The sequence below is a fragment of the Nocardia brevicatena NBRC 12119 genome (genome assembly GCF_000308495.1).
In the GTDB taxonomy this organism is placed as follows: Bacteria; Actinomycetota; Actinomycetes; order Mycobacteriales; family Mycobacteriaceae; genus Nocardia; species Nocardia brevicatena.
This window is the reverse complement of sequence record NZ_BAFU01000058.1, coordinates 1-113,675: the sequence shown is the minus strand read 5'-3', so window position 1 is coordinate 113,675 and position 113,675 is coordinate 1. Positions and strand designations below refer to the sequence as shown.

The 113,675-nt window shown below is 67.4% G+C and carries 108 protein-coding genes, 9 pseudogenes and 1 riboswitch; of the genes and pseudogenes, 70 read left to right on the top strand and 47 right to left on the bottom strand.

Annotated features, from left to right (window positions below; genetic code table 11):
* Positions 1 to 148: 148 nt before the first annotated feature.
* Positions 149 to 361 carry a hypothetical protein gene (locus ON20_RS38930; protein WP_245547246.1) on the bottom strand — a complete coding sequence of 71 codons (213 nt, stop codon included), beginning with the start codon at positions 359 to 361 and terminating at the stop codon, positions 149 to 151.
* Positions 362 to 509: 148 nt separating this feature from the next.
* On the opposite strand from ON20_RS38930, the pseudogene ON20_RS15060 reads away from it, so the two are divergent.
* Positions 510 to 1,891 (top strand): annotated as a pseudogene (locus tag ON20_RS15060) (aminotransferase class I/II-fold pyridoxal phosphate-dependent enzyme).
* Positions 1,892 to 1,986: 95 nt separating this feature from the next.
* Here ON20_RS15060 and ON20_RS15055 read toward each other — a convergent pair.
* On the bottom strand, positions 1,987 to 2,223 hold the full coding sequence (locus tag ON20_RS15055; protein ID WP_040836162.1) for a hypothetical protein: 237 nt from the start codon (positions 2,221 to 2,223) through the stop codon (positions 1,987 to 1,989).
* 176 nt (positions 2,224 to 2,399) lie between these two features.
* Between ON20_RS15055 and ON20_RS36460 the strand changes: the two genes are divergently transcribed.
* Both ON20_RS36460 and ON20_RS15050 read left to right on the top strand, forming a co-directional pair.
* Positions 2,400 to 2,549: a hypothetical protein gene (locus tag ON20_RS36460; RefSeq protein WP_157228862.1), complete on the top strand. Its 150-nt coding sequence runs from the start codon at positions 2,400 to 2,402 to the stop codon at positions 2,547 to 2,549.
* A 150-nt stretch (positions 2,550 to 2,699) separates the two neighbouring features.
* On the top strand, positions 2,700 to 3,542 hold the full coding sequence (locus tag ON20_RS15050) for an SDR family oxidoreductase (protein WP_040836161.1): 843 nt from the start codon (positions 2,700 to 2,702) through the stop codon (positions 3,540 to 3,542).
* Positions 3,543 to 3,569: 27 nt separating this feature from the next.
* On the opposite strand, the gene ON20_RS15045 is transcribed toward ON20_RS15050, so the two are convergent.
* A complete protein-coding gene (locus tag ON20_RS15045) occupies positions 3,570 to 3,989 on the bottom strand; it encodes a low affinity iron permease family protein (RefSeq protein ID WP_051162509.1) in 420 nt (139 codons plus the stop codon).
* 161 nt (positions 3,990 to 4,150) lie between these two features.
* Between ON20_RS15045 and ON20_RS15040 the strand changes: the two genes are divergently transcribed.
* From ON20_RS15040 to ON20_RS15030, 3 genes are all read left to right on the top strand, one after another.
* Complete coding sequence (locus tag ON20_RS15040) at positions 4,151 to 4,564, top strand: secondary thiamine-phosphate synthase enzyme YjbQ (protein ID WP_040836265.1); 414 nt, start codon at positions 4,151 to 4,153, stop codon at positions 4,562 to 4,564.
* Between the two features lie 85 nt (positions 4,565 to 4,649).
* The gene (locus ON20_RS15035; protein WP_083864931.1) at positions 4,650 to 5,507 is read left to right on the top strand and encodes a methyltransferase domain-containing protein; all 858 of its coding nucleotides are present in this window, start codon (positions 4,650 to 4,652) and stop codon (positions 5,505 to 5,507) included.
* Positions 5,508 to 5,567: 60 nt separating this feature from the next.
* On the top strand, positions 5,568 to 7,775 hold the full coding sequence (locus ON20_RS15030; RefSeq protein WP_051162508.1) for a molybdopterin oxidoreductase family protein: 2,208 nt from the start codon (positions 5,568 to 5,570) through the stop codon (positions 7,773 to 7,775).
* 149 nt (positions 7,776 to 7,924) lie between these two features.
* Here ON20_RS15030 and ON20_RS15025 read toward each other — a convergent pair whose 3' ends face one another.
* Positions 7,925 to 8,401 (bottom strand): nitroreductase family deazaflavin-dependent oxidoreductase, encoded by a 477-nt coding sequence (locus ON20_RS15025; protein WP_040836160.1) that lies wholly within the window; start codon positions 8,399 to 8,401, stop codon positions 7,925 to 7,927.
* A gap of 161 nt (positions 8,402 to 8,562) precedes the next feature.
* Positions 8,563 to 9,741, bottom strand: coding sequence for a cytochrome P450 family protein (locus ON20_RS15020; protein ID WP_306306851.1), 1,179 nt, complete (start codon positions 9,739 to 9,741; stop codon positions 8,563 to 8,565).
* Between the two features lie 326 nt (positions 9,742 to 10,067).
* On the opposite strand from ON20_RS15020, the gene ON20_RS15015 reads away from it, so the two are divergent.
* Both ON20_RS15015 and ON20_RS39905 read left to right on the top strand, forming a co-directional pair.
* On the top strand, positions 10,068 to 11,705 hold the full coding sequence (locus ON20_RS15015) for an AMP-binding protein (RefSeq protein WP_040836158.1): 1,638 nt from the start codon (positions 10,068 to 10,070) through the stop codon (positions 11,703 to 11,705).
* Positions 11,706 to 11,747: 42 nt separating this feature from the next.
* Entirely contained in the window at positions 11,748 to 11,873 is a 126-nt protein-coding gene (locus ON20_RS39905; RefSeq protein ID WP_281032876.1) for a hypothetical protein, read from the top strand.
* A gap of 805 nt (positions 11,874 to 12,678) precedes the next feature.
* Here the strand turns inward: ON20_RS39905 and ON20_RS15010 are convergent.
* A complete protein-coding gene (locus ON20_RS15010; protein ID WP_040836157.1) occupies positions 12,679 to 13,119 on the bottom strand; it encodes a MarR family winged helix-turn-helix transcriptional regulator in 441 nt (146 codons plus the stop codon).
* 205 nt (positions 13,120 to 13,324) lie between these two features.
* Between ON20_RS15010 and ON20_RS15005 the strand changes: the two genes are divergently transcribed.
* Together ON20_RS15005 and ON20_RS15000 are read left to right on the top strand one after the other, a co-directional pair.
* Complete coding sequence (locus ON20_RS15005; protein ID WP_040836156.1) at positions 13,325 to 13,705, top strand: DUF5313 family protein; 381 nt, start codon at positions 13,325 to 13,327, stop codon at positions 13,703 to 13,705.
* A gap of 423 nt (positions 13,706 to 14,128) precedes the next feature.
* The gene (locus tag ON20_RS15000; RefSeq protein ID WP_051162506.1) at positions 14,129 to 15,424 is read left to right on the top strand and encodes an MFS transporter; all 1,296 of its coding nucleotides are present in this window, start codon (positions 14,129 to 14,131) and stop codon (positions 15,422 to 15,424) included.
* A 43-nt stretch (positions 15,425 to 15,467) separates the two neighbouring features.
* Here ON20_RS15000 and ON20_RS36455 read toward each other — a convergent pair whose 3' ends face one another.
* Positions 15,468 to 15,635 (bottom strand): hypothetical protein, encoded by a 168-nt coding sequence (locus ON20_RS36455; protein WP_157228861.1) that lies wholly within the window; start codon positions 15,633 to 15,635, stop codon positions 15,468 to 15,470.
* A gap of 580 nt (positions 15,636 to 16,215) precedes the next feature.
* Here ON20_RS36455 and ON20_RS14990 point away from each other — a divergent pair.
* The 3 genes from ON20_RS14990 (at position 16,216) to ON20_RS39900 (ending at position 19,423) form a co-directional block, all read left to right on the top strand.
* On the top strand, positions 16,216 to 17,652 hold the full coding sequence (locus tag ON20_RS14990) for an MFS transporter (protein WP_040836257.1): 1,437 nt from the start codon (positions 16,216 to 16,218) through the stop codon (positions 17,650 to 17,652).
* 144 nt (positions 17,653 to 17,796) lie between these two features.
* The gene (locus ON20_RS14985; RefSeq protein WP_040836154.1) at positions 17,797 to 19,206 is read left to right on the top strand and encodes a M1 family metallopeptidase; all 1,410 of its coding nucleotides are present in this window, start codon (positions 17,797 to 17,799) and stop codon (positions 19,204 to 19,206) included.
* Between the two features lie 82 nt (positions 19,207 to 19,288).
* The gene (locus ON20_RS39900) at positions 19,289 to 19,423 is read left to right on the top strand and encodes a hypothetical protein (protein ID WP_281032875.1); all 135 of its coding nucleotides are present in this window, start codon (positions 19,289 to 19,291) and stop codon (positions 19,421 to 19,423) included.
* 87 nt (positions 19,424 to 19,510) lie between these two features.
* Here ON20_RS39900 and ON20_RS14980 read toward each other — a convergent pair whose 3' ends face one another.
* Both ON20_RS14980 and ON20_RS14975 read right to left on the bottom strand, forming a co-directional pair.
* A complete protein-coding gene (locus ON20_RS14980) occupies positions 19,511 to 19,711 on the bottom strand; it encodes a DUF6186 family protein (protein WP_040836153.1) in 201 nt (66 codons plus the stop codon).
* The gene (locus ON20_RS14975; RefSeq protein ID WP_218002528.1) at positions 19,708 to 20,118 is read right to left on the bottom strand and encodes a hypothetical protein; all 411 of its coding nucleotides are present in this window, start codon (positions 20,116 to 20,118) and stop codon (positions 19,708 to 19,710) included. Before ON20_RS14975 ends, ON20_RS14980 begins: the two co-directional genes overlap by 4 nt.
* 392 nt (positions 20,119 to 20,510) lie before the next feature.
* Here ON20_RS14975 and ON20_RS14970 point away from each other — a divergent pair, with 392 nt between their 5' ends.
* A complete protein-coding gene (locus ON20_RS14970) occupies positions 20,511 to 20,846 on the top strand; it encodes a hypothetical protein (RefSeq protein WP_157228860.1) in 336 nt (111 codons plus the stop codon).
* A gap of 117 nt (positions 20,847 to 20,963) precedes the next feature.
* Here ON20_RS14970 and ON20_RS14965 read toward each other — a convergent pair whose 3' ends face one another.
* Entirely contained in the window at positions 20,964 to 21,638 is a 675-nt protein-coding gene (locus tag ON20_RS14965; RefSeq protein WP_438803411.1) for a dienelactone hydrolase family protein, read from the bottom strand.
* Positions 21,639 to 21,762: 124 nt separating this feature from the next.
* The gene (locus ON20_RS14960) at positions 21,763 to 22,182 is read right to left on the bottom strand and encodes a CBS domain-containing protein (RefSeq protein WP_040836149.1); all 420 of its coding nucleotides are present in this window, start codon (positions 22,180 to 22,182) and stop codon (positions 21,763 to 21,765) included.
* 192 nt (positions 22,183 to 22,374) lie between these two features.
* On the opposite strand from ON20_RS14960, the gene ON20_RS14955 reads away from it, so the two are divergent.
* Positions 22,375 to 23,634 carry an acyl-CoA dehydrogenase family protein gene (locus ON20_RS14955; protein ID WP_040836148.1) on the top strand — a complete coding sequence of 420 codons (1,260 nt, stop codon included), beginning with the start codon at positions 22,375 to 22,377 and terminating at the stop codon, positions 23,632 to 23,634.
* A 271-nt stretch (positions 23,635 to 23,905) separates the two neighbouring features.
* Here the strand turns inward: ON20_RS14955 and ON20_RS14945 are convergent, their stop codons facing one another.
* From ON20_RS14945 to ON20_RS14920, 6 genes are all read right to left on the bottom strand, one after another.
* Positions 23,906 to 24,589: a hypothetical protein gene (locus ON20_RS14945; protein ID WP_040836255.1), complete on the bottom strand. Its 684-nt coding sequence runs from the start codon at positions 24,587 to 24,589 to the stop codon at positions 23,906 to 23,908.
* A 212-nt stretch (positions 24,590 to 24,801) separates the two neighbouring features.
* The gene (gene mug / locus ON20_RS14940; RefSeq protein WP_051162504.1) at positions 24,802 to 25,392 is read right to left on the bottom strand and encodes a G/U mismatch-specific DNA glycosylase; all 591 of its coding nucleotides are present in this window, start codon (positions 25,390 to 25,392) and stop codon (positions 24,802 to 24,804) included.
* Between the two features lie 147 nt (positions 25,393 to 25,539).
* Positions 25,540 to 26,073 carry a universal stress protein gene (locus ON20_RS14935; protein WP_040836145.1) on the bottom strand — a complete coding sequence of 178 codons (534 nt, stop codon included), beginning with the start codon at positions 26,071 to 26,073 and terminating at the stop codon, positions 25,540 to 25,542.
* A gap of 10 nt (positions 26,074 to 26,083) precedes the next feature.
* Entirely contained in the window at positions 26,084 to 26,449 is a 366-nt protein-coding gene (gene crcB, locus ON20_RS14930; RefSeq protein WP_040836143.1) for a fluoride efflux transporter CrcB, read from the bottom strand.
* Entirely contained in the window at positions 26,446 to 26,853 is a 408-nt protein-coding gene (locus tag ON20_RS14925) for a fluoride efflux transporter FluC (RefSeq protein ID WP_306306850.1), read from the bottom strand. The genes crcB and ON20_RS14925 overlap by 4 nt, the downstream gene beginning before the upstream one ends.
* A 102-nt stretch (positions 26,854 to 26,955) precedes the next feature.
* Positions 26,956 to 27,045: riboswitch (Fluoride riboswitch) on the bottom strand.
* A 139-nt stretch (positions 27,046 to 27,184) separates the two neighbouring features.
* Positions 27,185 to 28,213 (bottom strand): Acg family FMN-binding oxidoreductase, encoded by a 1,029-nt coding sequence (locus ON20_RS14920; RefSeq protein WP_040836142.1) that lies wholly within the window; start codon positions 28,211 to 28,213, stop codon positions 27,185 to 27,187.
* Positions 28,214 to 28,549: 336 nt separating this feature from the next.
* On the opposite strand from ON20_RS14920, the gene ON20_RS14915 reads away from it, so the two are divergent.
* Positions 28,550 to 28,975 (top strand): Hsp20/alpha crystallin family protein, encoded by a 426-nt coding sequence (locus tag ON20_RS14915; protein WP_040836141.1) that lies wholly within the window; start codon positions 28,550 to 28,552, stop codon positions 28,973 to 28,975.
* Positions 28,976 to 29,120: 145 nt separating this feature from the next.
* Here the strand turns inward: ON20_RS14915 and ON20_RS14910 are convergent, their stop codons facing one another.
* From ON20_RS14910 to ON20_RS36450, 6 genes are all read right to left on the bottom strand, one after another.
* On the bottom strand, positions 29,121 to 29,552 hold the full coding sequence (locus ON20_RS14910) for a DUF302 domain-containing protein (RefSeq protein WP_040836252.1): 432 nt from the start codon (positions 29,550 to 29,552) through the stop codon (positions 29,121 to 29,123).
* Between the two features lie 86 nt (positions 29,553 to 29,638).
* A complete protein-coding gene (locus tag ON20_RS14905; RefSeq protein ID WP_040836140.1) occupies positions 29,639 to 31,393 on the bottom strand; it encodes a sensor histidine kinase in 1,755 nt (584 codons plus the stop codon).
* 60 nt (positions 31,394 to 31,453) lie between these two features.
* On the bottom strand, positions 31,454 to 32,104 hold the full coding sequence (locus ON20_RS14900) for a response regulator (RefSeq protein WP_040836251.1): 651 nt from the start codon (positions 32,102 to 32,104) through the stop codon (positions 31,454 to 31,456).
* Between the two features lie 199 nt (positions 32,105 to 32,303).
* A complete protein-coding gene (locus ON20_RS14895; protein ID WP_245547245.1) occupies positions 32,304 to 33,389 on the bottom strand; it encodes a 1-phosphofructokinase family hexose kinase in 1,086 nt (361 codons plus the stop codon).
* 275 nt (positions 33,390 to 33,664) lie between these two features.
* Entirely contained in the window at positions 33,665 to 34,606 is a 942-nt protein-coding gene (locus tag ON20_RS33155; RefSeq protein WP_051162503.1) for a DUF302 domain-containing protein, read from the bottom strand.
* A gap of 13 nt (positions 34,607 to 34,619) precedes the next feature.
* Positions 34,620 to 34,796, bottom strand: coding sequence for a hypothetical protein (locus tag ON20_RS36450; protein WP_157228859.1), 177 nt, complete (start codon positions 34,794 to 34,796; stop codon positions 34,620 to 34,622).
* A 295-nt stretch (positions 34,797 to 35,091) separates the two neighbouring features.
* On the opposite strand from ON20_RS36450, the gene ON20_RS14880 reads away from it, so the two are divergent.
* Together ON20_RS14880 and ON20_RS14875 are read left to right on the top strand one after the other, a co-directional pair.
* Positions 35,092 to 35,547, top strand: coding sequence for a pyridoxamine 5'-phosphate oxidase family protein (locus tag ON20_RS14880; RefSeq protein WP_245547244.1), 456 nt, complete (start codon positions 35,092 to 35,094; stop codon positions 35,545 to 35,547).
* A gap of 41 nt (positions 35,548 to 35,588) precedes the next feature.
* Positions 35,589 to 36,590 (top strand): zinc-binding alcohol dehydrogenase family protein, encoded by a 1,002-nt coding sequence (locus ON20_RS14875; RefSeq protein ID WP_040836242.1) that lies wholly within the window; start codon positions 35,589 to 35,591, stop codon positions 36,588 to 36,590.
* A gap of 44 nt (positions 36,591 to 36,634) precedes the next feature.
* On the opposite strand, the gene ON20_RS14870 is transcribed toward ON20_RS14875, so the two are convergent.
* Genes ON20_RS14870 through ON20_RS36445 form a run of 3 tightly spaced genes read right to left on the bottom strand, consistent with a single transcriptional unit; the run spans position 36,635 to position 40,626 of the window.
* Positions 36,635 to 38,158 carry a bifunctional aminoglycoside phosphotransferase/ATP-binding protein gene (locus ON20_RS14870; protein WP_245547243.1) on the bottom strand — a complete coding sequence of 508 codons (1,524 nt, stop codon included), beginning with the start codon at positions 38,156 to 38,158 and terminating at the stop codon, positions 36,635 to 36,637.
* Complete coding sequence (gene ppsA / locus ON20_RS14865) at positions 38,155 to 40,449, bottom strand: phosphoenolpyruvate synthase (RefSeq protein WP_040836138.1); 2,295 nt, start codon at positions 40,447 to 40,449, stop codon at positions 38,155 to 38,157. The genes ON20_RS14870 and ppsA overlap by 4 nt, the downstream gene beginning before the upstream one ends.
* A 30-nt stretch (positions 40,450 to 40,479) precedes the next feature.
* Positions 40,480 to 40,626 carry a hypothetical protein gene (locus ON20_RS36445; protein WP_157228858.1) on the bottom strand — a complete coding sequence of 49 codons (147 nt, stop codon included), beginning with the start codon at positions 40,624 to 40,626 and terminating at the stop codon, positions 40,480 to 40,482.
* A 212-nt stretch (positions 40,627 to 40,838) separates the two neighbouring features.
* Between ON20_RS36445 and ON20_RS14860 the strand changes: the two genes are divergently transcribed.
* The 26 genes and pseudogenes from ON20_RS14860 to ON20_RS14750 all read left to right on the top strand — a co-directional run bounded on the left by ON20_RS14860 (position 40,839) and on the right by ON20_RS14750 (position 62,829).
* Positions 40,839 to 41,588, top strand: coding sequence for an SDR family NAD(P)-dependent oxidoreductase (locus ON20_RS14860; RefSeq protein WP_040836137.1), 750 nt, complete (start codon positions 40,839 to 40,841; stop codon positions 41,586 to 41,588).
* A gap of 69 nt (positions 41,589 to 41,657) precedes the next feature.
* Positions 41,658 to 42,635, top strand: a complete 978-nt coding sequence (locus ON20_RS14855; protein WP_040836136.1) for an Acg family FMN-binding oxidoreductase — start codon at positions 41,658 to 41,660, stop codon at positions 42,633 to 42,635.
* A 236-nt stretch (positions 42,636 to 42,871) separates the two neighbouring features.
* Entirely contained in the window at positions 42,872 to 43,405 is a 534-nt protein-coding gene (locus ON20_RS33150; RefSeq protein ID WP_051162499.1) for a universal stress protein, read from the top strand.
* Positions 43,402 to 43,587: a universal stress protein gene (locus ON20_RS36440; protein WP_157228857.1), complete on the top strand. Its 186-nt coding sequence runs from the start codon at positions 43,402 to 43,404 to the stop codon at positions 43,585 to 43,587. The genes ON20_RS33150 and ON20_RS36440 overlap by 4 nt, the downstream gene beginning before the upstream one ends.
* Before the next feature lie 71 nt (positions 43,588 to 43,658).
* Positions 43,659 to 44,594, top strand: coding sequence for a universal stress protein (locus ON20_RS14845; RefSeq protein WP_040836239.1), 936 nt, complete (start codon positions 43,659 to 43,661; stop codon positions 44,592 to 44,594).
* 471 nt (positions 44,595 to 45,065) lie between these two features.
* A complete protein-coding gene (locus ON20_RS14840) occupies positions 45,066 to 46,058 on the top strand; it encodes an Acg family FMN-binding oxidoreductase (RefSeq protein WP_040836135.1) in 993 nt (330 codons plus the stop codon).
* 144 nt (positions 46,059 to 46,202) lie between these two features.
* Positions 46,203 to 46,646, top strand: coding sequence for a wax ester/triacylglycerol synthase domain-containing protein (locus ON20_RS14835; RefSeq protein WP_051162497.1), 444 nt, complete (start codon positions 46,203 to 46,205; stop codon positions 46,644 to 46,646).
* Positions 46,643 to 46,828 carry a hypothetical protein gene (locus ON20_RS33140; RefSeq protein ID WP_051162494.1) on the top strand — a complete coding sequence of 62 codons (186 nt, stop codon included), beginning with the start codon at positions 46,643 to 46,645 and terminating at the stop codon, positions 46,826 to 46,828. Before ON20_RS14835 ends, ON20_RS33140 begins: the two co-directional genes overlap by 4 nt.
* A 236-nt stretch (positions 46,829 to 47,064) precedes the next feature.
* Positions 47,065 to 47,439 carry a hydrogenase maturation nickel metallochaperone HypA/HybF gene (locus ON20_RS14830; RefSeq protein ID WP_040836134.1) on the top strand — a complete coding sequence of 125 codons (375 nt, stop codon included), beginning with the start codon at positions 47,065 to 47,067 and terminating at the stop codon, positions 47,437 to 47,439.
* Complete coding sequence (hypB, locus tag ON20_RS14825; RefSeq protein ID WP_051162491.1) at positions 47,397 to 48,251, top strand: hydrogenase nickel incorporation protein HypB; 855 nt, start codon at positions 47,397 to 47,399, stop codon at positions 48,249 to 48,251. Before ON20_RS14830 ends, hypB begins: the two co-directional genes overlap by 43 nt.
* A gap of 81 nt (positions 48,252 to 48,332) precedes the next feature.
* Positions 48,333 to 49,388, top strand: coding sequence for an NADH-quinone oxidoreductase subunit B family protein (locus ON20_RS14820; protein WP_040836133.1), 1,056 nt, complete (start codon positions 48,333 to 48,335; stop codon positions 49,386 to 49,388).
* 12 nt (positions 49,389 to 49,400) lie between these two features.
* A complete protein-coding gene (locus tag ON20_RS14815) occupies positions 49,401 to 51,197 on the top strand; it encodes a nickel-dependent hydrogenase large subunit (protein ID WP_040836132.1) in 1,797 nt (598 codons plus the stop codon).
* 27 nt (positions 51,198 to 51,224) lie between these two features.
* Positions 51,225 to 52,145 carry a NifU family protein gene (locus tag ON20_RS14810; RefSeq protein ID WP_245547242.1) on the top strand — a complete coding sequence of 307 codons (921 nt, stop codon included), beginning with the start codon at positions 51,225 to 51,227 and terminating at the stop codon, positions 52,143 to 52,145.
* Complete coding sequence (locus tag ON20_RS14805; protein ID WP_040836131.1) at positions 52,142 to 52,777, top strand: DUF5947 family protein; 636 nt, start codon at positions 52,142 to 52,144, stop codon at positions 52,775 to 52,777. The genes ON20_RS14810 and ON20_RS14805 overlap by 4 nt, the downstream gene beginning before the upstream one ends.
* Complete coding sequence (locus ON20_RS14800) at positions 52,774 to 53,421, top strand: DUF6084 family protein (protein WP_040836130.1); 648 nt, start codon at positions 52,774 to 52,776, stop codon at positions 53,419 to 53,421. The genes ON20_RS14805 and ON20_RS14800 overlap by 4 nt, the downstream gene beginning before the upstream one ends.
* Complete coding sequence (locus tag ON20_RS14795) at positions 53,418 to 54,743, top strand: hypothetical protein (protein ID WP_040836128.1); 1,326 nt, start codon at positions 53,418 to 53,420, stop codon at positions 54,741 to 54,743. The genes ON20_RS14800 and ON20_RS14795 overlap by 4 nt, the downstream gene beginning before the upstream one ends.
* A 13-nt stretch (positions 54,744 to 54,756) precedes the next feature.
* Positions 54,757 to 54,876: a DUF6893 family small protein gene (locus tag ON20_RS41015; protein WP_086008986.1), complete on the top strand. Its 120-nt coding sequence runs from the start codon at positions 54,757 to 54,759 to the stop codon at positions 54,874 to 54,876.
* Positions 54,877 to 54,898: 22 nt separating this feature from the next.
* Positions 54,899 to 55,216, top strand: a complete 318-nt coding sequence (locus ON20_RS14790) for a hypothetical protein (protein WP_051162489.1) — start codon at positions 54,899 to 54,901, stop codon at positions 55,214 to 55,216.
* Positions 55,176 to 55,670 (top strand): annotated as a pseudogene (locus tag ON20_RS14785) (hydrogenase maturation protease); the annotation flags it as partial. The gene ON20_RS14790 and the pseudogene ON20_RS14785, both read left to right, overlap by 41 nt.
* 129 nt (positions 55,671 to 55,799) lie before the next feature.
* Positions 55,800 to 56,042, top strand: a complete 243-nt coding sequence (locus tag ON20_RS14780) for a HypC/HybG/HupF family hydrogenase formation chaperone (RefSeq protein WP_040836126.1) — start codon at positions 55,800 to 55,802, stop codon at positions 56,040 to 56,042.
* Entirely contained in the window at positions 56,039 to 58,366 is a 2,328-nt protein-coding gene (gene hypF, locus ON20_RS14775; RefSeq protein ID WP_040836124.1) for a carbamoyltransferase HypF, read from the top strand. Before ON20_RS14780 ends, hypF begins: the two co-directional genes overlap by 4 nt.
* 19 nt (positions 58,367 to 58,385) lie before the next feature.
* Positions 58,386 to 58,712, top strand: a complete 327-nt coding sequence (locus tag ON20_RS14770; RefSeq protein WP_040836122.1) for a HypC/HybG/HupF family hydrogenase formation chaperone — start codon at positions 58,386 to 58,388, stop codon at positions 58,710 to 58,712.
* Complete coding sequence (hypD, locus tag ON20_RS14765) at positions 58,709 to 59,821, top strand: hydrogenase formation protein HypD (protein WP_040836120.1); 1,113 nt, start codon at positions 58,709 to 58,711, stop codon at positions 59,819 to 59,821. Before ON20_RS14770 ends, hypD begins: the two co-directional genes overlap by 4 nt.
* The gene (gene hypE, locus ON20_RS14760) at positions 59,814 to 60,896 is read left to right on the top strand and encodes a hydrogenase expression/formation protein HypE (RefSeq protein WP_040836118.1); all 1,083 of its coding nucleotides are present in this window, start codon (positions 59,814 to 59,816) and stop codon (positions 60,894 to 60,896) included. Before hypD ends, hypE begins: the two co-directional genes overlap by 8 nt.
* A gap of 92 nt (positions 60,897 to 60,988) precedes the next feature.
* Positions 60,989 to 62,047, top strand: a complete 1,059-nt coding sequence (gene nicT, locus ON20_RS14755; protein WP_218002532.1) for a Nickel transporter NicT — start codon at positions 60,989 to 60,991, stop codon at positions 62,045 to 62,047.
* 5 nt (positions 62,048 to 62,052) lie between these two features.
* Complete coding sequence (locus ON20_RS14750) at positions 62,053 to 62,829, top strand: DUF6390 family protein (protein ID WP_040836116.1); 777 nt, start codon at positions 62,053 to 62,055, stop codon at positions 62,827 to 62,829.
* A gap of 555 nt (positions 62,830 to 63,384) precedes the next feature.
* Here the strand turns inward: ON20_RS14750 and ON20_RS14745 are convergent.
* Both ON20_RS14745 and ON20_RS37635 read right to left on the bottom strand, forming a co-directional pair.
* A complete protein-coding gene (locus ON20_RS14745) occupies positions 63,385 to 68,865 on the bottom strand; it encodes an ATP-binding protein (RefSeq protein ID WP_040836114.1) in 5,481 nt (1,826 codons plus the stop codon).
* Between the two features lie 268 nt (positions 68,866 to 69,133).
* Complete coding sequence (locus ON20_RS37635; RefSeq protein WP_040836112.1) at positions 69,134 to 69,421, bottom strand: hypothetical protein; 288 nt, start codon at positions 69,419 to 69,421, stop codon at positions 69,134 to 69,136.
* 200 nt (positions 69,422 to 69,621) lie between these two features.
* Between ON20_RS37635 and ON20_RS14735 the strand changes: the two genes are divergently transcribed.
* Both ON20_RS14735 and ON20_RS14730 read left to right on the top strand, forming a co-directional pair.
* Positions 69,622 to 69,906 carry a hypothetical protein gene (locus ON20_RS14735; RefSeq protein WP_040836111.1) on the top strand — a complete coding sequence of 95 codons (285 nt, stop codon included), beginning with the start codon at positions 69,622 to 69,624 and terminating at the stop codon, positions 69,904 to 69,906.
* 29 nt (positions 69,907 to 69,935) lie between these two features.
* A complete protein-coding gene (locus tag ON20_RS14730; protein ID WP_040836109.1) occupies positions 69,936 to 70,208 on the top strand; it encodes a ribbon-helix-helix domain-containing protein in 273 nt (90 codons plus the stop codon).
* Between the two features lie 178 nt (positions 70,209 to 70,386).
* On the opposite strand, the gene ON20_RS14725 is transcribed toward ON20_RS14730, so the two are convergent.
* The 3 genes and pseudogenes from ON20_RS14725 to ON20_RS38915 all read right to left on the bottom strand — a co-directional run.
* Positions 70,387 to 71,283, bottom strand: a complete 897-nt coding sequence (locus ON20_RS14725; RefSeq protein ID WP_040836107.1) for a glycosyltransferase family 2 protein — start codon at positions 71,281 to 71,283, stop codon at positions 70,387 to 70,389.
* Between the two features lie 4 nt (positions 71,284 to 71,287).
* Entirely contained in the window at positions 71,288 to 71,623 is a 336-nt protein-coding gene (locus ON20_RS38920) for a hypothetical protein (RefSeq protein WP_245547252.1), read from the bottom strand.
* Positions 71,624 to 71,823: 200 nt separating this feature from the next.
* Positions 71,824 to 72,171 (bottom strand): annotated as a pseudogene (locus ON20_RS38915) (glycosyltransferase family 2 protein); the annotation flags it as partial.
* Positions 72,172 to 72,556: 385 nt separating this feature from the next.
* Between ON20_RS38915 and ON20_RS14715 the strand changes: the two are divergent.
* The 10 genes and pseudogenes from ON20_RS14715 (at position 72,557) to ON20_RS14675 (ending at position 82,373) form a co-directional block, all read left to right on the top strand.
* Positions 72,557 to 73,605, top strand: a pseudogene (locus ON20_RS14715) (glycosyltransferase).
* Positions 73,581 to 74,544: pseudogene (locus tag ON20_RS14710) on the top strand (UDP-glucuronic acid decarboxylase family protein). The pseudogenes ON20_RS14715 and ON20_RS14710 overlap by 25 nt, the downstream one beginning before the upstream one ends.
* A 111-nt stretch (positions 74,545 to 74,655) precedes the next feature.
* Positions 74,656 to 76,278, top strand: a pseudogene (locus ON20_RS14705) (carbamoyltransferase family protein).
* Positions 76,275 to 77,324, top strand: a complete 1,050-nt coding sequence (locus tag ON20_RS14700) for a glycosyltransferase family 2 protein (RefSeq protein ID WP_051162485.1) — start codon at positions 76,275 to 76,277, stop codon at positions 77,322 to 77,324. Before ON20_RS14705 ends, ON20_RS14700 begins: the two are co-directional and overlap by 4 nt.
* Before the next feature lie 207 nt (positions 77,325 to 77,531).
* A complete protein-coding gene (locus ON20_RS14695; protein ID WP_040836105.1) occupies positions 77,532 to 78,482 on the top strand; it encodes a glycosyltransferase family 9 protein in 951 nt (316 codons plus the stop codon).
* Entirely contained in the window at positions 78,475 to 78,576 is a 102-nt protein-coding gene (locus ON20_RS40585) for an NAD-binding protein (RefSeq protein WP_083864927.1), read from the top strand. Before ON20_RS14695 ends, ON20_RS40585 begins: the two co-directional genes overlap by 8 nt.
* Complete coding sequence (locus ON20_RS14690) at positions 78,573 to 79,046, top strand: UDP binding domain-containing protein (protein ID WP_051162483.1); 474 nt, start codon at positions 78,573 to 78,575, stop codon at positions 79,044 to 79,046. Before ON20_RS40585 ends, ON20_RS14690 begins: the two co-directional genes overlap by 4 nt.
* Positions 79,047 to 79,267: 221 nt before the next feature.
* Positions 79,268 to 80,575: an ABC transporter substrate-binding protein gene (locus ON20_RS14685; protein ID WP_040836103.1), complete on the top strand. Its 1,308-nt coding sequence runs from the start codon at positions 79,268 to 79,270 to the stop codon at positions 80,573 to 80,575.
* Positions 80,572 to 81,525, top strand: coding sequence for a carbohydrate ABC transporter permease (locus tag ON20_RS14680; RefSeq protein ID WP_083864926.1), 954 nt, complete (start codon positions 80,572 to 80,574; stop codon positions 81,523 to 81,525). The genes ON20_RS14685 and ON20_RS14680 overlap by 4 nt, the downstream gene beginning before the upstream one ends.
* 5 nt (positions 81,526 to 81,530) lie before the next feature.
* Positions 81,531 to 82,373 carry a carbohydrate ABC transporter permease gene (locus tag ON20_RS14675; protein ID WP_438803410.1) on the top strand — a complete coding sequence of 281 codons (843 nt, stop codon included), beginning with the start codon at positions 81,531 to 81,533 and terminating at the stop codon, positions 82,371 to 82,373.
* Positions 82,374 to 82,430: 57 nt separating this feature from the next.
* Here the strand turns inward: ON20_RS14675 and ON20_RS14670 are convergent, their stop codons facing one another.
* The 4 genes from ON20_RS14670 to ON20_RS14655 all read right to left on the bottom strand — a co-directional run bounded on the left by ON20_RS14670 (position 82,431) and on the right by ON20_RS14655 (position 85,924).
* On the bottom strand, positions 82,431 to 82,823 hold the full coding sequence (locus ON20_RS14670) for an amidohydrolase family protein (RefSeq protein WP_040836101.1): 393 nt from the start codon (positions 82,821 to 82,823) through the stop codon (positions 82,431 to 82,433).
* Positions 82,824 to 82,857: 34 nt separating this feature from the next.
* Positions 82,858 to 83,358, bottom strand: coding sequence for a nucleoside deaminase (locus ON20_RS14665; protein WP_040836099.1), 501 nt, complete (start codon positions 83,356 to 83,358; stop codon positions 82,858 to 82,860).
* A 377-nt stretch (positions 83,359 to 83,735) separates the two neighbouring features.
* Positions 83,736 to 84,107, bottom strand: coding sequence for a hypothetical protein (locus ON20_RS14660; protein WP_040836097.1), 372 nt, complete (start codon positions 84,105 to 84,107; stop codon positions 83,736 to 83,738).
* A gap of 437 nt (positions 84,108 to 84,544) precedes the next feature.
* Positions 84,545 to 85,924 carry a cytochrome P450 gene (locus tag ON20_RS14655; protein ID WP_040836095.1) on the bottom strand — a complete coding sequence of 460 codons (1,380 nt, stop codon included), beginning with the start codon at positions 85,922 to 85,924 and terminating at the stop codon, positions 84,545 to 84,547.
* A 102-nt stretch (positions 85,925 to 86,026) separates the two neighbouring features.
* Here ON20_RS14655 and ON20_RS14650 point away from each other — a divergent pair, with 102 nt between their 5' ends.
* From ON20_RS14650 to ON20_RS36430, 6 genes and pseudogenes are all read left to right on the top strand, one after another.
* Positions 86,027 to 86,638 carry a TetR/AcrR family transcriptional regulator gene (locus tag ON20_RS14650; protein ID WP_040836094.1) on the top strand — a complete coding sequence of 204 codons (612 nt, stop codon included), beginning with the start codon at positions 86,027 to 86,029 and terminating at the stop codon, positions 86,636 to 86,638.
* 220 nt (positions 86,639 to 86,858) lie between these two features.
* Positions 86,859 to 87,185 carry a histone-like nucleoid-structuring protein Lsr2 gene (locus ON20_RS14645; RefSeq protein WP_040836092.1) on the top strand — a complete coding sequence of 109 codons (327 nt, stop codon included), beginning with the start codon at positions 86,859 to 86,861 and terminating at the stop codon, positions 87,183 to 87,185.
* Positions 87,186 to 87,290: 105 nt separating this feature from the next.
* Positions 87,291 to 87,917, top strand: a pseudogene (locus ON20_RS40580) (hypothetical protein); the annotation flags it as partial.
* A gap of 79 nt (positions 87,918 to 87,996) precedes the next feature.
* Positions 87,997 to 88,956, top strand: a pseudogene (locus tag ON20_RS38910) (glycoside hydrolase family 65 protein); the annotation flags it as partial.
* Positions 88,957 to 89,977: 1,021 nt separating this feature from the next.
* Positions 89,978 to 90,394: a nuclear transport factor 2 family protein gene (locus ON20_RS14635; protein ID WP_040836090.1), complete on the top strand. Its 417-nt coding sequence runs from the start codon at positions 89,978 to 89,980 to the stop codon at positions 90,392 to 90,394.
* 166 nt (positions 90,395 to 90,560) lie between these two features.
* Positions 90,561 to 91,265, top strand: a complete 705-nt coding sequence (locus ON20_RS36430; protein WP_157228854.1) for a hypothetical protein — start codon at positions 90,561 to 90,563, stop codon at positions 91,263 to 91,265.
* Here ON20_RS36430 and ON20_RS14625 read toward each other — a convergent pair.
* On the bottom strand, positions 91,151 to 91,693 hold the full coding sequence (locus ON20_RS14625) for a cytochrome P450 family protein (protein ID WP_157228853.1): 543 nt from the start codon (positions 91,691 to 91,693) through the stop codon (positions 91,151 to 91,153). The two genes, ON20_RS36430 and ON20_RS14625, sit on opposite strands and share 115 nt — an antisense overlap.
* Positions 91,694 to 92,470: 777 nt before the next feature.
* Here ON20_RS14625 and ON20_RS14615 point away from each other — a divergent pair.
* Entirely contained in the window at positions 92,471 to 94,396 is a 1,926-nt protein-coding gene (locus ON20_RS14615) for a heavy metal translocating P-type ATPase (RefSeq protein ID WP_051162533.1), read from the top strand.
* Between the two features lie 620 nt (positions 94,397 to 95,016).
* On the opposite strand, the pseudogene ON20_RS14605 reads toward ON20_RS14615, so the two are convergent.
* Positions 95,017 to 95,475 (bottom strand): annotated as a pseudogene (locus ON20_RS14605) (hypothetical protein); the annotation flags it as partial.
* A 118-nt stretch (positions 95,476 to 95,593) separates the two neighbouring features.
* Complete coding sequence (gene gnd / locus ON20_RS14600) at positions 95,594 to 97,039, bottom strand: NADP-dependent phosphogluconate dehydrogenase (RefSeq protein WP_174361888.1); 1,446 nt, start codon at positions 97,037 to 97,039, stop codon at positions 95,594 to 95,596.
* Between the two features lie 733 nt (positions 97,040 to 97,772).
* On the opposite strand from gnd, the gene ON20_RS14595 reads away from it, so the two are divergent.
* Both ON20_RS14595 and ON20_RS14590 read left to right on the top strand, forming a co-directional pair.
* Positions 97,773 to 98,582, top strand: a complete 810-nt coding sequence (locus ON20_RS14595) for an alpha/beta hydrolase (RefSeq protein ID WP_245547240.1) — start codon at positions 97,773 to 97,775, stop codon at positions 98,580 to 98,582.
* Between the two features lie 597 nt (positions 98,583 to 99,179).
* Positions 99,180 to 101,675, top strand: coding sequence for an ABC transporter permease (locus ON20_RS14590; protein ID WP_040836075.1), 2,496 nt, complete (start codon positions 99,180 to 99,182; stop codon positions 101,673 to 101,675).
* A 16-nt stretch (positions 101,676 to 101,691) separates the two neighbouring features.
* Here ON20_RS14590 and ON20_RS14585 read toward each other — a convergent pair whose 3' ends face one another.
* Positions 101,692 to 101,988 carry a hypothetical protein gene (locus ON20_RS14585; RefSeq protein ID WP_040836074.1) on the bottom strand — a complete coding sequence of 99 codons (297 nt, stop codon included), beginning with the start codon at positions 101,986 to 101,988 and terminating at the stop codon, positions 101,692 to 101,694.
* A gap of 290 nt (positions 101,989 to 102,278) precedes the next feature.
* Positions 102,279 to 102,635 carry a beta-ketoacyl synthase N-terminal-like domain-containing protein gene (locus tag ON20_RS14580; RefSeq protein WP_040836073.1) on the bottom strand — a complete coding sequence of 119 codons (357 nt, stop codon included), beginning with the start codon at positions 102,633 to 102,635 and terminating at the stop codon, positions 102,279 to 102,281.
* Positions 102,636 to 102,792: 157 nt separating this feature from the next.
* Here ON20_RS14580 and ON20_RS14575 point away from each other — a divergent pair, with 157 nt between their 5' ends.
* The 3 genes from ON20_RS14575 (at position 102,793) to ON20_RS14565 (ending at position 106,073) form a co-directional block, all read left to right on the top strand.
* The gene (locus ON20_RS14575) at positions 102,793 to 103,275 is read left to right on the top strand and encodes an SRPBCC family protein (RefSeq protein WP_040836071.1); all 483 of its coding nucleotides are present in this window, start codon (positions 102,793 to 102,795) and stop codon (positions 103,273 to 103,275) included.
* A 192-nt stretch (positions 103,276 to 103,467) separates the two neighbouring features.
* Positions 103,468 to 104,571, top strand: coding sequence for a terpene synthase family protein (locus tag ON20_RS14570; RefSeq protein WP_245547239.1), 1,104 nt, complete (start codon positions 103,468 to 103,470; stop codon positions 104,569 to 104,571).
* A 191-nt stretch (positions 104,572 to 104,762) separates the two neighbouring features.
* The gene (locus tag ON20_RS14565) at positions 104,763 to 106,073 is read left to right on the top strand and encodes a sensor domain-containing diguanylate cyclase (protein WP_245547238.1); all 1,311 of its coding nucleotides are present in this window, start codon (positions 104,763 to 104,765) and stop codon (positions 106,071 to 106,073) included.
* Positions 106,074 to 106,110: 37 nt separating this feature from the next.
* On the opposite strand, the gene ON20_RS14560 is transcribed toward ON20_RS14565, so the two are convergent.
* On the bottom strand, positions 106,111 to 106,401 hold the full coding sequence (locus ON20_RS14560) for a hypothetical protein (RefSeq protein ID WP_218002526.1): 291 nt from the start codon (positions 106,399 to 106,401) through the stop codon (positions 106,111 to 106,113).
* Positions 106,402 to 106,792: 391 nt separating this feature from the next.
* On the bottom strand, positions 106,793 to 107,851 hold the full coding sequence (locus tag ON20_RS14555; RefSeq protein ID WP_040836068.1) for a hypothetical protein: 1,059 nt from the start codon (positions 107,849 to 107,851) through the stop codon (positions 106,793 to 106,795).
* Between the two features lie 379 nt (positions 107,852 to 108,230).
* Between ON20_RS14555 and ON20_RS14550 the strand changes: the two genes are divergently transcribed.
* Positions 108,231 to 109,430: an alpha/beta hydrolase family protein gene (locus ON20_RS14550; protein ID WP_157228851.1), complete on the top strand. Its 1,200-nt coding sequence runs from the start codon at positions 108,231 to 108,233 to the stop codon at positions 109,428 to 109,430.
* 111 nt (positions 109,431 to 109,541) lie between these two features.
* Here ON20_RS14550 and ON20_RS14545 read toward each other — a convergent pair whose 3' ends face one another.
* The 4 genes from ON20_RS14545 to ON20_RS40270 form a co-directional block, all read right to left on the bottom strand.
* On the bottom strand, positions 109,542 to 111,116 hold the full coding sequence (locus tag ON20_RS14545; RefSeq protein WP_040836066.1) for a DHA2 family efflux MFS transporter permease subunit: 1,575 nt from the start codon (positions 111,114 to 111,116) through the stop codon (positions 109,542 to 109,544).
* Positions 111,113 to 111,595: a MarR family winged helix-turn-helix transcriptional regulator gene (locus ON20_RS14540; protein ID WP_040836225.1), complete on the bottom strand. Its 483-nt coding sequence runs from the start codon at positions 111,593 to 111,595 to the stop codon at positions 111,113 to 111,115. Before ON20_RS14540 ends, ON20_RS14545 begins: the two co-directional genes overlap by 4 nt.
* Positions 111,596 to 111,751: 156 nt before the next feature.
* On the bottom strand, positions 111,752 to 112,294 hold the full coding sequence (locus ON20_RS40275) for an alpha/beta fold hydrolase (protein ID WP_306306849.1): 543 nt from the start codon (positions 112,292 to 112,294) through the stop codon (positions 111,752 to 111,754).
* 133 nt (positions 112,295 to 112,427) lie between these two features.
* Complete coding sequence (locus ON20_RS40270; RefSeq protein WP_306306848.1) at positions 112,428 to 112,679, bottom strand: alpha/beta fold hydrolase; 252 nt, start codon at positions 112,677 to 112,679, stop codon at positions 112,428 to 112,430.
* Between the two features lie 342 nt (positions 112,680 to 113,021).
* Between ON20_RS40270 and ON20_RS14530 the strand changes: the two genes are divergently transcribed.
* On the top strand, positions 113,022 to 113,348 hold the full coding sequence (locus tag ON20_RS14530; RefSeq protein ID WP_040836065.1) for a histone-like nucleoid-structuring protein Lsr2: 327 nt from the start codon (positions 113,022 to 113,024) through the stop codon (positions 113,346 to 113,348).
* A gap of 24 nt (positions 113,349 to 113,372) precedes the next feature.
* Here the strand turns inward: ON20_RS14530 and ON20_RS14525 are convergent.
* On the bottom strand, positions 113,373 to 113,675 hold a 303-nt coding region (locus ON20_RS14525; protein WP_040836224.1), incomplete at its 5' end, for an SAM-dependent methyltransferase.

Here is a 113,675-nt window from a genome sequence, read left to right as displayed (position 1 = left end):
ATCTGTGGCAGCATAAACCTGGCCTGCGGCAACACCGTTCCGGCGGTGCGCGAAGCGGCCCCGTTATCTGTAGCAAGCCCGGCGAGGGAGGTCACCGCGATGCCGTCGCCGATCACTGTCCGCGCGGCCGCCGACGCCTACCTCGAGTTCAATCCGGTCGGCGAATACCCGCCGCGCCTACACTAACGCCGTCGACAAGACCACCGACCAGCTCGGCGAGAACCGACCGCTGGCCGACGTGGTCGACGACGAGATCGGCGAAGCTCTCGAAACTCTCTGGGGTGAAGCGGCGGTCAATACCTGGAACGCCCGCTGCGCCGCCGTCGCGTCCTGGCTGGCGTGGTGCCGCGAGCACGGGCACACCGCCCCGGCGGTCCTGGCCTGGGTGAAACGCTGCACCCACCCGACTCGACCACACCAGTGCACTCACGCACCGCGATCGACCGGCTCATCGCCCGCCGCGACATCGCCCTGCGGGAGAAGGCACTGGGGCGGATGCTCTACGAAACCTGCGCCCGCACAGACGAACTCCTGCACATCAACATCGAAGAAGCGGCCGATACGGGTTCACCCCGCCGGGACATCGGCAGGGTCGTGGGGTCGATCCCCGTGTCCGCGCGGTGCTGGGCGCCGATCCGTTCCGTTCGGATGTGTTGATGAGCCCGGGTCTCGACGACCGGCTCTCCCGCGGCGGCTACCTCGCCGAGGCCGAAGCGCTCATGGCGGACGCAGTGGGCGCCGACAGCGCGTTCTTCTCCACCTGCGGTAGCTCACTGTCGGTGAAGGCGGCAATGCTGGCCGTGGCCGGCGGATGCGACGGCGGCCTGCTCGTACCCCGCGATAGTCACAAATCCATTGTGGCCGGACTGATCTTCTCCGGGGTGCTACCGCGCTGGATCCCGCCTCGCTGGGATGCCGAACGCCATATGTCACACCCGCCGTCACCCGACCAGGTACGTCGGGCATGGGACGAATATCCCGACGCGGCGGGCGCGCTGATCGTCAGCCCCAGTCCGTACGGCACCTGCGCGGACCTCGCCGGGATCGTCGAGGTGTGCCACGAACGGGGTAAGCCCCTGATCGTGGACGAGGCGTGGGGCGCGCATCTGCCGTTCCACGAGGGTCTGCCGACCTGGGCGATGGATGTGGGGGCCGATGTGTGCGTGGTCAGCGTGCACAAGATGGGTGCCGGCTTCGAACAGGGGTCGGTGTTCCACGTGCAAGGGGATCTGATCGATTGTGATCGACTCAGTGCCTGTGCGGATCTGCTGATGACGACCAGTCCGAGTGTGCCGATCTACGCGGCGTTGGACGGATGGCGGCGGCAGATGGTCGAACACGGTGGCAAACTGCTCGACGCCGCCCTGCGCACGGCGGATCGCGCCCGTACCGCACTGGCCGAGATCGACGGTATCGAGGTGCTCGACGATGTACTGGTCGGTGAACAGGCCTCCCACGACCTGGATCGGCTGCAGGTGCTGATGGACCTGCACGAGACCGGGGTGACGGGATACGAGGCGGCCGACTGGTTACGGCGCCGGCGTGCGATCGATATGGGACTCAGCGACCACCGCAGAATCCTGGCGACGCTGTCCCCGGCCGATGACGACGAAACCGTAGACACCCTGACCGAGGCAATGACCGCGTGGCGGGCGCAGAGCGACGGGAGCACGGCCCCGTCGAATCGGTTCCGGCGCAGGAGGCGGTGGGACGGATCGCGGCCGAACAGCTCACCCCGTATCCCCCGGGTATTCCGGTGGTCCTGCCGGGCGAGTGTATTGATACCGCCGTGGTGGAGTATCTGCGCTCGGGGGTGGCGGCGGGGATGAACGTGCCGGATGCCGCGGACGCGACCCTGGCCACTTTCAGGGTGGTCGATCGGTCCCGCTGATCCTGTTCGCCCCGCACGGCCCGAGCGGCATGACGACGGTACGAAACGGGTCGGTCCCCCATTGCCATATGGTGGGGGACCGGACCCTTATGCGATCAGCCCCGGCCGAGCCGGGTGGCGAGCAGAGCCTTGGCCTGTTCGGCCCCCTTGCGGCTCTCGGCCTGTGCGCGCCGGAAGAACTCGGCGAGTTCGTTGTCGCCCGCGCGTTCGGCGTCCTGGCAATACACCTCCATCCGCAGGGCATTGCTCATTGATGCCTCAGCAAACCAGATGAGGTCGTAGTCCTTGTCCTTGGTCCCGGTGAACTGACCGGTTTCCTGGCCCACGGCCATCACAAACCTCCTGTCCGATTGGTGACATTCGGCGCCATACCCGGTACGTGTACGCCGAAACAGTGGCCCGCGGCCGGTTCTCCCGCGGCAGCGGTTTCGAGGCCCGTCCCCGGGGTAGGCCGTAAGCAGTTCCCACCCGGAACGGGCCGGTGGACCCGTGAGGACAGGAGGTTTCGATGGTCTCGAGGGACACGATCGCCCAGCTTCGGCAGGACATCACCACGGCATCCGACGCGGGGGACGAGCCGACGGCCCGAAAGCTGCGCGCCGAACTCGAGGAGGCGCTGCGCACCGAGCGTGACGAGGACGAAACCCGCGGCGAATGACCTCCGACCGGCCTGTCGGTATCGCGCACCGAGCGCCGACGGGCCGGTACTGTTCGGTGTCCTGCGCGCCCCGGAAGTCCCGTCGATTCCGCCGCACGCCACCGGGAGCAGAGGAAGGACACGGCCGAAGCCGAACACAGGGAGCGGAGTATGGGTTTCCCCGAACAGCAGCAGAAGGTCCCCGGCCTCCAGGCGCGGATGTCGCCGAAGCCCGATTGCGGCGAACAGAGCTATCGCGGATCCGGCAAATTGACCGATAAATCCGCGGTCGTCACCGGTGCCGACAGTGGTATCGGACGGGCGGTGGCGATCGCTTTCGCCCGCGAAGGCGCCGATGTGCTGATCTCCTACCTCGCCGAGGAGGAGACCGACGCCCGGGAGGTGGCCGATCTGGTCGCCGATGCGGGGTGCAAGGCCGTCCTCGTGCCCGGTGACCTGTCCGAGCCGGGGCAGTGTCGGGCCGTCATCGACCGGGCGATCCAGGAATTCGGCAAGATCGATGTGCTGGTGAGCAACGCGGCCTACCAGATGACCCACAACACTCTGGAGGAGATCACCGACGAGGAGTTCGACTACACGTTCGATCTCAATGTCGGTGCCTATTTCCGTCTCGTCAAGGCGGCGCTACCACATATGCCGCCGGGTTCGTCGATCATCGGCAGTTCGTCGGTGAATTCCGATATGCCCGCGCCGACCCTGGCGCCGTACGCGGCGACCAAGGCGGCGATCGCGAACTTCTCCGCCAGCCTCGCCCAACTGCTGGGCGAGCGGGGTATCCGCGTGAACAGCGTTGCGCCCGGCCCCATCTGGACGCCGCTGATCCCGTCGACGATGCCGCCGGAGAAGGTCGGCGGTTTCGGCGACGATGTGCCCCTGGGCCGGGCGGGACAACCGGCGGAGCTGGCGGCGGCCTATGTGCTGCTCGCCTCCGATGAGGGCAGCTATATCTCGGGCGCCCGCCTGGCGGTCACGGGCGGCCGTCCGATCCTCTGAAGGAACCCGGCGGTGCCGGGGCGTCGGCTACGCGGACTCGCGGTCTTCCAGGCCGACCGCTTCGGTCAGTTCCTTGCGATGCCTGCCCAGTTCGGGATAGGTCTCGCCGAGTTCGTCCATGAGGTCGGCGAGCGCGTCGGCGATGGCGTTGAGTTTCTGCTGCACCGCCTCGTCATAGCGGGACTGGGTGTTCTGCAACAGAGCCACCAGCAGAAACGTCACGATGGTGGTAGCGGTGTTGATCACCAGCTGCCAGGTGTCGATGCTTGGCAGGACGAGGAATGTCGGCGCCCACACGATCACCAGGAGCACACAGAACACGAAGAACCCCGCCTTGGCTACGAAGGATCCCATGGAGGTGGCGAAGCGGTCGAAGAACGTCGGCTTGTCGGCGACGTCCGAGGGCATCGTCGGGTGACCGTGTGGAGAGTGCGGCTGTGTGCTCATCGGGATTCCTCAGGGGTCGGCGATCGACACGAAACCTTTCACGGAGTCGCGCCCGCGACGGCCTGCGGGCGGAATCGTCTCGTGCGGCGGTGCGCTCGGGGACCGAGCATGAGGCAGATACCCGCGAACCGGTACTCGAAACGATGGGGGACGATTCAGGTATGAAGAGCACGCTGATATCGGTGCGGACGGGACACAGTGACAGCGTCGTCGATATCACTCCCCAGTGTGCGGCGTTCGTGCGCGCCGCCGGCGGCGACGGACTGTTACACATCTTCGTGCCCCATGCCACCGCGGGTGTGGCGGTGATGGAACTGGGGGCGCGCAGCGACGAGGATTTGTTGGCGGCGCTGCGGGATCTGCTGCCCGCCGACGACCGGTGGCGCCATGCGCACGGTTCACGCGGCCACGGGCGCTCCCATGTGATGCCGGCGCTGATCGCGCCCTATGCGACGATCCCGGTGCTCGACGGATCGTTGGCGCTGGGCACCTGGCAGTCGATCGCGCTGGTGGACGTGAACGTCGACAATCCGGATCGACAGGTGCGACTGTCGTTTCTGACCGACACCGGTTGATCCGTGCCGCCGGTTTCGACTGCGGCCCCGGCGATTCCGGAACCGGCCGAACAGTGTGTTCCGTTGCGCGGACTACTGTCGGGGCATGACGAGCACGAACAAGGGCGAGCCATCTTTCCGTTGGGACGAGACCGCCGAGCACGACAGCGGCGCGCAGGCGCAGGACGAGTCGACACGCCTGTTGGTCGGGGTGCTCGATCTCCAGGCGCAGCTGGCGAGTATTCAGCGGATGCGCCGCTGGGGACACGACGCCCTGGCAGTCGGTTCGGGGGAGCGGGCGCTGGATGTCGGCTCCGGAACCGGCAGCGAAGTTCTCGAGTTCGCCGCGCGTGTCGGCGCCAGAGGCGAGGCGGTGGGAGTGGATCCGAACCCGGCGATGCTCGCCGTGGCGCGGGAGCGGGCCGAGGAGGCCGGGGCGAGTGCCCGTTTCGTCGAAGGCACGGCCTACCGACTGCCGTTTCCGGATGATTCCTTCGACGCGGTGCGGTGTGAGCGCGTATTCCAGCATCTCGACGATCCGGCGGCGGCGACGGCCGAGATCGCGCGGGTGCTGCGGCCGGGCGGCCGAGTACTGCTGGTCGACAGCGACTGGCGCACCTCGATCATCCACCCGGGTGATCCGGAGGTCCTCGACCGGTTGACCACGGCAATGCTGTCGGAAACCCCGAACCCCACCTCCGGGCGGCGGTTGCGGGGTCTGCTCACCGCGGCCGGGTTCGTGATCGACGATATGGGCTCGGAAGCGGTGATCTGGGACGAGTCCATCGCCCGGGTCATGGCCGCGGAGATGGGGGAGCGGGCCGTCGCGCGGGGTGTGCTCACCGAAGGGGAACGCGCCGAACTCACCGCCGACCTGGACGCGGGTATCGCCTCGGGCGATTTCCATGTCTCGGTGACCATGTTCGCGGTGCTCGCCCACCTCGGACAGGACATCGTGCGCTGACTCGCCGGCGATGGGCGGTGTCCCGCGACCCAGGGACGGTTCCGCGCGCGAAGATGGGGTATGGCCGCGAGCACCCCTGATACCAGCACCCGCCTCGACTCCCGGAACCTGCTGCGGACCTGTCCGCTGTGCGAAGCGGTCTGCGGGCTCGAGATAACCCTCGACGCCGATGACCATGTGACAGCCGTGCGCGGTGATCGCGAGGACCCGTTCAGCGCCGGGTTCATCTGCCCGAAGGGCGCGAGCCTGGGGTACCTCGACGAGGATCCCGACCGGGTGACCGAACCGCTGATCCGCAACCGTGCGACCGGCACCTGGCGCACCGCGTCCTGGGACGAGGCGTTCGAGGTGATCGCCGAGCATATCCCGGCGATCACGTCCGCCTACGGAAACCAGGCCACCGCGCTGTATCTGGGCAACCCCAACGCGCATACCGTGGCCGGCGCGTTGTATGTCCCCGCGCTGATTCGAGCGCTGGGCACCAAGAACCTGTTCTCGGCCGGAACCGCCGACCAGATGCCCAAACAGGTGGCCTGCGGACTGATGTTCGGCGACCCCCTCGCGATACCGGTACCCGATCTCGACCACACCGACTATCTGCTGATGTTGGGCGCCAATCCGCTCGAATCCAACGGTTCACTGTGTACCGCGCCGGATTTCCCGGGCCGATTGAAGGCGCTGCGCGTTCGCGGCGGGCGCCTCGTGGTGGTGGACCCACGTCGCACCCGCACCGCCGAAATCGCCGACGAACATCTGTTCATCCGCCCGGGCAGCGACGCCTACCTGCTGTTCGGGATTGTGCGCACCCTGTTCGCGGAGGGTCTGATCGATCTCCGGGTCGAGGCCACCGGACTCGACGAGCTACGCTCCGTCGCAAGCGATTTCACCCCCGAGGCGGTGGCGTGGCGAACCGGTGTGTCCGCGGAGACGGTGGTCCGGCTGGCCCGGGAACTGGCGGCGGCGCCGACCGCGGCCGTCTACGCCCGGATCGGCACCTGCACAGCCGAATTCGGCACCCTCACCCAGTGGCTGGTGGAGGTGATCAACGCCCTCACCGGCAATCTGGACTCGCCGGGCGGGGCGATGTTCGCGACCGCGGCGGCGCTGGGCATCGTGCGGACGAAACCGTTCCGCCCCGGTCGTTGGAGTGCCCGGGTTCGCGATCTGCCGGAAGCCATGGGCGAGTTGCCGGTGGCCACGCTCGCCGACGAGATCGCCACACCCGGTGAGGGACAGGTGCGTGCGCTGGTGACGGTCGCGGGCAATCCGGTGCTGTCGGCGCCCAACGGGACCCGACTCGATATCGCGTTCGCCGAACTCGAATTCATGGTGAGCGTGGACCGCTATATCAACGAGACCACCCGGCACGCCGATGTGATCCTGCCGCCGCCCCGGCCGCTGCAGTCCCCACACTACGACTTCGCGCTGCTGCAGTTCGCCGTGCGCAACTATGCGCGCTACTCCCGTCCGCTGGTGCCGCTCGGCGACCGGCCGTCGGAGTCGGTGGTGATCGCACGACTGGCGGCGGCGGTCTGCGGACAGCAGCACCGCGCCGACGACGGGTACGACCCGGTGGCGTCGTTCGACGAGGTCGTGATCGCCGGAATGCTGCACAAGGCCGGTATGGACGAGCGCCGGCACGAACTGATCGGCGAGAACAGCGCCGAACAGCGTATCGATCTGATGCTGCGCCTCGGGCCGTACGGCGAATGGAACGGGGGCACCTTGAACCTGCAGACCCTGCTGGACAATCCGCACGGTGTCGACCTCGGTCCGTTGCGACCTCGGCTGTCGGAGGTCCTGCGCACCGCGTCCGGCAGGGTGGACCTGGCGCCGCCGCTGCTGCTCGCCGACGTGGTCCGCTTGCGGGGCGCGCTGTCGGAGCCGGCCCCCGAAGTGGTACTGATCGGACGCCGTCACCTGCGGTCGAACAACAGTTGGATGCACAATGTGCCGCGGCTGGTGAGCGGAACGAACCGCTGCACCCTGCATATTCACCCCGATGATGTGGCGCGGTGGGGGCTCGGTGACCACGCGATCGTGAAATCGGCCGCCGGATCGCTCACCGTCCCACTGGAACCCACCGAGGCGATCATGCCCGGGGTGGTGAGCCTGCCGCACGGGTGGGGGCACGGTGACAGCGGGCAGCAGGTGGCGCGGGAAAACGCGGGGGTGAACGTCAATATCCTCACCGACGATTCGGTGCTGGATGTGCCGTCCGGTAACGCGGTCTTCAACGGCGTTCCCGTTTCACTCATGCCCGCGTAATCCGCGGTTACGGTGAATATGACCGGCCCGAGCGTCCGCGATATCTCGGCCGAACCGGCACGGTTCGGCCGAGACCCGGCGGCTCCGGATACTGTGGTCTCGGTGGCTCCGTTCCACCGGTGAGGGCGAGCCGGGAGCCTGGATCGCCCTCACCGGCGGCGCAGTTCGAAGATCCTGAACTCGCGCCCGCCGGCCAGTTCTTCCTCGACCCGGTAGCCGGGCCAGTATTCGACCACCCGCTCCCAGGCGCGGGCCCGGTCAAGGCCCTCGAGTTCGGTGGCGCTCACCGGGAAGGTTTCGCCGTGGAGGTGTACCAGCGCGGTCCCGGCCGCACGAAGATTGGTCGACCATGCGGGATGGTGTGGGCTACCCCAGTTGGAGCCGATGATCAGAAAGCCCTCACCGCGCGGCACACACAGCAGCGACGTCTCCCGCGGCTGCCCGGTTCTCCGATCCGCCACGGTAAGACGCAGTGACGGTAGACCGGCGAGGTCGAGCACGCCGAGTCGGTTGCCGCTGAGCGCGCGGATCAGCCGCTCGGCCGGCAAAACCAGAGGCGCCGTTCGCATTACCCATGGTTGCCTGCCGAGCCGGCGGGCCAGACGCGCCAAAGGGTTGGATAGCATCGTGCAATCGTCGCAGACATACCCTGTTGCCGGCGAGCGCCGTTTCGCCCCCGCGCTGTCGACCGCGTGACCAGGTTGTCGAAGGGTTTCACGTGAGGATGATACGGACGCACCGGGCTCGGGCGAAGCGCTTTTGCCCGGGTACGCTGCCGGCCCGAGGGTTAGAAGGTGGGCAACGGGGGAGAGGACGGGAACCGCACCGGCAGTGATGCGAGCGAACGAGCGAACGGTCCCGGCCGCCAGGTCAGCGCGTCGCGCGGCGTGGCGAGTTCCATCTCGGGCAGCGCGTCGAGGAGTTGGTCGATCGCCTCTTGGGCGATCAGGTAGGCGACGCTCCGGGCCGGACAGGCATGCGAGCCGCCACCCCATGCCAGATGTGACCGGTTGCCGATCCTGTCGCCGCCGGCGATGGCCGGGTCGTTGTTGCATGCCGCCATGCTGACGAGCACCGGCTGATGGGCGGGAAGCCAGTAGTTATCGACCAGAATCGGCTGCCGCGGATAGGACATGCAGAGGTTGGCGATGGGCGGGTTGTCGAACAGCACCTTGTCGATCGCGTCTCGGGTCGACAGGCTGCCGCCGACGACCGATCCGCCGGAACGCTCGTCATCGATCACCAGTAGCAGGGCATTGGCGATCAGATTGTGCAGCGGTTCCACCCCCGCGCCGTAGAAATCGAACAGCTGATGCAGAAGCTCGGTGTCGTCGAGCCGAGCCGGGTGCCGCGCCATCCACGAGGCCACATTGTCACCGGGATCTTCCCGGCGCAGCCGGACCAGCTCCCCCAGCGCATCCTCGATCATGCGGAACGCCTTCGCGCCGTCTTCGGCGGCGTCGCTGACCGCCGCCATTCCGGCGGCGATCCGTGCACCGAGTTCCGGTGGACAGCCGACGAGTTCGTTCAGCATCCGGAACACGATCGGGAAGACGTACTGTGCCGTCAGATCGGCCGAACCGGTTTCGCAGAAATCATTTATCAACGGCGTCGCGATCGCGGCGACCGTACTGTGGAGGGAATGCAGGTCGATACGATCGACGCTGTCGGTGTAGGCCTGGCGATACCGGCGATGTTCCGTGCCGGTGCTGCGTCGGGCGTTGGGGCACCACTCCATGACGGGCCTGATCGGCGAATCGGCCGGAATCGTCTGCTGCCAGGTACGTGGATCAGCCGGGAAATGCTCCGGATCCTGCAGAATGCGCACCGCCGTGTGGTACCCGAGCACCAGTGTCGCGGGGACGCCGGGCGCCAGCTCGATCGGCGCCATCGAACCGTATTTCGCGCGCATCTCCTGGAAGACCCGCATCGGATCGCGCGTGTATTCACCCGTGTATAACGGCACTCGTTCACCATCGGGCTCCATGCCCGGGTGATGCGCGGTCCGGGGTCCGGGGGCAGCGGAATGCTGTCCGACGGCTTCGGAAAAGGGATGCGTGGTCAAAATCTCACTCCGCCTGATGGAATCGGCACTGGGTGACGCTTGGCCCGGTCTGCAGCGATACGGTCGCGTCTGCCCGGGTCGACGCTGTGACCATAGTGTCGAAATGTTCGCCTCCTCAAGTCAGGGTCTGGGCCGATGGCGAATCGGTAGAGTGCCTGCCGGCAACTGTGTGGATCACCCCCGTTCGGGGGTAGACCCGAAATGGTGACCTGGATCACCATCTCTTCATGAGCACGCACCAGATCAGCTATAGCTCCGGCGCATGGGACGTCCCGCTGCTCGGGGATACGATCGGCGACAATTTCGATCGCACCGTGGCCGCCTTTCCCGACAACGATGCACTGGTGGACATGGCCGGCGGACGGCGGTGGACCTACCGCGCCCTCGCCGAGGAGATCGACGCACTCGCCGCGGGTCTGCTCGCCGCCGGGATCGGTAGCGGTGACCGGGTCGGTATCTGGGCGCCCAACTGCCCCGAATGGGTTTTCGTCCAGTACGCGACGGCGAAGATCGGTGCCATCCTGGTCACTGTCAATCCCGCCTACCGGGTGCACGAACTGGAGTACGTGCTCCGGCAGGCCGGTATCCGGATGGTCGTCTCGACCCGGTCGTTCAAGACTTCGGACTACGCCGCCATGCTGGAGGAGGTGCGCGGGCGGTGCCCGGCCCTGGAGCGGATCGTTTTCCTCGGCGGTGCGGATTGGTCGGCCCTGCTGTCGGCGGGCCGCGCGGCCGATCCCGCCGCCCTGGCCGCCGCGCAGGCCGAGCTTTCAGCGGACGATCCGATCAATATCCAATACACCTCAGGCACCACCGGCTTCCCCAAGGGCGCGACCCTGAGCCACCACAACATCCTCAACAACGGGTTCTTCGTCGGCGAGATCTGCGGCTACACCGATCGCGATCGCGTCTGTATTCCGGTGCCGTTCTATCACTGCTTCGGCATGGTGATGGGCAACCTGGCCTGCACGAGCCATGGCGCCACCATGGTGATCCCGGGCCCGGCGTTCGACCCCGCGGTCACGCTTGCCGCCGTGGAAGCCGAGCGGTGTACCTCGCTGTACGGTGTCCCGACCATGTTCATCGCCGAACTCGCCGACCCCGGGTTCGACGATTACCGGCTGACCACGCTGCGGACCGGGATCATGGCGGGGTCGCCGTGCCCGGTGGAGGTGATGAAGCAGGTCATCGAGCGAATGGGGATGAACGAGGTGACCATCTGCTACGGCATGACCGAGACATCACCGGTCTCGGTCATGACCAGGCCTGACGACAGCATCGTGCAGCGCACGGCGACGGTAGGTAGGGTCGGCCCGCATCTGGAGATCAAGATCATCGACCCGGATACCGGCCGCACGCTGCCGCGCGGCGAGCCCGGGGAAGTGTGCACCCGGGGTTATTCGGTCATGCTCGGCTATTGGGAGGATTCGGAGAAGACCGCGGAAGTCGTCGACGCCGCCCGCTGGATGCACACCGGCGACCTCGGTGTGATGGACGAGGACGGCTACGTGGCCATCACCGGTCGGATCAAGGACATGGTGATCCGCGGCGGCGAGAACATCTACCCCCGGGAGATCGAGGAGTTCCTCTACACCCACCCCGACATTCTCGACGCCCAGGTGATCGGTGTCCCGGACGCCGAATACGGCGAGGAGTTGATGGCCTGGATCCGGATGCGCCAGGGCGCCCCCGCGCTCGACGCCGAGTCGCTGCGCCGGTTCTGCGTGGGAAAACTGGCGCACTACAAGATTCCGCGCTACGTGTATGTGGTGGACGAATTCCCGATGACCGTCACCGGGAAGGTGCGCAAGGTGCAGATGCGGGAGCAGGCGCCGGCGCTGATCGAAAGCGGTGCCTGCGGGTGAGCGGATATGCCGCCGTGCGGTCGGGTGCGAGTCGTCACCCGAATGGCAGTAGTCGATCTGCGGATGCGTTACTCGGTGTCGGTCTCGCCGCCGTGGGTTCGGCGGCTGTTGCCCGCCGGCGCGGAGCACGTCGAGCAGTCGAACCGCTCGACGGCGGCGGCCGGGTGAGGTCGCGCATCTCAGTATCCGCCGTGAGAGATGTTGTGCAAGAATGCCTTTGCGATGGATTGCGCGAAATGGGCTCACTTGCTTGCTCGGCGTGCGACCACAACCGGCCGATGATACGTCCGCTCATACCGAGTCCCGTGAGATTGAGTTCTGTGGGGGATAGGGGAGTATCCGCCGGAAATCCGGCGCCGAGCCGTTGGCTCGCCGAATGGTGGTGGGCTGTGTTCTTACGCCGGCCGAGCATTTGCTGGGCAGCACTGCTGCTCGGGGAACACATCGGCCGGCTCACGTTCGCGGGTGGGCTCATGGTTATCGCCTGCGCGAGTGGTGCGGTTCGCACCCGGCTCGATCTCGCCAAAGCCGGTGCGGAGGAATGATGAGGCGCAGTCGGGCCGTACACGGCTCGGAAGGTTTTCTGCGAGCGCCAACCGGGGCGAATCGGACACGTTTCGGGGGTCTCGCGTAACCTCTCGCGACCGCCGTTCACGAGGCGCCGGGTCTGCGACATGTCGGTGCCGACGCCGAACGCTACGGCATACGTCGGTGGGCGTATTCGTTGCGCTTGTCTCTCCGCGCGACCCGTCCCGTATAGCCGACGAATCCGAATGCCGCGAATTCGCGGCCGATTACGGGCTCGCGATGGCGGGCTCGTTTACGGACACACCTCCGGGTACCGCCGGCCGTGCGTTCCACACGCTGGTCGACGCCCGTTCGGTCGGATCGGCTGTCACCGGAACTATGGCGCTGCCCGCCCGCAGCGTCGAGAGGAGGGGACGGTACTCGTGTCGGGCTTCAGGACCCGCCGCTATCGGCGGGCGGCTTGGTTCACGCGGGTGAGGACGGTGTGTAGCTCCTCGAGGTCGTCGAGGCCGACGCCCAGTCGTTCGACCACCGCCGGCGGGATCTTCTCGGCCTCGGCGCGCAGGGCCCGACCGGTGGGTGTGAGGTCGATGACCAGGTTGCGTTCGTCGCGGGGGTCTCGAGTGCGGGTGATGTAGTCCAATGCCTCGAGTCGCTTGAGCAGAGGGGACAGGGTCGGCGAATCCAGCTGCAGCAGTTCGCCGATTTCTTTCACCGACAGCGGTGCGTCACTCCACAACGTGAGCATCACCAGATATTGGGGGTGGGTGAGTTTCAGCGGCTCCAGCAAGGGGCGGTAGATGGCCAGCACGGCGCGGTTGGCCAGCGCCAGCGCGAAACACACCTGCCGATCCAGCCGCAGGGGATCGTCCGTCGCGGTATCCATGTGCACACTCCTCACAGGCGTCAACCGGATGCCACGGTAATGGTTCGCGCCCTGGCCAAGTGTTCGTCGGGGCGTTTGTGAGCTCTCGGTCCGGGCCGGTTGCGTGACAATAGTTAGTGTACGATACGTTAGTGTGCAACTAAAAGAGGCCGGTGATGCTGCCGATCGCCTGTCCCGGGACGGCGAGGACCGAGGGGAGCCGATGATGGGTTCTCGAACGAAACCGACAGTCATTCAACGGATCCGCTACATCTGCGGCGCAACACTGCCGCCCGAGATGGCGGACTGGGTGATCCACGACCTCACCGGGCCGGGAGCGACCCGCCGCTACCTGGCGCGCTTCTTGATACCGGTCATTCTGCCGCTGTGCCTGTTTCTGCTGCTGCCGGGCCCGTTGTGGATGCAACTGTCCATGATGGGGTTGCTGTATCTGCCGTTGGTCTACTTCACCATCGCGCTGATATACGTCTACCGGCGCCATCGCCTGGTCAAACACGGCCTCGATCCCGCGCTCGCGGACGCGGAGGAACGTCGGCGCGACGCCGAGGAACGCCTGGCGTACGAACGTCGACACGGCAGGGCGTAGACCCTTCGACCGAGCGTCCGCGGTATCGGTGGATGCAGCCGGTATATGAGATTCGTTCCGCCCGGCACTTCTGCGCGAATCGCGCCCGGGACGGCCGGGTCGGCGACGGTCCGACCCAACACGTCCTCCGGGTCGGACCGGCCGAAGAAATACGGATCGCTCCCACCGGCTTCGCCGAGGCCGCTCCAGTCGATATCCCCCCGGTGTCCACCCGGCATCGTTGCGCCGGCGGTGCATACCGTTGTACAGCTCGATGCTGTACGGGACGGCGCCGGTCACGGTCCGCGTCTCGAACTCCGGGACAGAACTCGCCACCCCGAATTCCGGAAAGTATCGGGTTACTCGGATCGTATTCGTCCTTCAGAATGTCGTGTGTCACTCGTGCCGAACGGGTCTCGTCGCTCGCCAGACTGGAGGCTGCCAATGCCACCGACCGCAATGCCGCGTATCACCGGGGCATCCGAAATCCGATCCCATCCCGGGGTCGTCGTCCTGTGCATGTTCATCACCGTGATCGAGGGCTTCAATCTCATCGTGTACGGTTCCGTCGTTCCGCTCCTGCTGGACGACGCCGCACTGGGTTTGACCGATCAGCAGACCGGCCTGGTCGGTGGTCTCGTCTACATCGGCGCGATCCTGGGGTCGGTGACAGCTCCGGGGGTTGCCGATCGCATCGGCCGCAAGCGCGTATTGCTGACCGCGATCGGGTTGTTCGCTCTCGGCGCGCTCCTGACCGGCTCGGCGGTCAATGTGGTCACCTTGGCGGTCGCGCGATTCGTCACCGGTTTCGGTATCGGCGGGTCATTGACGACGGCCATGACCACGGCCCGCAACAGTTCGGCCGCGAAGCGCGCGTCGGTGGTCGTCACGATCACCATGGCCGGAATTCCCCTCGGGGGTGTCGTGGCGGCACTACTGGCCATCCCGATTCTGCCCGCATTCGGTTGGCGGCCGATGTTCTTCGTCGGCGCGGGCACCGCGATGCTGATCATGATCGCCGTGGCGGTCATGACGATCCCGGCCGACACTCCGCAGGAAGTGGCGGGCCGGATGTGGTCGACGCACCGAAAACTCCGCACCATGTTCTCCGGGCGCGGGCTCGGGGCGACAGCGATCATCGCCGTATGCGCGATCGCGAACATGGTGGCCTGGCAGGGCCTGAACGTATGGGCGACACAAGCCATGGTCGAACTGGGCTACGCACTGTCGGTAGCGCTGCTGTTCGGCTTCACGCTGACCGGAGCGGCGGTGGCCGGCTCGTTCGTCACGGCCTGGGCGGCCGACCGTCGCGGGCCGGCGCTGATCGCCGTCGCCACCGGTGCGTGCACACTGGGGGGACTGGTCGGCATGCTGGTCCTGCCGACCTCCGTGGTGACCACGGTCGTGTGCGTGGCATTGATGGGGATCGGCGGGCACTCGACGATGAATCTCGTGCACACCACCACTGCGGATATCTTCCCGCTGCCCGTCCGCGCCACCGCGTTGGGCTGGTCCAACGGCACCTCGTTCATCGGGGCGTTCCTGGGACCCGTACTCGGTGGCGCCGCGATCGCGACGCGCGGAGCGCACGGCGTCTTCGCGACGTTCACCGCGTCGGCCACGGTGTGCCTGTTCGCCGTGATCGGCCTGTACATCGCCGATCGCGCCACGCGAGCGCGGCTGCGTGACGCCATCGGAGACCCCTTGCCGGTCCCGCCGGTGTCGCAGGCCACCGCCTGACGGGCCGGTGTGAGCCGGTCACGCTCCTGAGGACCGGGTGCCACTAGGGCCATGCTGTGCGGTACGAGCGCGAGGCCGCAGGCACGGTCATGATCGCCACAATCCCTGCGAGCGACGCCGCGACCGGGTGGCGCAGCGGCCACGCCACGTCGTCCGCCACCACGCCGGGCGCGCCGAGCGATCCGTGCGGCGCGTCGCCAAGCGCGCTCACCGGGTTTCATTCCGCCACCGCGCACCACGCCGGCATGGTGTCGGCCGGCACGAAGATTCCGCATCCGGCCGCCTTGCTCGCCCGCTTGGAGGTCCCCGGGTCGACTGTGGACGATGTCACATTCCGTGCGGGTATCGAGGCGAGCCGCCCGCATGTCGCCTGTACGTGGCGCTTCCCGATTCGGTCATGCGGTCTCGCGTGTTCTGGCGCGCGCCTGATCCTTCTCGGGCCACCCGGGCCCCGCCCCATGGCACCACATGTCGGATCGCGGGAGCATTGATGTCTTTACATTGACGGATCCATGGATACTGGAGTCGGTGTCAGGAAGTAGCCAGAGGGCCGCATCTATACAACCACCCCCGGCGTCGAACACCTCGTCGTGGCCGGTCCGAAACCCGGTGTTGCCGTCGTCGAATCCACCCAGGGCACCGTGCGATCCGGTGGTATCGGAGTCGGCGACCACAGCGCCGCGGCTGCCGTGGGTGCGGAACGTCAACGGGACGAGCGCATTCCGAAGCGACGCCGGCGGACGAGTAGCGCGCCCGGGTTTGCGGACCTCGGCAGGGGGAAAAGCTGCGGCATGACCACGGTGCGCACCCGGATCCCGGCCCGGCTCGATCGTCTGCCCTGGGCGCGCTGGCACTGGATGATCGTGATCGGGTTGGGATCGGTGTGGATCGTCGACGGTTTCGAGGTCACCGTCGTCGGCAGCATCGCGGCGAAACTGTCCGAACCGGACAGTGGCCTGGCCATCTCCTCGGCGCAGGTGTCCGGAGCGGCGGCCGCCATGTATGTAGCGGGCGCGTGTAGCGGCGCCCTGCTGTTCGGCCGGCTGACCGACCGCTATGGCCGAAAACGGCTGTTCATCATCACGCTGGTGGTGTATCTGGCGGCCACCGCCATGACTGCGTTCTCCTTCTCGGTCTGGTGGTTCGTGCTGTTCCGGTTTCTCACCGGGCTCGGCATCGGCGGCGAGTACGCGGCCATCAATTCCGCGATCGACGAACTGATTCCGAGCAAATACCGCGGCCGCGTCGACATCGTCATCAACGGCACCTATTGGCTGGGCGCGTCCGGCGGCGCGCTGCTCTCGGTGGTCGCGCTGAATCCGGAACTGTTCGCGCCGAATATCGGCTGGCGCGCGATGTTCGGGATCGGCGTGATCTTCGCCCTGCTGGTGCTGGCGGTGCGGCGGCACGTGCCGGAAAGCCCGCGATGGATGTTCATCCACGGCCGCGACCGGCAGGCCGAGGACCTGGTCGACGAGGTGGAGGAACAGGTGCGCCGGGAGACCGGCGCCGACCTGCCGGCCGTCGAGGAGACCATCGAGGTGCGGCAACGCCGCTCCACCGGGTTCGGCGAGATCGCGTCGGTCATGATTCGCAAGTACCCGCGCCGCAGCACGCTCGGACTGGCACTCTTCGTCGGGCAGGCGTTCCTCTACAATGCGGTCACCTTCAATTTCGCGGTCATCCTCGGCGAATTGTTCGACGTGCCCAGCGACCGCACCGGCTACTTCTACGCCGTCATGTGTCTGGGCAGCTTCTTCGGGCCGCTGGTGCTCGGCCGTTACTTCGACACCATCGGTCGCAAACCCATGATCGGGGGCTCGTACCTGGGATCGGGAATTCTGTTGTTGCTCACCGCCGTACTGCTGGTGCGCGGCGATCTCACCGCCGTCACGCTCACCGCGTGCTGGACCGTGGTGCTGTTCGTGGCCTCGTGCGGCGCCAGTTCCGCGTATCTCACGGTGAGCGAGATCTTCCCGATGGAGACCAGGGCCATGGCCATTGCCTTCTTCTACGCCGTGGGCACCGCCGCGGGCGGTATCGCGGGCCCGTTGGTCTTCGCGGAGCTCACCGGCGACGGCGACGCCGGCCGTACCGCGCTGGCCTTCACCATCGGCGCGGTCATGATGATGCTCGGCGGAGTCGTCGAGCTGTTCCTCGGTGTACGAGCCGAGGGTCGGTCTCTGGAAAGCATTGCCGACCCGTTGAGTTCGCGGCGCACCGGCTGAGCCGGCGTCGCTCGGGTTCTGTTGCGAAGTGGGAGCGGCGGGGCGGGCGTTCGATACTCGGCGAGGCGTGATCATCCGCGGCGTATGCGCGGGTTAGCATCGGCTCCTTGTTCGCATATCGTGCCGGAAGGGGTGGTTCGTCGCATGGGACTGCGCACTCGGGTGCGATGGTCGACCGCGGCCGTGCTGGTCGCGAGTGTTTTCGCAACATCCGCGCAGGCGCAGCCGCTTACGGACCCGTTCGTCGGTTCCTCGGGCCTCGGGGATCCGTACTATCCGGACGACGGCAATGGCGGTTACCAGGTCGAGCACTACGATGTCGCGATCTCCTACGACCCGCCGAGCCGCCATCTGGCCGGGACCGTGCGCCTGGATGCGGTGGCCACCCAGGGGATGCGGATGTTCGATCTGGATTTCAACGGGCCGCAGATACTCCGGGTGACGGTGAACAACCTGCCCGCCGGGTTCGTCCGCCACGGTGAACACAAGGTGAGCGTGTCCCCGGGGCTGCCCGTGCTGCCGGGGCTGCCGTTCACCGTGACCGTTGAATACGCAGGAGCCATCATGGAGAATCCGGGCCGCGGGTGGACGTTCTCGCCCGGCGGCGGGGCGTTCGTGGCGGGGGAACCGCATTCGGCCGCCGCCTGGTATCCGCTCAACGACACTGTCACCGACAAGGCCACTTTCGATGTGCGGGTGAGCGTTCCGCGGGAGTGGCAGGCGGTATCGAATGGTTTGCGCGTGCGCGACGTGGTCGACGGTCCGAACCGCACCGTGGAATGGGAGTCGCGGCGTCCGACGGTCGGATATCTGACGACGGTCGCGATCGGTCACTTCGACTTTCTCTATCAGGCCCGCGCCAACGGCACGCCGCTGATCAGTGCCTTCGCCCCCGGCTCCGGTCGGGGACGGGACCTGGAGCGGCGCCTGCCCGAGGTGCTGGACTTCCTCGAATCCCTCTACGGCCCTTACCCGTTCGAGAGCGCGGGCGGGATCTACGTCGACACCGACCTGAACTTCTCCCTGGAGACCCAGACGCGCCCTATCTACGCGCCATGGGCAAACCTCGACACCGTCGTCCACGAGAACACCCACCAGTGGTGGGGGGATTCGACATCGGTGCGGCGGTGGTCGGACATCTGCCTCAACGAATGCTTCGCCAGTTACACCGCCGACTATCTGTGGCCGGAGCGCAAAGAGGGGGCCGATGTCGACGCGCTGTATCGCAAGACCGTCGCCGAGCGTCTGGACGAACCGAAGTTCTGGAAGATCCCGCTGCAGGACCCCGGGGCGGGAAGGGAGTTCACGGCTGTCTACTATCGCGGTCCGTTGTTCCTGCATGCCCTGCGCCGGTTCGTCGGCGACGCCGTGTTCTTCGGCGCGGCGCGGGATTTCGTGCAAACGCACGCCTACGGCAATGCGTCGATGCCGGAGTTCCGGCGGTTCGTGCAGTCACGCACCGGCGTCGACCTGACGGCCTTCTTCGAGGCCTGGCTCGATCACGAGGCCATTCCCGCGCCGGCATACTTGTACCCTGGATCGTTGCGCGCCTGAGCATCGCCGGCCTTCGGTAGCGGAGTGGTCCGGGGTAGCGGCCGAGTCGTATGTCGACGGGGGCAACCAGCACTGTGTCCGAGTGCACGAAGGCGGTGAAGTGCCGGCCGGCGTCGACATCGAGCACGGCGCCTTCGCCTGCGCGTTCGGCCTGGACGACAATTTACGCCTGTATGTCATCGGCCGGCATGGTTCCCGCTCCGTGGCCGTGGCGTGAGCTTCACCGATCAGCGGTTCGGCGGACTTCCCCAACGGGTGCCGAGAAGCTCCGTTCGGTAAGCGATTCGTCGGATGAGTTCGAATGCTATCTCGCGAGGAAATGCCATCCCAGCCAGGCCCACACGAGGACGGTAAGGATACGCGCCACGCGCTTGCGCATCAGGTAATCCACGACCTCGCCGAGCGTGGCGATTCGGTCCCGGCGCAGACGCGCTGTCAGGGCCGCGCCGCACGTCGCCGCCAAGAGCGCAGCGAAGCCGATGACGATCAGGGTGCGATCGCTCATCGCAGCAACCGCCACCCTACCGCCAGCCACAGCAGCCAGCCCACCCACCGCCCCGGCCCGTGCTCGAGCACGGGGTCCAGCAGTGTGGACAGCGTCGGAGCGGACGGGCTGGGTCGGTGCCATTCCGGTTGCCGTGCCAACGCGAACAGCTCCCATGCCACCACGGCAGCCGCCAGGGACGACCACAGCATCAGACCGTTACCCAGCCGACGGTCCCCCGGTGCGGAACCCGGCCGGGGGATCGCCGCACGCGCCAGGGCGACGGCGGTGATTGATACTACCAAAGCCGTTGCCGCCCATCCGAATGGACATGTCATCGCCCCCACACCGGCCGTCCCGGCCCACGCTGTCAGCACCGCTGCCCACCGCCATCGGGAGCCGCGGGCCGGGACCGACTTCGCCGTCACAGTCGCAGGGTACCGCCGCTGCCTCGGGATCGCCGAACCCGAACGTCATCTGCTTGTATGGACGCCCCGCTCGGTGATCTCATCGGAGTTGCCCTTATCCCGCGCGGTTCGTGACGTACCCGCATGAGGGTTCACCCGAGCATGCCCGCCTCGTCCATCCGCACTCTCCCCTCGGCCACGCCGGAGCCACCCGTTGCCGGGCGGGCCTCGAACAGGCACCGCGGGAGCTCCGAGGTGCCTGTCCGCTCGCTCCTACCCAACCGAGGCGCCGACCCTTACGCCGGCGGCCGGACTCATCGATGCCATACGCCGGGTGAGACAGACGAGACGGAAAACGCCGAGTATGTATCCGGTTGCGGCGCGAGCCGGGCGAGGCGGGGAAAATAGCGTAGGTGAGGCGCTCCGAGGAGGCTCGAACCGGATGGCTGGACTGCCAGGTGCAGATCACCTGGCCTGCCGGTCGACACCCGTGGTGGAGTGTCTGCCATACCGGTACGCGGGCCCAGGTCGCCGCCGCGCTCGACGAGCTCGCCGTCCGCATCGATATCGACCACTGGACGCATGTGCTGTCGGTACTCGACCACCCGCTCGTCGGCTACGACCTCACTCTGCGCCGGGCCGATACCGCCTTCGTCATCGACCATGCTGCCGATACCGTCCCCATCGACACGATGCCCGCCGTCCTGCACACCCATGCCACGGTTATCCGCACTCATCTCCCCGCCTGAGTTCCGAGGCCGCTGCCGGTGACGTCCGCACCGCGACAACCCGCCTGCCCTCCGGACGGGCCGGGGACTTCGATACGAGGCCGGCGAGGGACACCGTCCTGGTGCCGAACCAACAGCTCAGGATGTCGGGGGTGTCGTGGGCGCGGTGCCGATATTGTTCAGGAACCAGTCGGTGGCGAGCCGGGCGACCTGGTCGAGGGTCCCGGGTTCTGCGAACAGATGGGTGGCACCCGGCACGATCTCCAGTCTGGGGGCGATGGACATACGTCGCAGGGCCCGCCGGTTGAGGTCGAGGACAGTTTCGTCGTGTCCGCCGACGATCAGCAGAGTCGGTGCTCGCACGCGGGTGAGCGCGTCGCCGGCCAGGTCGGGACGCCCGCCCCGGGAGACGACGGCGTGGACAGCGGCGGGGCGCTCCGCGGCGGTGACGAGTGCGGCCGCGGCGCCGGTACTGGCGCCGAAGAGGCCGATCGGGTTCTGGCCGGTTGTCGGTTGGTCGGCCAGCCAATCCACGGTCCCCGCGAGACGTCCGGCGAGCAGCGGGATGTCGAAGCGCAGCTCGCCGGTGCGCAGGTCATGTTGTTCCTCCTCGGGGGTGAGCAGGTCGAGCAGAACGCTGCCGAGGCCGGCCTGCTGCAGCACGGCGGCCACGTGCCGATTGCGTGGACTGTGTCGACCGCTGCCGCTACCGTGTGCGAACACGACGATGCCGCCGGACCGGGTCGGTTGACACAACCAGGCCTCGAGATGGATACCGTCCAGTGGGATTCGCACGTCCTCATCGACAAACACCGCGTTCGCCACCTCCTCCGAGTTCTCCCCCTGTCCTTGCCCCGACGGCCGGGCTGTCCGGGCAAGCATCGACTGCCGGTCGGCCCGGTGTCGCACACCGAGCCTGATGACCGCCGGGCTCGACTCAGGTATTACCCCGAGCGGCGCTGATATCGGCGAGTGCGGAGCCGGAGTCCCTGTCGATGGCGGCGTCACCGATCGAGAGCATTCCGACCGGGTGCCCGTTTTCCACGACCGGGATACGGCGAACGGAACTCTCCCGCATCCGTCGGATGGCGCTGTCGGCGTCCTCATCAGGGGCGGCGGTGACCACATGCGCACTGCACACGTCACGCAGATGGCAGTCGGACAGATCGTTCCGGTCGGCAAGGCCACGAACGACGAGGTCACGGTCTGTGACGATCCCTTGCACCCGGTCGTCGTCCACGACGAGTACGGTGCCGATGTCGTTGTCGCGCATCGCCTGGGCCGCCTGTCGGACCGGTGTGTCCGGAGCCAACGTCACCGGGTGGGTGGTCATGAGGTCGCGCACGTACTGAACCATTGGGATCCTCCTGGGTGGTAGGTGTGATTGCGTTCCGTTCGCGGCTACCCACGACAATGGCGGATACACGTTCACACCGGCGTACACCGTCCACGCATGCGCCGCGGGCAGGTCACCCTCGTTTGAGATACGGAGGTGGGAGCCGGCGGACATGTTATTGAGTAATGCTCAATAAGGTTCTAGCCTGCAACCATGGATTTCGCCCTCTCTCCGCGCGCCTCCGACCTCCGCGATCGTGTGCGTGTGTTCGTCGAGACCGAAATCGAGCCGGTGGAGCACGAATACCATCGCACGATCGCCCGGGCCCGCGTATCCGGGGGCGACCCGTGGCAGCCGCTGCCTGTGATCGCCGAGCTGCAGCGGAAGGCCCGGGAGCAGGGGCTGTGGAATCTGTTTCTGCCCGCCGGGCACGAGGGGCCCTACGCCGAGCGGTATGGCACCGACGGGGGCGCGGGGCTCACGAACGTCGATTACGCGCCGGTCGCCGAGCAGATGGGCCGTTCGTTCCTCGCGCCGCTGGTGTTCAACTGCAACGCGCCGGACACCGGCAATATGGAGGTGCTGCTCCGCTACGGCAACCAGGAGCAACGCGACGAGTGGCTCGATCCGCTGCTCGACGGTCGTATTCGTAGCGCGTTCTGTATGACCGAGCCCGGTGTGGCCTCCAGCGACGCCACTACCATGGAGCTCACCGCGGTCGTGGATGGCGACGAGGTGGTGCTCAACGGCCGCAAATGGTTCTCCACCGGCCTCGGCCACCCGGACTGCCGGATCCTTATCGTCATGGGGCTCACCGACCCCGACGCCGACCGCCATCGCCGACACTCCATGGTGCTGGTGCCCCGCGACACGCCGGGCGTCGAGGTGGTGCGGATGCTGTCGACGATGGGGTTTCACGACGAGCCGCTCGGCCACGGCGAGGTGACGTTCACCGATGTGCGGGTACCTCTCGCCAATGTCATCGCCGGTCCCGGCCGAGCGTTCGAAATCGCCCAGGGTCGCCTGGGTCCGGGGCGTGTGCATCACTGTATGCGGTTGGTCGGGTTGGCCGAGAAGGCGCTGGAGCTGGCATGCCGCCGAGGCGGCGAGCGGGTGGCCTTCGGCAAGCCGCTGGTCGACCTCGGCGGCAATCGCGAGCGGATCGCCGAGGCCCGCATCGCCATCAGCTCTACGCGTCTGCTGATCCTCGACGCCGCGTGGAAGCTGGACACCGGTGGTCCGCTCAACGCGCTCAGCGAGGTCGGCCAGATCAAGGTGGCCGCGCCCCGAATGGCTCAGCAGGTGATCGACTTCGCGATCCAGCTCCACGGCGGCGCCGGCCTGACCGACGATTTCCCGCTCGCCGGTGCTTGGACCAACGCCCGGGCCCTGCGGTTGGCCGACGGGCCCGACGAGGTACACCTCGGGATGGTGGCGCGACTCGAGCTCGGTCGATACGGAGTGAGCCGATAAGTCGACGCGTGCCCGTCACCGGCGGCACCGCCGACGACGAGGCCGCGTTCACGGTGTTCGGCGACTTCGCGGGGCAACAAAAGCTGTCGGTGCCGGAGCCGTATCCGTTGGGTACCGACTGGCCTGTCCGGTTCGGTCGGCCATCGGTAGTACGGTCGGCGAGCACACCGCGATACCCGGCACGTCACCGCCCCGGGGTTCCGTCGGTATCACGGTCGTCGCCCGAAGGAGCGCCGACGGTACGAGAACAGAGGAGATTTCGAGTGTCCGGTCATGCCTCCGCCACGCGGTCGGCCGGTCGGTCGGCGCGGTAGCGGGCATAGGCGAGCACCTCTTCCACGTGGGTGGGCGCCTCTTCCGCGCCGCACTGTCGGAGACTGTGTATCGCCTCGTCGAGTTGCGGCCCTGGGCCGCGGTCGGCGAGCAGGACGACTATCGCCTCACAGGTGCGGAATCCTTGGTCGGGGCGGGCCAGTAGTTCGTCGAGATAGCGATCCGGTTCCAGCAGCTGTAGCGCTCTGCGCGCGTAGGCGTGAACGCGGCGGGGGAGCTGGGCGCGGATGGTGTCGATATCGGCTTGCGATGCGTGCTGTCCGGACTGGTTCGGGTCGAGTCGCAGGACCCATGGTGTGACGAGTTCGTCGGAGTGTGGGTGGACGCCGATCACATCGGGGCCGGTGGCGGTTTCCAGGGGGACAGGCGGTAGTCCCCGTTGTGCGTTACGCCAGTTGCAGTATTCCCACCACGGGATGGGTGTGGCGCTCAGGGTCAGGCCGAAGCTGCGGGTTTGTTGTCCATCGGTCCATGTGCGCAGGACACGGGTACGGCCGACCGAGGCGACACCGCCGGGCACGATTCGCGTCCAAGTGGGGTCGGTGCCGTGAAATCCATACCGCTGGAGCAGTTTTGCCATTTCGCGCAGGAGGCGGCGCAATGCCGTATCAGGGCTGACCATGATCAGCCAGATTAGCGTCGGGGTCCGACAGAGCGGCATGGCCGACCGCGGTACTGTCGAGGAGAGCGCGCTCGGTGCCATTGTGAACGTCGTGCACCTTCGCTATCCAGGCCTCGTGTCGCCACCGATACGCCGACGTGCTCGGCCACCGATATGCGACAGCGGCGTCCAGGTCGGTAACGAAACGCCGGCCGATACCGTGCGGCCGGGTACTACTCGGCCGCACGGCGACGGGCGCGGGGAGCGCGTTCCGCCTCCTCACGGAGGGCGCGGAATTCGTCGGACAGCGCGTCCGACGTGTAGTGGGCGTTGAGACCGCTCGGATTGGGAAGCACCCAGATCTCGGTGTCGTCGAGTGCGTCCGATTGGCGTCCCACGGTGGTACGCGGACGGCCGAACGCGGTTCGGTAGGCGCCCAGGCCCAGAACCGCCAGAATCCGCGGGCGATAACGCCTTACCCGTCCGACGAGAGCACGGCCGCCGTCACGCAACTCCTGCGTCGTCAACTCGTCCGCCTTCGCCGTCGCGCGGGGCACTACATTCGTGATGCCCAGTCCGAGCGCGAGCAGTTGATCCTGCTCGTCGGGGCGGAACGCTCGCGGAGTGAATCCTGATCGGAACAGTGCAGGCCAGAAGCGGTTTCCGGGCCGAGCGAAATGATAGCCGGTCGCCGCCGACCACAACCCCGGATTGATCCCGCAGAACAGCACACGCAGATCCGGCGCCAGCACATCGGGAATGGTCTTCCCTGCCGCGGCAGCCAGGTCGGCCGATGTGGGGCGGTACGCAGCGGAACGTGCCATCTGCCCAGTCTGCCCGAGCGGCCGGCAATCCGTGCTCGCTTCTCGATGGGTCCGGAGGCCGATGCGGTGATCAGGACAGCTCCTATCGGTATGGGCCGACCGCTTCCGAAACCGGGCGGACGACTATTCCGGCAATGGCTCGGGTGGTCATCGACCGGTCGTGGGAGCGGGAACCAGTAGCACGGGACGGTGGGCGTGGTGGACCAGGTTCGTCGATACAGATTCGCCCAGAAGACGCTGCAGGAATGAGACAAGCCCGCCGCGGGAGGTGCCGATGATGATCATCTCGGCGTCGTGGGTTTCGGCGAGGCCGGCCAGCAGCTGCGCCGGTCTGCCGGTGCGGCTGTAGTAGGTCCAGGGACCGGGTGCCTGTTCGAGTGCGGCGCACGCGTCGCGGCGTTCTTGTTCTACGGCGTTGGCGACGGCTTGCTCCCAGTCGGCGGAGTCGGGATCGATCGGCAGGTCGTCGGCATCGATGATGTGCGCGACGTGCAGGAAAGCACCGAGGCGGCCGGCGAGGTCGATGGCATAGTCCAGGGCGGCGTGGCCGGCCGGGTGACGGTCGAACCCGACCACCAGGTGACAGCGGGCCGCGGTGGGGGCGGTGGGTCCGACGATGCGGCGTGGGGCCCGCCAGTCCGTGCCGGGGTCCGAGGCGGGCCGGTCGTTGTGGTCGGTCATTGCTGTTTCCTCACAATCCGGCCAGTGCCAGGCCGACACCGCCGGCGGCGACGGTGATCAGAAGACTGCCCACCGCGTTGGTGGCCGCGGCGGTGTAGTACTGGCTCTGAATCAGGCGCACGGTTTCGAAGCCGGCGGTGCTGAAGGTGGTGTACCCGCCGCAGAATCCGACACCGAGGATCAGCTCGAGGTCACGGCTTGCGCCGTGGAAAAGCACCAGGCCGGTGATGAACCCGAGTATGAGGGACCCGGTCACGTTGATCACGAAGGTCGCCCACGGGAACCGGGGGCTTCGACGGTGCTTGATCGCGCCGTCGAGGACGAACCGGGCCATCGCTCCGGCGCTGCCGGCAACCGCGATCCACATGGTCGTCATCGCGGGGACTCCGATCGCAGCGTCCGAAGCCGGGTACCGAGCGCGACACCCGCGACTGTGGCCACCAACCCGACCAGCACCGTGCCGAACGCATAACCGGCGGCGGTCGGCCAGTGGTGGTCGCGCAGCAACAGATCGGTGTCCACGGCCAGGGTGCTGTAGGTGGTGAACGCCCCGAGAACCCCGGTCCCCACTCCCAGCCGCACGCGTTGGCGCCATCCGGTGTCGGGACCGAGTCGGGTCAACCCCTCCAACAACAATCCCAGTAGGAACGCGCCGGTGATGTTGATCGCGAACGTCGTGGTCGGCCACTCACCGCTCGGATGGGGAAACCATACCCCGAGTCGGTAGCGCAGCGGGGCGCCGAGCAGTCCGCCGACCCCGACCAAGGCGACGGCCCCCACCCGTGTGCAGCGGTGCGGGGACCGCCGGCACGGTCTCGCGATCGGCGGACAACGCAGGGGTGGGGTTCGGATGTCTCCACATCTGGGCAGACTCCTTCCGCTGGTGGGGAAGGAACCATCAGCCCCGGCGGTGAGGCGGTTCGGACAATCCCGACCGGGGTGTCTCGGCGGAGATCCATCGCCGACGAACAGCATAACCGCCACCCACGGCTACGCGTCGACCGAGTCGCGTGCCACGACGGCCATAACCGCGACCGGGCTTGTCCCGGTCTTCCACACAGGTTGATCTTGCCTGCTCCGCGGGGATTACGACCCGGGGTAGGGCTACCGATCAGAGTCCTTTGTCGTTCGCGGTGGAGATATCGGGGTGGATCGTGAGGAAATCCGACGGCGGCCTACGCGGTGTCACCGGGTGTTCCTCATGGTCCGGGGCGAGCCCAACGCGCACGACCACCTGGGCCAGGTCTTGACTGCCGGCGAGATTCATGACGGCACGTCGGGTGGTGGGGAGTTCGGTGATGTGCGTCATCGGGCAGGTCGCCAGTCCTGCCGCGGTGCATTCGAGCAGGACCGTGGACAACGCCTCACCGGTGCGGAGCCAATGGAGAACGGAGTCGTCCGGTGTGCTGAGCACCCAGAGCCGGGCCTGGTCTTCCAGCTCTCCCCGCCGAGCCGAATGAGCGTGGGCGGGGAACTTGCGTCCGACCGGAACCCGTACCGCCTCGGATTCGGAGATCAGCGCGTCGACCGGCACGCCTTCGGTGCTGCGCTTGTGTCCGCTCCACCAGCGCAGTTCGGTTTGATACGTCATGTCGTAGCGCCGGAGGGCCGTGGACTGTTCGGAGGCCGCCTCCAACCGGGCCAGGGCATTCGTGCCGAGAACGCCGACGATGACATCGTATGGTTCGGTGAGCGAGCGGGCCGTGCGGACGAGGTCGGACAGATCTCCCGGATCGCTCATGGGGAGGCGGTCGGTGCGACGGCGGCCGATCATCCCGGCGCGGGTCCGTAGGTCCGAAGGCGGGTCCGGCCAGGGGCGAAATACGAGCGTTGCCAGGTGGTCCGGTCGATACGGGGTGGGTTGACGTACGGTATCGGTGCGCCAGCCTTCCGCGGCGAACGCGGTGCGCACGTGGTCGAGCATCGCGCCGCAGCTGATGATGAGTTGCCTTCCGGTGGGATCCGCCGAGGGCAATGACCGATCGTCATCGCGGTAGAGACGCAACTGTCGGTCACAGTATTCCCACCGCCAGGGCTGGGTGTTGTGCACCGACGGAGCGCGCGTCGCCAGACGCATGGCCGCGAGAAGCGCGGCCTGGTCGGGCCCAGAATCCAAGGCATGCACATAGTCGTCGGTCATACGACCAGTGTGATTCGGGCCGATACGGGCCACCAGGGCCTGCCGGAGGTCTTCGAGGCACTGGGATCCTGGTCGATCAGCACTGCGGGTTCGGGCCGATGGACTCTGTCCGCACCACATACAGGAGCCGATACTGTTCGGCCGTCGTGGGTGATCCCGGCGAGCACCGGGAACGGAGAGAGCGTCGGAAGGTGGGAGGGCGGCGGGACAAGTGACTTTGGTCCCTTCTCGGCCGGCCGCCGGTTGATTCCCGTGACTACGCCGGGCCCTATACCCGGCGCCGAGTGAGGAGTGGAATCGGCGTATCACCGATCCTGCGTCATCAGAGGAGACATCATGAGCCTGCTTCCCACCCACCGTGAGTCGCTACTGTCGGAGCTGAACGATCTGTGGAATTCCTTCGCCCCCGCCGGGCTCGCGCCGGTGTCGGGCAGTCACCTGTTGCGGGTGGAGGACGCGGTCGAGGACGGCCGGTACGTTGTGCGCACCGAGATCCCCGGTGTCGATCCCGCCGAGGACATCGATGTGTCCGTCCAGGGCCGACAGTTGGTGATCAAAGCTCAGCGCACCGAGAGGAAGACCGAGAAGGGGCATTCGGAGTTCAGCTACGGCTCTTTCTACCGTTCCGTCCCGTTGCCGCAGGGCGCCCGGGCAGACGATATCAAGGCCACATACACCAAGGGCATCCTCACGGTCGAGGTTCCGATGGGAGAGCCGGAGGAGGTTGCCAAGAAAATCGAAGTCAAGGCTACCGAGCAATAGCGCGAACCCCCCGACGGCGGGGTCGGCCGGCCCGGTTCACAGAAGCCGTGGCACCGGTCGGCGGTGTGAATGCCGAGCGATCACGCCGACCCGCCACGCGGCGAGACATCCGGGCGGACCGGCGTCGGTGGCTTTCTCGACCTGTTCACCCCTCGCTCGCCGACTCCGGTCGGTCACGTCCTACATCGAGGGTATCGATAGCGGCCTGGAGTTTGTCGACGGCCTGCGCCGCCACCTCCCGCAGTCCGGGTTCGTCCGTCACTTCGACCATCAACTCGGGGTTCATCGCCTCGACGAGGACCGCATTCTCGGCGGAGACGTCGCGGCGCACGACCACATTGCACGGCAGTAGCAATCCGATCTGCCGGTTCACGTTCACCGCGTGGTACGCCAACGACGGGTTGCATGCGCCGAGTATCAGGTAATCCTCCACGTCCTCATCGATTTTCGTCTTCAGGGTGGCCTTCACGTCGATCTCGGTGAGGACGCCGAAGCCCTGCTCCGACAGTGCTTGCCGGGTGCGCGCGACGGCCTCGTCGAAGGTGGTGTGCACAGTGGTGGACAATGCGAGCTTCATGATCGACTCCTCTCCGGATGTCGGGCGTATGCGGCCTTCGGCCTCCTGGCCGGCAATCGAACAGCCCACGCCGGCGGGATTGCCGGTCAGGGCAGGGGCGCACTCCAGTGCAGAATGGTGCCGCCTTTCGGTCCGTCGGTGATTCGGCACGCGCCGCCCGCCTGTTCGGCGCGTGCCGCCAGATTGGCCAGACCGCTACGTCGGTCGCAGTCGGCGGGGATGCCGAGGCCGTCGTCGGTGATGGCGAGGGTGACCTCGTCGTCGACGCGCAGGTCGATCGATAGCGTGGTGGCGTGGGCATGGCGTACGACGTTGCTGACCGCCTCGCGTAGCACGGCCTCGACATCGTCGGACAGTGGTGGGGCGAGAACGGTCATGGGCCCGGACAGGCGAACCGAGGTGCGCAGATCGGTGTCGGCGGTCATCTCGGTGACGAGACCGTGCAGCCGTTTGCGGTAGTTGGTCGAACCGACGGTGGTGTGGTGGTGCAGGTCGAAGATCGAGTGCCGGATGTCCTCCACGATGGATTGCAGGTCTTCGATGGTTTCGGTCAGCCGTTTCTTCACCTCGGGGGCGCGGGCGCGCTGGAGCGTGCCCTGCAGGCCCAGACCGACGGCGAAGAGGCGTTGGATCACGTGATCGTGCAGGTCGCGGGCGATGCGGTCGCGGTCGGCGACCACGTCGAGGTCGCGCATCCGGCGTTGGGTTTCGGCCAGTTGCAGAGCGAGTGCCGCCTGGTCGGCGATAACGGCCATCATGGCCTGGGCGGCGGGGTCGAGGACCGCGGTGCCGGCGGGCTGCACGATCGCGAGCACACCGATAACCGTTTCCTTGGTTCGCAGCGGAAGCATCAGCGCCGGACCCAGCCGGGCTGCGATGTCCGGACGAACGATCTCCGGACGAACACTGTCGTGGATACGGTCGATGACGGTCATGCGTCCGTGCCGGAACACCTCACCCACATACGACTCGCACAGCGACAACCTTTTCCCGCGTAGGACGTGCTCTCCTTGGCCCGCCGCGGCGACCACGATCAGCTCGCTCACCTCGGCGAGGGGCAGGTCGGGGTCTTCCGGCAGGGCGATGAAGGTGCAGGTCGCTCCGGTGAGGGAGAGCGCGCGCTCGGTGACGAGGTCGAGTACTTCGTGGGGTTCGCCGCCGGCGAGGAATTCGGTGGCCACGTCCCTGGTCGCTTCCAGCCAGCGTTGCCGAGTGCGGGCCTGTTCATAGAGCCGGGCGTTCTCGATGGCGATACCGGCCGCCGCGGCGAGCGCCTGTACCACGACCTCGTCGTCCTCGGTGAAGTCCTGTCCGCCGGTCTTCTCGGTGAGATAGAGATTGCCGAACACCTCGTCGCGGACCTTCACCGGTACTCCGAGGAAACTTTTCATCGGCGGATGGTGGGCCGGAAAGCCGACCGACGACGGGTGGCTGGAGATATTGCTCAAGCGAATCGGTTTGGGGTCTGCTATGAGCACCCCCAATACACCGTGGCCGCGGGGGAGATCGCCGATCAGGACCCGGGTGCGGTCATCGATGCCCTCATAGATGAACTCGGCCAGTTGGTTGCTGGTCTTGTCGGTTTCCCGAACACCCAGGGCACCGTATTCGGCGTCGACCAATTCGATGGCGGTGTGCACGATCGACCGGAGGGTGTCGTCCAGGTCCAGGCCCGCGGTGATGGACAGCATGGCCTCCATCAGTCGGTCCATCCGGTCGCGCACGTCGACGATTTGGGCAATACGGTCCTGGACCTCGCGCAGCAGTTCGTGGAGTCGCAGCTGTGACAGGGTCTCGGTCACCGGAGGTTGCCCACCCACCCCGGACACCTTGGATCCCATAATGGTCATTGTCTCATCGGCCCGGCGCCCTGGCCAACCTCTCCGCGCTCGGCGCCGGTATCACTCGTGCCGCCTGCCGGGTGCGTTGAGCTTCGAGGCGAGCACAGCGGCCTGGGTGCGTCGTTCGACACCCAGCTTGGTCAGTAGCCGCGACACATAGTTCTTCACCGTTTTCTCGGCCAGGAACATCCGACCGGCGATCTGCCGGTTGGTCAGCCCTTCACCGAGCAATGCGAGCAGTGTGCGCTCCTGGTCGGTCAAGGCGGCCAATGGCCCGGTCGCGGCTTCGGCCTCGGCACGAAGCTTGGTCATCAACGCGGCCGCGGCGCGATTGTCCAGCAGCGATTTGCCCGCCCCGATCTCACGGATGGCGCTGATCAACTGCAGGCCGGCGATATCCTTGACGACATAGCCGCCGGCCCCGGCCAGGATCGCATCGAGCATGGCCTGTTCATCGGTGAACGATGTCAGCATCAGGCATCGCAGCTCCGGGTTCGCCGAGAGCAGCTCTCGGCACAGTTCTATGCCATTGCCGTCGGGCAGGCGCACATCGAGGACCGCGACATCGGGCCGCAGTGCGGGGATGCGGGCCAGCGCCTGGGAGGCGTTCGCCGCTTCACCGACCACCGCCAGGTCCGGTTCCGAGCCGATAAGGTCGGCGACTCCACGTCGCACGATCTCATGGTCGTCGACCAAGAACACCCTGATCACCGGCACACCTCCCTCTCCTCAAGAGCATTTCCAGCGTACGGACCGGATGAGTTCCCGGCGCGGCGGAATCGTCCCCGAATTCGGGGACGAAAGACCCTTGACCGCTTCTACTTCTACGGTTTCCTACTCGCCATATACGTGGTCACAACCACCATGACGGCGAAGACGACAGCGATCACGCCGGCAGCCGTTGGCCAGTTCACGATGGTTCCTTTCCGAGGCCGTCCATGGGCGGGTTGTGCGTTCGTGGTGCGGACACCATCGATGGGTCCTTCGGTTCGGCGGCCCGGTGAGGATGCAGTGGAGATCGTGCCTCAAACGTATCGGGACCGGGTGGCATATCCACGCGGGCCCGGCTCGGCCGCCGCCGCGGAACGCGCCTGGTTCGCACCTGTCGCACCAGTGCATCGGCCGTCTCGGGTTCGAAGACGTCCGTGCCGGGCAACAGCACCGTCGCGGCCGCCACCGCGACGCCGAACTCACAAGCGGCGAGGCAGCTGTCGCCACGGGTGATGCGGTAGGTGAGGGCAGCGACGAGACTGTCGCCGGCGCAGGCGTCGCTGCGCGGCGGCCTGGGCAGCGGGGGAGCGGAAATCTCGTGGTCGGCCTCCGCGTCGGAGAACACGGCGCCGAGCCCGCCGACCGTCGTCACCGCGTGCCGTGTCGCTCCGGTTTCGAGCAAGTGCCGATTCGCCTGCCGGGCATCCGTGAAGGAGGCGATGGTGTGACCGATCAACCCCGCGGCCTCGATCCGGTCCAACCTGATCAGGAACGCGTCCTCGCCGCGCAGGCGCCGTAAGTGCCTGCCGGTGATATCGACGAGCACCGGTGTCGCGGCCGCCTGTGCTTCGCGCACCACTGTCGCGGCGAAGTCGTCCCGGACGCCCGGAGGAAAGCTGCCGGTGACGACGATCGCCCGGTAGGTGCTCGCCTCGGCCCGGATCGTCGCCAGGCACCGAGCGACTTCGGGGTCGGTCATCCTCGCCCCGGGAGGGACGATGTGGTAGCTGCGTTCGGTTCGGGTTTCGGCGACCACCAGGGCTTCGCGGGTTTCGCCCTCGACCGGTATCCGGAGCCGGTCGAGGGCCTCCGTCTCGAGCAGGTGGTCCAGTCGTCCTCCGGAGACGTACATCGCCATAACCGCGCCACCGAGTCGTCGGATACAGCGCGCGACATTGATACCCCCGCCGCCTGCCCGGACGGACCGCACCCGGGCGCGGTTCTTGCCCTCACCCGCCAGTCGGTCGACCTCGAGACATATGTCGACGGCAGGGTTCAGCGTCACGGTGAGTATTCGGGGCGGTGTTCGTCGCTCGGGTGCCCCGGTCGCCGAGACGCGGTGGTCGCGGGCCTCGGATTCGTCACCGACCGGGTGCTGGTTCGGGGCGGTGTTCGTCGCTCGGGTGCCCCGGTCGCCGAGACGCGGTGGTCGCGGGCCTCGGATTCGTCACCGACCGGGTGCTGGTCGGAACGCATGATTCCTCCTGACAGTGGATTGGGCCGACCGGGCCGCGGAGTCCTGCGCGCCGTCGACGCCGCCGCGGAATTTCCGGGAAGGGCTCAACGCCCGTTCGTGGCCGGTGGCCCGGGAGCCGGTGTCTGCGCCGGGCGAGCCGGCTCGGATGTGCGATGTTCGTCGGCTTCGGCGAGCCGGCGCGCCAGTAGGCGCAATGTCTTCGCCAGGCGGGCGTGGGCTTCCCGGGCGATCGACTGCAGCGCGGGCACGCTCCGCTGTGCGAACAGCTCGGGGTCGACCGCCTCGACGACCGTCGTTTCACCGTCGGTGCGTAGGCTCACGGTGCAGGGCAACAACGGATTGTGGCGGTCGGTCGCCAACGCGTCCCGGATGAGATCGGGAGCGTAGGCGCAGATGAGGAGGTAGTTCCCGATTTCGATCCCGGAGCGTGCGGCCGGCATCGCACGCACATCGAATTCCGCCGCCATGTCGAAGCCGTTGTCGTGCAGGGCCTCGCGGGTGGCCTCGCCGGCCGCGTCGAACGGTGCCGTTACCCGCACGATCAGCGCGCTCGAAGCGATCGGGACGCGAATCTCGGTGCACAGGTCGTCGGCGGTGACGGCCTCGTCCGGTCCCACCAGATACACCTCGGTAGGCGGCCCGACCGCGTGCAGATCGGAGTTCTGAATCCATCGGTCCAGTGCCCGGTAGGCCGCATCGATATGGCTGTAGTCACCTCGATGGCTCGTGTGGGCGAAGAGTTGCCCTCGGGTGCGGCGGACCGTGAACTCCTCGACCTCGCCGCCGGGTACAGGGGTGGTGACCGGCAGATCGAAATCGACCTCGGTGGTGGTGCCGGGCCGGAAATCTCCGTGGTAGGTGGTGGCCGGCGGGCCTATCGGCAACAGACCGAGATCACGGGCCATCGTGTACAGCGCGCCCATGCCGGCTCCGATATCGTCTCCCGGGTGTTCGGCCCGCACGGTCCGGCGCAAGCCGAGCACGGTGTGCGGGGCGGACTCGTCGATGCCGATCCTGTACGCCATGACCGTCGGCTCCTCAGCTTCTTCCGGCGAGCAGGTCCGACTCGGTGCGGCCGAGCCGCGCTCCCCATTGCCGGGCGCGGTCGAGCTCCGCGGGGCCGAGTGAGCCGGGGGTGTCCTCGACACAGAAGTCGATCGGCGTGGCGGCCAGGGTGAAACCGAACATCGACTCGTAGACGATCAGTGCACACATGGCGGCTCTCCTGTCGGCCGGTGGCTCGTGGCTTCGACGCTACGGAGCCGCCCCGGCACCGCCCAGTGCCGACCGGCCCCGATGAAGGGACCTTCGGCCGTCGTGCGGCCGGGCCTCTGCTCGGCCGCGGGTATCGGTGCGCGACGGGTACCGCGTATCGGGCCACCGCCGATGGATGGTCGGCGGTGGAGACGAGGTACTTGGTTCCCCCGGGGAAGGGGCATTCGACTCTGTGTTGTTCCGGACCTCGGTGCTGGTATCGATGCGAAGAACCACATGGGGAGCGGGTGATCAGGTGACCGAATCCGAGCTGTCCCCGGGAGACGATATCGGTCCTCGGCGAGCTGTCGCGATCGAGCGGGCGGAAGCGCTACGTCTGCTCGCGAGCGTGCCGTTCGGGCGGATCGTGTTCACCGACGACGCGCTGCCCGCCGTGCGGCCGGTGACCCATGTGATCGCCGACAGCGGGGCGGTGATCGTGCGAACCCGTCCGTTCCCGGGGTTGGGCTCGACGGTGATTCAGGGGCGATCGGTGGTGGTCGCGTATGAAGCCGACGATATCGACCCGGTTCAGGGACTCGGCTGGTCGGTGGTCATCACCGGTCTGGCTCGCATCGTCACCGTACCCGACCTCGCCGCCGAGTACGCCCGTCTGCTCGGCCGGTGGGTCGAGCGGGAAGGCGGTGTCATCATCGGGATCGAACCCACTCTTGTCTCCGGCACCAAATTGATCGAGGAGGTCGTGATGTGACCCGGTCCCAGGGTGCTCGTGGAACATCCACTGTCGTGACGATGCGAGCATGGCGGGTGGATTCGCCGCGGGCCGTGGACCGAGAACCGCTCACGATACGCAGCGAGCCGATCCCGGAACCAGGCGCGGGGGAGCTGCTGGTGCGGGTGCTCGCCTGCGGGGTATGCCGCACCGACCTGCATGTCGTGGAGGGAGATCTGCCGGTCCACCGTCCCCACGTCGTGCCGGGGCACGAGGTCGTGGCGGAGGTGATCGATACCGATCACGTGGACACGAGCGAGTTCGCCGTGGGCGATCGGGTGGGGATTCCTTGGCTGCGCCACACCTGCGGGGTGTGTGAGTTCTGTCGTCGCGGTGCGGAGAATCTGTGCCCACGCTCACGCTACACCGGCTGGGACGCCGACGGCGGTTACGCCGAGTACACCACCGTCCCCGCCGGTTTCGCATTGCCCCTGCCCACCGGTTACGACGATCGGGAGCTGGCACCGTTGCTGTGCGCCGGCATCATCGGCTACCGCGCGCTGACCCGGGCGGCGCTGCCGGACGGGGGTGTGCTGGGCATATACGGCTTCGGCGGCAGTGCGCATCTGACAGCACAGGTCGCTCTCGCACGGGGCGCGCGGGTCCATGTCATGACCAGGGGTGCCGCGGCGAGGGCGCTCGCGCTCGACCTCGGTGCCATATCCGTGCAGGAAGCCGCGGCAGCGCCGCCGGAGCGGCTGGATTCGGCCATCTTGTTCGCGCCTGTCGGCGAACTGGTCCCGCCCGCGTTGGAAGCGCTCGCCGCGGGGGGAACGCTCGCGTTGGCGGGCATACACCTTACGGATATCCCGCCGCTGAACTATCAGCGGCATCTGTTCCGGGAACGTCAGATTCGCAGCGTCACCTCCAATACGCGCGCCGATGCGCGCGCGTTCCTGACCTTCGCGCAGCGGCATCGGCTCGATGTGACGACACATCGGTACCCGCTCGATCGTGCCGACCACGCCCTGGCCGACCTGTCACATGGTCGTTTCGATGGTGCGGCGGTGCTGGTGCCCTGATCGGACGGTTCGTTTCGCTGTCCGGCCGCACAGTCGGGCCGGGCTCAGGGGCCGCTGCCCGGCGGGACGCCGTGCCATCGAGCCGCCGCTTCGGCCGCAACGATGTCCAGCGGTCGGGTGGTGTCGAGCGTGTCGGCCTCGGGCCAGGCCGAGGCCGAATCCGCTATCGCGTGCGCGATTTCGGGGGTGGCGTCGGACTCCGTCGGCGGTCTGTCACGCAGCCTGCGGTCGGCCGTCGCGCGCGGGCACTCGCAGCGCAACCGCACCGGTTCCGCACCGGCCGCCGCGGCGAGTTCGAGGGCCCGCTGCCGTTGGAACGTATCGGACCAGCTCGCGTCCAGCACGACCGAGATCCCGGCGGCGAGCAACCGTCGGGCCCGGTCGAACAGTTCGGTGTACACCCGCGATCTGGCGTCCGGGGAATAGGTGCCGACATCGTAGCCGCCGACGGTACCGGATACCTCGCCCCGGGCGACCAGTTCCTTGCGCACGTGATCGGAGGCGAGCACGCGCGAGCCGGTTGCCGCCGCGAGCCGGTTCGCGACCGTCGTCTTACCGGTGCCCGGAAGTCCTCCGACCAATGCCAGGCGAATCGCGCCCTGGCCCAAGTGCTGCTCGGCCAGCGAGATATGGCGCCGGATTCGGTCACGCGCGGCGACATCGCCTTGGCCGAAGCGGATGGTATCGACCTTGGCCCGCACCAGCGCCCGATAGGCCCGGTAGTGATGGGCCAGCGACGGGGGCGCGTCGTCCGAGCTGAGACGCAGGTAATCCGCGATCAGTGCGGCGGCCTGCTCGCGATGGCCGAGGAACTCGAGATCCATGGCGAGGAAGGCGATGTCGTCGAGGCGGTCGATGTGGCGGAGTCGGTCGTCGAAGTCCAGACAATCCAGTATTCGGAAGCCGTCGGGAAGGTCGAAGATGTCCTGGGCGAGCAGGTCGCCGTGCCCGTCCACGATTCGGCCGTCGGCGATGCGGTGCGCGAACAACGAGGTTCGGCCCTGGATGTAGCGGACCGCCTGGCCTTCGATGTCGGCGATGCGGCCGGGTTCGATCAGGTCGTCCGGCTGTTCCCGCAGTGCGCCCAGGACCGTGAACCACCGGTCGCGCAACGCCTCCGCCGTTCCGGCGCGGTCGATATCGGCGCCTCGGCGTGCCCGGTCGTGAAACGCGACGAGGGTCTGCACCAGGACCGGCAGTCTCGTTCCGTCGGCCGTCGGATCGGAGAGAACGGCGGAAAGCCGTCGCTGTTCGGGCATCCGTCGCATGACGAGCACCGGTTCGTCGGGACCACCGAGGGGGTCGGACAGATGCGCGACACCGAGATAGACATCGGGTGCGATCCGCCGGTTGAGCTCGTACTCGCGTAGACACGCCTGTTCCCGGGAACGTGGGGTCCCGAAGTCGAGAAAGTCGGTCGTGACCGCCTTCTTGACCTTGTACGCGCGTTCGCCGAACAGTACGACCAGACCGGTGTGTGTCTCGTGCAGGAGCGCTCCCGCGTCCGTGGCCGTGGCGAACGCGGGCGCCGGTGGCATCGTCTGCGGACGAGCCGGTGCCGGGCTCATTCGGAAGTCCTGGGCGACAGCGCGTGATCGAGCAACAGGCGTCGTTCGGCGGCGGCGATCGCGCGCCGCGCCGCGGGCACGGCGTCCGGTGTCACCGAAATCGAGGTGATGCCCATCCGGACGAGTTGTTCGGCGAATTCGGGACGGTTCGACGGCGCCTGTCCGCACAGCGAAGATGTGATGCCCAGACCGCGGGCGGTGGTGACGATGCGGGAGATCGCCTCCAGTACGGCCGGGTCGGATTCGTCGAACAGTTCGCTGCACTGGTCGGAATCACGGTCGACGCCGAGCATCAACTGGGTCAGGTCGTTGCTGCCGATGGAGACCCCATCGATGCCGAGCCCGACGTAATGGGGCAGCCAGTACATCACCGAAGGGACCTCGGCCATCACCCAGCGGTGCAGACCGAGCCCGCTCCCGAGCGGGCTCGCGTCGATCAACTCCAGACACGCCTCGAGTTCCCAGCGGGTTCGCACGAACGGGATCATCAGGTGCAGATTCGGCGACTGCTCGCGAACTCGCGCCAGGGCGCACAGCTCGAGCCGGAACACCTCCGGTTCGCGCAGGTAGCGGTAGCAGCCCCGGTAGCCGATCATCGGGTTGTGCTCGACGGGTTCGTATCGCGAGCCTTCGGTCAGGGCGCGGAACTCGTTACTGCGGAAATCACTGGCCCGGTAGATCACCGGACGGGGGTGGAACGCCGCGGTGATATGCCGCAGCGGCTCCACCATGCGGTCCACGAACAGATGCTGTTCGCCGCGGGCAATGAGGTCACGCGGGTGGCGGCCGTCCAGCGCTCGGGTGAGCAGGGTTTCCGCGCGCAGCAACCCGACGCCGTCGACATCGGTCGCGGCGACGCGTTCGGCGGTCTCGGGTAGAGCGAGGTTGACGTACACCCGGGTGGCGGTCGGCTCGGCCGCGATACCCGGAGCGCCCGGGGGCACGGATTCCCCGGCGGCGGTGCTCGCTCGGGTTCCACCGGCGCGGATCTCTCCGGTGGAGCCGTCGACCGTCACGGTCGTGTGGTCGGCGAGTGCCGAGGTCGCCGTTCGCGCGCCGACAACACACGGTATGCCGAGTTCGCGCGCGACAATGGCGGCGTGGCAGGTCATTCCGCCGCTGTCGGTGACCACTGCGGCGGCGTGTCCCAGGGTGGGCAGCCAGTCCGGGTTGGTCATCGGCGCCACCAGGATTTCGCCGTCGCGCAGGGTATGTCCCTGTGCGGGTGAGGACAGGACTCGAACGGCTCCCGTGGCCACACCCGGCGCGGCGGCCAACCCACGGACCAGCACATCGGATCGTATCGGACCGGCGTCCTCGTGTTGCGGGGGCGTATCGGCAAGTGTGGTGATCGGACGGGCCTGCACCAGCCACAGTGTGTCGGTGTCGAACACCCATTCGACATCCTGGGGTGTGCCGGAGTGATGCTCCTGGACGGCGAGGGCCAGGCGTGCGACGGCGACCGCCTCGGTTTCGCTCAGCACGGGGTTGGTCGTGTCGGTGCCGGTCAGCCGCACCCGTCGGTCGCCGTCCGGTCCCGCCGTGATCGCGTACTCCTGGTGGCCGCGGCGGGTGGTCACCAGGGTGGGGCCCGTCGCGTCGAGAAGGTAGGTGTCGGGTTCGGTGGCGCCGGAGACCACGACCTCGCCCTGGCCCCGTGCTGCCTCGACCACCACTCGGTCCCGGCGTCCGGATGCCGGGTCGGCGGTGAAGGCAACCCCGGACCGCTGGGCGGTGACCATCCGCTGGACGACGACGGCCATCTGTGGGTGGGCGGTGATTCCACGCCGGGCACGATAGGCCACCACGCGGGGCGTGAACAGTGAGGCCCAGCAGTCGATGACGGCAGCGAGCAGCTTATCGTCGCCGCACACATTGGTGCGGGTCAGATTCATCCCCGCGAAGGAGGCGGTCGCGCTGTCCTCACCCACCGCGGACGAGCGGACGGCGACCGTGGCGTTCTCGCCGAGGCCGTGATACTCGGACAGGATCATGTCGCGTATCGAGGTGTCGAAGGCGGTGTCGTGTACCAGTTCGCGCATCGCCGCGCACTGCTCGGCGGTACGGAGTTCGTCGCCGGCCGCCGCCAATGCGGCGGTGTGCAGGCGTTCCAACTCCGCGCCATGCGGTCCGTGCGCTATCACCTGCTCATAACACGACCGCAGGATCACGAAGCCGGGCGGCACCGGCAGCCCCGTCGCCACCAGTTCGCCCAGGTTCGCTCCCTTGCCTCCGGCCTCGTCGGCGTCTGTCAGCCGCAGGTCCGCGAACGGCGCTACATATCGGCCCATTTCGACTCCTTCGGTGCCTTACTCGACGGTTCAGGGACGGATGACATCCGTTTTCGCGTCCGGCAGCCCGAGCGTGTCGGCGACGGTCGCCGACCATGCGCGGATCGCGGCCCAATCGCGGGTGGAGCCCTGCTCGGTGGCGTAAAGGACCACAATGCGGTGGCTGTTCGATGTCATGGTCCGAGCGTCCCCCGCACCAGGGTGCGGCGGGGAGAGTCCTGATACCCCCGCCGGGGGGACCATCGACCCGATAGGGGAACGTGACGCGGTGGGGCCCGGGGCGAGTACTGCCGGATGACACCGTGACAGGTGACTTTCGGCTGTCCCGGCCGGGCTCTGGACGCGCGAGGCTGATGGTCGGACCCATCCTTCGACGAGAGGTTGCCGATATGAGCGCCTTCACCGGCCGCAGTGCGATCGTCACCGGCGGGGCCCGCGGGATCGGCGCCGCAGTCGTACGCGCGCTGGCCAAGGAACATATCAATGTCGTCGCTGCCGACCTGCTCGAACAGGAAGGTGCGGCATTGGCCGAATCGGTGGGACCGCAAGCGGTGTTCCGGCGTCTCGACGTGACCGACGAAGCGGACTGGCGGCGCGTGATCGACGAGGCCGAGGCCGTATACGGTCCGCTGTCGATCCTGGTCAACAACGCGGGCATCGTCGATTTCAGGGGAATCGAGACGGAAACGCCCGCCATGTTCCGGCACGTGGTGGACGTGAACCTGTATGGCGCCTGGCTGGGTATGCATCTGGCCGTGCCGCATATGCGCGCGGCGGGGGGTGGGGTCATCGTGAACATCTCCTCCACCGCCGGGTTGGTGGGGTACGCGGGGGTCGGCGGGTATGTGGCCGGCAAATGGGGTCTGCGTGGTCTGACGAAGGCCGCCGCGCTGGAGTTGGGCCGCGCGGGTATTCGAGCGTGCTCGGTCCATCCGGGGCCGATCCATACGCCCATGACAGCGGCGATGGACGAATCGGTCGTTGCGGGCCAACCACTGGCGCGTTTCGGTGAACCGGAGGAAGTGGCGGCGATGGTGCGTTTCCTGATCACCGAGGCGACCTTCTCCACGGGCTCGGAGTTCGTGCTGGACGGCGGAGCCACCGCGGGTCGGGTACTGAACCTGCCCGAAGCGTCGTGACCACGGCACGCGTCATCGCCGCGCCCCCCGGGCCGCCGGTCGGGCCCGATCCGAGAGCGAGGAGCGAATATGACCGACATACATCCCGGCGCCGACACGGTACGCGCCGCATTGGCGCTGGCGGTCCGGGCGCCGTCGGTGCACAACACGCAACCATGGCAGTGGCAGGTGGGTGATCGAACGGTTCACCTGTACGCCGACGACGGTCGGCGCCTACCGCACGCCGATCCCGACGGACGCGACCAGATCATCAGCTGCGGCGCGGTGTTGCATCATTTCCGGATCGCGGTCAGATCCATGGGGTGGCGCACCATCGTGCACCGGCTCCCGAATCCCGCCGATCCGACGCACCTCGCGGCCATCGAGTTCGCCCGAGTCACACCGACGGCGGACATTGTCGAACTGGCGCGGGCGATCAACCGCAGGCGCACCGATCGACGGCAGGTCACCTCGTGGGAAATCCCGCCGGGACATCTGGGCACCCTGTTGGCCGCCGGTACCGAGGAGGGGGCCGGTGTCCGCGAGATCATCGGCGGAGCGAACCGTGCGGTACTGGTGGCGGCCTTCGCCTGGGCGGCCGAACAACACCGCGGTGACCCCGGCTACCGGTCCGAACTGTCGGTGTGGAGCGGCCGGCACGCGACACTGGATGGCGTGCCCGCGCGCAACGCCGTGCCGGTGGCGGAAGGTCCGCTCACCCGCGAGTTCGCCGTCGCCACCCAGAGCGAGGCGGTGGTCCGGGACATGACCGAGGGCGGCAGCCTGCTGTTGGTGCACACCCACGCCGATGACCGTCTGTCCTGGCTGCACGCCGGAGAGGCGGGCAGTGCCGTTCTGTTGTCGGCCACGGCGCTCGGAATGGCGACCTGCCCGATGTCGGAACCGCTCGAGTTGCCGCGTACCCGTGATCTCATTCGGGGTGACGTACTCGATGACATCGGCTACCCGCAGCTCATCATCCGGGTCGGCTGGGCTGCGACGAGCGCGGGCGAGGTACCGGTGAGCCCACGTCGTCCCCTGGCCGAGGTAATGGGTCCGTTACGGTGATCCGAAACCCGAGCGAGCGGGGCGCACGGCGAACGGTGGAAACGGCGCGGAGCGGCCCATGACGAATCGGCGTGCGGAGGTGCCGGACGACGCGCCCATCCTGGCGGCCGTCGACGGTTCGGCTCCGTCCTACCGGGCCGCGGCCTGGGCCGGCCTGGAAGCGAAACTGCGTGGTAAAGGACCGCATCTGCTCGTCTCGTGCGCCCCGGGTCCTGTCTCCAGGAAACCCCATCGAGATGTACAGGGCGGAGGTCGAGTGGCTGCGTGGCGACGGAGAGTGGATCCTGGCCGAGGCCGTCCGTATCGCCCAGGCCACCATGGCCGGCGCCCCTGGCCCGATCACCACCGAAATGACATTCGAGCTGATCACACCGGCACTGCTGGATCGCTCGGCGCAGGTGTGGATGCTGGTCGTCGGCAGTCGCGGTCGTGGCGGGATCAGCCGAACCGTTGTGGGCTCGCTCAGCTCGGCCGTGGCCGCGTACGCCCGGTGCCCTGTCACCGTCGTCTCCGATCTGTCGGCCACCGACCCGCTGTCGCGTCGCAAACCGGTGCTGGTGGGGGTGGACGGCAGCCCGGACAGTGAGGAGGCCCTCGAAGTGGCTTTCGCCGAGGCGTCGTATCGCGGGGTCGGGCTGGTGGCGGTGCGCTCCTGGAGCGATACCAGCGGAATCGCTCTGGCGTCCCGGTATTGGATACGGCGCGCGGTGCGGAGGAAGCGCTGCTCGGCGAGCATCCGGCCGGCCGGTCACAGCGGTTTCCGGACGTGAAGTTGGAACGGCTCGTGCGCCCCGACGCGCCGGCCCGCACGCTGGTCGACGAATCCGAGCGAGTCCAGTTGTTGGTCGTCGGGCGACGAGGGCGTGGTGGGACCGCCGGGACGATGCTCGGCGCCACCAGTGTCGCTCTGCTGTACGCGGCGCAGTGCCCCCTTCTCATCGCGCACCGGTGAGCCACGCCGCTCGAGGAGCAGCGGTGGCAGATGGCGAGGATTCCAGGGAATACGGCGATACCGTGAAACCCATGACGGATGATCTCGATTCCGGCTCGACGGAACGTGCGGAACCGGTGATTCTGGCGGCGGTGGACGGCTCGCCCGGTTCCTATCGGGCGGCGGCGTGGGCCGCCGTCGAGGCCCGGCTGCACGGATGCGAACTGCGCATCGTCACCTCGGTCGCGATCCCGGCCGGTTACGGTCCCGGCGCCACCCTGACCGAAGCGGATATCCAATGGCTGCGCGAGGAGGGCGAACGCGTTATCGCGGAGGCCGGTGAGGTGGCACGTACGGCCTCGCCGGGAAGCGAGCCCGGCATCGCCACCGAGATCATCGATGAACTCATCGCGCCGGCCCTCATCGAGCGATCGCGCCGGACGCGGATGCTGGTCGTGGGCAGCCGGGGAATGGGTGCCTTCCGGCGCGGACTGCTCGGTTCGGTGAGCACGGCCGTGACCCACCATGCGTGGTGCCCGGTTGCGGTGGTCCACTCCGATTCGGCGCTGGATATCGTATCGGCCACCCGACCGGTGCTCGTCGGGGTGGACGGCACGGACAACAGTGTCCCCGCTGTCGAACTGGCCTTCGCCGAGGCCGCCCGCAGGAATGTCGGGCTGATCGCGGTGCACGCGTGGAGCGACACCAGCGGACCCGATATCCCCGTCCAGGGCTGGGAAGGGGCGCGACAGTCGGCGGAGGCCGTGCTGGCCGAAAGCCTCGCCGGGTATGCCGAACGGTACCCGGATATCGCTGTGCGGCGGGTGGTCACGGCGAACCGGCCCGCACGCTCACTGCTCGACGAAGCGGTGAACGCTCAACTGGTTGTCGTCGGCAGCCATGGGCGAGGAGGGTTTGCCGGTATGGTCCTCGGTTCCACCAGCAATGCCCTCCTGCATGCCGTGGATACCCCGTTGATCGTCGTCCGTTCGCGGTACCGGCGGTACGCGACGAGACCGACACCGTGACGGCTCGCCTCGTCGAAGGCGATGGCTGTGGCCTGCATACCACAGGGCGACCCGTCGATGCCGACGACAATGAGAGACCCGGTGTGGGCGGTCATGATGCGGATTGCCTTTCGGCCGACGGCTCGACGAGCCGGAAAGCCACTCGGCCGGTATCGGAATTGCCACCGGCTCCTGGCCGGCGAAAATGCCGTCGAGCGGATCCCCGGCGGGAAACTCGCGGGTATAGGTAGCGCCGAACACATCGGCCGATGACCTGGCCGTGGCCTGGGCGATGACAATCGACACCCGGGAACCGGCCACTGTGCCCTGGCGCGGCCGGCGGCCGGGTATGCATGCTGGAACCGGATGTCGGTCCCGGTTAGGCGCTGTGCAACAGGACAGGAGCGGCAGTGAGGAGCCGACGCGCCGTTCGACACGGTTACGCACCCGAGCCGCAGGGGTGGGTCTGTCCAGAGCACCGGAGGAGTTCGGATGAGCCATCAGATGCCGGATGAGGAAACGGTCCGCACGGTGCTGGATCGGGCATGCCGGGCACCGTCGCTGCACAACAGCCAACCCTGGCGGTGGCGCTGGGACGGTATGACGCTCGGGTTGTACGTCGACGCCGAGCGGTTGTTGCCCGCCACGGACGCCTTCAATCGCCAAGGCATTCTCGCCTGCGGCGGGCTGCTCGACCACGCCCGGGTGGCGTGGGCGGTGGCGGGGTGGAGCGTGCGGGTCACGTGTCTGCCCGAACCGCCCGACCGCACGCACCTGGCCTCGTTCACGTTTCGGGAGCGGCGCGAGCCGCTCGAGGCCGACGAGTTGCTCGCGGCCGCCATCGACACCAGGTACACCGACCGGTCGCCGCTTGCCCCACCCGATGCGTGGGAGGAGCTCGAGCCGGTGCTGCGACATGTGTGCGCGCACCGGGATACCCATCTGAGCATCCTCGACGAGCAACACCGGACGGAGCTCGACCGAATCTCACGCACCACCGCGCACCTGCGACGATACGACCCGAGATATCAGGCGGAGCTGGTGTGGTGGGCCGGTACCGGCGCGTATGCCGAAGCGGGTGTCCCCTCTTCGAGCCTGCCGTCCTCGGACGTGTCCGCCCGCGTACCGGTGGGCCGGCGATTCCCCGTGGGCGGCGCGGGCGTGCACGGCGGTGTGCTCGGAAACGACCATGCGAGGGTGGTGGTGCTGTCGAGTCGCGACGATACGGTCGAGTCGGTTCTGGCCTGCGGCGCGGCGTTGTCGGCGGTGCTGCTGGAGTGCACTGCCGAGGGCATGTCCACCTGTGCACTGACGCATGTGACCGAGCTTCCTTCGGCGCGGGCGATGATCTCGGACCTCGCGGGAGACCGACATCCGCAGGTGCTCATTCGGATCGGGCGGACCGTCACACCACCGCCGCCGCATACCCCGCGCCGAGAGATCGGCGAAGTCTTCGAGGTCGTATCCGGTCCTCGGCGCCGGTAGCGGGGGAATACAGGCAGGTGTCTCGGGTCGCCGGAAGGGGCGGAAGCCATATCGGGCGATGACATTCTCGACAGCTGTCGGCAGCTACCCGTATAGGTCCGGGTACCCGAGGGAATCCCCGGCACCGAGAGGAGACGAGCCGAGATGACAGAGCTGCGCCCGCTGGACACCGGGTTCATGGAACTCGAAGATGTCGATCGCCACGTCAGCGCGGGAATCGGTGCGATAGCGATCCTGAGCGGACCGGTTCCCGCTCGTTCCGAGTTCGTCGAGGCGGTGGGGCGCTGGTCGCGGCAACCGCGGCTACGTCAGAAGGTGCGGCGAACGCCGTGGGATCTCACCGCACCGGTCTGGGTCGACGATCCCGCCTTCGACATCGACCGCCACCTGCGCTGGATGGCGCTTCCCGAACCGTATGACGAAACCGCCCTGTGGGAGTTGGTCGCCCATGTGATGGAAGAACGGCTGGATCGGGACCATCCGCTGTGGCAATGCGTTGTCGTCGAACGCGTGCGGCCGGATTGGTGGGCGTTGATCGTCAAGGCCCACCACAGCATGTGGACGGAGTATCGGGGATTTCGCTGTTGAAGCGGTTGTGCGATCGGCAGCCCGAGAAGACGACCGCCGCACCGGTGCGCTCTCGGGGCGGCCGGGAACGCCCCGAGGTGGGGAAATGGCTCCGACTGCCCTATGAGATCCCGCGCACGCTGGTCACAACGCTCCGTGCGGCCGGGCCGTTCGCCGCGAAGGACACCGCCGACCGCGGGTGACATCGCGCACGGCACTTCGGGTCCATCGACCCTTCCTGTTCTCGGGCCGGGCCGGTGTACTGGTCATGACCTCACCGGAAGGAGTCCGAGATACGGCGGGTGCGTCCCCGCCGGGTGTCGCCTCCGGCCGGGAGGTCGACATTGCCAGGGTGGCGGCCCGAAATCGTGGAAATTCGCGATAGCGGCTGCGCATCGGAGTAGCCTCGGAACCGTCCCTCGATGAGTCGAGGCAGCGGATGCACGAACTCGCGATCACGCAGAGTGTTATCGATGCCGTGTGCGCGCACGCGGCGGGGCGGACTGTGTACAGCGTCACCGTCGAGGTCGGGGTATTGACCGCGGTGGTGCCGGAGGCGATGCGCTTCTGCTTCGACCTCGCCGCCGAGGGAACCCTCGCGGAGGGTGCGAACCTGGAAATCCGGTGTGTACCGGGCACTGCGCATTGCCGTGCCTGCGGTGCCGATTTCGCCGTCACGGATCCGGTGCTGCTCTGCGTCTGCGGAAGCGCCGATGTCGAGCTCCGGTCCGGGCGAGAACTGAGAATCCGGTCGATGGAGGTGAGCCGAGAATGTGCGCAACCTGTGGATGCGGAAACGACACGGCGAATGTGATCACCGTCGGGCGAGGCCACGAACCGGGCCATGAGCACGGTCCGGACCATGTGTCGGGACCCGGTCATGAGCATGAGCACGGCGCCGGGTCTCATGAGCACGGTGTCGACCACGTGCACCCGCCGATAACCGAAACGGTGAGCCTGGAGCAGAAGGTTCTCGCCAAAAACGATCACTTGGCCCAGCACAACCGGGAATGGCTGAGCCGGCGCGGCATCCTGGCGCTGAATCTGACCAGTTCCCCTGGGGCGGGTAAGACCACTCTGCTCGAACGGACGATCCGGGATATGGAACAGATCCCGATCGCAGTGATCGAAGGTGATCAGGAGACGCTGCTCGACGCCGAGCGGATCATGGCGACCGGGGCCAAGGTGGTGCAGGTGAACACCGGTGCCGGTTGTCACCTCGACGCCGAGATGACACGGCGGGCGCTCGATGCGCTCGACCCGCCGCCCGGGACGCTGTTGTTCGTGGAGAATGTCGGCAACCTGGTTTGCCCGGCATTGTTCGACCTGGGTGAACGAGGCAAAGTTGTGATCATCTCGGTGACCGAGGGGGTCGACAAACCGCTGAAGTATCCGCATATGTTCGCCGCGGCCGAGTTGGTGATAGTCAACAAGGTCGACCTGCTGCCGTATGTCGATTTCGATATGGCCGTCTTCGGCGAGTATGCGCGTTCGGTCCGTCCGGATGTCGAGATCTTGCCGATATCGGCGACCACGGGCGACGGGCTCGATCGGTGGTACGAGTGGCTGATGGAGGAGCATCGGTCGCCGGCGGCGCGCCTTGAGGACGCGGTAGGCCCCGTCTAGACTGTTGTGACCAGAGTCACAAACCGCAGTTACGAGCCGGAGACGGCCGGCGTCGCTTCGGCTCCGGAAGGTGGCAGTGCGATGCCTACCCAGGAAGCGGTCCAAGCCGAAGAGACGCTGATCCATGTCTTGTGGATCAATGCCGGTCTCAGTTGTGATGGTGACTCGGTGGCGTTGACCGCCGCCACCCAGCCCAGTGTCGAGGAGATCGCCCTCGGCGCGTTGCCCGGTCTCCCGAAGATCGCCGTGCACTGGCCGCTCATCGATTTCGAATGTGGCCCGAACGGGGGAGCCGACGACTTCCTCGAATGGTTCTTCAGAGCCGACCGCGGTGAGCTCGAGCCCTTCGTCCTGGTAGTGGAGGGGTCGATACCGAACGAGCAATTACACGAGGAGGGCTACTGGTGCGGGTTCGGTAACGATCCCGCCACCGGCCAGCCCATGACGACCAGCGCGTGGCTGGACCGCCTCGCGCCGAAGGCCACCGCCATCGTGGCGGCCGGTACCTGCGCGACCTACGGCGGCATCCACGCGATGGCGGGGAATCCGACCGGCGCGATGGGCGTACCCGACTATCTCGGCTGGGATTGGAAGAGCAAGGCAGGTATACCGATCGTCTGTGTGCCCGGCTGCCCGATCCAGCCGGACAATATGTCGGAAACGCTCACCTACCTGCTCTACCTGGCCACCGGTCAGGCGCCGATGATTCCGCTCGACGATGCGCTGCGGCCCAAGTGGTTGTTCGGCGCGACCGTGCACGAGGGCTGCGACCGGGCGGGCTACTACGAGGAGGGTGAGTTCGCCACCGAGTACGGATCGCCGAAATGCATTGTGAAACTGGGGTGTTGGGGCCCGGTGGTCAAGTGCAACGTGCCCAAGCGTGGGTGGATCAACGGTGTGGGCGGCTGCCCGAACGTGGGTGGTATCTGCATCGGTTGCACCATGCCCGGCTTCCCCGACAAGTTCATGCCCTTCATGGACGAACCGCCCGGCGGAAAGTTCTCGTCCGCGGCCTCGGGCCTCTACGGATCGGTGGTCCGCAGTCTCAGGCACATCACCGGCCACACCGTCGACAAGGAGCCACGCTGGCGACACAGAGGCGAAAAGCTCGACACCGGCGCGACCCGAACCTGGTAGGAGGATCTCGCGATGACACAGATCATCCCGGAGCCGTCGCACCGGACGATCGAACCGGACACCCTTGTCGAGATGGCATGGGATCCGATCACCCGTATCGTCGGCAGCCTCGGTATCTACACCAAGATCGACTTCGAGAACCGTGAAGTGGTCGAGTGCCACAGCACCTCCTCCATCTTCCGCGGCTACTCCATCTTCATGCGGGGCAAGGACCCGCGCGACGCCCACTTCATCACCAGCCGCATCTGCGGTATCTGCGGCGACAACCACGCGACCTGCTCCTGCTACTGCCAGAACATGGCCTATGGGGTGCGGCCGCCGCACCTGGGCGAGTGGATCGTCGATCTCGGTGAGGCGGCCGAGTACATGTTCGATCACAACATCTTCCAGGAGAACCTGGTCGGGGTGGACTTCTGCGAGAAGATGGTCGCCGAGACCAACCCCGGGGTGCTCGCCGCGGCCGAGCGGACCGAGGCACCGCATGTGACGGCCCACGGCTACCGCACGATCGCCGACATCATGCGCGCCCTCAACCCGTTCACCGGGGAGTTCTACCGGGAGGCCCTGCAGGTGAGCAGGTACACCCGCGAGATGTTCTGCCTGATGGAGGGCAGGCATGTGCATCCGTCGACGCTGTATCCCGGCGGTCCGGGCACGGTGGCGACGGTGCAGCTGATGACCGACTACATGACGAGACTGATGCGCTACGTCGAGTTCATGAAGAAGGTCGTGCCGATGCACGACGATCTGTTCGACTTCTTCTACGAGGCGTTGCCCGGCTACGACAAGGTCGGTCTGCGGCGCACACTGCTGGGCTGCTGGGGCTCGTTCCAGGACCCCGAGTTCTGCAACTTCGAGTACAAGGACATGGAGGGCTGGGGTCGCAAGATGTTCGTGACCCCGGGAGTGGTGGTAGACGGCAAGCTGATCACCACCTCCCTGATCGATATCAACCTGGGCTTGCGGATCCTGCTGGGCAGTTCGTATTACGAGGACTGGACCGACCAGGAGATGTTCGTGAAAACCGACCCGCTGGGCAATCCGGTGGACCGGCGGCATCCCTGGAACCAGCACACCAACCCGAGGCCGCAGAAGCGCGACCTGGACGACAAGTACAGCTGGGTGATGTCACCACGCTGGTTCGACGGCAGCGAACATCTCGCCCTGGACACCGGCGGCGGTCCGCTGGCGCGATTGTGGGCGACGGCGCTGGCCGAACTGGTCGATATCGGCTATGTGAAGTCGACAGGTCACAGTGTGCAGATCAACCTGCCCAAGACCGCGCTCATGGGACCGGTGACCTTGGAGTGGAAGATCCCCGCGCACGGCAGCAACACCATCGAACGCAACCGTGCCCGCACCTACTTCCAGGCCTACGCGGCGGCCTGCGCGCTGCACTTCGCGGAGAAGGCGCTCGCGGAGATCCGGGCCGGCCACACCAAGACCTGGGAGAAGTTCGAGGTGCCCGACGAGGGCATCGGCTGCGGCTTCACCGAGGCGGTGCGCGGCGTGCTGTCGCACCACATGGTGATCCGGGACGGGAAGATCGCGAACTACCACCCGTATCCGCCGACACCGTGGAACGCCAGTCCGCGCGACGCCTACGGCACGCCGGGCCCGTACGAGGACGCGGTGCAGGGGCAGCCGATCTTCGAGGAGAACGACCGCGAGCATTTCAAGGGCATCGACATCATGCGCACGGTGCGCAGTTTCGACCCCTGTCTGCCCTGTGGTGTGCACATGTACCTCGGCAAGGGACAGACCCTGCAGAAACTGCACTCACCGACGCAGACGCTCACCCCGGAGTGAGCCCGTATCGGTGCCGTCGACGAGAGGGTGACGGTGGACATTCGCCCGGAGAAACGGGACGACGCGACACCTGACGAGAGCCGGTGGCGCGAGGCCGGCGATCGTATCGAGACGCTACTGGAGGCGAGCTCGGTAGGCGGCGCCGTGGCCCGCGAGCGCGCCGAGCAACTGGTGCGCGAGGTCGTCGAGCTGTACGGTGCGGGGCTGGCGCGTGTGGTCGGGCTGCTGGATTCGGCAACCCTCGAACGGTTGGTCCGCGACGACCTGGTCGCGAGCCTGCTGCTGGTGCACGGGCTGCACCCGCACGATGTGGACACCAGGGTACGGGCGGCGTTGGACAGCGTGCGCCCGTACCTCGGTTCGCACGGTGGCGACGTCGGTCTGGTCGACATCGTCGACAGGGTGGTCCGTCTGGAGCTGACAGGCAGTTGCCGTGGCTGTCCCTCCTCGTCGGTGACGCTGGAACTGGCCGTGGAGGACGCGGTGCGCGCGGCGGCGCCGGAGATCGAGGCCATCGAAGTCGTCGCCGAGCGGACGGAGTCGGCGGGGCTGATCTCCGCCGACTCGCTGTTCTCACGGGTGCGTTCGAGCGAGCACCGGTCCGGCGATTGGGTCGCGGTCCCCGAACTGGCCGAACTGGCTCCCGGCGAGGTGGGCGGGTTCGCCGTCGCCGGGCTCGCGATGCTGGCCTGCCGGGTGGGTGAGAACGTGTTCGCCTATCGGGACCATTGCCCGGTCTGTGACCACTCGCTCGCGGGAGCCGCACTGCACCGGCGGCTCGGATTCCCGGTCGGTGATGCGGTACTGCGCTGCCCGACCTGCCATGCGCACTTCGATGTCGTGCATGCCGGTGCACGAGTCGACGGTGAGGGACACCTCGACCCGCTTCCGGTTCTCCTGCGTTCCGGCGAACCGTCGGTGGCGGTGCCGGTGGAGGTTCCAGGGTGAACACGCCGTTCCGAGTGCTGCGGCGGATCAGTGCCGAGCACCCGCCCGCGCCGCGGGCGGGTGAACGGTGTGAGATGTGTGCCGAGCCGATCGCCGACGAGCACCGGCATGTCGTGAATATCGAAGGCCGGCAGCTGATGTGTGTGTGTCGCGGTTGCTATCTGCTGTTCGTGGACCAGAAGGCGGCACTGCGGTACCGGGCGGTGCCCGATCGCTATCTCGCCTTCCCCGGATTCACGATCGGCCGGCAGGAGTGGGACGCGTTGGAGATACCGGTGGGGCTCGCGTTCTTCTTCCGCAACTCCGCGCTGGACAAGACCGTGGCGTTCTATCCGGGCCCCGCGGGCGCGACCGAATCGGAATTGCCGTTGCAACAGTGGAATACGATTCTGCGGCGCCATCCCGAACTGGATGTGCTCGCCCCCGATGTCGAAGCCCTGCTGATCCGCGTACCCGAGCACGGGACCGCGGCCGCGAGTTGTCTGTTGCTGCCGATCGACGCGTGCTACGAGTTCGTCGGCCGGATGCGACTGCTGTGGCGCGGCTTCGACGGTGGACAGGACGTGCGCCGCTATCTGGACGAGTTCTTCACCGCCGTCTCGGCCCGCGCGCGACCGGGTGGTGCGGTATGAGTCCCGTCCGCTCGACGACGTTCGCCGTTCTCGAAATCAAGCCGGAGCCGTACGCGGTCGCACCGGCCCTGTCCGCGCGGGTCGGTATCGCCGCCCTCGCGGAAGAGCCCGTGCACGCGATCGCCCTGCGCGCGCAGGTGCGTATCCAGCCGGCTCGCCGCCGCTACTCCGAGGAGGAGAGCGCGGGACTGACCGATCTGTTCGGCCCACGGGAGCGCTGGCAGGACACGCAACGGTCGTTCCTCTGGATGCACTGCGCCACCATGGTCCCCGGATTCTCCGGAGGCGCCGAGGTGGATCTGCCGATGCCCTGCACCTACGACTTCGAGGTGACCGGATCGAAATATCTGCACGCGCTGCGCGACGGCACGGTGCCGCTGGTGTTCCTGTTCAGCGGCACGGTCTTCATCAGGGGCAGCGGCGGGTTCGCGATCCAGCAGATCCCCTGGGACCGCGAGGACACCTTCGATATGCCGATCGCGGTATGGCAGGACCTGATGGCCGCGCATTTCCCGAACACCGGATGGCTGCGTCTGCACCGGGACACCCTCGACGCGCTGACCACCTATAAAACCGGCCGCGGTCTGCTCGGATTCGACGAAGCGGTGACCCGGCTGCTGGCCCGTTCCGAGGAGCTGCCGTGAACGCCGATCCGCGCGCCCGGGCCCGCGCCGTCGCCGACGCGGTGCTCTACGAGGGCTATCTGCTCTACCCCTATCGGGCGAACTCGCCCAAGAACCGGTCCCGCTGGCAGTTCGGGGTGTTGGGGCCGGACAAGGCCGCCGAGACCGGATTCGGCGAAGAGTCGTCCCTATCGGCCCGGTTCCTGCTCGCTCCGGGGGCGGATCCCGTCCTGACGTGGACGATCCGGTTCCTCCAACTCCAGCGGCGACAGGCGGTGGACGGCGACGGGACGCCGATCGATGAACTGGTCGTAGGCGCGCGGGCCTGGCTGTCCTGGGACGAGGCCGTCACGCGGGAGATCGTCATAGGCCCTATGGCACCCGCGCCCTGCGTTCGTTCACTGACGGTTCCCGGTGGGGTCGACACCGAGGAGATCGCCGATGCCTCGGGACAGGTGGTCGGCGCGCTCGTGCGGAGTCGGCGGTCGCTCACAGGTGAGTTCGAGCTCGCGGTCGAGCGGGACGACGGGTTCCTGCGGCTCGCGGTCGCGGTTCGCAATGTGGGCGCGCCCGCGACCGATAAACAGGACGCCATCGCCCGCTCGCTGATCGGCGCACACGTCATCGCGGAAGTCGCCGGGGGCCGATTCGTTTCGTCACTGGATCCGCCGTCCGACGCCGCGGCCGCGGTCGAGCGTTGCGACCGGCACCGGTGCTTCCCGGTACTCGCCGGCCCACCCGGTGACCACAGCCTGCTGCTGATCTCGCCGATCATCCTCTACGACCACCCGGAGATCGCGGAGCAGAGTTCGGGAGCGCTGTTCGACTCCACCGAGATCGACGAGATCCTCACCCTGCGGGTGATGACGATGACCGATGAGGAGAAGGCGGCCGCGCGCGCGACCGATCCGCGCGCAGCCGAGATCATCGACCGCTGCGACACCATGTCGCCGGAAGCGATGCGAGAGCTACACGGCGTGCTGCGGGATCCGCGTCCGGACCGGCCGCGCCTGGTACCCGAGGTTCCCGAGGGGGGTGATTGGTGGGACCCGGCGGTCGACGGCGCCGTGCGTCCGGATACCGATGCGGTGCCGGTCGCGGGTGTGTTGGTGCGTAGAGGGAGTCGGGTCCGGCTGCATCCGTCCCGGCGGGCCGACGCCCAGGACCTGTTCGTCGACGGTAGGCCCGCCCGGGTCGTCTCGGTCCATGAGGACGTGGACGGGCAGGCGCATGTCGGTGTCGTACTGGACGACGACCCCGCGGCCGAGCTGCACGAATGGTACGGCCGCTACCTGTATTTCGCGCCCGACGAACTGGAGCCGCTCGACGGTCCCGAGAAGTGAAAGGAAGTCCGTGATGCAAACGATGGGAGTGATCTCGACAGCGGTGGTGGCCGTGTTGGTGGCGGCCGGTCTCTACGTCGGTGTGCGGTCGATACCGGACCTGCGGAGATACCTGAAGATTCGGCAGATGTAGCGGCGGACCGAAAGGAGGCATCATGCAGGACCGCAGCGAAGAACCACAGGAGGCACGCGGAGAGCCGGGCTCGCGCGATACCGGCGCCGAGACCGTGGCCGGGGGACCCGCCGAGCGCGAACCGGGTGATATCGGACATGAGGAGACGACCTCCGCCCACGACACCGATACCGAGCGACAGGCCGAGTTCACGTCGGAGCCGGTCCCCGGCGCCGAACCGGTGACCCCGCCCTACGAGGAACGCAAGGCGACCGCGAACGAACCGGAGGAGACGGCGACCGGCACGGTCGACGACGCGAATGTCGGTGGGGCGACGTCGCCGACCGAAGGGGAGGGATGATCCGACGGCCAAGGTGCTGATCGCCGGGATCGGCAATATCTTCCTCGGCGACGACGGATTCGGGCCCGAGGTGGTGCGGCGGTTACCGGACCACCTCCAAGCGGGTGTGCGCGTGGTGGACTACGGCATAAGCGGTATGCACTTGGCCTACGACCTGCTCTACCCCTGGGACGCGCTGGTGCTGATCGACGCGGTACCCGATCGCGGCACACCGGGTCGGGTCGAGGTGTTCGGTCCCGCACCGCAAGTCCCGGATGCCGCGCACCTCGACGCGCACGCGATGACTCCGGATGCGGTGTTCGCCGGGCTGCGCGCCCTGGGCGGCACACCGCCGCCGACGGTCGTCGTCGGCTGCCAGGTCGCCTCCGTGGCGGAGGGGATCGGCTTGTCCGCGCCCGTCGCCGCCGCGGTGGACGAAGCGGTCGGTGCTGTGGGCCGGGTCCTCACCGAACTTCTCCCATGCGGTGATCGGCATCTCGACGGTGGTGTGACACGAATCGAGGCCCAGGACAACGGCGCCGTCGCGGAGCAGGGCCGCTTCGCGCCGCCCCCCCGGACCACGGTGCGACAGGAGGAATGACCAATGTGTCTTGGAATCCCGGGACGGGTGGTGGAGGTCCTCGCCGGCTACCACGACCAGGTCGCGCTCGTCGACGTATCCGGCGAACGGCGGAAGGTGAATATCGGTCTGTTGGAGGACGACCCGGCGCGGCCGGGAGACTGGGTGATCATCCACATGGGCTTCGTCGTGGAGAAGACGGACGAGGCGGGCGCCGCGGCCGCGATGGGCGGGCTGCGCCTACTGCAGCGTGGAGACCGGCCATGACCGCCGAGCGGCAGCGGCGGCGCCTGCTGGTGCGCGGGGTGGTCCAGGGCGTGGGATTCCGACCCTTCGTCTACACCACCGCCGCCGAGTTGGCCCTGTCCGGAAGCGTCGGCAACAACAGCAGCGGTGTGGTCGTGGAGATCGAAGGGGCGCCCACGGCGCTCGACGAGTTCATCGAGCGGCTGCGTCTGCGGCCACCACCGCTGGCGGTGATCGACTCGATCGACCGTACCGATATCCCGCCACACGGTGGCACCGGGTTCCGCATCGCCGACACCACCCGCGGCGGTGGGCGAACACTGGCCTCACCGGACGTCGCCATCTGCGCCGACTGCGAACGCGAGCTGCGCGATCCCGGCAACCGGCGCTACCGCCACCCGTTCATCAACTGCACCAACTGCGGGCCGCGCTTCACCATAATCGCGAGCCTGCCCTACGACCGCGAGCGGACCTCGATGGCGGACTTCGCCATGTGCGACCGCTGCGCCGAGGAGTACACCGACCCCGCCGACCGGCGTTTCCATGCCCAGCCGATCGCCTGCCCACGCTGCGGTCCCACCCTGGCGTACTCGGAACCGGGCAGCGGTGATGCGCTCGCCCTCGCGCGAGAACTGTTGCGCGCGGGCGGGATTCTCGCCGTCAAGGGAATCGGCGGCTATCATCTCGCCTGCGACGCCACGAACGAGGTGGCCGTCGCGGAGTTGCGCAGGCGCAAACGGCGCGGTGACAAGCCCTTCGCCATTATGGTGGCGGACCTCGCCACGGCCCGTTCCATCGTGACGGTGGACGACGCGGCCGCCGCACTGTTGACCGGCCCGGCCCGGCCGATCGTGCTGCTGCCGCGCCGACCGGCGCCCGAGAAGGCCCACCCGGGTGCCGGTGCCGCCGAGACCGTCGATACGCACGGTTCCATCCCCGCCGAGTCCGTGGCGCCCGGCAACCCGGACCTGGGTGTCATGCTCGCCTACACCCCACTGCATCTGCTGTTATTCGGTCTGCCCGGCGACCCGCCCGGCCCGCCATCGCTGGTGATGACCTCGGGAAATCTCGGCGGTGAGCCGATCTGCTACGAGGACTCCGACGCCCGCACCCGGCTCGCCGGACTCGCCGACGCCTGGCTGTCGCACAATCGGCGCATCCTGGTGCCGTGCGACGACTCGGTGGTGCGCTCGATCGACGGTGACGAACTGCCTGTGCGCAGGTCGCGCGGCTATGCCCCGCTACCGATGGCGCTACCGGTCCCGCTGCCGCCGACCCTCGCGGTCGGCGCCGATCTGAAGAACACCTGCGCCGTGGCCGACGGCCGCGTCGCCTGGCTGAGCCAGCACATCGGCGATATGGACGATCTGGCCACGCTACGTGCCTTCGATGCCGCCGAACAACACCTCGAGGAGCTGACAGGGGTACGGCCGGGACAGCTGGTCGCCGACGCGCACCCCGGCTACCGGTCCACCGAATGGGCGAGACACCACGCGGAGAAACGATCGGTGCACACCGTGCAACACCACCACGCCCATATCGCCTCGGTGATGGGTGAGCACGGTCTCGATCCCGCCGAGATCGTGCTCGGAATCGCGTTCGACGGCACCGGTTACGGGCCCGACGGCGCGATATGGGGCGGGGAGGTGCTCGCGGCCGGATACAAGGGTTATCGGCGGTCGGCGCATGTGAAGTACGTTCCGCTGGCCGGTGGGGACGCCAGTGTGCACCGGCCTTATCGGATGGCGCTGGCGCACCTGTGGTCCGCGGGTATCGAGTGGTCGGAGAACATCGCGTCGGTCCGTGCCTGCCCCGCCGCGGAGCGCACGGTACTGGCGCACCAGTTCGCCACCGGGTTCAACTGTGTGCCGACCTCGAGTATGGGCCGGTTGTTCGACGCGGTGTCGTCGCTGGCCGGGGTGCGTCACGTCGTGGACTACGAAGCGCAGGCGGCGATCGAACTGGAAGGCCTGGCGCGCGGCGGGGAGCCGGGTCCGGCGGGCTACCGCTTCGTTGTCGCCACCGACCTGGACCCGGCCCCGATCGATCCCGCGCCGGTGATCGCCGCGGTGGTCGATGATGCCGCGCACGGAGTTCCCGCGGCTGTGATCGGTGCCCGGTTCCACGCGGCGGTCGCGCGGTTGGTACTCGATATCGCACTCGGCTACGCCGCACCGTCGCAGACCGTCGCGCTGTCGGGCGGGGTGTTTCAGAACGCCCTGCTGTTGTCCACCGCCCGGGCATTGCTGCGCGACCACGGATTCCCTGTCATCTGCCATCACCGGCTGCCGCCCAATGACGGCGGTCTGGCGTTCGGGCAGTTACTCGCCATCGGTGCGGGTTGAGCGGAAAGGAGAAGCGAATATGTGCCTGGCGGTTCCCGGAAAGGTGATCGACCTGCACGAACGCGATGGCACACTGATGTCGGTCGTCGACTTCGGTGGCGTGCACAAGGACGTATGTCTGCAGTACATCCCGGATGTGGCGATCGGCGACTACGTGGTCGTCCATGTCGGGTTCGCGATCCAGCGCCTGGACGAGGAGTCCGCGCTGAAGACCCTGGCCGAATTCGAACATCTCGGGGTGCTGAACGAGGAGTTCGGGGACGGCTTCGCCACTGCGGCCCGCCAGGCGGGCCTGGAGAACCCGGATACCGCGCGGCGGAACGAGGACCCGGAGGGCACACCATGAAGTATCTCGACGAGTTCAGCAATCCCGAGCTGGCCAAGCGCCTTCTTGACCGTATCCGTGCCACCACGACCAGACGCTGGTCGCTGATGGAGGTCTGCGGTGGGCAGACGCATTCGATCATCCGACACGGTATCGACCAGTTGCTGCCCGATCAGATCGAGATGATCCACGGTCCGGGCTGTCCGGTCTGTGTGACACCACTGGCGGTCATTGACAAGGCGCTCGAGATCGCCGCGCGGCCCGGGGTGATCTTCTGCTCGTTCGGCGATATGTTGCGGGTACCGGGCAGCGAGAAGGACCTCTTCCGCGTCAAGAGCGAGGGCGGCGACGTGCGGGTGGTGTACTCGCCGCTGGACGCGCTCGAACTCGCCAAGGCCAATCCCGACCGTCAGGTCGTCTTCTTCGGTATCGGATTCGAGACGACCGCTCCGGCCAACGCGATGACCGTCTACCAGGCGCAACGGCTCGGCATAGCGAACTTCTCGCTGCTGGTGTCGCATGTGCTGGTCCCGCCGGCGGTCGCCGCGATCATGGAATCGCCCCTGTGTCGGGTGCAGGGGTTCCTGCTGGCCGGTCATGTCTGCACGGTCATGGGCACCGAGGAGTACCCCCCGCTGGCGCAGCGGTACAAGGTTCCCATGGTTGTTACGGGTTTCGAGCCGCTCGACATCCTGGAGGGCATCCGCCGCACGGTCGTCCAGCTGGAGGCGGGGCGGCACGAGATGGAGAATGCCTATCCGCGGGCGGTCGCAGCGGCGGGTAATCCGACGGCTAAGGCGATGCTGTCGGATGTCTTCGAGGTGACCGACCGGGCCTGGCGCGGGATCGGTGTCATTCCGGACAGCGGCTGGCGGCTGTCGGAGCGCTACCGCGAGTACGACGCGGAGCGCCGGTTCTCCGTCGGGGAGCTGAATACCGCGGAATCGGCGATCTGTCGCTCGGGCGAGGTGCTGCAGGGCCTGATCAAACCGCACGAGTGCGCCGCGTTCGGCAAACAGTGCACACCGCGGAACCCATTGGGGGCCACCATGGTTTCCTCGGAAGGCGCGTGCGCGGCGTACTACCTGTACCGGCGGCTGGAGCAGCCCCCGGAGGTGGCACATGCGTGAGGACCTCGAGGTGGCGACACCCGCGACGATCGACATCGACGGGTGGGTGTGCCCGATGCCCCTGCGGGACGCGCCGAATATCGTGATGGGCCACGGCGGCGGCGGGGCGATGTCGGGTGAACTGATCGAGCACCTGTTCCTCCCCGCCTTCGGAGCGGCCGCTGACGCCGATATGGGCGATTCGGCGGTGATCGCCGTCGGCGACAACCGGCTGGCGTTCTCCACCGATTCGTTCGTGGTGAAGCCGATCGTGTTCCCCGGCGGCACCATCGGCGAACTCGCGGTCAACGGCACCGTCAACGATCTGGCCGTGGCAGGCGCGCGTCCGCTGGTGCTGTCGACCGCGTTCATCCTGGAGGAGGGCACCGCGCTCGCCGAGATCGCACGCGTCGCGCAGGCGGTGGGCACCGCCGCACTCGGCGCGGGTGTCACCCTCGTGACCGGCGACACCAAAGTGGTCGATGCCGGCCACGGCGACGGAATATTCATCAACACGACCGGTATCGGAATTATCGACCCCGGCGTCGATATCCGGCCGCAGCGGGTGCGGCCCGGTGATGTGGTGCTGGTCAGTGGGGAGATCGGCGTGCACGGTATCGCGGTGATGAGCTGCCGGGAGGGCCTGGAGTTCGGTACGACGGTGTCCAGCGACACCGCGCCCTTGCATGGATTGGTCGCGGCGATGCTCGCCACGGGGGCCGATGTGCACATGATGCGCGATCCGACCCGAGGGGGTGTGGCGGCGACATTGAACGAAATCGCCCGAGCCGCGAATGTCGGTGTCACACTGGAGGAGACGAAGCTGCCGGTGCCCGCCGCCGTGCGCGACGCCTGCGGACTGCTCGGTCTCGATCCGATGTATGTCGCCAACGAGGGCAAGCTCATCGCGTTCGTGGCGCCGCGGGACGCGGACCGGGTGCTGGCGGCGATGCGGGCACATCCGCTCGGTACCCGTGCGGAGGTCATCGGCGAATGTGTGGAGGAGCATCCGGGCATGGTGGTGGCGCGCACGAGCCTCGGTGGCACTCGGGTGGTGGACTTGCCCGCAGGTGAGCAACTGCCACGGATTTGTTGATGTGACGCGACTTCCGGCGCGCCGATGCACAGAAGACGAGGTGACCGATGGCGGGGGTATCGGTATCGACGATACGTGGCAGATGGTGGGGCCTGGACGCCCGCCAGCGGCGCAGTGTGGCCGGAATGGCGCTCGCGGTTGTCGCACTGCATCTGATCGGCTTCGGCGTGCTGCTGTTCGTCGTTGTTCCCGGCCACTACATCGTCGACGGCGCGGTGTTCGGCGTCGGCCTCGGAATCACCGCCTACACCCTCGGCATGCGGCATGCCTTCGACGCCGACCATATCGCCGCCATCGATAACACGACGCGCAAACTCGTGGCCGATGACCAGAAACCCATGTCGGTCGGGTTCTGGTTCTCCCTCGGACACTCCACCATCGTGTTCGTGCTCGTCGCCCTGCTCGCGGCGGGGGTGAAGACGCTGGCGGCGAATCTGCAGGACGAGGATTCCCGGTTGCAGCGGTGGACCGGGGTTTTCGGCACCGGTGTCTCGGGCACGTTCCTGATCCTGATCGGGTTGCTGAACCTGGTATCGCTGATGGGGATCTGGCGGGTGTTTCGCGGAATGCGGCACGGCGGCTACGACGAGGCGGAGCTCGAACAGCGGCTCGACAACCGTGGTGCGCTGAACCGGATCTTCGGGCCGTTGATGCGGGCCGTGCGCAAACCATGGCAGATGTATCCGGTCGGACTGCTGTTCGGCCTCGGATTCGACACCGTCACCGAGGTGGGGCTGCTGGTGATCGCGGGCGGGGCGGCCGCCACGAATCTGCCGTGGTACGCGATCCTGGTGCTGCCCGTGCTGTTCTCGGCGGGCATGTCGCTGTTCGACGCGCTGGACGGCACCTTCATGAACTTCGCCTACGGCTGGGCGTTCGCCGGCCCCCTTCGCACGATCTACTACAACATTGTGGTCACCGGTCTCTCGGTCGCGGTGGCGCTGCTCATCGGCGCACAGGAGATCATCTCGATCCTGACCGAGAAGCTGGAGGTGACATCGGGTCCGATGGCGTGGGTCGGAAACCTCGACCTCGGCGCGATGGGGTTCATCATCGTCGGACTGTTCGTACTCACCTGGGCGACAGCGATCGCGGTGTGGCGCTTCGGCGATGTCGAGCGTCGATGGCGGTCCCGGCTTCCGGTGGAATGAGAGCCGTGGCGCGCGAGAATCGAGGCGACACCAGGGGAACGGAGATGTTCTCCCGATTCGCCTACGCGCCCAATCACCTCGGCTACTGCGGACCGGAGGACGCGGCGGCGCTGCGTGAGGGCTCGAGTGCGGATGTGCGGGCATTGGCGCGCGGGTTCACCGGGGCCTGGCCCTATCTCGAGGTGATGGCGCGGATGACCGGGATAGCGGATCCGCTCGACCACCGCCTCGTGGCGTCGTATTGGCTCGGGGGCGGTATCGGCGCCCGCCTGGACGCCGGAGAGTTCGCGGCCGAGCTACTGGAGGTGATCGCGCCGGTGGCAGGTCGCTACTGGCAGCATCTGCGCGCGGATATCGCCGACGAAGCGGCGCCGAACCACTGTTTCCACGTCTTCGGTGTCTACCCGTGGTCCCGGCTGCTCGGCAGTACGACGGTCGATATCCCGATGCGAGTGCTCGACGACTGCCGGATCAGCTGGGGGAGGGTGCTCACCAGGCAGGACGATGACCTGGTCATCGAGTGTCGCCGTCTCGGATGGGATGGCCGACAACTGCGCCTGACCGAGCCCCGCGCCCGGCGTGTCCCGGTATGGATCGACGGGTACTCGGCGGTCCCCGACGCGGCCCCGGGCGATACGGTCGCCATCCACTGGAACCACCTGTGCGCCCGCCTCGACTCCACACAGGTACGCGCATTGACGGAAAGTACGGGCCGCCAGTTGGACCTCACCAACCGCAGGCTCGCCCGCGCCGCGCCTCCACCGTCGCCGCGCGTCGAGTGAGTCCGATCCTGTCGGCGAGCCGGCGGCCATCTACCTCGTCCATGGTCGCGAACCGCCATCCTCGACACCTTCGCCCGATTCGCCGGTTGAGGAGCCTCGGCGACCGCGGTCCCGTCACCGCCGAGGGTTCGCCGTCGCCTCGACCCCAGTGAGCAGGCGGTACCTTCGGCGAAGGTGCGCTGCCGGCCCACTCGGACGGCTTCATCGCCTGGCGCACCACCGGCACGGACGGCAACCTCGCCGAGATATACGCGACCGTCACCGGCCGTCGGCCGCACTGACCCGAGAAACCGGGAGTGGCCGGCCGGTGGGTGTTCTTCGAGCGCCGGGCAGTCGGATGGTAAAGGCAGCGCAGGGGTTCGGTGTCCCTATCCGGACGACCTTGGCGAGACCGCGGTCGCCGGGAGCGAAACTCGTCGAAGCGGCCGAGCCGCCACGAGTCCCGTCACCGGACGCCACGGTCTCGACGACATCGAACGGCGCCGCGGTATCGGATGTCCGAGCGCGGCGCCGATTCGATCACGGTGGTCGGCGTTTATGGACGTGCATATTCGATCACGACGTCCGGACGGGCCGGTCGACCAGGCGTGCTTCGATGGCCTCGATGATGCGGGGACGGAGTTCGGCGGGGCGAATGATGGCGTCGACCGAACCGACCTCGACAGCGCGCTGGATATTGTGCACGCGGTCGAATTCCGCGGCCACCTCACCGAGCTTTTCCGCGCGGACCGACGACCGGATCTCGTCGAGTTCCGCGGTCAGGGCCGCACGGCCGGTGCCGGTCGCGCTCGCGGCACGTGCCTCCAGTTCCCGTACCCGAGGGTCGGCCGCGGTACGGCTGTTGACCTCGCCGGCGAACACCACCGCGGCGGCCGGGGCGCCACCGAGTACCGAGGCGAACGAGCCTTCCAACGCGAGCACGGTCATATTCGGGTTCAGCGCCTTCGAGAACACCACGAACGCACCGCCGTGGTACCGAGAGATCACGCAGAACACGATGGGACCGCGGAAGTTCACGATGGCACGGCCGATCTCGGCGCCGTACTCCAACTGCAGCTTCCGCATCGACTCCGGTGAGCCGTCGAAGCCGGACAGGTTCGCCAGCACGACCAGGGGCCGATTGCCGCTGGCCGCGTTGATCGCCCGAGCGGCCTTCTTCGACGACAGCGGGAACAGCGTGCCCGCGGTGTAGGTGTCGGGGCCGTCGCTGGCCGTGAAGCCGCGCCTCGGCACACTCCGGGACTCGATGCCGAGCAGACACACCGGGATACCGCCGAGCCGTGCGTCCTGCACCACGGCGGTCTCGGCGTCGGCCATGCCCGCCCAACGTTCCAGTACCGGGTGGTCCTGATCGGCGAGGGCCCGCATCACGGCCCGGATATCGAAGGGCTTCTTGCGATCCGGGTTGGCGGTGGCGGAGAAGATCTCACCGACGGTGGTGAAATCGCTGTCCGCCGAGACATGCGGGAAATCGGAGACATCACGATCGACCGGATCGCTGGTGTGCGACCGGCGCGGTGCCTGCTCACCGGGCGCCACGTAGGTGTGCTCGTAGTGCGACATCAGCACGTCCCGCGCGGCGGTGAGGTTCGGCGCCCAGTACTGCGCCTGACCGTTCGGGCCCATCACCCGGTCGTAGCCACCGATGCCGAAGTTGTCCTCGGCCGAGACGCCGCCGGAGAAGTCCAGCGACTGCTTGCCGGTGAGCACCATCGCCGAATCCGGGATCATCACCAGGATGCCCTTGGTGTGCATGAGCATCGTCGCCTCGGCATTCCAGTACGGCTGCGCGCCGACATTGATGCCCGCGACGACGATATTGATCTCGCCGCCGTCCTGGGTGAACTCGACGATCCGCTTGAGCGCGGCGGCCACCCAGTCCATGTTCTCGGTACCGGACTTCATCGAGATCCGGGCGCCGGAGGACAATGCGTACCACTCCAGCGGGACCCGCATCCGGTCGGCCAGGTCCAGGGCGGCGATCACGCGGCGGCACTCCGGTTCCGACAGCGCGCCCAGCGATTTGGTCGGATCGCCGAGCAGCACCACCCGGGTGACACCCTCCGGATGCTGCTGGGTCGGCGTGGTGACCACACCGGCGACGATCGCTGCCGTGTTGTACCCCTTGGGCCGGTCGACCGGCACCAGGGCGTGCTCGACGTCGAGGTCGTACTCGGTGAACTCGCCGAGCAGGCCGGTGAGTTCGTACGGGTAGACGGTGTTGCGGCTCGCGGCGCGCAGCACCTTTTGCCGGTACTCGTCCAGCGGCTCGATCGGATCGGCGGTGCGTTCGCCGATGGTCACCGTGGTGCCGGTGGCCTCGAAGCCGATCCGCACCGCGCGCTTGACCAGTTCACCGGTCCGCTCGGAGCGGTGCCGGGCGATGATCAGGATCTCCTCCAGACCGGCGCCCGCGGTGATCGGCTGGATGCGTTCGACGATGGTGTCGAACTCCGCCCGGGTGAGTTCGACCGGCGGCCAGATGTACATCACGATGCGGTTCGTCTGGTACCGCGCGGCCGAGGAGCGTAGCGACCGCGCCCGGCGAATCGAATCCAGGCAGGCGGCGATGGTGTTCTCCGCCGTCGGCAGTGCGAGCAACCGGCCGTCGTGGTCGCGCAGCGCGGTCAGGTCACGCACCTGCGCGAACGCGACGAGGCGCTCGTCGGCCGGGTTCTCCTTCGCCACGCAGCGGAAGAGATAGACCTCCTCGTCCGAGGACGGCTGCCGGGTGAGGTCGAACTTGCGCAGTCGCTCGATCTGCATCCGCTGCGCGATGTACGGGTGCAGGCCGCGGATCAGCCGTTCCTCGGCCATGCCGGTGGCCGACGGGCGGAACGTGAAGTGATGGTGCATCACCGCGCCATTGCTCCCGGCCACGGTAGTGGTGATCCGGTGCACCTGGTTCGGCATGGGTCGCGCGGCGAGGACCTCCTGCAGCGCGGCGGCCATCGCATCGAAGTCCTCGGGCTGCTTTTCCCAGATGAGGTAGATATCGGCCTCGATGGACGCGGCGCCGCCGGCCAACTCGGCGAGACCGCGCAGCGCGGTGTCGAGGGCGTCGAACCGCACCACAGCCGAGACCAGGCTCGTGCCCTTGCGTTCGGCGATCACGAAGGTGCAGCCGCCCGCCTGCTCGGTGCGGACGCCGGTGAGTCCCTTGTTGCCGTAGTAGCGGCGGGTGAGCACCTCCAACATGACGGTGTTGTCCGCGCTGCCGCGCACCAGACGCTGGCCGAGCAACCGCACCAGCGGCTCGGTGCTGCGCACCATCTCGGCGATGTGGTCGGCGCGGTCGGCGCTGTCCGGGTGCGTGTCCAGATGACGCAGGCGCCTGCGGACGGTGGTGTACACCTCGGCGCGGTTGCGCCGCAGCAGCGGCTGGCCGTACCAGGCATACACCAGGCCGCGGGCGAGGTCGGCGATCACCGGGAAACGCACCTGCGTCGCGCCGACCAGCCGCTCCAGCGCCAGGCCGACGGGCTCGCGCAACGCCCGCTCCGGCATCGGCTCCCGCAGCCACTCGCGCAGCAGCGTGGTGATGACCTCGACGGTGTCGGATGGCCGTTGCTGGGCGAGGAAGATTCGGAAGACCGCGGCCTCGAGGTCAGGTGTGCGTTCCAGCTCTGTGACACCGTAGTACCCGAGTGCCTTGGCGAGCTTGGCCTGATACGACTCCGGCAGCCCGGCCCGCTCGACGTCGAGACTCCGCATATAGGTGTGGAAGTACTCGCGGGCGCTGTGCACATGGCTCTGGCCACTGCCGTCCTCGTCCCACGAGCGGTTGTGGCTCAGCTCGGCGAGGTCGGCGAATACCTGTACGAGTTCGACCTCCTCGGCCAGCGGCCTGCGGTTGTCCGCCACGGCCTCCCGGCGCGCGGTGAGGTAGTCGCCGAGCACGCGGCGGTCGTCGTGCGGGTCGACGTCGTAGCCGAGCAGTAGGCTGCGCAGGTCCTGCAGTCCGCGGGCCACCCGCTCATGCGGCCGAGAGGGTGCGGGCTCGACCGGAAGGTCCAACTCGACCGTCTCCACGGCCGCGCTGTCGGCCTCCTCGCCGTCCTCGGCGAGCGGCTCCAACCGCAGCAGCGGCGCGCCGGTCTCCACCTGGGTGCCGACGGAAACCGTGCACTCCTTCAACCGGGCGCGGAACGGCGCGCGCAGCACCGTTTCCATCTTCATGCTCTCCAGCACCAGCACGGGCGCGCCCGCCTCGACCTCGGCGCCGACCTCCAGCGGTGTGGCGACGACCAGCGCGGGCGCGGGGGAGCGGACGACACCGCCCTCGTCCCGGCTGATCCGGTGCGTCACCCCGTCGACGTCGATCAGGTGGATCGGTCCGTGCGTGCCGGTGGTGAGGCGGTACCGGGTGCCGTTGACCACGATCTGCCCGGTGTGGTGGTCGAAGCGTTCCAGGTCGACGTCGGCGGTGCGCAGATCCCCGCCCGACTCGATACCGACCCGGAACCGGTGCGCACCGACGCGCGCGACCCGCACCCGGTAGCCGACACCGCGCAGCTTGAGGTCGTGCGGCCGCCCGCTCTGATGCTGGACCTGCGGGCGTCCGCCGGCCGCCGTGGACAGCAGCCGGTCCCGCTCGACCCGCTCCTCCTCCTCGTAGGCGTCGATGGCGGCGGCGGCCACCGCGACGGCGGAGTGCCGGTGCGATACGAGACGGCCCTCACCGCGCACCCGGTCGATCCAGCCGGTGTCCGCGGTGGCGTCGACCACCTCGGGCTGGTCGAGCAGGTCGAGCACGAAGCTCTTGTTGGTCGCGCCGCCCTCGATGACCACCCGGGTCTGCACCATCGCGCGCCGCAGCCGGCCCAGCGCCTCCTCACGGTTGCGGCCGTAGGCGATGATCTTGGCGATCATGGAGTCGAAATCGGCGGGGATGGTGTCGCCCTCGCTGACACCGGTATCGACGCGGATGCCGGGCCCGGCGGGCAGGTCGAGCCGCACGATGCGGCCCGGAGCGGGCGCGAAGTCGCGATCCGGATCCTCGGCGTTGAGCCGCGCCTCGATGGCGTGGCCACGCTCGACCGGTGGCTCACCCTCGAGTCGGCCGCCGGAGGCCACGTGCAGCTGAGCCCGGACCAGGTCGAAACCGGTGGTGGCTTCGGTGATCGGGTGTTCAACCTGCAACCGGGTGTTGACCTCGAGGAAGGCGAACAGCCGGTCACCGGGGTGGTAGAGGAATTCGACGGTCGCCGCGCCGCGGTATCCGACTGCGACCGCCAGCCGTTCGGCCGACGCCTTGAGTTCGGCGGCCTGCTCAGGGCTCAACACCGGCGACGCCGACTCCTCGATGATCTTCTGGTTGCGCCGCTGCACCGAACAGTCGCGTACGCCGAGCGCCCACGCGGTGCCCTGGCCGTCCGCGATCACCTGCACCTCGACGTGGCGGGCGCCGGTGACCAGCCGTTCCAGGAAGACAACGCCGCTGCCGAAGGCCCGTGCGGCTTCCTGGCGGGTACGTTCGTAGGCGTCGACGAGTTCGGCTTCGCCTGTGATCACCCGGATACCGCGACCACCGCCACCCGCGGTCGCCTTGAGCATCAGTGGGTAGCCGATTTCGGCCGCGGCGCTCAGGGCGGCGCCGACGGATTCGACCTCGCCCCGGCTCCAGGGCGCGACCGGCACGCCGACTTCCTCGGCGATGAGCTTGGCGCCGATCTTGTCACCGAGCTTGCGCATCGCCTCCGGGTTCGGGCCGATGAAGGTGACCCCGATCTGTTCGCACAGCTCCGCGAACGCGGGATCTTCCGCGACGAAGCCCCAGCCCACCCAGGCGGCATCGGCTCCGGTCGTCACCAGAGCGCGTTCGAGCGCCTTCAGGTCCAGGTAGGGGCGCGCGGACGCGGGACCGAGATCGTAGGCGATATCGGCCTCTCGTACGAACGTCGCGCTCCGGTCGACGTCGGTATATAGCGCGACGGTTTCGATCGGTTGCGCGGTCTCTGCCGCCAAATCCCGGACAGCGTGGATAAGGCGCATTGCCGCCTCTCCCCGGTTCACGATCGCGATGCGATTGAACACTCGCCTGGCTCCCTTCCTCTCCAATGCGCCGGCCCGGTCTACGGGCGAGCCGATCGCGGCTCTGCGTAGTGTGCACCCCGAACCCGGATAATTGCACGGCACGCGGGTACTACTCGCCCGTATACCTCGTCGGGCCGTCCGCTGCCGTCGTGGTACCAGGTGATGGTGGCACGTGCGGGACTCCGATTGTCGGCGCAGGTCCGATCCCGTGTCGGGCGCGTCGAGCGGGCCTCCACCAGGGCGGCAAGTGTGCACAGCGGCATCGCCCCTACGTCGGAGACAGCGAAAACCGGGTCCGGGCCAGGCTTTTGGCGCACAGGTCCTCGACATACACCGCTTGGTTGTCGCGGCGGATCGCCGTGGTGTGCTTGTACGCCCGGTCCCGCCGCGTACCGGCCACCCGCGCGACCCGCGACCGGGTCTTGGCCCGGTTGTTGCTGTCCTTACACAGAACAACAGCAACGACCACCCCCTGGGCCAGGAAGGCCCACGCGGTGATGCGCTGATCCGGCCCCGAAGGACCGGGTTTGTGCGCTACGTTCCCCGGTCGGATCACATGTCTCGCGCATTCTCACCGAACTGGGGTGCGCGACCGCGTCCAGGCCGTGGTCTACGTCCACCAACACGGGGTGGTCGGCCACCCCGAACCATCCACTGAATATCGCGGCGAGATCGCAATGGCGGCGGGTAGCGGAGTCGGAGAAATACGGTGACGCCGGGTACTACGATCGTGGTACCAGGCGATAGAATGTGAGGGTGACCTATGAGTGGTGGTTCGGCGCCTCAACGGTCCTGGCGATGGCCGGGGTCGAGCGTCATGAGGTGATCGAGGTGCTCTACGCCGATCGCCGATGGCCGCGCCGTGGCGTCGACCCCGTAACCGGGTTGGCGGCGTTGACCATCTGGGCCCGCACGGACGACGGACGGCCACTTATCGTGACGCTTCGACCGCGGGACCACTTCGATCATCAGATCGTCGCGGCTCGGCGGATGACTCCGGAACAACTCGAAGAATTCGTCGAATGGGAGAAGACGCGATGAGTGCCGAATGGCCTGGTACCCCTGAAGACATGGCTGCCTTCGCCGCGCGTCTGGAGTACACGGACGACCGGGTCGAGCTGCCGCCGACGCCCGGGCCCGCCGGCGTGATGGTGTCTCGGTCCGTGAAGATGCCGGCCGAGTTGGACAAGCGGCTCGAGACCGCCGCTGCCGATCGCGGTATCACGAAGTCGATGCTGATACGCCAGCTGCTCGAGACCGGCCTCGTCACCTTGGAACACGATCACCCGATCTCGCTGACGGACGCCATCCGAGCGTTGGCGGGTTTGCGAAGGACCGCCTGACCCCCGGCCGAGGTGTCGTGCACGCCGTGCTCGGACGCCACGATCCCTCGGGCTTCGAAGGCCGGCTCGACATGGCATCCTGATCCCACCGAAGTTGTTGCCGTGTACCGCGTGGCCGCCGCGAGCGACCGACACCGACGCCCGGCGTGATCGCCGCTCGGCCGTCGGCGGGTGGAACTCAGCCCACGTAACGACGGGCCGGGGAACGGCGTTGGGATTCTTCCAACAACACGAGGCCGGCTTCCACGTGCGAGGGCACGACTTTTCTTTCGCGCAATACCCAGGGCAGTCCGCGCAAGGACTCCAGCACGGCCCCGGCCGTCGCCAGGTCGGCCGGGGCGGACCGGAGCACCACGGCGGTTCGGCGGGCCGCACTTCGTACCGGCCGCCGCAACCACAGCGTCCACAGGGTGTTCCGGATACCGAGCCCGCGTCGATGGGTCGAATTCCGTATCCGGGAAGGCGCGTGATGGATCACCATGTCCGGTACCCAGCACATCCACCCGCCGTGGGCCGCGAGGTCGAGCGCGAGCAGTTCCTCTTCCCCGCCGAACCACAGATGTCGGGAGAAACCACCGACCTCCCTGAACGCGCTCACCCGAAAGGCGGACAGAGCCGCCATCACGCCGAGCAGCGCCGGACCCGGTAGCCAATCGGGCCCGGAAACCGGTGAATCGCGCAGTTTCGGTGTGATCGGATCCTCGTGCAGGTCGGGCGCGACCAGGCAGCGTCCGGTCACCGAACCCAAGCCGGGATACCGGTCGAGCAGGTCGGCGGCGCGGGCCAAGGAGCCCGGCTGCCACTGGGTGTCGTCGTCACAGAACGCCACATACGGCGTGCGCGCCCGTTCGACCGCGATATTGCGGGCCACCGCACCGAGATTGTCCGGCGAGCGGATGAGTTCCACGGACGGGAACGCCGCGGCGACCGCGTCGGCCGTGCTGTCGGAGGACGCGTTGTCGACCAGGATGATCGGCGCCGCGTCGGGAAGCGCGATCATGTGCGCGAGCGTTTCCAGCAGTTGTTCGCGCCGGTCGCGGGTGATGACGACGACCGTCATGCGGTCCGTGGCCATCCGGTCACTTCCTTTCGGTGAGTTCGAGGATTCGGGTCTGGCGCTCCACCTCGGGCGGCAGCCGACGCCGCTGCGCCAACGCCCACGGCAGGCGGCGTAAAACCCCGGCGACCGTCGGCAACATCCCCGGGTCACGCGTCGCCCGGCCGAGCAGACCGACGGTCTCGTTCACGCACCGGTGCAGGGGCCGTCGCATCCAGGCGATCAGCGCGTTGTTCCGCTGCTCGATCCGCCCGCGCCACGCCGGAGGCGGACGGTGAGGCGACGGGTGGTGGTGGGCGCGCACGTCCGCCACATAGCAGAGATGCCAGCCGTATGCCGCCAGATCGAGTGACAGCAATCGTTCTTCGGTACCGAAATGCAGGAGCGGGTTGAACCCGGCGACCTGGAGGTATGCCTCCTTCCGGACAATCGCCGCACACGCGAGGAAGCCGAGAACCACTGGACCGGGCAGCCCGGGGGATGTCCGAGGGGGCTGGTCGTCATCAGTTTGTTGACGGGATCGTCACGGTTGTCGGTGCCGACGAGCGTACGACCCGCTACGAGGCCCAGCCGTGGACAAGAGTCGAATATCCGCTCGGCTTCGCCGAGTGCGTCACCGGCCCACCACGAGTCGTCGTCGCTGAACGCGATATACGGGGTCCGGGCGATCGCGACGCCGAGGTTGCGCGCTGCCGCCCCGAGATTGCGGGACAGCCGGATGACCTTCACATCCGGGAAGGTCTCCGCTCGACTTACGGTGTCATCATCGGAAGCGTTGTCCAGCACCACGATCGCCGGGCGCGGACGTAATGCCCGCAACTCGGTCAAGGTACGGGTCAACTCGCGGGCGCGGTTCCTCGTCGCGATGACGACCGTGGGCTTCGGCTCGCCATGGGCCGCGCTCACGCCGGCCGGCCCGCGAGCGGTTCGTTACGCAGATACCCGCGGGAGGAGTCGTCGTCCGGGTGCGACGCATCGGGCCGGGAACCGGGACTCCACGCCCTATCGCGGGGTGTCACGGCAGCCGCGAGAGCGTCGTCCACTCGGCACATGCTCGAGACATCCGCCGCCGTTGTCTGTCCGTGAACAAAACCGGCCCACCCGGTCACAGGTACACGCATGCTCCGTGCCTACCCGGTGCGCACCACACCAATCCCGGCCGCCGCGGTCTTGCGGCAGACACCGCGGCGGCCGCCGTCCGGCGACGATGCGACATGGGCGAGAAGCGCCGGTTCTCACGGCCTGCGCCCGGCCGGGTTTGATCCGGTGTGAGCAGGCAAGAGCTACCGACATGGCCGATACGATGAACCAGCTCAGAGTTTTGCTCTGGCATGTCCACGGCGCACGGACAACGTCGTTCGTCCGAGGTCGACACCGCTACCTCATCCCGGTGGAGCAAGGCGGCAGGCCGTGGGGTCGTGGCCGGGACGGCCGCGACCTGCCGTCCGCCGACGAGGTGCCCGCCGGCGAACTGCGCGAAACCGAGCCGGACGTCGTCGTGCTCCAGTGCCCGGAGGAAATCGACCCCACCGAACGATGGCTCGGCCGGCATCCGGGCACCGACATTCCGGCGGTCTACGTCGAGCACAACACCCCGCGCGCGGGCGCGGCCACCACCAGGCACCCGCCGGCCGACCGCACCGATATCCCGATCGTGCACGTGACACACTTCAACGATCTGATGTGGGACAACGGGCGAGCACCCACCCGGGTCGTGCCGCACGGCGTGGTGGACCCCGGAGCGCTCTATACCGGAGAAGTGCCCCACGGCGTCGCGTTGATCAACGAGCCGATGCGTCGCGGACGAATCACCGGTACCGATCTGCTCCCCGCCTTCGCGACAGCCGGGCCGGTCGATGTCTACGGTATCGGAGCGGACGGGTTCCCGCTCGACGAGTCCACCACGCATCCCGTTCGCGAGATCGGCGACTTCGAACAGGCCGTCCCGCATTCCGAAATAGCGCGTAGACGGGTATATCTGCACACCGCGCGGTGGACCTCGCTCGGGCCGTCTCTGCTCGAGGCCATGCACTTGGCTTGGCCATGCCGGTGCCGGTCCTGGCGACCACCGAGGCCGTCGGCGCGGTACCACCGGAAGCCGGTGCGGGCTCTGCCGATATCTCGGTGCTCACCGCGAAGTTCCGCGAATTCCTCCGCGAACCCGATCTGGCGGTCCTCGCCGGGAAGGCGGGACGGCAGCTCGCGCTGGAACACTATGGCCTCGGCGCCTTCCTGCGCCGGTGGGATTCCCTGCTCGCCGAGATCACCGAACGAACGAGCACATCGGATCGGAAGGCCGAATCACGAAGATCGCGATGGCGTGGGAACGTGCACTGGTGACCGGCGGCTGCGGGTTCATCGGATCGCATTTGTGTGAGCAGTTACTCGATACGGGAACAGCAGTGGTCGCCCTCGACAACTTCGCCACATCCACCCCGGACAACGTCGCCACACTCGTGGACCGGCCCGGCTTCGAGATGGTGTGCCACGACGTCACCGAGCGCTTTCCCCTGTTGGGCTCGGTCGATGTCGTCTTTCATCTCGCGTCGGCCGCGTCCCCGCCGGACTACCTGCGATTGCCGATCGAGACACTGCGCGCCGGTTCCCTCGGGACCGCCAACGCCCTTGAACTCGCCGAGCGGAACCGAGCCCGATTCGTGCTGGCGTCGACGAGCGAGGTGTACGGCGACCCCGCGGTCCACCCGCAGCCCGAGAGCTACTGGGGTCATGTCAATCCGGTCGGCCCGCGCAGCGTCTACGACGAGGCGAAGCGGTATGCCGAGGCATTGACCATGGCGTACCGCCGAGAACGGGGCGTGAACACCGGGATCGCCCGGATTTTCAACACCTACGGCCCCCGTATGCGTGCCGACGACGGCCGAATGGTGCCCACCTTCATCGCCCAGGCGCTGTCGGCCGCACCGCTGACCATAGCGGGCAGCGGCGAGCAGACCCGCTCGCTCTGCTATGTCGAAGACACCCGTGCGCGGTCTGTGCGCGCTGGCGTGCACCGACCACCCCGGACCGGTCAACATCGGCAACCCGCATGAACTGTCCGTGCTACGCCTCGCGGAGGAAATCCGCTCGGCGATCGGAAGCCGCTCCACGGTGGAATACATCGACGGTGCGATAGACGATCCGAAGCGCCGCTGCCCGGACATTTCCTTCGCCCGACGCGAACTGGGTTGGCAGCCGTGGGTCGGCAGGGCCGAGGGCCTGCGCCGCACGATCGACTGGTTCGCGGCACACGCCACGTCGGTGGAGAAGTTGATGCGTTGAGTAACGATGCCGGGCGTGTCTGCCGGGCGTGTCGGTTTGGCGCTTACTTCGGCGGGTAGCGCGCCCAACATCAGTGGGCAGAGCCCGTGCTCCGAGTGGAAAGGCGGCCCGGTGCGCATTTTAGGTGTGAACGCAGTCTTCCACGACCCCGCTGCCGCGGTGATCGTGGACGGTGAGATCGTCGCGGCCGCGGAGGAGGAGCGATTCACGCGCCGTAAGCACGGCAAGCGGCCGGTGCCGTTCTCCGCCTGGGAGATGCCCGAGCAGGCCGCCGCGTGGTGCCTGGAGCGAGCGGGCATACGGCCCGACCAACTCGATGCGGTGGGCTACTCCTACGACCCCGCCCTGGTCGACCATTCTCTCGGCGGTCTCGATCGGGGAAGCGAGGAGACCCGCACCGACTACGCCCGCAGGGCACCCGCTTTCCTCCGGGCCGTGCTGCCCGGCCTCGATCCCACGATCGTGCGCTTCGTCCGGCATCACGTGGCGCACGCGGCATCGGCAGCGCTCGCGGCGCCGTGGGGCGACTCGGCGGTGCTGGTGGCCGACGGCCGCGGCGAAAGCCAGTCCTACCTCGCCGGCGAATACCGGGACGGCAAGTTCGTCGAACTCGCCGCACAGCGACTGCCGCATTCCCTCGGCCTGATGTACGAGGATCTCACCGAACACCTCGGGTTCACCCGAGCCGGCGACGAATACAAGGTGATGGCCCTCGCCTCCTATGGCACGCCACGGTTCCTCGACCGGTTCCGAGAACTCGTCTATTCCACCGACGACGGTGGTTTCCGAACCGAGCCGGTGGACTGATCGCGCTTCGCGCCCGCGGTGACCGGCGGTGACCTCGGACCGGACCACGCCGACCTCGCCGCGAGTGTCCAACGGCGACTCGAGGAGGTACTGCTGGGACTGGCATCCTGGCTGCACCGTCGGACCGGACACTCGAACCTCGCGCTCGCCGGTGGTATCGCACTCGACTGTGTGGCCAACACCCGGCTGCATGCCGAAGGTCCCTATGAACGGATCTGGGTCCAGCCCGCGGCGGGTGACGCGGGGACCGCGCTGGGCGCCGCGCTGCAATTGGCCGCGGAATTCGGCGAGCGTGCCGCCCCGATGCGCGGGACCGACCTCGGTCGCGAGTGGACCGACGGAGAGTTGGCGGCTGTTCTGCGTGCGGCCGAAATCGGGTACACGCGGCCGGCGGATATCGCGACCGAGGTGGCGAAGGCGCTGGCGGAGGATCAGGTGGTCGCCTGGTTCCAGGGCCGTGCCGAATTCGGTCCGCGCGCACTCGGGCATCGATCGCTGCTCGCGCACCCCGGCCGGTCGGCGAACCTCGAACGCCTCAACGCGGTGAAGGGCAGGGAACGATTTCGTCCGGTCGCACCGATGGTGTTGGCCGACCGGGCGGCCGAGATCTTCGGCCGTGGCCCGTTGCCCAGCCCGTACATGCTGTTCGTCCACGACGTCACACCCCGGTGGCGGACACGGATCCCGGCGGTGACACATGTGGACGGCACCGCGCGGGTGCAAACTGTCGATTCCGCGGACGAACCCGTATTGGCGAGGATGCTGTCGGAGTTCGACAGGCGCACCGGCCTGCCCGTGGTGGTCAATACGAGCCTGAATACCGCGGGCAGGCCGATGGTCGATTCGCCTCGCGACGCGCTCGAGTGTTTCGGTTCCGCACCGATCGATCTGCTGGCCATCGGTCCGTTCCTGGTGCGGCGCACATGAGCGACCACATCGTGGACTACAGCGTGGTGATCCCGACCACCGGTCGGGACAGCCTCCGAGTGCTGCTCGAGGCGCTCGCCGCCGCCGCGGGCCTCGAGCCCCGGGAAATCATCGTGGTGGACGACCGCCCCGAGGGCGGGGAATTACCGCTGCCGAGGATTCTGTCGCGGGTCCAGGTGATTCGCTCGGGTGGCCGTGGACCGGCGGCGGCGAGGAATGCCGGGTGGTGGTACGCCACGGGCTCCTGGATCGCCTTCCTGGACGACGATGTGCTCACCGCGCCGGATTGGCCGGCCCGCCTGGCCGACGACCTGCGCGGTGTGGACGAGAACACGGCAGCGTCCACGGCCCGCATCGAGGTCCCGCTGCCGGCGCACCGTCGCCCGACCGATGACGAGCGGGGGACCGCCGGGCTGGCCACCGCACGCTGGATCACCGCGGACATGGCCTACCGTCGGTCCGCACTTGCCGCGGTCGGCGGCTTCGACGAGCGCTTCCCGAGGGCCTTTCGCGAGGACGCCGATCTGGCGATGCGAGTCGGCCTCGCCGGCTACACCATAGTGCGCGGAGACCGGGTCACCGTACATCCGCCCCGCGCCGCGGGGCCGATGGCCAGTGTGCGAGCACAGCGCGGGAACGCCGATAACGCCTTGATGCGGCGCAAGTACGGCGCGCACTGGCGCCGGCGCATTGGCGAACCCAACCGGCGTTTCCCCCGCCATGTGCTCACCACGGCGGTGGGTGCGGCGGCCATGGCGCTCGGTGTGGCCGGGTGGAAGCGTGGCGCCCTCGGATTCGCTGCAGTATGGGCGACGCTCACCGGCGAATTCGCCGTGCGCCGGATCATGCCCGGGCCGCGCACACCCGGCGAAATCGCGCGGATGACAGCGACCAGCGTACTCATCCCCCCAGCCGCGTGCTGGCACCGGTTGCGCGGCGAACTGCACCACCGCCACGCGACCCCGCTCACACCGGTGTCCGACCGGGGCGGCCCTGTGGGAGCTGCCGCCCGGGACCGGTCCGTCGCGGCGGTGAGATCGCGCTGATCCCCGTGGGTTGCGGTTATTCGACATCACACCTGGTCTCCGCCGCCCGACACGAGAACGAAGGGATGCGATGCGAATACTCGCCAATACCTCGCTCACCGGTGGTGCTTCGGGATTCGGTGCGGCGGGGGTCGATGCCCGCGGTCCCTCGGTCCGGGTACCGGCAACGGTCCGGGCGCTTATCGGTTGCGGACCGGGAGAGGACTCGTGGCCCTGAGCGGCTCGGTTCTCGTGCTCCGCGCGTTGGGGCTCGGCGACCTGCTCACCGCGGTACCCGCGTTGCGTGCGCTGAAGAGCGCATGCCCGGACGACCGTGTGGTGCTCGCCGCGCCGGAATCGCTCGGCGAGCTCGTGGACCTCATCGACGCGGTCGACGAGCTGCTACCGACCCCGGGGCTCGGTGCGCTCCGATGGTTGGGCGAGTCGCCGAGGCTGGCGGTCAACCTGCACGGCACGGGGCCGGAAAGTATCCGTGATCTGCTGGCGTCGAGCCCGGGTACGCTGCTGACCCACCGCCATTCGGCTTTCCCCGACCAACCCGGCCTCGACTGGCGTGAAGATGTGCACGAGGTAGATCGCTGGTGCCGGCTGCTGGAGTACGGAGGGATCGCAACCGATCGAACGGCGCTCCTGCTGCCCGCTCCGCCAGGGCCTGTCCCGGAGTCGAACGCGATTGTCATCCACCCCGGCGCGGCCTATCCCGCACGGCGCTGGCCGTTCGAACGTTTCGCGCGAGTGGCGCGGGAACTGGGTGCCGACGGCCGGCGGGTGGTGATCACCGGTTCGCACTCGGAGATATCACTGGCGAACGCGGTCGCCGCCCGAGCCGGGCTGCCGTCCTCGGCGGTGTACGCGGGACGCATCGGTCTGGTGGAACTTGCCGCACTGGTGGCCGACGCGGCACTGGTCGTATGCGGCGACACCGGCGTAGGACATCTCGCGACGGCCTTCGGCACGCCGTCGGTATTGCTGTTCGGTCCCACGCCTCCTCGCGTGTGGGGGCCGCCGGCCACTGCGAAACACCATGTCGTGCTGTGGGCCGGGAAGGTCGGCGATCCGCATGCGGACCGTCCGGACCCAGGGCTGCTCGAGGTGCGAACCGAGCGCGTGCTCACCGCCGCGGTCGAAGTGATCGGAAAGCGAGGTCACCATGGGTAGTCGTGTCGGTGTGATCGGTGCCGGATACGTGGGACTCACCAGTGCTGCTTGCCTGGCCCACCTGGGACACCACGTGACCGCCAGCATGCCATGATGCTGCGCAAGATCCGTCGCGCGGTCACCGGTTCGGTCGACGGCTCCCTGGCGGGCCTCGGGATCGGCGTGCTCGGCCTCACGTTCAAGGCCGGCACCGGCGACCTGCGCGATTCCCCCGCCGTCGCGGTCGCGCGGCAACTCTGTTACCACGGCGCCACGGTCACCGCCTACGACCCGTGCGTCCCCGGGAGCACGCCGGGCCTCGACCCGATTCGGGTGGTCGACGACCCGTATGCGGTCGCGAGGGACGCGGCCGCGATCGTGATCCTCACCGAGTGGCCCGAGTTCCGTGCGCTCGACTGGGTGAGGCTCGGAACCGACGCCGGCCGGGCCGTGGTCGTGGACACTCGCAACCTGCTCGACAAGCACGTGCTGAGCCATATCGGCTTCGCCTGGGTGGGTAACGGCATCGGTACCGAGGCTCCTGTAGCGGCTCGTGAGTGGGACCACCGAAACGGACGTCGGTAGCCGACCCGATGCGGTGCGAAGCCGAGATGGCGCGACGACTCGGTAGAGTTTCCTCGACTGTCCCGAATGTTGTGCCGACGAACCTCGAGAGCCGATACGGGAGACTTCGATGCTTTTGTATCAGTTGGTGATGTGGCTGCCCGGCGTCGGCTCATCCGAATCCGGATAGTGCGTTCTTCTACTCGACCACCAATACCGTCACACACGGAATTCGGATCACCATGAAATTCGGGCGACGTACATTCCTGTGCAGTGTGGGTATGGCCGGTGCATCCCTCATGGCATCGGCGCCGAGTGGGTGCGGTAACGCCGATGATGCGTTGACATTCTTCTTCCAGGCCAATCCGGATGAGACCGAGGGGCGTGCGCGGGTCATCGACGAGTTCACCCGCAGACATCCGGACATCAAGGTCCGCGCGGTGTTGGCGGGACCGGATCCGGTGCAGCAGATGCTGACCTTCTGCGCGGGAGGCAAGTGCCCGGATGTGCTGATGGCCTGGGAGCAGACCTATGCCTGTTTGGCCGACCGGGGGGTGCTGCTCGATCTGAACACGATGCTCGACAGGGACTCGGCCTTCGCCGGTGAACTGAAAGCCGAGAGCATCGCGGCGCTCTACGACACATTCACCCTCGACGGAAGGCAATACGCTCTCCCCGAACAGTGGTCGGGAAACTTTCTCTTCTACAACAAGAAGCTCTTCACCGAAGTCGGACCGAAACCACCCGGGCGATGGGACGCCGCGTGGAGTTTCGCTGAATTCCTCGAGGTGACCAGAACACTGACCAAACGTGACCGAGCGGGCGCGGTGACACAATGGGGACTCGTCGATACGTGGGTGCCGTACTATTCGGCCGGGTTGTTCGGTATGAACAACGGCGTCGAATGGACGAGCCCGCGAACCCGTCCGACCCATTGCAATTTCGCCGACGCCGCGTTTATCGAGGGGGTTCAGTTCTACGCGGATCTGGCCAACAGGTACCGCGTGTCGCCGACCCCGACCGACCAGCAGTCGATCTCGACGATGGAACTGTTCTCGCAAGGCAAGGCGGCGCTCGCCATGGGCGGACACTGGCGGTACAGAACATTCTCCGACGCCGATGACCTCGACTTCGATGTCACGGCGCTGCCCGCCGGGCCGAAAGGCCATGGGGCGCGTTCGAACATCGGCACAACCGGCCTTGCCATCGCGGCCGACAGCCCGCGCAAAGAACAGGCCTGGGAGTTCGTGAAGTTCGCCACCGGACCGGCCGGGCAGGCCGTCATCGCCGAATCCGGCCTTTTCGTCCCGGTCCTGAAGTCGGCGGTGAACTCGGGCGGATTCGCCGCAGCGCACCCGAAGATGGAAAATCTCGAGATCCTCACCGAGGGACCGGCATACTCGGGTCCGCTCCCGGTCACGCCCGCGTGGCCCCGGATCGATGCCCTGATGGACCGCTACTTCGGCCCGGTCCTCCGGGGCGCCACATCGGCGGCATCGCTCGAGAACAGACTCTCTCACGACACGGATGAGGTGCTGTGCAATCAATGACCGTCACCGGAGAACCCGCCCTCGAGAAACCCGTCGTACCGGAATCCGCCGGTTCTCGGAACCGGACCGCGCTCGCGAAGCGGCAAGCCGGAGCCGCGCGAGTTTTCGTCGCACCGAACCTGCTCGCGGTGGCATTGTTCATGGTGTTTCCACTGGGGTTTTCGCTGTATCTGAGCTTCCAGCGGTGGGACATGTTCGGCCCGTTGCGTTTCGCCGGACTGGAAAACTTCCGCCGGCTGCTCACCGGGGATCCCCTTTTCCTCATCGCGTTGCGCAACACCGTCGTCTTCACCGTGGGAACCCTGATACCGACCGTGGTGATCGGCCTCGCGATCGCCGCGACACTGAACCGGAGAATCAGGGGGATCGGTATCTTCCGGACCGTGCTGTTCCTGCCGTTGGCGGTATCGAGCGTGGTGATGGCCGTGGTCTGGCGATTCGTATTCGACACCAACAACGGGCTGCTCAACATTATGATCGGTTGGCTCGGCATCGGCCCCGTCCCCTGGCTGGTCGACCCGAGGTGGGCAATGGTTTCGCTGTGCGTCGTCAGTATCTGGAGAAGCGTTCCGTTTGCCACCGTCGTCCTGCTCGCCGCCATGCAAGGTGTGCCGGAAAGTCTTTACGAAGCGGCGAAGATCGACGGGGCCGGGGAGATACAGCGCTTCTTCTCGATTACCCTGCCGTTGATCCGGGGTGCCCTGTCATTCGTCCTCGTTGTCTCCGTCATCAACTCGGTCCAGGCGTTCGACCAGGTCTATGTCCTCACCGGGGGCCACGGCGGCCCCGAGACGGGAACATACGTCTTCGGCATCATGATCTTCCAGAACGCCTTCGCGTTCGGTGATGTCGGCTACGCGTCCGCCATCGCCTGGGTGATCTTCGTGATCCTGCTGGCCCTGACCGTCGCGCAACTGCGGTTCACGCGCAAGAATTCCCCGGAGGGATGATGTCGGTGTCGGGTTGGCGATGGAGAAAGCGCGGTCTCGTTCGCGCCGGCGCACTCTACGCCGCGCTGATCGCCATGGCATGGTGCGCCCTGTTCCCGATTCTGTGGGCGCTGTCGGGCTCTCTGAAGAAGGAATCGGAAGTCACTTCACCGACTCTGATTCCGCCCCGGCCGCAATGGTCGAATTACACCACGGTGTTTCAGCTGATGCCGTTCGGGCGGATGTTCGCCAACACGCTTCTGTATGCCGGATGCATTACGGCCGGCCAGGTGTTCTTCTGCTCGCTGGCCGGATACGCATTCGCCCGACTCCCATTCACCGGTCGCGACGTCCTGTTCGTGGCCTACCTGGCCACGCTCATGGTGCCGCTGACCGTGACCGTCGTTCCACAGTTCATTCTCATGCGCGTCTTCGGCTGGACGGACACACCGTGGGCGCTGATTGTGCCCGGGCTGTTCGGCAGCGCTTTCGGCACCTATATGATGCGGCAGTTCTTCCGCACACTCCCCGCCGAGCTCGAGGAAGCCGCCATACTCGACGGCTGCTCACCCTGGCAGATCTACCGGCGAATACTGCTACCCCACGCCAGGCCGGCCGTCATGGTGCTGGCCGTCCTCACGTGGGTCAATGTGTGGAACGATTTCCTGTGGCCATTGGTGATGATTCAACGCAAAGATATTTCCACCGTCACCCTCGGCCTGGTCTGGATGCAAGGGCAGTACGTCTCGAAATGGCCGGTACTGATGGCCGCATCAACGCTGATCATACTGCCGATGCTGGTCGTCTACGCCATCGCGCAGAAGGCATTCGTCCGTGGCATCGCCATGTCCGGCTTCGGCGGACGATAACCTTCGCTCACACCGCCCCGAATGTCACGGCCGGCGGACAACGATTCAGGCCACCGTTCAGGGCCTGGTGTGTTTGTAGATCACGCCGCCCTTCATCACGAAGTCGACCTTGCCGGTAAGGGTTATATCGGTGAACGGGTCGCCGGGCATGGCGATCAGGTCGGCGATTTTGCCTTCGTCGACCACACCCAGTTCCTCGAGGCCGAGCAGTTCGGCCGCCACGCTGGTCGCCGCCTTCAGTGCACGCAGCGGAGTGATGCCGGTCGAGACCAGCATCGGGAATTCCTTCCAGTTCTCCGCGTGGGGGAACATGCCGGCGTCGGTGCCGAACGCAACCTCGACTTTGCTCGTGGCCACACGTTCGGCGCCATCGAGCAGCTGGTCGTGATACTTGCGGAACTTTCTGCGTTTGTGGCCCGGCCGCGAGCTCTGCCTGCCGGTCGCACTCACACCTCATCGCATCGAGTCCTGGTTCCGGGGCTTCTCATTGTGGTGTGGTGGTTTCGGGGACGTGGCGGTGGCCGTCGTTGTGGTCCTGCCACAGGCGGTAGACGTCGATTGCTGCGTCGTGGGGTTCGTAGCGCATGGGCAGGCCTCGCTGATCCCAGGACTTGGCGAACTCGTCATAGAAGCTGCTCAACTGGAAGTACTTGCGGTCGTCGACGTAATACGGCTCATACGCCTCGCGAGTGGCGAGGAAGACGACTTCGTCGGGCGAGCAATAGTACAGCGCTCCTAAGCACATCGGGCACGGATGGGCAAGGATATAGATGGTGGCGCCGATCAACTCCTCGGAGCCGAGTTTGGTGCAGGCCTCACGGATGGCCAGTATCTCCGCGTGGGCGATGGGATCGTTGGTCTGAGCCACGATGTTCGCGCTTTCGGCCACGACCGCGCCGTCCTTGACGATGACGGCTGCGAAGGGCCGCCCACCTTTGGTGACGTTGTCGCGGGCCATGTCGATGGTGCGTTGCGCGAAGTCCATAACGGGTTCCTCTCTTGTCTCGACAAACTGGACCGAGCCGACACGCGCCGAAGTGGAACACGAGCGTGAGCGGCCCCGGCCACACTCTGCGGCGAGGATTTGGAGGCCGCCGCGGCCAGGACCACTGGGGTGGACGAGTCCCCTTTGTCAGCATGTAGGGGTTGTCGGCGTGTAGGGGTCGAGCACCCATTCGCGGGTGCCGGCGAGTGCCGGGAAGGCTCGCTGATGGGGGAGGAACTCGCCGCCGTCCGGGAAGCATGAGGCGGGATCGACGACGCGGCCATCATAACCAGCCGATTGGTCTGTCGCAGGTCACGCGATGCACCACCAGAATCGTGTCCGCGACAACCACGCGGGAAACGCCCCGTACCGCCCGACTACAGAGACGTTTCCTGAGGTGTGCGGACGAATCGCGGCAGCGGCGCCGACTGTACGTATCCCCGACCGGGATCGCCGAAGACCGCACCCGGCACTCGGGGAGAACGATGCCGGGTCGGTTGCGTCGCGGTGGGGGCGTGGTCGAGCGTGTCGATGATGTGGTCGGCGGTGCCGGTGACCCGGATATCGCGCACCCCGGTGGGTGAGGGGTCGAAGGTGCTGATACGGGTGTGGCCGCGCCAGGACGCGATGCGGATGAGGTTGGGTTGGTGGTGTCGCGGATCTGGAACAGTCCGGTAATCGGGGGAACCGGGTGTATGCGCCAACGCGCGGCGCCCGGCCGGTGTCGGCCTGCCGCCATGCGGCGACATCGGTGCCGGCGGCGTCGGCTCGGTCGATCCAGTCCTCGAGCAGGTCGCCACCGCCGAATCCGCACATGCCGAACAGGTGCGTCGCGTTCGGCCCGAGCGGCGGCAGTGGCTGTGACATTGCGATGATCGCTCGGTGATGGGCGGTGTCGGGGTGATCATTGCCGCGATGGCCCTGGCCGCACCCGGAGCGAGACGCTGCCGCAGCGGGGATCGCGGGCGTACGCCTCGAAGCCGTGCCGGGACGGGCACCTGTTTTCTCGGCGGGTTCCGACGGGGCAGTGATGGTGGGAGTGAGTGCGGTCGGCGAACGCCTGGGCATCGACATGCGCGGTGCACTCACCCAGGCGTGCCTGCACACCGGCCGACCGATCCGATCCCGCGGCCGACCTGGTGCTGCTGCTCGTCGCGGTCTCGTTCCTCAGTCGCGGTCTCGTTCCTCAGTTTCCGATCAAGGTGATCGGCAGGCCGTCCTTGGGGAACGGGAGGGAGTGGTAGTCCATCGGCGGCACGTAGTCGGGGTCGACGGTCCAGTGGTATCGGCGCAGCAGACTGTGCATGATCGCCTTGACCTCGAGGCCGCCGAAGTGCATCCCGATGCACTTGTGCACACCGCCGCCGAATGGCACCCAGGCGAACCGATGTGATTTGTCCTCCCGGCGTTCGGGGCCGAACCGGTCGGGGTCGAAGACCATCGGGTCGGTCCAGTAGTCCTCCATGAGGTGGGTGAACTGGATGCCGAGTATGACGTCGGTGTCGGCGGGGATGCGGACGCCTTGGACCACGGTGTCCTCGACCGTGTACCGGACCAGGACCGGGACCGGGGCCCGCAGCCGCAGCGCCTCGCGCATCACCAGGTCGATCGAGACCAGGCTCTCCAGCTCGGCCATCGACGGTGTGGGGCCGAGCGCGAGCGCCTCGGCGCGGCAGCGCTCCTGCCAGTCCGGGTGCTGCCCGAGGTACTGCAGGATCGTGGAGGTGGTGATGGTCGAGGTGTCGTGCGCCGCCATCATCAGGAAGATCATGTGGTTCACCACGTCGTCATCGGCGAACCGCTCACCGTCCTCGTTCTCGACGTGGCAGAGCACCGAGAAGATATCGTCGGTTTGCCGAGCGCGTTTGGCGGGCAGGTAGTGGCGGAGGAAGTCTTCGAGCACTTTGCGGCCGCGATAAGCCCTGCCCCACCGGCTGAACGGCACATTGGCGCGGACTATACCGGCCGCGGCCTGGACGCAGGCGATGAACGCCTTGTGGATCCGGTCCATTTCGGCCTGGTCGGTGTCCTGCGCTCCGCCCATGAACAGGTCCGCGGCGATATCGAGGGTGAGCTGCTTGAGCTTCCAGTATGACGGGAACTCCTTGCCCTCCTCCCAGCTCGTCACTCCCTGCTCGATGGCGGGGTGAAGACGGCGGGTGTATGTCTCGAGTCGCCGGCGGGTGAATGCCTCCTGCATGATCCGCCGGTGCGCTTTGTGCTCCTCGAAGTCGAGAAGCATGAGGCCACGATTGAAGAACGGGCCGACGAGCTGGGACCACGCCGGCTCGTTGGCGAACGCCTTGTCCTTGTTCTGCAGGGCCTCCCCGCAGGCGTCGGGGCCGAGCAGCATCACCGCGGTCTTGCCGAGCGCGCGGAACGGAGCGACCGGGCCGTAGCGCTCCCAGTGGCGGCGACAGAGCTCGACCGGATCCTTGGCGTACTCCAGGACTTGCCCGATCACGGGCAAGCCGCGGTCGTCGCAGTGCTGGACCGGGATCGGCCGCAGGGCCACGGCCTCCTTCCCGGCCGCTCCCTCGCGTGGTTCCGGGGCCTTGGCCGTCATGGTTCACCTCGTGCTCATGTGGTGGTGGTCACCTCCAGCCTGATTCGGGAAGCATGCCCTGTCAACCTTGGCTCACGAAGCCCTTGTGGCATGCTTGGGAACATGGCCGTGCAATCAGGGGTCTACCGGGGTGTCAGCGCCGCCGAGCGTGCGGCCGAACGCCGGGCCCGTCTGTTCGAGGCCGCCCTCACGGTATGGGCGTCCCCGGAGACACGGACCACGATGACCGCCGTCTGCGTCGAGGCAGGCCTCAGCGAGCGCTACTTCTACGAGAGCTTCTCCGGGCTGGACGAGTTGCTCGAGGCGGTGATGAACGCGATCGCGGCCGAGATCGAGGAGGCCGGTCGGCGTGCCGCCGAGAACGCCGGCGAGGATCCGGAGGCGCGGGCGCGTGCCTCGATCCGCGCCTTCGTGCAACTGCTGGTCGACGATCCCCGGAAAGGCCGAGTCGCCATCGTGGAGTCCGTCGCCGTGCCGAAGCTGCGGCAGCGCCGGACGGAGCTCCTGCGCCATCTGGCCCATCAGTCGGCACTCGAGGCGCGCAAGTTTCTCGGCTCTTCCGACCGGAGCGAGAACGAGGACGAGACCGCGGGCCTGCTCTTCGTCGGCGGTATGGCCGAACTCGTCACCGCGTGGTTGGACGCCACCTTGGAAGTATCCGCCGACGAGATCGTCGATGCGGCGTCACGCGCGCTCCTCGGCCTCTATCGCTGACAGCTGTGACCGCGAGCGGGCCGCTGTCGACCGGCGCGAGCGGATCGCTCGGCGTAGGGTCACGGTGTGCCATCGCCGATCCTTCCGGGCAGGCGAGTGTCCAAGGGGCACTTTCTCATCGGTTTCTCAGCATTTCCTGAGAATTCGAACCCGGTGGGTCCATTAGGGTTCCGGCGGTGCCGGGATGGCCGGTGGGTGTGGTGAGTGAAGGGATCAGGGCGTGGCGCGCAAAGTTGTTGTGACAGTGGTGGATGATCTCGATGCCGAGTCCGTTGCGGCGGAGACGGTGTCGTTCGGGATCGATGGGGTCGTATTAGAGATCGACTTGTCCGAAGCCAATGCCGCCGAGCTACGTGCCGCGTTCGGCAAATGGACACCTTTTGCCCGCAAGGTCGGTGGTACACGGCGCGTCCGGCGGGAGAAGCCCGCTCGCGCGGTGTCGGCGAAGGCGATACGGGAATGGGCTCGACGCAACGGGCATGAGGTGCCCCAGCGTGGCCGGATTCCCGCTCGGGTGGTAAACGCATACCAGCGCGCGATGGGGTGACAGCGGCGAATTGGCGGCGGCCGCCCCGGCGGGACAGCGGGTGGGACGCGCCGAGCGCTCTGTCGTCGCGTCGAGATCGGCCGATGGTCGGGCTATCTTGCTCAGATGCGTGTCACGATCCTGCTCGTCGCGAGTGTGACCCTGGTGGCACTGTCGGCCCCCGTCCGCACCTCCGCCGACCCCGACGTACCGACCGGCGACGACTGGGTGGCCGTTTCCGCAGAGTTCGTGCCCGGCGACCACCGGCGCGCACCCTATCTCGGCAACGGCGCATTCGGCACGGTGCTGCCCCCAACGGGTGCGGGATATCAGGATTACGGACCCGACGACCGTACTTCGTGGCCGCTGCAGGAGCCCCGCTACACCGGTACGTTCGCCGCCGGCTTCTACGCGCGTACCGGCGACGTACTCACCTTCGATCAAACCATCGCAGCTCTACCGGCATGGACCGGGCTGACCGTATCGACAGGTGAGCACACCTACGCTCCCGGTGTCGACCCCGCCACCGTGTCCGAATACCGGCAGCACCTGGACTACCGCACCGCGACCGTTACCACCGCCACCACCTGGTCGCCGGACCCCGGCCGCCGCATCGACCTGAGCTACCGGACGTTCCTATCCCGGTCCCGGCCCAATCTCGGCGTTCAACGCCTCACCCTCAGAACGTATTTCACCGGCACGATCGTCGTCACCGACCTGCTCGACGGTGCCGCCGCACGCCGAGTGACTCCGTTGGCCGCGTCGACCGACCCCGCCCGGCACCGGACAATGGTCGGAGTGCGCCGTCGGGGACGCCGGTACCGCGTTCGAGGTGTCCACCCTCGAAACACCGGGCGGCGCACCGGCCGAGCCCATACCGAGCACGGGTGCCACCGCGGGTCTGCGCGTGGCCGAGCCGGTGACCGCCGGTGGCGTGTACACATTCACCAAATATGTCGGGCTGTCGACCACCGCCGACACCGCGGATCCGGCCACGGTGGCCCAAGCGGCATCGGAGGCCGGAGCGGCGGCAGGTTTCGACGCCGTGCACAGCAACCACACCGCCGATTGGCAGCGACTGTGGGCGCCGACCATCGATATCCCGGGTCACCCCGACTACCGGTTCTGGCTACGGCCGGCACTGTATTCGGTGCTCGCCGGCGTGCGCCCCGGACAGCGGTGGTCGATTCCCCCGGCCGGACTGTCGTCCGACGACTACGGCGGCATGGTCTTCTGGGACGCCGAGACCTGGATCTTCCCGGCCCTGCTCGCGCTCTATCCCGAGTTGGCCCGCACCGTGGTCGATATGCGCGCCGCAGCACTGCCCCAAGCCTTGGCCAACGCACGAGCATTCGGGATGCCCGGAGCCGTCTACCCCTGGAACAACGGCCCGGACCAGCGATGCCCGACCCCGCTCAAATGCGGACTCGACCAGACCCACCTGCAGAACGAGATCGCGCTCGCCCAGTGGTCCTACTACCTGGCCACCGGTGACCACGACTGGCTGCGCACTGCCGGCGCGCCGGTCATCACCGCGATCGCCGACTATCTCGTCGCCCGCGTCGGCCCGAAACTCCCTGATGGGAAATACCATTTCGCCCCGGCCACCGCAGCCGACGAATATGCGGTCGCAACCATTGACCACACCCTCACCAATGTCGGCGTCGTCAATACCATGCGGCTCGCACGATCCGCGGCGGAGCTCACCGGCAGGTCGGTCGATGCCCGCTGGGCCGATATCGCGGACAATATGTCCCTGCCCGGCAATATCGCTCCCGGTGTTCCCGCCGAGTACCTGGGCTACCAGGGACAACAGATCAAACAGGCCGACGTCGTCCTGCTCAGTTACCCGTACACATATTCCGCACCCGACTACTCCCCGGCGGCAACCATGCGGTACTATTTCCCGCGCACCGATCCAGACGGCCCGAATATGAGCAACAGTGTGGGCGCGATACTTGCCGCGCAATACGACCCGTGCCGAACCCGGAGCTATCTCGACCGCACTGCCGCCCCCTACAGCAAAGGCCCCTTCGGTTTTCAGGCCGAGTCCCCGGGCGGTACCGCCGGACGCAACGCAGGCCGGCCCGCGTGGATCTTCCTCACCGGGGCCGCAAGTTTTGTGCACGCCCTGCTGTACGGCCCGACCGGCCTACGATGGACAACCGCCGGGCCGCGACTGGACCCGATGTTGCCCGAGGGCTTCGACGGCGGAATGACCATCCGCGGGCTACGCGTCGGTACCAGCACAGTGGCCATGGATATCCGACCCAGGGGTACGCGAGTCCACCTCGTCGCCGGCCCGGCAATCACCTTCGTCACCTCCGACGGTCCCCGAACGGTCACCGCGGGGTCACCGCGGGGTCACCGCTGCGCCTGCCTACCCGCTCCGCCTGCTCCTGAACAACCGAGACGCCACGCCATCCGCTTCCTGGCCGAGTACACCCTCGGGCCTCGACCCCGTCGGCGGAGTGCCGGCGCAGAGAGAACGGCCGGTCGCAGGCGGGCGGTTGCGGCCGCGCCGTCGCCGGCAGAACGCACAGCGTATTCCCCTCCCGACCCCGCATGTTCGCCGTCCCTTCCACCCGGGCGATCCGGTCATCCGATACCGATGGGGGAACGTAATCGGCGTTCTTCCCCGAACTTCCCGATCCACAACAGGGTCCGGGCGTCTTCTGTGAGAGACCACACCGGCTGCCAGGCGGCGCAGCGCAGCACGACCGGTCCCGGTGATGGTGTGCAGGTGTTTGTGGGGGAGGCGTTGGATACGGTGCAAGTAGCACAGTCGACCAATCGAGTGCAGGAGGTGGGGTATGCATCCCTTCCGGGCAGCCGTGGAAGCCCGCGACGAGGCCGCGATCGAAGCGCTGCTGGCCGACACTGTGGTCTTCACCAGTCCGGTGGCGTTCAAGCCGTATCCGGGCAAGGCGATCACCGCCGCCATCCTGCGCGCGGTGATCCGGGTGTTCGAGGACTTCCGCTACGTGCGTGAGATCGCCGACGCCGATGGGCGCGATCACGCCTTCGTATTCGAGGCCACTGTGGACGGCAAGCAGTTGACCGGCTGCGACTTCCTGCATTTCGACGAGTACGGCAAGATCGACGACTTCATGGTCATGGTCCGGCCGCTGTCGGCCGCGCAGGCGTTGGCCGATCGGATGGGTGAGCAGTTCGAACGGATCAAGGCCGAGGCCGCCGCGCAGCTCGGGAAAGAAGCCACCGAAGCATGAACGGCTTCAGGGGTTGTTACGCTCAGCGTGACCGGCGATGGCTCTTATCTGCATTCGGAGCCGTCCGCCGCGGCGGACGAAGTCCCGGATTCAGTATCGTGATGGCGCTGATCGTATCGGCCCACAGCCCGGGGCAGCCCGAGCCCGGTCGAAGAGGACGGTCGTTATGCGCTGGTACAGCGTGGCCCCGTGCGGACCCGAATCGTTCACGGCACTCGCCGACGGATTCCTGCCGATGGCGTACGAGTTCGGTGAGGCCGACGGATGGTGTGCCGTGCTCGCCGCCCCGGAATCGAAGGTGTACACACTCCTGCGCTGGGATCAGGGTGGGACCCGCTCGTGCAATCGCACCGGCCGGCATGTCCGCGATATTCCGGGCGATGATTTCTACTGGGTCGTCGTGCCCGAGCGCGACGTGTTCTCCCTGCGTTTCCGTGACGATGTGCTGCGGGTCCCGCCCACGCATGCGATCGTGGCCGGGCGGGAGGTCCCCTGCCGCCTGCATATCCCGTATTCGGCGGCCTACGCGCTCCAGGTTCCGCGCACGGAGTTCGATCACCGGGTACGCTCCCGCGGGCATATACGGCTGGTGCTCGATATGAGACGCGGCCTGGGGCGGATCGCGGGCGGATATGATCCGCGGCGTTCACGCCGAACAATCCCCGCTCTCGGGCGTGAGTTCAATGCGGTGTGTGATCGGTTGACCGAACTACTGTGCCTGATGGCCGCAGGGGAAACCCAACCCCAGCGGTCCCATCACGCCGAGGTGGCGGAGCGTGTCCGGCAGTATCTGCGCGCGAACCTCGGCCGCGCCGATGTGCGGTCATCGCCGGGTTCTCGCCGTTTGCGGGCAAGCAGTTCGGTGAAGTAGCCGCCCATGGCGCCCATCGCCGCCTGCGCCTCTTCACCGGTGCTGGTGGCCGAGACAATGGTGAGGGTCCGGTCCTCGAGCTGGGGCTGCTCGTCCACCGGCACGCCGAAGAGTTCGCAGATCGCCCGGACCGGCAAGGGGGTGGTGTAGTTCGCGACCAGACCGACGTCACCGTCGATCGGGAGATCGTTCGGGAGTTCGGTGGTGATCTGCTGGATCCGCGGTTCCAGTGCCGCGATACGGGCCGGGGTGAACGCCTTGTTGATCGTCTTGCGCAACCGCCGATGCTCGGCGCCGTCCTGGTTGAGCATATGCTCGGCGTCGGTCAGCGCTCGCAGCGGCCAGTCCACGGGGATCCGGCCATCGCGCAGGGCGGGACAGTGTGACGGATGCCTGGCGAGCATCTTGTCGTCGAGCACCTCGCTCACAGCACGATGGCCGACCGCGATCCACGCCGGCACGCCGCCGGGCAATTCGATGGGTACGACCTCACCGGCACGCAGAATTCGCTCATGCGTCCCGAGAATGGACTCTCCGGGGTAGGAAGCTGGATCAGTGACTCGAACATATTGGCTCCCAGGGTTTTTCGTTACCTGCGCCGCCAGTTTCCGACGCCGGTTCGGCCCGCACAATCGGGCGTGCCGCTTCCTGCCCATTACCGATAGAACCGCGCACTCAAACGCAAGTTCCGTCCTTCCGCGACCCTCGGCGACGCGACTTCGAGACGGCGCTGTCCCGGTTCGGCCGCCGTGATCGGATGAGCGCCCTCGGCGTCGGCGACATGGGTCGGTGGCCGATGCCGGACAGCACGAAAGCGAACCCAACAACTCCGGCCACCGCGGCGGCGTCGTACTCACCCATGAGTCGAGACGGCTTGCCCTCGTTTCCCTCGTGGTGGTGGACGCGAGCCAGGGCCGATCGGCCGAGTCGTGGTGCTCCTTCCGGCGGCAGGCCGTTGAGCAGCGATCCGAGCAGCGGCACCGCCGACAGATAGGCGCACGGCAGGGTCTGTTCGGAATCGGCGACCGAGCCCGCGACCGTTGCGAAGAGGGTCTGTGCCTGCGCAGGACCCAGACACTTGCATAAATGAAGACCTATTCATTTATTCTGTTATGGTCGTGCGGTTCGTACCCGACCCTTGGAGGTGCCCTGTGGACTCCTCGACCACTACGCTCCCGCGCCCCTCCGTGGCACCCGTGACGCCGATGCGGCGGGCCCGGCTGTTCGGGCTACCCGAAATACGGTGGGCCGCCACGGCCATGGTGCTGTTTCTGTTCGGTCTGACAGCGCAGTGGCTGGGTGCGCCGGTGTGGCTGTGGTGGGCGTTGTACCTGTCCTGCTATGTCACCGGCGGTTGGGAACCGGGCCTGGCCGGGTTGCGTGCATTGCGGGAGAAGACCCTCGAGGTGGATCTGCTGATGGTAGTGGCCGCGATCGGTGCGGCAGCGATCGGCCAAGTCCTCGACGGTGCGCTGCTGATCGTCATCTTCGCCACCTCCGGCGCCCTGGAAGCCCTGGCGACCGCGCGGACCGAGGATTCGCTGCGCGGGCTGCTGGATTCGGCTCCCGAAACCGCCATCCGTCCAACCGCCGAGGGGGGCGAACAAACAGTTCGGGCCGCCGACCTCGCGGTCGGCGATGTGATCCTGGTGCGACCCGGCGACCGCATTGCCGCCGACGGGTCGGTCGTGGCCGGAGCAAGCGAGGTCGATCAGGCCACCATCACCGGTGAATCCATGCCGATGGACAAGGCCGTCGGCGACGAGGTGTTCGCCGGCACTCTCAACGGCACCGGCGCCCTGCGGATCCGGGTGGACCGCCGTGCCGAGGACTCCGTCGTGGCGCGCATCGCCGCTCTGGTCGAAGAGGCCGGCCGCACCAAAGCCAAAACCCAGTTGTTCGTCGAGAAGGTCGAACAACGCTACTCGGTGGGCATGGTCGTGGTGACCCCGGCGGTGTTCATCGTGCCGCTGCTGTTCGGTGCGGATCTGCGGTCTGCGCTGCTGCGAGCCATGACGTTCATGATCGTGGCCTCCCCGTGTGCGGTGGTACTGGCCACCATGCCGCCGCTGCTGGCCGCGATCGCCAACGCCGGCCGACACGGTGTGCTGGTGAAATCCGCGGTGGTGATGGAACAATTCGGCGCTACCACCCGCGTCGCGTTCGACAAGACCGGCACCCTGACCCGGGGCACCCCCGAACTCGCCGATATCCGTCCACTGCCCGACAGCCCGTTCACCGACGAGCAGGTCCTGCGACTGGCCGCGGCCGCCGAACACCCCAGCGAACATCCCCTGGCCGGCGCGGTCGTGCGCGCCGCCCGCGAGCGTTACCTGCGGCTGCCCATCGCCGATGAATTCAGCGCCCGGCCCGGCCGGGGGGTCTCGGCGCTGGTCGATGGGCACTTCGTCCAGGTCGGTTCCCCCACCGCGCTGCTGGGCTCCATCGACCCGCCGGTACCCGATGTGGCGGCCGTGGTCGACGAGCTACGACGGATAGGGCGCACCGCCGTGGTCGTGCTGTGCGAACATAGGCCCGTCGCGGTCCTGGGTATCACCGACCGGCTCCGGCCCGAAGCCGCCGCGACCGTCGCCGCGGTCACCGAATTGACCGGCACCGCACCAGTGCTGCTCACCGGCGACAACTCTGCCACCGCCACCCGGCTCGCCGGCCAGGTCGCCATCACCGACGTCCACGCCGAGCTGCTACCCGACGACAAGGTCACCGTCGTGCGCCGACTCGAGACCGACGGCGCATGCCTCACCGTCGTCGGCGACGGCATCAACGACGCTCCAGCGCTCGCCGCCGCCCACGTCGGAATCGCCATGGGCGGAGCGGGGTCCGGCCTGACCCTGCAGACCGCCGACGCGGTCGTGGTCCGTGACGACCTCACCACCGTCCCCGCCGTGATCGCGCTGGCTCGACGAGCCCGCCGCACCGTGATCGCCAACCTGGCGATCGCGACCACCTTCATTACCGTGCTGGTCGTATGGGACCTGCTCGGACACCTACCGCTGCCGCTGGGTGTGGCAGGCCACGAAGGCTCCACCGTGATCGTCGGCCTCAACGGTCTACGCCTGCTCACCGGCCATGTGTGGGATCAGGCCGCACGTGGCACACACTTGCGATGAGCACCCGCTCGACGGCACGCGGACATGCGGCGGTTCTACCGTGTCGGTCCGCTGCGCGGTCCCCACGGCGATGGCCACCGCCGGAGCGGTCGGACACATCGCCACGACCTGAACCGAGGACCTCCTCGGTGGCCCGTCGGGTAGCCGGCCAACCCGAATGGGCGCGGATCACCGCCACCGCCGCGTCCACGCGGCGCTTCGGCGGGCCGGCCGGCCCGGAAGGCCGCGCCGGCCGAAGGCGAACGGCACCGGGTGCACGGCGGGGAATTCGGCGACCGCACCGCGGACAGGCGCTATGCCGAGTGGACCGACCAGGTCCGGGAACTGCGGACCCCTGCCGCCGCATCCGAAATTCCCGCTGCCCCGCGCCGTCCGGAACATCCCACCCGTCCTGCTGCGGCTCACCACCGCCGGGTATCTTCCCCTCCGTGCCGCGTCCCCGCCTGGGACACGACCCGCGCCCGGTGTTTCGACACCCTGGTTGCCGTCACCGACCTCCTCGACCGAACACTGCCCGAGAACGCCAGGCATCCGCTGCGCTCCCGAACCCGCTCCGCCGCCTGCCCGCACGCCGAAGGTCGAACCTGTACCCGGCCGTGGGGCCGGGTACCCGATTGCCCCTATCGCTGCCCGGCACGCAGAAAACGCCCTGTGCGAGCATTGCCCGGCACCGGGTCGGCGATACCGTCGCCGAAGACGTACCGGCCGCCGATGAACACCGCCGACACCGCCGCATCGTTGCGGTTGACCATGCGCTCCAGGTTCCCGTATTGGGCGACGGGGCTTTCGGCGTATTCGTCGAGGGAGGAATCCAGACCGGCCGGGTCGAGCACCACTACATCGGCGCGGTCACCTTCACGCAGGTGTCCGGCGTCGATGCCGTACCAATCGGCCAGTTCCCCGGTGAGCCGGTGCACGGCCCGCTCCATCGGAATGACCGGATTGCCGGACTGTTCGGCCCGGTACATGCGGCGCAGGAAGCGGAGGCCGAAATTGTAGAAGGCCATATTCCGCAGATGCGCGCCCGCGTCGGAGAAGCCCAGTTGAATACCGGGGTGGGCGGCGAACCGGTCCAGGATGGATCGAGGGCGCCCGGCGTGACCGATCACGGGCCTGGGATGAGGACCCGTTCGGGTGCGGAAGCCCGGCGACGGTCGGATGCGGTCCACTGTGCGGCCGCATCCGACCCGGCGGTACTCAGCCGGCCTCGACCTCGCTGCGATCGCCACTCCACAGCGTGTGGAACTTGCCCTTGGCGTCGACGCGCTCATAGGTGTGGGCACCGAAGAAATCGCGCTGCGCCTGGGTCAGCGCTGCAGGAAGCCGTTCGGCGCGCAGCGCGTCATAGTACGACAGCGACGAGGCGAACGCCGGCACCGGGATGCCGAGCAGGGTGGCGGTGGAGACCACGCGCCGCCAGCTGTCGATGGCCGTTTCGATCGCCTCGCGGAAGTAGGGCGCGAGGATCAGGCTGGGCAGTTCCGGCTCGGCCTCGTAGGCCTCTTTGATGCGGTTCAGGAAGCGGGCGCGGATGATGCAGCCGCCGCGCCAGATGGTGGCCAGATCGCCGGGCCGCAGGTTCCAGCCGTACTCCGCGCTGCCGGCGGCGATCTGGTCGAAGCCCTGAGCGTAGGCGACCACCTTCGAGGCGTAGAGGGCCTGCCGGATGTCCTCGGTGAACTGGGCGACGTCGGTGGGTTTGGCGGCCAGGGTGCCGGAGGCGAGCCCGGTGGCGACCCGCCGCTGCGCCCGGGAACCGGACAGGGCGCGGGCGAACACCGCTTCGGCGATCCCGGTGACCGGAATACCGAGATCCAATGCGGACTTGACAGTCCAGCGGCCGGTGCCCTTCTGCTCGGCGGCGTCGACGATGACGTCGACCAGCGGTTTGCCGGTCTTTGCGTCGACCTGGTTCAACACCTCGGCGGTGATCTCCACCAGGTAGCTCTCCAGGTCGCCGGTGTTCCACCGGGCGAACACATCGGCGATCTGCTTGGCGTCGAAATCGAGCGCCGAGCGGAACAGATGATATGCCTCACCGATGAGCTGCATATCGGCATACTCGATACCGTTGTGCACCATCTTGACGAAGTGACCGGAACCGTCGGGGCCGATATGGGTGCAGCACGGAGTACCGTCGACCTGCGCCGCGATCGACTCCAATAGCGGTCCCAGCGACTCGTAGGACTCCTCCGGACCGCCCGGCATGATCGAGGGGCCGTTCAGCGCACCCTCCTCACCCCCGGAGATACCGGCGCCGACGAAGTTCAGCCCGCGCTCGCGCAGCGCCGCCTCCCGGCGGATGGTGTCGGTGTAGAGGGCGTTACCGCCGTCGATGATGATATCGCCGGGTTCCATGGCGGCGGCGAGTTCTTCGATGACCGCATCGGTGGCGGCACCCGCCTTGACCATGATGAGCACCCGGCGCGGTTTCTCGAGCGCCGCGACGAACTCGGCGATGCTCTCGGTGCGGATGAAATCGCCGTCGTCGCCGTGCGCCTCCAGCAGCGCATCGGTTTTGGCGATGCTGCGGTTGTGCAGCGCCACGGTGTAGCCGTGTTTAGCGAAGTTGCGGGCGATATTGCTGCCCATCACCGCCAGGCCGGTGACCCCGATCTGTGCACGCGCTGTGGAGGACGCCATGAACCTGCTCTCTTCGGTCGACATCTACAAGTGGTGGCCGCGATCGGCCGCTCGGTGGCATATCGACTGCCCCGACCTTTCTACCTCGTAGGCGGACGGTGAATACAGCCGGTCCACGTCCGTGTCCCGGATCCGGTCGGCGGGTCGCAGGTGATTCGTTCACGCCACAGGGTCGGCCGACCCTGTGGCGGAGTCGCGCCGGCGAGCGTGCCGACAACCGACCTGCTCACACCTTCTGCCGGCCTCGTGCCGGGTGTACTCTCGCCGATCTCCGGCCGGAGCCACGGCCGGACGGCCGCGCCTACCGCCGCTCGCCGATGGGCCGGGGAGCGGCCGGTGCCGGCCGGGCCGCAGTGGCGCCCGGACCCCCACGGCACCGCCGGTGGCCGGGCACATGGTTGTTCCGCATCGGTACGGCCGCGCTGACAGCTCCGCTGAGGGCCGGCCGCGTGGCCCGGGGGAGTTGCGCCTGCCCGACCGGGTACCCGTGAGCGGTCGGGTCTTTCGGATCGAGGCGGGCCGCGAAATCGAAGCGCCGGCCCCGACCGCCTCCGGCCGGGTGAGTGACGGTGAAACGGGTACAACGGATCGGGTGAGGATTGTCACGTATTACTTTGCGCTGCTGAGTGTTCTGGTTTTCTGCGGTTCCCTGTCGATCGTGTCGGCACCCTTTGCGGAGGCCGCTCCGCCGGGCGCGCACCTGGTTCGAGAAGAGCAACTCGATGGTCGTTCGATGAGTATCGACGTGTACTCGCCGTCGATGGACCGGGTGGTGACCCACCGGGTAATCCGGGCCGCGAACGGGGGGCCGGCGCCCACCCTGTACCTACTCACCGGAATCGGCGGCGGGCTGGACGGTATCTCCTGGTGGCACGATACCGATGTCCGTCGGTTCTTCGCGGACAAGAACGTGAACGTGGTGATGCCGATGGGTGGCGCCTACAGCATGTACACCGACTGGCAGGCCGACGACCCGGCGATCGGGCGTCACCGGTGGCAGACCTACCTCACTCGGGAGCTGCCCTCCGTCATCGATGCCCGACTGAGCACCACCGGCAGGAACGCGATCGCCGGGGTCTCCATGAGTGGCGGTTCCGCCGTGGACCTGGCCATCCAGGTACCCGAACGCTATCGGGCGGTGGCCTCCTACAGCGGATGCCCTTGGGCAGCGGACGCAGCAGGGGTGGCCATGGTCAGCACCCAGGTGGCACGCGGCGGCGGGAACCCCGGCAATATGTGGGGTGCACCTGGAAGTATCGGGTGGCAAGCCCACGACGCGTTCGTACACGGTGGCAGGCTTGCCGGGAAGACCATCTATCTGTCGGCGGCCTCGGGGATGCCGGGGGAATACGACCGCGGCTGGGGCTTCCCGCCGGTGGAGGCCATCGCGAGCGCTTGCACCTCGGCGTTCGCCGCTCGGCTGACCCAGCTCGGGATATCCGCGGTCCATGTCGACCGCCCCACGGGCGCCCATACCTGGGGTCAGTTCGAAACTGATCTGCACGACTCCTGGCCGTACCTGGCGCAAGCCATCGGAGCCTGAACCACCCCGCAACCAGGTCGGACGGAAAACTGTAAGCGGCTGCGGTCGATGTGGCCGACGGCTCGTTCCGAGGGCTGCCGTGCGTCGTGGACTCCGCTGCTGACGAGCGGGCGGCAGCCCACCCCCACACGATTCGGCCGGCCCCGGAGAGCGGTCGACGCGTCCCGCTGTACCGCCTGCGGGTGTACCGCCTGCGGGCATCTGGAGTCGTGCACCGGTTTCGAGGTGGAGTGACTCTCCGAGTACCCGCCCCGTTCCCGGCAGCGGCCGGGCCATACCCCCGCTCCGCCGCGGAAAGCGTGGCCCGGGCCACCGACGCCGTCGTCGGATATCTCGAGCGCGCCATCGTGGGAATCGGTTCGATTGCGGGCCGAGCCGGCACTCCCTGGTGGTCACGAGCCGCCGTTGTTTCCACGTCGAACCGGTAACCGATTGCCGGCCGCATGGTGTGACGGCGGTCTATGCGCGAAGATCAGCGGAGCGCCGGCGATGGGGTCGGAACCGTGATGGAGTGATGAAGGTGAAACGACACAGGGGTGCGGTCCACGGCGGTGGTCGGGGGCCGGTCGGCGAGCAAGCGGTACGGGTGGTCGGTGCATGATCGCGGCGGCATGGGATCGCCTCAGGCTGTTCAACCTCGGCGACCTGTTCATCCACCGCGGTCGCACCCTGATGTCACTGACGGTGATGGCAGTGTCGGGCTCGCTGCTGGTGGCGGTGCTCAGTATCGCCGGATCGGTGACCGGTTCGGTCGACGAACTCGTCAACGGTCTCGGCGGTAGGGCCGCACTCGAGATCAGCGGTATCACCGACGCCGGTTTCGGCGAGGAACTGCTGAAGCCGATCGAGGAGACCTCCGGCGTCGCGACAGCGGTACCGATGCTGCGTGTGCAGGTCGGCGCCGGCGACGATCGGGCGCTGCTGATCGGCGCCGACACCCGTATCGCGGCCCTGGGTGGCGACCTCACCGGATCGCTCATCGGCGACCCGATGCGGAAACTGGCGACCGTGCCCAACGGAGTGTTGGTCGGCCCGGCATTCGGATACCGGGAGGGCGACACCTTCCCCCTCTGCTCCGGAACCGCCACGGTGGCCGGTTTTCTCGACGGGGAAGCGGGCGAGCTCAACGGCGGTCACATCATCGCCGGGCCGCTACCGCTGGTCCAGCATCTGACCGGTCGGGAGGGGCGGCTCGATTCGGTGCAGATCATTCCGGGACTGCGTGCCGATGTCGAAGAACTGCGCACCACACTGACCGAGACCGTCGGCGGCCGTGCCGTGGTCGCCGATCCCGCCATGCGCACCGCCCAGGCCGCCGGCGCCGTGACGATCGTGCGGTACTCCTCGCTCTTGGCCTCGGTCGGGGCGCTGATCGTCTCGGCGTTCCTCATCTACAACGCGATGGCGATGGCGATCGCGCAACGCCGCCCGACCTTGTCCATGCTCCGGGCCATCGGCGGCAAACGGGGGCCGATGGTGCGCGATCTGCTCGTCGAGGCGGCGCTGCTCGGTGTCATGGGCGGCGGACTGGGCGCGCTGATCGGAATCGTCATGGGTCGGACTGCGATCGAGCGGCTACCGGCGGCGATCATGCAGTCGGTGGAGGCGCGGACCGAATACATGGTGCCCTGGTATGCCGTACCGGCGGCGATCGCGGCCTGTGTGATCGCCACGGTGACGGCCGCCGCGCTGGCGGCGCGGGCGGTGTACAAGGTGGAACCGGTCGAGGCGCTCGCCCCGATCGGCACGGCCGAAACCGATACCGCGAGCGCGCCCCTGCGATGGGCGTCTCTGATCGGCGGCGGGGTCCTGGTCGTTTCCGCCGTCCTCGTCGCCTGGACCGACCTGGGCCCCTGGTCGCTGATCTCGATCTCCATCTCGTTCACCGCGGCGATCGTGCTCTGTTTCGCCGCAACCGGGCCGATCGTCCGGGCGGCCGGGGCCATCGCCCGGCTGTTCGGCGCCCCCGGCGCGCTCGGGGCGACCACTCTGGAACGTGCGCCGCGGCGAGTGTGGGCGACCGTGATGACCGTGCTGATGGGTGTCGCGGCGGTGGTCGCGGTGGGCAATGCCTCCCGCAATATGGTGGATTCGGCCACCGCGGGATTTCAGAACCTCGGCAATACCGCGTTCTGGGTGACTCCGGGCTCGATGGAGCAGTTCCCGACCGGCCCGCTGCTACCCGCCGACCTGCGGGAGAAGGTGGCCGCGGTTCCCGGGGTGGCCGCCGCCCATCCGGCACAGATGGCGTTCGCCACCCTCGGTGCGGGACGGGTGATGCTGCAGGGTTATCCGACCGGCAGCGACAGCCGCCGGCTGGGCACCGAGATCGATGACGATATCGTCACCCGTATGGTCGCCGGGGAAGGCATGGTGATCTCCCGTGACGTCGCGCGCGCCCTACGTGTGGAGGCGGGTGCCGACCTGAACCTGCCCACCCCGACCGGCGAACACACCGTACGGGTCCTGCAAGTGGTCCCGTATTTCACGGCGATCTCGGGTGTGGTCATGATGGGCTTGGACCAACTGCGCGAATGGTACGACCGGCCCGGCGAAACGGTGCTCGCCGTCGATCTCGAACCCGGTGCCGATCCCGAGACGGTGCGTGCGGCCATGCGGCAGGTCGTACCCGAGGAGTTCCATATCGGCTCCGGAGCCGAGGCCGTCGCCGCGGTATCGGGTAGCGTGCGGCAGGGCGCGGAGCTCAGCTCGTCCATTCTGTGGATCGTGATGCTGGTGTCCACTGTGGCGCTGGTGAACACCCTCATGCTGTCGGTGCTGGAACGCCGCCGAGAAATCGGGGTCCTGCGTGCCATGGGCACCGGCCGCGGATTCCTGCTGCGGTCGGTACTGGCCGAGGCCGCGGGTATCGGACTCGTCGGCACCGCCATGGGAATCGCGCTGGGCACCGGTGTGCAATACCTGAGCACCGTCGCCATCGGACACGCGACGAGTATCGACATCGTCTACGAGCCGAGTGTGCTGTTGCCGGCCTATGGGGTGATCGCGATGGTTTTGGCGCTCATCGGTTCCATACCACCCGCTCTGCGGGCCGCACGGATGCCGATCGTGCAGGCACTCGCGGTCGACTGAACGGCGGCACGGACCCCTACTCGAAGGTGAGACCGAAATGCGCACCCAGCCGGTTGAGCGCTTCCGGAACCCCGAAAACGGCTTCCCCGCCGCCGTTTTTGTACGGCGGGTTCACGAAACAGAATCGTTCGACGACGCCGGTGTGGATCCCGGTGAGGTAGGTGGAGAAGACAAGTGACGCTTCCACGTGCTCGTCATCGCCGGGATGAACCGGCCACGAGTCGGTGACGCCATTGGAGTCGAACCGGAGCTCCCATTCCGTGTCGTCCTCGACATCGTTGTGGACGAGTCGGACGTTTGTGATGGTCACCATGCCGCGGCTGTGGTCGGCGATCGACCGCAGTTCGGACTCGTACCATTCCCGCCGCTGGTCATCGTCGCACCCATAGATGCCTCGAAATGTCTTGTAGTCGAAGGTATATCGGATTCCCGCCTCGCTGAGCAGATTGAGTACGGCCCTCTGCGGTGCCGCGGTGGTCGTATCGGCGTCCGGTCGGGTCGGGAAGCGTCAACATCAGTACCGCCATGCCCAAAGCGACGACCACGATCGCCGAAACATGACCGTGCTGCCGCCGAGCGTATGCGCTCGGAAGAACATGCCGCTCAATAGAGCCAGAAGGCCTGGGGCTGCAGCATGACGCTCACTCCGCCCGCCATGGCCACCGTGCAGTCACCGTTCTCCAGCGCTTGGCACGCCATACCAACCGCCTCGCGGGGTGAGATACCGAAGAAGTCGGGATCGAATTCCCACGAGTTGCTGGTCATGAAGGCGTCGTGTTTGGTGTAGCTGCGGCCCGGAACCCGCCGATTCGGGTCGTAGTAGTGCCGATAGTCCCAACGGTCCTCGGGGATTTCGACGACGGCGTCACGTTTGTCGACCACGAATTCTCCAAACGATTCCGGTGAATCGATCCCCCCGCCGAAGCGGCAACCAATACCGACGATGGCGATGTCCGACATTCCTCGTCCTTCCGAATTCGGGTGACCTAAGTCGCTGTTTCCCGATCGGGAAATGATCGAATAGCGCTGCAGAGCAGGAGTTCTCGGTCATCGAGGGAGCTGTTCCCACGGGCGGCGCCGGGAACAAACCGACGCGAACGTCAGAAGCGTGTAACAGATCCGGAGCCGCTCCGACGCCGGCCCCGATGCCAGCGAGGTCCGCGTGGACATCGCGGTGACCCCGGCGCAGCTCTTCGAGGTCCTCGCCGATGCGGAGTCCTGGCCGCGGTGGGCGAGCGTGATCGCCCGGGTGACCTGGACCAGCCCCGAACCCCGTGGGGTCGGCACCACTCGGTTGGTGGGCATGCGCGGTGGGATCGTCGGCAGCGAGGAATTCCTGGCCTGGGAACCCGACAGCCATATGGCATTCCGATTCGACGAATGCTCCACTCGTGCCGTCGCCGCCTTCGCCGAGGACTACCGGATCGAAGCCACCGACACCGGATGTCGTCTCATCTGGACGCCGGCCCAGCGGCTCACGGGTCCCGCTCGCTTCACGGCGCCGGTCGCGGGTCCCGTGATGGACGCGATGTTTCGGCGATTCCTGAGCAATCTGCGGCGCCATACCGACCGCAACATCGTTCCGGGGCGGAACTCGTAGCGCTCTCCCGCTCGCTCGGTCGGGGCCCCGGCCACCCATCCGACCGGGGCGGACCGCTCACCATGTCGCGGACCACCCGATGAATCGGTAACGCGCCGAACGGGTTACACAGTACCGCTGATCGGTCACGCGCTGGTGTACTGCGGCCACCTGGATGACAATCAGAGGGTTGTTCGTTTGAAGGGAGTCGTTGTGGTCGGACAATACACATCGGCGCTCGAGCGTGAAATCGTGGGTATGCGTGCGCAGCACGAATCCTTCGTGCGCACGGGTGCCCAGTGGTCGTTACGGGCCTTGTTCAGCACGCCGGAATGCGATATCGCCGAATACTGCCGTGGTTTCGCCCCCAGCCCGTTCGGGCCGGAGGCGTGCGCCGAGGTCGAGAGAATCTGCCGCGCGCAGAGCATATGGCTCGAACCGGGCGGCCCGCACTACAACAGCATGACACCGTATCTGCATCCGGGGGCTGTCACCGCCGAACGGCTGACGATCATCGGGCTGTTCAATGCGATCCTCTTCTGGCTCAACGATACGGTTGGACGGGAGAAGTTCGGGCATCTGGACTCGGTCGAGCAGGAACGGGCTCGGATCGCGGCCGACCGGATGTGTCGGCTTCTGGAAGACGGTGCGGCGCCCGCTGCTCCGAGCCCGCTGGAGACGGCGACCCAGGACTTTCTGGCCCGCCTGTCCGGTCTGGCCGACCCGCGATGGCTCGAGGGATTCTTGGAGTCCACGGTGGAGCATCTGCGAACCGCCATCCGCGATCAGAACGCCCGCTCGCGCGGCGATGTTCTCAGCGTGGCCGAATACATCGATCTACGAGCCGAGGTCTCCGGTATGTACCCGGCGATCGCACTGTGTGAATTCGGCCAGGACGCCTATCTGCCCTGGGATCGTCTCACCGTCGTCGGTATCGCGGACGATCTGCGGCGGCTGCGGGTACTGACGGCGGAGATCGGGGCGCTGATGAACGATATGTTCTCCTTCGAGAAGGAGTGCATAGTCGACCGGTCGGATTTCAATCTGATTCCGATCTGCCTGGTCAACCGGCCGGGGGCAGGGCTGTCCGAGGCTGTGCACGAGGCCGCCGGGATCGTCCGCGACCGCCTCGACGAGTTCCGGCGGTTGCATGATCGGATCTTCGAACGGTGCACCGGCGCCGCCGACGACCTCGCGGCCGTGCTGCGCGTACATCTCGCCGACCTTGTCGCCTGTGTCCAGGCCACTTGGGCGTGGCAGATCACAACCTCGCGCTACAAGGGTGCGAGCGTCTTCGTGGAAAACGCACCGAGCTGACCTGCGCGGTCGGTCGCCGGCCAAGACATCTCACGCCGGCGACCGACCTCGGGTGGGAAGTCTCCGAGGTAATTGTGTCCTGTTCCGGTCGGTACCTTTGGGTACGCTAAGTTCTTATGAGCCGCGGGGTATGCGATGGCCGCGGTTCGGGTCGGTAGGGCGATACGGGGTACGGACGACGGAAGGTTGTGGTGGAGGAGGCCGAGCGCCGCGAAGTGGCGCGGTCCTGGTCGCAGGCTCTGGCGACCGTCTGCGGATTCTCAGGACCTGCGCGGGAGGCCGGGCCGCTGCTGGAACGCGCAGTCGATCAGCTCGACGCGGCGCTGGCGGTCGAGCCGTTCCGTGCCGAGGTGGGTGCACAGGTGGGTGCCGCGCTGGTGACGGCGGGTCTGGCCGCCGATGCCGTGCTCACGGTGTCGGCGCTGACCTTGAGCAGACTGGCCGATCCGGATAATCCCGAGTCGAGCCGGCGATTAGGGGCGTTGCTGGCGGCCATGGGCTCCGGTTTCGAGGCGCGACGGCAGGCGCTGCGTAACCCGGACACCCATCCGGCCGATCCGGTCCTGCCCGATACCGACCGCTCGGCCGACGAACGGTTCCGCGTAGTCTTCGAGAACGCGGCCGTGGCCATCGCCATCGGCGATACCGACGGGAATCTGCTGGACGCCAACCGCGGGCTCGCCGACATGATCGGGGTATCCGTCGATGCGCTGCGCGGTATCTCGGTGTACGACTTCGCGCATCCGCAGGATCGGGAGCGGATCCGACGCATGGTGTACAGCGACCTCGTACCGTCCGGCAAGGGCACGGTGAAATTGGAGCAACGGATCGGCCGCGCCGACGGCAGCTACGGTTGGGCCTCGTTCTCCATCACCTTCGTCAAGGGCGACTCGGGACAGTCCGACTACCTGCTCGCGGTGGGGGAGGACGTCACCGAACAACACCGTATGCGGGAGGAACTACGCCTACAGGCCCGCCGCGACCCGCTCACCGGCCTACCCAACCGGCGTCACCTGCTTGAACTTCTCGACGCCACGATCGCGGCGGCGGGCAGCGAGGACCATATCGGCCTGTGCTTCGTCGACCTCGACCGGTTCAAGGACGTCAACGATCACTATGGCCATGGGGTGGGCGACCGCGTCCTGACCGCTGTCGCGCAGCGGCTGCACGAGAGCGTGCACGGCTCGGGATGTGTGGTCTCCCGGATCGGCGGTGACGAGTTCGTCGCGCTGATCCCGCCACCCGCCGATGACACGTCCGTGGCCGAAGTGGCGAACCGGTTGCTGGACGCCCTGGCCGAACCCATCGAGATCGGCGCCTACCAGCTGTCGATCTCCGCCAGTATCGGCGCGGTTGTGACAACCGTCGTCGACGGTACCGCCGAAGCGCTCTTCGACGCGGCCGACACCGGTCTCTATCACGCCAAGAACAACGGCAAGGGACAGTGGGTGCTGCACACCCTCGACACGCAGGTTCCCCGGGCGCGACCCGACGCCCGCTGACGAACAGGCTCGGGTCGCGGCGGGAAAGCAGGCCCCGCTACATGAGCAGCGAACCCACCAGCCAGGCCATCAGGACGAGCGTCACCCCGAGCAGCGCCCCGGGATACATCGGCCGACCGTTACGCGCGGCGATCGCGGACACCGAGGCGCCCAGCAGGAAACCGATGACCCCACCCCCCACGATCACCCATCCGCCCAGCGTGGGATCGGCGGTACAGGACGGCTTCGCTTCACATACCCCGCCCGCCAGCAGGAACCACGGCGCCATTACCGCCGAGACCATGGCCAGGAATGCCGGGAGCAGCCACAGGAGCGCGCTGACGGCCATATCGAGCGGTCGAGGTGGCGGAACCGGTTCGGAACGTTGCTCCGCGACGGGATAGGGCGCGGGCCGGTGGTGGAGGGGAACCTGGTCGGGATAGCCGTACATATGCCTCGCGATCGCTCGAGCGGGATAGTGGGTCGCTGGATGGTATACGCCGGGTGAGGTGTTGCGCCGCATACGTTTCGGTATGGTGGCGGGTCGTGTCGCGTGGGGTGCCGGTGCCGAGGTCACCGGTTCGTCCCGGCATACGACAACCTCTGGTGGATACGCCTTCGTAGCGGCGGTGTCCCACTGTACGTGGGTGCCGCGACCGGCGCGTAATGATATCCCGGTCGAGCCCGGTTCCGGCTGCGATGGGGGCACCGGAGACGGATAACGGGCGTTCGGTTCGACGCTACTCGAGTTTCGGTTCGTCGGATCGGGTAGCGGCCGACGTATCGGATTCCTTCGACTCTTCGGCGCTACGCGGTGCGGGTGCGTCCGGCGGATCTGTTGCCGGTTCCTCTGCCGCCGGAGGTTTCGGAGCCGCCGGGCTTTTCGTGTCGCCTGCCGCTTCCGGCGCGTCGGCGGGCTGTTTCTCATCCGTGTCCTGCGAGGCGCTCATCCGAGTGGAGGACGTCCGGGTGATATTGATCCGCCAAGGCATGGTGACCCGCCACGGTGCCGCCCCGGCGGTAGTGTTCGGGTGAGAGCGCCACCACTGGGCGAGCGCCATGACGGCCGAACCGGTGGAGATCACAAGGGCCGCCACGGCCGATGGGGTGAGCGCACCGGTGGCCACGTATTGTGTCTCGTGCATGCCCGGTAGCACCAGGTCACCATTGTTGAAAGCCCAGTTGATCAGCGAACCGAACTGGCCGCCCAGATCCCAGCGACGCGCGGTCATGGCCTTCAGATGCTTCTGTCTGAGCGTCAGATAAAGCACCGTGGAGACCACGAGGACGGCTGCGACAACCGTGGCGATCGTCGCCGTGCGGGCGAGGGTCTCGGAGTTGGTGATGATGTAGAGGGCCACCGCGAAGACGGTGACCGCGATGGCGGCGCTGGTGGCGACCGCCCAGAAACCGGTGAGATTCGCGGTGTGGTTCGGTCCGTATTTGGACCAGACAGTGAGGTATTTGGTTTGGGCGTCGATACGGCCGAACGCGTTGGCGGCGGCGGATCCGTCGGGGCCCTTCGCGACCATCCAGTGCTGGAACATCAGCACAAAGGTGATGATCAACCCGATGGCGGCCATCACATAGCCCCATTTTCCGGCCAGCCGGGGCGACCTCCGGACATCGTCCGCCCTGGCCAACAGTCCGACCATACCGGCGCGCACTGCGGCTCGGTGGCGTCCGGCGCGTTCGGCGACGGCAGCGTGCGCCGCCTCGGCGGCGAGGGTCTGCTCGGGATCGGGCCCGTCGGCGCCGCGGTCGGCCGTGGTCCTTCCCCACGGTGTGGGCTTTACCATCAATTCAGTGTAAAAGTCCTACCACCAGTGGGAATTCGATGCGGGGCCATTCGACGCTTCCGCCTCGGCGAGGTCGACGAGACGGTTCACCACAGGGCACAGGGCGATCGGGTGCCGCACCGCTTGACGCCGCTCGGCCGGCGGCCGAATCTCCGCACTCACATCTGCGGAACCGTTCGGCGCAGCACTCGTGTTCGGTATCGAATCGAATCCACAATTCCCGGTCGGACAGTCGGTTTTCCAGGTGTCCTTCGGCTCCGTCTACATGTCGGGCACTGCCCGCGGTAGAGCGTGTGGTCGACAGGCGGCCGCCGTTCGGTAGCGTGGGCGCACGGTGAACTCGGACCACGAGACCACGGCGCGGAAAGGAACGAGACCGGTGCGCAGGGCGCTGTCGGCGGTACTGGCGGTGATCGGCGTGCTGGCGCTGGTGAGCGGTTCGAGCGTCTATCGGCCCGAGGCGCCCTCGGGGGTCGTACGGGGAGAGACCGTCTCGGTGACGTCGGTGTTGCGGTTGACGGCGGAACAGACCGCCGCATACCTGTCGGAGCACGGAGACACCACGTCGGTGGCCAACGGTGTCTCCGCGTACCGGGTCGTGTATACCACCGTCGACCCGCGGGGAGTCGAGACCACCGCGAGCGGACTGGTGGTGCTGCCCCGTACCGATACCCACCGCCTGCGGGTGGTGGGCTACGAGCACGGCACCATCGTGCGCAGGGACGAGGCGCCGTCGGCCGCCGGAGAAACCGAACGGGCCCGTGCCGTGATGTTCGCCGCCGCCGGTTACGCGGTTGTCGCCCCTGACTATCTGGGCCTGGGCACCGGGCCCGGCCGGCACCCGTACGCGCATGCCCCCACCGAGGCGACCGCGTCGGTGGACCTGTTGCGGGCGGCCCGCACCCTGGTGGCCCGGGAGGGACACGAGCTCGACGGCAATGTGCTGGTGACGGGTTTCTCGCAGGGCGGGCAGGCGGCGGTGGCCCTGGGTCGAGAACTTCGGGACGGAAAAGTGCCCGGGTTCGCGCCGGCGGCGGTGGCGGCGGTGAGCGGCCCCTATGATGTGCGGCACGCGCAGGCGCCCGCGGCGTTGGACGGTCGGGTCACCCCGCGTGCGGCAGTGATCTATCTCGCCTACTGGATCACCGCGATGAACGGCATCTACCACTTCTACGACGATCCGACCGAGGCCTTCCGCCCGCCGTTCGCGGGTCGGGTGGAACGGTTGTTCGACGGTACGCACGGCCTCGTGGACATCGCTTTGAACCTGCCGGCGACGCCCGCGGAACTGCTCACCCCGCGCTACATCGACTGGGCTCGGGATCCCGATGGGGCGGCAGCGCGAGCGATGGACGACAGCGATATCGGCTGCGATTGGGTGCCCGAGGTCCCGGTTCGGCTCTACGCCGCCACAGGCGATCGCAGTGTGCCGTACGAGAATGCCCGTCGGTGCATGCGGGAACCGCTGGGTGTTGGGGCCGAACTCGTCGATCTGGGCGATATCGACCACGGGGCCACCGCGGGTGTGGCGCTGCCGCGGATTCTGGACTGGTTCCAGCAGTTGGTCCCTCCCCGCTGAATCCGCGGAGGAGAGCCATATCGGGCCTCGCCTCCCGAGAGAGTCCGGAAACGGCACCGCCCGCCCGCGACCGGTGGGCGCGGACGGGCGGTGATTCGGATCCGTTTCGGCTCAGTGTATGAGCAGCGGCGCCGGGGCGTCCGATTCGGACTTGGCGGTCTCGTCGGCCTTACGCGGCAGCAACCACGAGGCGCCGAAGGTGATGACGCAGAGCACGAATGCCACCCAGAAGCTGGTGGTATAGGCGTTGGTCATATCGCCGAGCACCACCGCTTCGAACTTGTCGCCGAGGCCGGCCACATACTGCAGCACCGATGGATCCGGCCGGCTGCCGGTCTTCTCCGCCTCCATCAGCGTCCGGGCCGCCGTGACCGCCTCGGAACCCTTCATCGTGTTGGTCAACACCACCGAGATCACGGCGACACCGACGGAGCTGGCGATCTGCTGGATGATGTTCAGCAGGGTCGACCCGCGGGCCACGGCGCTCTCGGTGAGCGTGCGCAGTGCGGCGGTCATCAGCGGCATCATCGTCAGACCCATACCGAGGCCCATGACGAACAGCACTCCGAGCACATAGACATAGGAGCTGTCGGCCTCGATCCGGGTGAGTCCGAACATGGTGAGGGTGATGAGCCCGAGCCCGATCGGCACGACCCGGCCCACCGGGATCTTGTCCACCAGTGCACCCGCCAGCGGCATCGTGAGCAGCGAACCCAGACCCTGCGGGGCCACCAGCAGACCCGCCATCAGTGCGCTTTCGGCCCGCACCTGCTGAAAGTAGGTGGGGATGAGCAGCAGACCCCCGAAGAACGACGCGGAGAACAGGAACATGGTGATGGTGGCGATGGTCAGATCGCGGTTCTTGAACAGCCGCAGGTCCAGCAGCGGATGCTCTGGTTTGAACGAGTAGAACACGAAAGCGATTACCAGCGCGCCGCCGATGAGCATGGTCGCCCATACCTTGGGCGTGTTGACCGTGCCTTCCTCCGGAATCGACGAGACGCCGAACAGGAGCAGGGCCAGGCCGGGCGACAGCATCAGCATTCCGACGAAGTCGAACGATTCGCTGGGCTGGGTTTCGTCCTTGGGCATGACGATCATGGCGTAGACGATGGCGATGGCGCCGATCGGCAGATTGATCAGGAAGATCCAGTGCCATGAGGCGTCCTCGATGAGCCAGCCGCCGAGGATCGGGCCGAGGATGGGGCCCAGCAGCATCGGCACACCCATGATCGCCATCAGCCGGCCCATCCGCTCGGGCCCGGCGGCGCGGGTCAGGATCGTCATACCCAGCGGCATGAGCATGCCGCCGCCGAAGCCCTGGATCACCCGAAACGTAATGAGAGCCTGGATGCTCCAGGCCAGCGCGCACAGCACCGAACCGCTCGTGAACAGTGCGAGCGCGGTGATATAGAGACGTTTGGTACCGAACCGGTCGGCGGCCCAGCCGGTCAACGGGATGACGGTGGCCAGGGCGAGGGTGTAGGCGGTGACCGTCCAGGCCACCGTGGAGTAGTTGGCGACATCGAATTCGGTCTGAAATGTCGGCATCGCGACGTTCACGACCGTGATGTCGAGGACCGACATGATGGCGCCGAGTACGACGACGCCCGCCAGTTTCAGGACGGAGCTGTCGATTCTGTCGGGCGCCCCGGACGCGGTCGCGGCAGGGCTGGGTTGGTTCACAGGGTGTCTCCTGGTGGTGTGGAGGGGGCATGCCACGACGTTGTGAGGGCCCCGGAGTCGAGCACAGCGGAGAGAACGGCCCGCAGGTCGTCTCGTAGTGTGTCGGGGAGCTTGTGGACGAAGGCGTCGATTGTCGCGCGGTGCACGGCCATCTGATCGCAGACGATTCTATGGCCATCCTCGGTGAAACCGACCAGCTTGACTCGCCGATCCCCGGGACATTCCTCCCGAGTGAGCAGTCCCAGACCGACCAGACGATCGACATTGCGCCCTGCCGCGGTCATCGACAGGGTGAGCTCTTCGGCGATGGTGTGAATCGGCAGCGGGTGATCATATCGACTGAGCAGGAAAAGGACCCGTGCCTGCGATAGCGGTAGATCCAGCTCTGCCAGCCGACCGGCTGCCGCGCTCTCGGCCGTACCGCAGATACCCAGGACGAAACGCTCGATGATCGTGCCCACGTCCGTCTCGTTCGCCACGGTGCGAGCATATGGCCGGCGCAATAGTTGCGGAAGCGCGACAATCGCGTGTGTGAGTGGAATCATATGCGAATGAGCCTCGAATCATTCGCTCGTCGATTGCCCGGCGCGCCGGGTGGTGGCTCTCCGGATGGGCCGTGGCCCGCTCCGGTCCGCTCAGTCGTCCGTCTCGGCACCCGCTCGACCGAGGAATGAGGACACGAGAGCGGCGACGGTATCGGGTTGTTCCAAGTGGAGGAAATGCCCGGCGTCGTCGACGGTCTCGACCAGGCTGCCGCGGGGCAACACATCGGCGACCGATGCGGTGAGCGCCGGATGCAGGGTGTGGTCGTGGTGGCCGTGCAGATACAGCATGGGCACTCCCGACGCCCGGTCCCAGGACCGGTGCAGCTGCGCATACGGTGCCGCCGGACGTCGGGTCACCTGCGCGAAGGCCCGATAGTAGGACAACGCCGCCGTCCGATGCTCGGGGGTGGGCAGAGCCGCGAAGGTATGGGCGATGTCCTCCCGGGCCGGATATCCGGGCGACCAGTCGCGCCACAAACGCGGGATCAATCGATCCAGGGAACGTTCGGCCACCCCTGGGAACTGGACGAAGGCGATGTACCAACTGAACCGGGCCTGTCGCAGATACACCCCGAGCTGTTTCAGGCCCGCGGTGCGACTCGGGCGCAGTGCCGGGATCGGGGGCACAGCCATCGAGACCACCCGGGTGACGGGCAGCCCGGATGCGCGGCAAGAGCATTGGTGGTCAATGCCCCCCAGTCGTGTCCGATCAGCACGGCATCGCGTGGAGTGTCGAGTCGGCGGTACACCGCCAGTGCGTCGAACATCAGGGCGCCGATATGGAAGTCGCCGTCCTCGGGAATAGCGGTGGGGCGTAGCCCCGGGTGAACGGTGCGACCACCCGGAATCCGCGCGCCGCCAGAGCCGGACCAAGGAACCGCCACGTCCATGAGCTGTCCGGGAATCCGTGCAGACACAACGCCAACCTGCCGGCCGGGTCGCCCCAGGCCAGTGCGGTCATCCGCAGATGCGGCAGTTCGAGCTCGAGGAATTCCGGTTCCATCCCGTTCGCGGCCATTGCGTCGTTCCTCTCTCACCCGTTGAGCTCCGAAGGGTATGACCCCGGTCACCGTATCCGTGCCGCCGTCCTACGGTAGTAGGGCCCCGAGTCCCCACACGGCGTCGAGCGGGCGATCCCACGGTCGGGGCCGGGAGCGTGAGAATTCGCGGCCCGCTGGGTCGTTGGACTCTGCGGGCGATGGTCTGCCCCGGGCACGGGGTGCCGTGTGCTACCTGTATGCTCACTTGTCCCCAGACGTCGTCGCTGTACCGGTGCTGCGGGCAGGCCCGGTCCTCACAGCCGTCGGGGTGGTTGGTGTCAGGTGTGACAAGTCATTTGGGGAGCGGAGGGAGTAAATCCATGGCGCGCAAGGTCGTCATCAGTTTGATCGATGACCTCGACGGTGAGTCGCCGGCTGTCGAGACCGTGTTGTTCGCACTCGAAGGCGTTACGTACGAAATCGACCTGTCCGAGGCCAATGCGCGGGAAATACGCGCGGTCTTCGGGAAATGGACGCCGTTCGCCCGCAGGATCGGTCGCCCGCGGCGGAGCCGGCAGGACAAATCCGGCAATCCGGCCTCGGCCATGGTGATCCGAGAGTGGGCGCGGCGCAGCGGACACGAGATATCGCAGCGCGGCCGCATCCCCACGGATGTCGTCGCCGCCTACCGCCGCGCAAACGGATAGCCCCGAGCGGCTCGCGCGGTGGTTCTACGATGCCGCGGTGGCCGGCCGTTTGTACCCGACACCGCCGATCATCATCCGCTCCTCGGGGTAGCGGGGGCGGGTCGGGGGGCCGGCGGGCCACCAGTCGTCGAGTTCGACCAGACCGGGTTCGATGATCTCCAGGTCTCCGAAGTATTCGGCGATTCGTTCGGTGGTGCGGAACCATCCCGACCCCAGACCGCATTCGGTGAACCGATGTTGCATCTCGAGTGCGAGCTCATGTCGCTCCGCGCCTTCACCCGGATCCCAGAAGTGGCTGATCGCGAGATATGAGCCTTCCGGGAGCAG

What these genes read in the sequence shown, in the direction of transcription:
- ON20_RS15055 (WP_040836162.1), bottom strand. Translation starts at nt 2,223, where the DNA reads ATGGCCGTGGGCCAGGAAACCGGTCAGTTCACCGGGACCAAGGACAAG.
- ON20_RS14725 (WP_040836107.1), bottom strand. Translation starts at nt 71,283, where the DNA reads ATGGCCACGGACCGCATGACGGTCGTCGTCATCACCCGCGACCGGCGC.
- ON20_RS14680 (WP_083864926.1), top strand. Translation starts at nt 80,572, where the DNA reads ATGACCGTCACCGGAGAACCCGCCCTCGAGAAACCCGTCGTACCGGAA.
- ON20_RS14660 (WP_040836097.1), bottom strand. Translation starts at nt 84,107, where the DNA reads ATGTCGCCGCATGGCGGCAGGCCGACACCGGCCGGGCGCCGCGCGTTG.
- ON20_RS14990 (WP_040836257.1), top strand. Translation starts at nt 16,216, where the DNA reads ATGACCACGGTGCGCACCCGGATCCCGGCCCGGCTCGATCGTCTGCCC.
- ON20_RS14915 (WP_040836141.1), top strand. Translation starts at nt 28,550, where the DNA reads ATGAGCCTGCTTCCCACCCACCGTGAGTCGCTACTGTCGGAGCTGAAC.
- ON20_RS14655 (WP_040836095.1), bottom strand. Translation starts at nt 85,924, where the DNA reads ATGACGGCCAAGGCCCCGGAACCACGCGAGGGAGCGGCCGGGAAGGAG.
- ON20_RS14955 (WP_040836148.1), top strand. Translation starts at nt 22,375, where the DNA reads ATGGATTTCGCCCTCTCTCCGCGCGCCTCCGACCTCCGCGATCGTGTG.
- hypD (WP_040836120.1), top strand. Translation starts at nt 58,709, where the DNA reads ATGAAGTATCTCGACGAGTTCAGCAATCCCGAGCTGGCCAAGCGCCTT.
- ON20_RS14700 (WP_051162485.1), top strand. Translation starts at nt 76,275, where the DNA reads ATGAGCGACCACATCGTGGACTACAGCGTGGTGATCCCGACCACCGGT.
- gnd (WP_174361888.1), bottom strand. Translation starts at nt 97,039, where the DNA reads ATGGCGTCCTCCACAGCGCGTGCACAGATCGGGGTCACCGGCCTGGCG.
- ON20_RS14650 (WP_040836094.1), top strand. Translation starts at nt 86,027, where the DNA reads ATGGCCGTGCAATCAGGGGTCTACCGGGGTGTCAGCGCCGCCGAGCGT.
- ON20_RS14870 (WP_245547243.1), bottom strand. Translation starts at nt 38,158, where the DNA reads ATGAGCCCGGCACCGGCTCGTCCGCAGACGATGCCACCGGCGCCCGCG.
- ON20_RS36460 (WP_157228862.1), top strand. Translation starts at nt 2,400, where the DNA reads ATGGTCTCGAGGGACACGATCGCCCAGCTTCGGCAGGACATCACCACG.
- ON20_RS39905 (WP_281032876.1), top strand. Translation starts at nt 11,748, where the DNA reads ATGGCAGTAGTCGATCTGCGGATGCGTTACTCGGTGTCGGTCTCGCCG.
- ON20_RS41015 (WP_086008986.1), top strand. Translation starts at nt 54,757, where the DNA reads ATGCAAACGATGGGAGTGATCTCGACAGCGGTGGTGGCCGTGTTGGTG.
- hypF (WP_040836124.1), top strand. Translation starts at nt 56,039, where the DNA reads ATGACCGCCGAGCGGCAGCGGCGGCGCCTGCTGGTGCGCGGGGTGGTC.
- ON20_RS14560 (WP_218002526.1), bottom strand. Translation starts at nt 106,401, where the DNA reads ATGGCCGTCAGCGCGCTCCTGTGGCTGCTCCCGGCATTCCTGGCCATG.
- ON20_RS14555 (WP_040836068.1), bottom strand. Translation starts at nt 107,851, where the DNA reads ATGGTAAAGCCCACACCGTGGGGAAGGACCACGGCCGACCGCGGCGCC.
- ON20_RS14830 (WP_040836134.1), top strand. Translation starts at nt 47,065, where the DNA reads ATGCACGAACTCGCGATCACGCAGAGTGTTATCGATGCCGTGTGCGCG.
- ppsA (WP_040836138.1), bottom strand. Translation starts at nt 40,449, where the DNA reads ATGGGCCGATATGTAGCGCCGTTCGCGGACCTGCGGCTGACAGACGCC.
- ON20_RS15030 (WP_051162508.1), top strand. Translation starts at nt 5,568, where the DNA reads ATGGCCGCGAGCACCCCTGATACCAGCACCCGCCTCGACTCCCGGAAC.
- hypB (WP_051162491.1), top strand. Translation starts at nt 47,397, where the DNA reads ATGTGCGCAACCTGTGGATGCGGAAACGACACGGCGAATGTGATCACC.
- ON20_RS14685 (WP_040836103.1), top strand. Translation starts at nt 79,268, where the DNA reads ATGAAATTCGGGCGACGTACATTCCTGTGCAGTGTGGGTATGGCCGGT.
- ON20_RS14905 (WP_040836140.1), bottom strand. Translation starts at nt 31,393, where the DNA reads ATGGGATCCAAGGTGTCCGGGGTGGGTGGGCAACCTCCGGTGACCGAG.
- ON20_RS14860 (WP_040836137.1), top strand. Translation starts at nt 40,839, where the DNA reads ATGAGCGCCTTCACCGGCCGCAGTGCGATCGTCACCGGCGGGGCCCGC.
- ON20_RS36445 (WP_157228858.1), bottom strand. Translation starts at nt 40,626, where the DNA reads ATGACATCGAACAGCCACCGCATTGTGGTCCTTTACGCCACCGAGCAG.
- ON20_RS15010 (WP_040836157.1), bottom strand. Translation starts at nt 13,119, where the DNA reads ATGGATACCGCGACGGACGATCCCCTGCGGCTGGATCGGCAGGTGTGT.
- ON20_RS15050 (WP_040836161.1), top strand. Translation starts at nt 2,700, where the DNA reads ATGGGTTTCCCCGAACAGCAGCAGAAGGTCCCCGGCCTCCAGGCGCGG.
- ON20_RS14910 (WP_040836252.1), bottom strand. Translation starts at nt 29,552, where the DNA reads ATGAAGCTCGCATTGTCCACCACTGTGCACACCACCTTCGACGAGGCC.
- ON20_RS15000 (WP_051162506.1), top strand. Translation starts at nt 14,129, where the DNA reads ATGCCACCGACCGCAATGCCGCGTATCACCGGGGCATCCGAAATCCGA.
- ON20_RS14920 (WP_040836142.1), bottom strand. Translation starts at nt 28,213, where the DNA reads ATGACCGACGACTATGTGCATGCCTTGGATTCTGGGCCCGACCAGGCC.
- ON20_RS14845 (WP_040836239.1), top strand. Translation starts at nt 43,659, where the DNA reads ATGACGGATGATCTCGATTCCGGCTCGACGGAACGTGCGGAACCGGTG.
- ON20_RS15005 (WP_040836156.1), top strand. Translation starts at nt 13,325, where the DNA reads ATGGGTTCTCGAACGAAACCGACAGTCATTCAACGGATCCGCTACATC.
- ON20_RS14590 (WP_040836075.1), top strand. Translation starts at nt 99,180, where the DNA reads ATGATCGCGGCGGCATGGGATCGCCTCAGGCTGTTCAACCTCGGCGAC.
- ON20_RS15015 (WP_040836158.1), top strand. Translation starts at nt 10,068, where the DNA reads ATGAGCACGCACCAGATCAGCTATAGCTCCGGCGCATGGGACGTCCCG.
- ON20_RS14800 (WP_040836130.1), top strand. Translation starts at nt 52,774, where the DNA reads ATGAGTCCCGTCCGCTCGACGACGTTCGCCGTTCTCGAAATCAAGCCG.
- ON20_RS14770 (WP_040836122.1), top strand. Translation starts at nt 58,386, where the DNA reads ATGTGCCTGGCGGTTCCCGGAAAGGTGATCGACCTGCACGAACGCGAT.
- ON20_RS40585 (WP_083864927.1), top strand. Translation starts at nt 78,475, where the DNA reads ATGGGTAGTCGTGTCGGTGTGATCGGTGCCGGATACGTGGGACTCACC.
- hypE (WP_040836118.1), top strand. Translation starts at nt 59,814, where the DNA reads ATGCGTGAGGACCTCGAGGTGGCGACACCCGCGACGATCGACATCGAC.
- ON20_RS14790 (WP_051162489.1), top strand. Translation starts at nt 54,899, where the DNA reads ATGCAGGACCGCAGCGAAGAACCACAGGAGGCACGCGGAGAGCCGGGC.
- ON20_RS14585 (WP_040836074.1), bottom strand. Translation starts at nt 101,988, where the DNA reads ATGGTGACCATCACAAACGTCCGACTCGTCCACAACGATGTCGAGGAC.
- ON20_RS14690 (WP_051162483.1), top strand. Translation starts at nt 78,573, where the DNA reads ATGATGCTGCGCAAGATCCGTCGCGCGGTCACCGGTTCGGTCGACGGC.
- ON20_RS33155 (WP_051162503.1), bottom strand. Translation starts at nt 34,606, where the DNA reads ATGGCGTACAGGATCGGCATCGACGAGTCCGCCCCGCACACCGTGCTC.
- ON20_RS15035 (WP_083864931.1), top strand. Translation starts at nt 4,650, where the DNA reads ATGACGAGCACGAACAAGGGCGAGCCATCTTTCCGTTGGGACGAGACC.
- ON20_RS40275 (WP_306306849.1), bottom strand. Translation starts at nt 112,294, where the DNA reads ATGGCTGTGCCCCCGATCCCGGCACTGCGCCCGAGTCGCACCGCGGGC.
- crcB (WP_040836143.1), bottom strand. Translation starts at nt 26,449, where the DNA reads ATGACGACCATGTGGATCGCGGTTGCCGGCAGCGCCGGAGCGATGGCC.
- ON20_RS14820 (WP_040836133.1), top strand. Translation starts at nt 48,333, where the DNA reads ATGCCTACCCAGGAAGCGGTCCAAGCCGAAGAGACGCTGATCCATGTC.
- ON20_RS15025 (WP_040836160.1), bottom strand. Translation starts at nt 8,401, where the DNA reads ATGCTATCCAACCCTTTGGCGCGTCTGGCCCGCCGGCTCGGCAGGCAA.
- ON20_RS14960 (WP_040836149.1), bottom strand. Translation starts at nt 22,182, where the DNA reads ATGGTTCAGTACGTGCGCGACCTCATGACCACCCACCCGGTGACGTTG.
- ON20_RS14985 (WP_040836154.1), top strand. Translation starts at nt 17,797, where the DNA reads ATGGGACTGCGCACTCGGGTGCGATGGTCGACCGCGGCCGTGCTGGTC.
- ON20_RS14635 (WP_040836090.1), top strand. Translation starts at nt 89,978, where the DNA reads ATGCATCCCTTCCGGGCAGCCGTGGAAGCCCGCGACGAGGCCGCGATC.
- mug (WP_051162504.1), bottom strand. Translation starts at nt 25,392, where the DNA reads ATGGCACGTTCCGCTGCGTACCGCCCCACATCGGCCGACCTGGCTGCC.
- ON20_RS40270 (WP_306306848.1), bottom strand. Translation starts at nt 112,679, where the DNA reads ATGGCCGCGAACGGGATGGAACCGGAATTCCTCGAGCTCGAACTGCCG.
- ON20_RS36450 (WP_157228859.1), bottom strand. Translation starts at nt 34,796, where the DNA reads ATGTGTGCACTGATCGTCTACGAGTCGATGTTCGGTTTCACCCTGGCC.
- ON20_RS14530 (WP_040836065.1), top strand. Translation starts at nt 113,022, where the DNA reads ATGGCGCGCAAGGTCGTCATCAGTTTGATCGATGACCTCGACGGTGAG.
- ON20_RS14730 (WP_040836109.1), top strand. Translation starts at nt 69,936, where the DNA reads ATGGCTGCCTTCGCCGCGCGTCTGGAGTACACGGACGACCGGGTCGAG.
- ON20_RS14980 (WP_040836153.1), bottom strand. Translation starts at nt 19,711, where the DNA reads ATGAGCGATCGCACCCTGATCGTCATCGGCTTCGCTGCGCTCTTGGCG.
- ON20_RS14935 (WP_040836145.1), bottom strand. Translation starts at nt 26,073, where the DNA reads ATGACCGACCACAACGACCGGCCCGCCTCGGACCCCGGCACGGACTGG.
- ON20_RS14855 (WP_040836136.1), top strand. Translation starts at nt 41,658, where the DNA reads ATGACCGACATACATCCCGGCGCCGACACGGTACGCGCCGCATTGGCG.
- ON20_RS15045 (WP_051162509.1), bottom strand. Translation starts at nt 3,989, where the DNA reads ATGAGCACACAGCCGCACTCTCCACACGGTCACCCGACGATGCCCTCG.
- ON20_RS36430 (WP_157228854.1), top strand. Translation starts at nt 90,561, where the DNA reads ATGCGCTGGTACAGCGTGGCCCCGTGCGGACCCGAATCGTTCACGGCA.
- ON20_RS14815 (WP_040836132.1), top strand. Translation starts at nt 49,401, where the DNA reads ATGACACAGATCATCCCGGAGCCGTCGCACCGGACGATCGAACCGGAC.
- ON20_RS14615 (WP_051162533.1), top strand. Translation starts at nt 92,471, where the DNA reads ATGCGGCGGGCCCGGCTGTTCGGGCTACCCGAAATACGGTGGGCCGCC.
- ON20_RS33150 (WP_051162499.1), top strand. Translation starts at nt 42,872, where the DNA reads ATGTACAGGGCGGAGGTCGAGTGGCTGCGTGGCGACGGAGAGTGGATC.
- ON20_RS14945 (WP_040836255.1), bottom strand. Translation starts at nt 24,589, where the DNA reads ATGGTCAGCCCTGATACGGCATTGCGCCGCCTCCTGCGCGAAATGGCA.
- ON20_RS14835 (WP_051162497.1), top strand. Translation starts at nt 46,203, where the DNA reads ATGACAGAGCTGCGCCCGCTGGACACCGGGTTCATGGAACTCGAAGAT.
- ON20_RS14840 (WP_040836135.1), top strand. Translation starts at nt 45,066, where the DNA reads ATGAGCCATCAGATGCCGGATGAGGAAACGGTCCGCACGGTGCTGGAT.
- ON20_RS14580 (WP_040836073.1), bottom strand. Translation starts at nt 102,635, where the DNA reads ATGTCGGACATCGCCATCGTCGGTATTGGTTGCCGCTTCGGCGGGGGG.
- ON20_RS15040 (WP_040836265.1), top strand. Translation starts at nt 4,151, where the DNA reads ATGAAGAGCACGCTGATATCGGTGCGGACGGGACACAGTGACAGCGTC.
- ON20_RS14595 (WP_245547240.1), top strand. Translation starts at nt 97,773, where the DNA reads ATGAGTATCGACGTGTACTCGCCGTCGATGGACCGGGTGGTGACCCAC.
- ON20_RS14875 (WP_040836242.1), top strand. Translation starts at nt 35,589, where the DNA reads ATGCGAGCATGGCGGGTGGATTCGCCGCGGGCCGTGGACCGAGAACCG.
- ON20_RS14665 (WP_040836099.1), bottom strand. Translation starts at nt 83,358, where the DNA reads ATGGACTTCGCGCAACGCACCATCGACATGGCCCGCGACAACGTCACC.
- ON20_RS14780 (WP_040836126.1), top strand. Translation starts at nt 55,800, where the DNA reads ATGTGTCTTGGAATCCCGGGACGGGTGGTGGAGGTCCTCGCCGGCTAC.